Annotated in this window: 105 protein-coding genes (2 of these 105 cut by a window edge); 50 read left to right on the top strand and 55 right to left on the bottom strand. The window is 61.0% G+C overall.

The window, feature by feature from the left end; translation table 11 throughout:
* Together EDD52_RS08900 and EDD52_RS08895 are read right to left on the bottom strand one after the other, a co-directional pair.
* A protein-coding gene (locus tag EDD52_RS08900; RefSeq protein ID WP_243651882.1) for a nucleotidyltransferase domain-containing protein crosses the window boundary here: on the bottom strand, positions 1–8 show its beginning. 721 nt of this gene lie to the left of the window's left edge; the window shows 8 of its 729 coding nt (coding positions 1–8); it begins with the start codon at positions 6–8; its stop codon lies beyond the left edge, outside the window.
* A 216-nt stretch (positions 9–224) separates the two neighbouring features.
* The gene (locus EDD52_RS08895) at positions 225–911 is read right to left on the bottom strand and encodes a response regulator transcription factor (protein ID WP_132244006.1); all 687 of its coding nucleotides are present in this window, start codon (positions 909–911) and stop codon (positions 225–227) included.
* Positions 912–1,084: 173 nt separating this feature from the next.
* Here EDD52_RS08895 and ribA point away from each other — a divergent pair, with 173 nt between their 5' ends.
* Both ribA and EDD52_RS08885 read left to right on the top strand, forming a co-directional pair.
* On the top strand, positions 1,085–2,170 hold the full coding sequence (ribA, locus tag EDD52_RS08890) for a GTP cyclohydrolase II (RefSeq protein WP_132244004.1): 1,086 nt from the start codon (positions 1,085–1,087) through the stop codon (positions 2,168–2,170).
* Positions 2,167–2,667, top strand: a complete 501-nt coding sequence (locus EDD52_RS08885; protein WP_132244002.1) for a L,D-transpeptidase family protein — start codon at positions 2,167–2,169, stop codon at positions 2,665–2,667. Before ribA ends, EDD52_RS08885 begins: the two co-directional genes overlap by 4 nt.
* 6 nt (positions 2,668–2,673) lie before the next feature.
* Here EDD52_RS08885 and EDD52_RS08880 read toward each other — a convergent pair whose 3' ends face one another.
* From EDD52_RS08880 to EDD52_RS08870, 3 genes are all read right to left on the bottom strand, one after another.
* A complete protein-coding gene (locus tag EDD52_RS08880) occupies positions 2,674–3,327 on the bottom strand; it encodes a YggS family pyridoxal phosphate-dependent enzyme (protein WP_207905995.1) in 654 nt (217 codons plus the stop codon).
* A complete protein-coding gene (locus EDD52_RS08875) occupies positions 3,327–4,787 on the bottom strand; it encodes a tetratricopeptide repeat-containing sulfotransferase family protein (protein WP_132243998.1) in 1,461 nt (486 codons plus the stop codon). The genes EDD52_RS08880 and EDD52_RS08875 overlap by 1 nt, the downstream gene beginning before the upstream one ends.
* 98 nt (positions 4,788–4,885) lie before the next feature.
* Positions 4,886–5,854: a porin gene (locus EDD52_RS08870; protein ID WP_132243996.1), complete on the bottom strand. Its 969-nt coding sequence runs from the start codon at positions 5,852–5,854 to the stop codon at positions 4,886–4,888.
* A gap of 284 nt (positions 5,855–6,138) precedes the next feature.
* On the opposite strand from EDD52_RS08870, the gene EDD52_RS08865 reads away from it, so the two are divergent.
* On the top strand, positions 6,139–6,636 hold the full coding sequence (locus EDD52_RS08865; protein ID WP_132243994.1) for a DUF3576 domain-containing protein: 498 nt from the start codon (positions 6,139–6,141) through the stop codon (positions 6,634–6,636).
* A gap of 69 nt (positions 6,637–6,705) precedes the next feature.
* Here EDD52_RS08865 and EDD52_RS08860 read toward each other — a convergent pair whose 3' ends face one another.
* Together EDD52_RS08860 and EDD52_RS08855 are read right to left on the bottom strand one after the other, a co-directional pair.
* Positions 6,706–8,109 (bottom strand): aspartate aminotransferase family protein, encoded by a 1,404-nt coding sequence (locus EDD52_RS08860; protein ID WP_132243992.1) that lies wholly within the window; start codon positions 8,107–8,109, stop codon positions 6,706–6,708.
* A gap of 70 nt (positions 8,110–8,179) precedes the next feature.
* Entirely contained in the window at positions 8,180–8,845 is a 666-nt protein-coding gene (locus tag EDD52_RS08855; RefSeq protein WP_132243990.1) for a GntR family transcriptional regulator, read from the bottom strand.
* Between the two features lie 161 nt (positions 8,846–9,006).
* On the opposite strand from EDD52_RS08855, the gene EDD52_RS08850 reads away from it, so the two are divergent.
* From EDD52_RS08850 to EDD52_RS08830, 5 genes are all read left to right on the top strand, one after another.
* The gene (locus EDD52_RS08850) at positions 9,007–10,092 is read left to right on the top strand and encodes a polyamine ABC transporter substrate-binding protein (protein WP_207905994.1); all 1,086 of its coding nucleotides are present in this window, start codon (positions 9,007–9,009) and stop codon (positions 10,090–10,092) included.
* A 66-nt stretch (positions 10,093–10,158) separates the two neighbouring features.
* Complete coding sequence (locus EDD52_RS08845; protein WP_132243986.1) at positions 10,159–11,283, top strand: ABC transporter ATP-binding protein; 1,125 nt, start codon at positions 10,159–10,161, stop codon at positions 11,281–11,283.
* Position 11,284: 1 nt separating this feature from the next.
* Complete coding sequence (locus EDD52_RS08840; RefSeq protein WP_132243984.1) at positions 11,285–12,175, top strand: ABC transporter permease subunit; 891 nt, start codon at positions 11,285–11,287, stop codon at positions 12,173–12,175.
* Positions 12,176–12,248: 73 nt separating this feature from the next.
* The gene (locus tag EDD52_RS08835) at positions 12,249–13,064 is read left to right on the top strand and encodes an ABC transporter permease (RefSeq protein ID WP_132243982.1); all 816 of its coding nucleotides are present in this window, start codon (positions 12,249–12,251) and stop codon (positions 13,062–13,064) included.
* A complete protein-coding gene (locus EDD52_RS08830) occupies positions 13,061–14,392 on the top strand; it encodes an NAD(P)/FAD-dependent oxidoreductase (protein WP_132243980.1) in 1,332 nt (443 codons plus the stop codon). The genes EDD52_RS08835 and EDD52_RS08830 overlap by 4 nt, the downstream gene beginning before the upstream one ends.
* A gap of 4 nt (positions 14,393–14,396) precedes the next feature.
* Here EDD52_RS08830 and EDD52_RS08825 read toward each other — a convergent pair whose 3' ends face one another.
* The 5 genes from EDD52_RS08825 to ilvD form a co-directional block, all read right to left on the bottom strand.
* Complete coding sequence (locus EDD52_RS08825; protein WP_132243978.1) at positions 14,397–15,317, bottom strand: DMT family transporter; 921 nt, start codon at positions 15,315–15,317, stop codon at positions 14,397–14,399.
* Between the two features lie 78 nt (positions 15,318–15,395).
* The gene (locus EDD52_RS08820; protein WP_132243976.1) at positions 15,396–15,773 is read right to left on the bottom strand and encodes a hypothetical protein; all 378 of its coding nucleotides are present in this window, start codon (positions 15,771–15,773) and stop codon (positions 15,396–15,398) included.
* An 18-nt stretch (positions 15,774–15,791) separates the two neighbouring features.
* Entirely contained in the window at positions 15,792–16,562 is a 771-nt protein-coding gene (locus EDD52_RS08815) for a DUF6478 family protein (RefSeq protein ID WP_132243974.1), read from the bottom strand.
* Between the two features lie 64 nt (positions 16,563–16,626).
* Positions 16,627–17,448 (bottom strand): hypothetical protein, encoded by an 822-nt coding sequence (locus EDD52_RS08810; RefSeq protein ID WP_132243972.1) that lies wholly within the window; start codon positions 17,446–17,448, stop codon positions 16,627–16,629.
* Positions 17,429–19,162, bottom strand: coding sequence for a dihydroxy-acid dehydratase (gene ilvD / locus EDD52_RS08805; RefSeq protein ID WP_132243970.1), 1,734 nt, complete (start codon positions 19,160–19,162; stop codon positions 17,429–17,431). Before ilvD ends, EDD52_RS08810 begins: the two co-directional genes overlap by 20 nt.
* 387 nt (positions 19,163–19,549) lie before the next feature.
* Here ilvD and accD point away from each other — a divergent pair, with 387 nt between their 5' ends.
* Complete coding sequence (accD, locus tag EDD52_RS08800; protein WP_132243968.1) at positions 19,550–20,473, top strand: acetyl-CoA carboxylase, carboxyltransferase subunit beta; 924 nt, start codon at positions 19,550–19,552, stop codon at positions 20,471–20,473.
* Positions 20,470–21,735, top strand: coding sequence for a bifunctional folylpolyglutamate synthase/dihydrofolate synthase (locus EDD52_RS08795; RefSeq protein ID WP_132243966.1), 1,266 nt, complete (start codon positions 20,470–20,472; stop codon positions 21,733–21,735). The genes accD and EDD52_RS08795 overlap by 4 nt, the downstream gene beginning before the upstream one ends.
* Before the next feature lie 377 nt (positions 21,736–22,112).
* On the opposite strand, the gene zapE is transcribed toward EDD52_RS08795, so the two are convergent.
* The 6 genes from zapE to mbfA form a co-directional block, all read right to left on the bottom strand.
* Positions 22,113–23,177, bottom strand: coding sequence for a cell division protein ZapE (gene zapE / locus EDD52_RS08790; RefSeq protein ID WP_132243964.1), 1,065 nt, complete (start codon positions 23,175–23,177; stop codon positions 22,113–22,115).
* Between the two features lie 63 nt (positions 23,178–23,240).
* Positions 23,241–23,852 (bottom strand): HAD family hydrolase, encoded by a 612-nt coding sequence (locus EDD52_RS08785; RefSeq protein WP_132243962.1) that lies wholly within the window; start codon positions 23,850–23,852, stop codon positions 23,241–23,243.
* Between the two features lie 40 nt (positions 23,853–23,892).
* On the bottom strand, positions 23,893–24,360 hold the full coding sequence (locus EDD52_RS08780) for a YaiI/YqxD family protein (RefSeq protein ID WP_132243960.1): 468 nt from the start codon (positions 24,358–24,360) through the stop codon (positions 23,893–23,895).
* Positions 24,357–25,187: an S-formylglutathione hydrolase gene (gene fghA, locus EDD52_RS08775; RefSeq protein ID WP_132243958.1), complete on the bottom strand. Its 831-nt coding sequence runs from the start codon at positions 25,185–25,187 to the stop codon at positions 24,357–24,359. Before fghA ends, EDD52_RS08780 begins: the two co-directional genes overlap by 4 nt.
* A 66-nt stretch (positions 25,188–25,253) precedes the next feature.
* The gene (locus EDD52_RS08770; protein WP_132243956.1) at positions 25,254–26,183 is read right to left on the bottom strand and encodes an AEC family transporter; all 930 of its coding nucleotides are present in this window, start codon (positions 26,181–26,183) and stop codon (positions 25,254–25,256) included.
* A 54-nt stretch (positions 26,184–26,237) separates the two neighbouring features.
* Complete coding sequence (gene mbfA, locus EDD52_RS08765; RefSeq protein WP_132243954.1) at positions 26,238–27,212, bottom strand: iron exporter MbfA; 975 nt, start codon at positions 27,210–27,212, stop codon at positions 26,238–26,240.
* 152 nt (positions 27,213–27,364) lie between these two features.
* On the opposite strand from mbfA, the gene EDD52_RS23645 reads away from it, so the two are divergent.
* Both EDD52_RS23645 and EDD52_RS08760 read left to right on the top strand, forming a co-directional pair.
* Entirely contained in the window at positions 27,365–27,529 is a 165-nt protein-coding gene (locus EDD52_RS23645) for a hypothetical protein (RefSeq protein WP_165907489.1), read from the top strand.
* A 64-nt stretch (positions 27,530–27,593) separates the two neighbouring features.
* Positions 27,594–28,208: a TetR/AcrR family transcriptional regulator gene (locus tag EDD52_RS08760; RefSeq protein WP_132243952.1), complete on the top strand. Its 615-nt coding sequence runs from the start codon at positions 27,594–27,596 to the stop codon at positions 28,206–28,208.
* Positions 28,209–28,224: 16 nt separating this feature from the next.
* Here EDD52_RS08760 and EDD52_RS08755 read toward each other — a convergent pair whose 3' ends face one another.
* From EDD52_RS08755 to EDD52_RS08745, 3 genes are all read right to left on the bottom strand, one after another.
* Positions 28,225–28,938 (bottom strand): NYN domain-containing protein, encoded by a 714-nt coding sequence (locus EDD52_RS08755; RefSeq protein ID WP_132243950.1) that lies wholly within the window; start codon positions 28,936–28,938, stop codon positions 28,225–28,227.
* A 46-nt stretch (positions 28,939–28,984) separates the two neighbouring features.
* Positions 28,985–29,476 carry a GNAT family N-acetyltransferase gene (locus EDD52_RS08750; protein ID WP_207905993.1) on the bottom strand — a complete coding sequence of 164 codons (492 nt, stop codon included), beginning with the start codon at positions 29,474–29,476 and terminating at the stop codon, positions 28,985–28,987.
* Between the two features lie 172 nt (positions 29,477–29,648).
* Positions 29,649–30,761: an S-(hydroxymethyl)glutathione dehydrogenase/class III alcohol dehydrogenase gene (locus EDD52_RS08745; protein ID WP_132243948.1), complete on the bottom strand. Its 1,113-nt coding sequence runs from the start codon at positions 30,759–30,761 to the stop codon at positions 29,649–29,651.
* A gap of 254 nt (positions 30,762–31,015) precedes the next feature.
* On the opposite strand from EDD52_RS08745, the gene EDD52_RS08740 reads away from it, so the two are divergent.
* Complete coding sequence (locus tag EDD52_RS08740) at positions 31,016–31,354, top strand: DUF2794 domain-containing protein (protein ID WP_132243946.1); 339 nt, start codon at positions 31,016–31,018, stop codon at positions 31,352–31,354.
* Between the two features lie 10 nt (positions 31,355–31,364).
* On the opposite strand, the gene speB is transcribed toward EDD52_RS08740, so the two are convergent.
* The 4 genes from speB to EDD52_RS08720 all read right to left on the bottom strand — a co-directional run bounded on the left by speB (position 31,365) and on the right by EDD52_RS08720 (position 35,015).
* Positions 31,365–32,324 carry an agmatinase gene (speB, locus tag EDD52_RS08735; RefSeq protein ID WP_132243944.1) on the bottom strand — a complete coding sequence of 320 codons (960 nt, stop codon included), beginning with the start codon at positions 32,322–32,324 and terminating at the stop codon, positions 31,365–31,367.
* Positions 32,317–33,195 carry a C40 family peptidase gene (locus tag EDD52_RS08730; protein WP_132243942.1) on the bottom strand — a complete coding sequence of 293 codons (879 nt, stop codon included), beginning with the start codon at positions 33,193–33,195 and terminating at the stop codon, positions 32,317–32,319. Before EDD52_RS08730 ends, speB begins: the two co-directional genes overlap by 8 nt.
* Positions 33,192–34,574 (bottom strand): leucyl aminopeptidase family protein, encoded by a 1,383-nt coding sequence (locus EDD52_RS08725; protein WP_132243940.1) that lies wholly within the window; start codon positions 34,572–34,574, stop codon positions 33,192–33,194. Before EDD52_RS08725 ends, EDD52_RS08730 begins: the two co-directional genes overlap by 4 nt.
* Before the next feature lie 69 nt (positions 34,575–34,643).
* Positions 34,644–35,015 (bottom strand): hypothetical protein, encoded by a 372-nt coding sequence (locus EDD52_RS08720; protein WP_341539838.1) that lies wholly within the window; start codon positions 35,013–35,015, stop codon positions 34,644–34,646.
* A 157-nt stretch (positions 35,016–35,172) separates the two neighbouring features.
* Here EDD52_RS08720 and EDD52_RS08715 point away from each other — a divergent pair, with 157 nt between their 5' ends.
* A complete protein-coding gene (locus EDD52_RS08715) occupies positions 35,173–35,823 on the top strand; it encodes a carbonic anhydrase (RefSeq protein WP_132243936.1) in 651 nt (216 codons plus the stop codon).
* On the opposite strand, the gene EDD52_RS08710 is transcribed toward EDD52_RS08715, so the two are convergent.
* Complete coding sequence (locus EDD52_RS08710) at positions 35,820–36,068, bottom strand: hypothetical protein (RefSeq protein ID WP_132243933.1); 249 nt, start codon at positions 36,066–36,068, stop codon at positions 35,820–35,822. The genes EDD52_RS08715 and EDD52_RS08710 overlap by 4 nt on opposite strands.
* Before the next feature lie 256 nt (positions 36,069–36,324).
* Positions 36,325–37,347: an aspartate-semialdehyde dehydrogenase gene (locus tag EDD52_RS08705; RefSeq protein WP_132243931.1), complete on the bottom strand. Its 1,023-nt coding sequence runs from the start codon at positions 37,345–37,347 to the stop codon at positions 36,325–36,327.
* A 479-nt stretch (positions 37,348–37,826) separates the two neighbouring features.
* Here EDD52_RS08705 and EDD52_RS08700 point away from each other — a divergent pair, with 479 nt between their 5' ends.
* Together EDD52_RS08700 and EDD52_RS24265 are read left to right on the top strand one after the other, a co-directional pair.
* On the top strand, positions 37,827–39,746 hold the full coding sequence (locus EDD52_RS08700) for a polysaccharide biosynthesis protein (protein ID WP_243651881.1): 1,920 nt from the start codon (positions 37,827–37,829) through the stop codon (positions 39,744–39,746).
* Positions 39,747–39,926: 180 nt separating this feature from the next.
* Positions 39,927–41,417, top strand: a complete 1,491-nt coding sequence (locus tag EDD52_RS24265; protein ID WP_279389260.1) for a calcium-binding protein — start codon at positions 39,927–39,929, stop codon at positions 41,415–41,417.
* 15 nt (positions 41,418–41,432) lie between these two features.
* Here EDD52_RS24265 and EDD52_RS24260 read toward each other — a convergent pair whose 3' ends face one another.
* From EDD52_RS24260 to EDD52_RS08675, 4 genes are all read right to left on the bottom strand, one after another.
* The gene (locus tag EDD52_RS24260) at positions 41,433–44,168 is read right to left on the bottom strand and encodes a M10 family metallopeptidase C-terminal domain-containing protein (protein ID WP_132243925.1); all 2,736 of its coding nucleotides are present in this window, start codon (positions 44,166–44,168) and stop codon (positions 41,433–41,435) included.
* A 47-nt stretch (positions 44,169–44,215) separates the two neighbouring features.
* Positions 44,216–44,701: a hypothetical protein gene (locus tag EDD52_RS08685; RefSeq protein WP_132243923.1), complete on the bottom strand. Its 486-nt coding sequence runs from the start codon at positions 44,699–44,701 to the stop codon at positions 44,216–44,218.
* 175 nt (positions 44,702–44,876) lie between these two features.
* A complete protein-coding gene (locus tag EDD52_RS08680) occupies positions 44,877–46,289 on the bottom strand; it encodes a calcium-binding protein (protein WP_132243921.1) in 1,413 nt (470 codons plus the stop codon).
* A gap of 217 nt (positions 46,290–46,506) precedes the next feature.
* Positions 46,507–50,601: a beta strand repeat-containing protein gene (locus EDD52_RS08675; protein ID WP_132243919.1), complete on the bottom strand. Its 4,095-nt coding sequence runs from the start codon at positions 50,599–50,601 to the stop codon at positions 46,507–46,509.
* Positions 50,602–50,990: 389 nt separating this feature from the next.
* Between EDD52_RS08675 and EDD52_RS08670 the strand changes: the two genes are divergently transcribed.
* The 10 genes from EDD52_RS08670 to EDD52_RS08625 all read left to right on the top strand — a co-directional run bounded on the left by EDD52_RS08670 (position 50,991) and on the right by EDD52_RS08625 (position 63,224).
* Positions 50,991–52,094, top strand: a complete 1,104-nt coding sequence (locus EDD52_RS08670) for a DegT/DnrJ/EryC1/StrS family aminotransferase (protein ID WP_207905992.1) — start codon at positions 50,991–50,993, stop codon at positions 52,092–52,094.
* Positions 52,091–53,071 (top strand): NAD-dependent epimerase/dehydratase family protein, encoded by a 981-nt coding sequence (locus EDD52_RS08665; protein WP_132243917.1) that lies wholly within the window; start codon positions 52,091–52,093, stop codon positions 53,069–53,071. Before EDD52_RS08670 ends, EDD52_RS08665 begins: the two co-directional genes overlap by 4 nt.
* 63 nt (positions 53,072–53,134) lie before the next feature.
* Positions 53,135–53,959, top strand: coding sequence for a sulfotransferase family 2 domain-containing protein (locus tag EDD52_RS08660; RefSeq protein ID WP_132243915.1), 825 nt, complete (start codon positions 53,135–53,137; stop codon positions 53,957–53,959).
* A 16-nt stretch (positions 53,960–53,975) separates the two neighbouring features.
* Positions 53,976–57,689, top strand: coding sequence for a glycosyltransferase (locus EDD52_RS08655; RefSeq protein ID WP_132243913.1), 3,714 nt, complete (start codon positions 53,976–53,978; stop codon positions 57,687–57,689).
* Positions 57,690–57,758: 69 nt separating this feature from the next.
* Positions 57,759–59,684, top strand: coding sequence for an O-linked N-acetylglucosamine transferase family protein (locus tag EDD52_RS08650; RefSeq protein ID WP_132243911.1), 1,926 nt, complete (start codon positions 57,759–57,761; stop codon positions 59,682–59,684).
* A 96-nt stretch (positions 59,685–59,780) separates the two neighbouring features.
* A complete protein-coding gene (locus EDD52_RS08645) occupies positions 59,781–60,527 on the top strand; it encodes a hypothetical protein (RefSeq protein WP_165907487.1) in 747 nt (248 codons plus the stop codon).
* Between the two features lie 27 nt (positions 60,528–60,554).
* On the top strand, positions 60,555–60,794 hold the full coding sequence (locus tag EDD52_RS08640) for an acyl carrier protein (protein ID WP_207905991.1): 240 nt from the start codon (positions 60,555–60,557) through the stop codon (positions 60,792–60,794).
* Positions 60,795–60,797: 3 nt separating this feature from the next.
* A complete protein-coding gene (locus tag EDD52_RS08635; protein ID WP_132243907.1) occupies positions 60,798–62,057 on the top strand; it encodes an AMP-binding protein in 1,260 nt (419 codons plus the stop codon).
* Between the two features lie 17 nt (positions 62,058–62,074).
* A complete protein-coding gene (locus EDD52_RS08630; protein WP_132243905.1) occupies positions 62,075–62,809 on the top strand; it encodes an SDR family NAD(P)-dependent oxidoreductase in 735 nt (244 codons plus the stop codon).
* Positions 62,790–63,224, top strand: coding sequence for a hypothetical protein (locus tag EDD52_RS08625; protein ID WP_132243903.1), 435 nt, complete (start codon positions 62,790–62,792; stop codon positions 63,222–63,224). Before EDD52_RS08630 ends, EDD52_RS08625 begins: the two co-directional genes overlap by 20 nt.
* A 12-nt stretch (positions 63,225–63,236) precedes the next feature.
* On the opposite strand, the gene EDD52_RS08620 is transcribed toward EDD52_RS08625, so the two are convergent.
* From EDD52_RS08620 to EDD52_RS08610, 3 genes are all read right to left on the bottom strand, one after another.
* On the bottom strand, positions 63,237–64,223 hold the full coding sequence (locus EDD52_RS08620; protein ID WP_132243901.1) for a hypothetical protein: 987 nt from the start codon (positions 64,221–64,223) through the stop codon (positions 63,237–63,239).
* A 4-nt stretch (positions 64,224–64,227) separates the two neighbouring features.
* The gene (locus EDD52_RS08615) at positions 64,228–66,447 is read right to left on the bottom strand and encodes a glycoside hydrolase family 99-like domain-containing protein (RefSeq protein ID WP_132243899.1); all 2,220 of its coding nucleotides are present in this window, start codon (positions 66,445–66,447) and stop codon (positions 64,228–64,230) included.
* Positions 66,448–66,528: 81 nt separating this feature from the next.
* Positions 66,529–67,329, bottom strand: coding sequence for an ABC transporter permease (locus tag EDD52_RS08610; protein ID WP_132243897.1), 801 nt, complete (start codon positions 67,327–67,329; stop codon positions 66,529–66,531).
* A 318-nt stretch (positions 67,330–67,647) separates the two neighbouring features.
* On the opposite strand from EDD52_RS08610, the gene EDD52_RS08605 reads away from it, so the two are divergent.
* The 5 genes from EDD52_RS08605 (at position 67,648) to EDD52_RS08585 (ending at position 73,137) form a co-directional block, all read left to right on the top strand.
* The gene (locus EDD52_RS08605; RefSeq protein ID WP_243651880.1) at positions 67,648–68,946 is read left to right on the top strand and encodes a KpsE/RkpR family capsule polysaccharide export protein; all 1,299 of its coding nucleotides are present in this window, start codon (positions 67,648–67,650) and stop codon (positions 68,944–68,946) included.
* 6 nt (positions 68,947–68,952) lie between these two features.
* Complete coding sequence (locus tag EDD52_RS08600) at positions 68,953–69,633, top strand: ABC transporter ATP-binding protein (protein ID WP_132243895.1); 681 nt, start codon at positions 68,953–68,955, stop codon at positions 69,631–69,633.
* A gap of 89 nt (positions 69,634–69,722) precedes the next feature.
* Positions 69,723–70,874, top strand: coding sequence for a DUF2793 domain-containing protein (locus tag EDD52_RS23840; protein WP_207905990.1), 1,152 nt, complete (start codon positions 69,723–69,725; stop codon positions 70,872–70,874).
* Positions 70,875–71,114: 240 nt separating this feature from the next.
* Positions 71,115–72,011, top strand: coding sequence for a glycosyltransferase (locus EDD52_RS08590; RefSeq protein ID WP_243651879.1), 897 nt, complete (start codon positions 71,115–71,117; stop codon positions 72,009–72,011).
* Between the two features lies 1 nt (position 72,012).
* A complete protein-coding gene (locus tag EDD52_RS08585; RefSeq protein ID WP_132243893.1) occupies positions 72,013–73,137 on the top strand; it encodes a glycosyltransferase family 4 protein in 1,125 nt (374 codons plus the stop codon).
* 3 nt (positions 73,138–73,140) lie between these two features.
* Here EDD52_RS08585 and rfbA read toward each other — a convergent pair whose 3' ends face one another.
* From rfbA to EDD52_RS08560, 5 genes are all read right to left on the bottom strand, one after another.
* A complete protein-coding gene (gene rfbA, locus EDD52_RS08580; protein ID WP_132243891.1) occupies positions 73,141–74,016 on the bottom strand; it encodes a glucose-1-phosphate thymidylyltransferase RfbA in 876 nt (291 codons plus the stop codon).
* Positions 74,016–74,867, bottom strand: coding sequence for a dTDP-4-dehydrorhamnose reductase (gene rfbD, locus EDD52_RS08575; protein ID WP_132243889.1), 852 nt, complete (start codon positions 74,865–74,867; stop codon positions 74,016–74,018). Before rfbD ends, rfbA begins: the two co-directional genes overlap by 1 nt.
* Positions 74,864–75,904: a dTDP-glucose 4,6-dehydratase gene (rfbB, locus tag EDD52_RS08570; protein WP_132243887.1), complete on the bottom strand. Its 1,041-nt coding sequence runs from the start codon at positions 75,902–75,904 to the stop codon at positions 74,864–74,866. The genes rfbD and rfbB overlap by 4 nt, the downstream gene beginning before the upstream one ends.
* A 3-nt stretch (positions 75,905–75,907) precedes the next feature.
* On the bottom strand, positions 75,908–76,471 hold the full coding sequence (gene rfbC / locus EDD52_RS08565; RefSeq protein WP_132243885.1) for a dTDP-4-dehydrorhamnose 3,5-epimerase: 564 nt from the start codon (positions 76,469–76,471) through the stop codon (positions 75,908–75,910).
* 164 nt (positions 76,472–76,635) lie between these two features.
* The gene (locus EDD52_RS08560; protein ID WP_132243883.1) at positions 76,636–77,478 is read right to left on the bottom strand and encodes an LOG family protein; all 843 of its coding nucleotides are present in this window, start codon (positions 77,476–77,478) and stop codon (positions 76,636–76,638) included.
* A gap of 75 nt (positions 77,479–77,553) precedes the next feature.
* Between EDD52_RS08560 and EDD52_RS08555 the strand changes: the two genes are divergently transcribed.
* The 8 genes from EDD52_RS08555 to EDD52_RS08520 all read left to right on the top strand — a co-directional run bounded on the left by EDD52_RS08555 (position 77,554) and on the right by EDD52_RS08520 (position 86,056).
* Positions 77,554–78,471 (top strand): threonine/serine dehydratase, encoded by a 918-nt coding sequence (locus EDD52_RS08555; protein WP_132243881.1) that lies wholly within the window; start codon positions 77,554–77,556, stop codon positions 78,469–78,471.
* Between the two features lie 82 nt (positions 78,472–78,553).
* Positions 78,554–79,381 carry a 2,3,4,5-tetrahydropyridine-2,6-dicarboxylate N-succinyltransferase gene (gene dapD, locus EDD52_RS08550; protein ID WP_132243879.1) on the top strand — a complete coding sequence of 276 codons (828 nt, stop codon included), beginning with the start codon at positions 78,554–78,556 and terminating at the stop codon, positions 79,379–79,381.
* A gap of 79 nt (positions 79,382–79,460) precedes the next feature.
* Positions 79,461–79,709: a GlsB/YeaQ/YmgE family stress response membrane protein gene (locus EDD52_RS08545; RefSeq protein ID WP_132243877.1), complete on the top strand. Its 249-nt coding sequence runs from the start codon at positions 79,461–79,463 to the stop codon at positions 79,707–79,709.
* A gap of 90 nt (positions 79,710–79,799) precedes the next feature.
* Positions 79,800–80,138, top strand: coding sequence for a hypothetical protein (locus EDD52_RS08540; RefSeq protein ID WP_132243875.1), 339 nt, complete (start codon positions 79,800–79,802; stop codon positions 80,136–80,138).
* A gap of 232 nt (positions 80,139–80,370) precedes the next feature.
* Complete coding sequence (dapE, locus tag EDD52_RS08535) at positions 80,371–81,516, top strand: succinyl-diaminopimelate desuccinylase (RefSeq protein ID WP_132243873.1); 1,146 nt, start codon at positions 80,371–80,373, stop codon at positions 81,514–81,516.
* A 92-nt stretch (positions 81,517–81,608) separates the two neighbouring features.
* A complete protein-coding gene (rnr, locus tag EDD52_RS08530; RefSeq protein WP_132243871.1) occupies positions 81,609–83,867 on the top strand; it encodes a ribonuclease R in 2,259 nt (752 codons plus the stop codon).
* Positions 83,868–83,924: 57 nt separating this feature from the next.
* On the top strand, positions 83,925–84,644 hold the full coding sequence (locus EDD52_RS08525) for a helix-turn-helix transcriptional regulator (RefSeq protein WP_132243869.1): 720 nt from the start codon (positions 83,925–83,927) through the stop codon (positions 84,642–84,644).
* A 62-nt stretch (positions 84,645–84,706) separates the two neighbouring features.
* A complete protein-coding gene (locus EDD52_RS08520) occupies positions 84,707–86,056 on the top strand; it encodes a lytic murein transglycosylase (protein WP_132243867.1) in 1,350 nt (449 codons plus the stop codon).
* Here the strand turns inward: EDD52_RS08520 and EDD52_RS08515 are convergent.
* The 5 genes from EDD52_RS08515 to gpmI form a co-directional block, all read right to left on the bottom strand.
* The gene (locus tag EDD52_RS08515) at positions 86,053–86,547 is read right to left on the bottom strand and encodes a hypothetical protein (protein ID WP_132243865.1); all 495 of its coding nucleotides are present in this window, start codon (positions 86,545–86,547) and stop codon (positions 86,053–86,055) included. The two genes, EDD52_RS08520 and EDD52_RS08515, sit on opposite strands and share 4 nt — an antisense overlap.
* Positions 86,544–87,029 (bottom strand): RNA pyrophosphohydrolase, encoded by a 486-nt coding sequence (locus EDD52_RS08510; protein WP_132243863.1) that lies wholly within the window; start codon positions 87,027–87,029, stop codon positions 86,544–86,546. Before EDD52_RS08510 ends, EDD52_RS08515 begins: the two co-directional genes overlap by 4 nt.
* Before the next feature lie 108 nt (positions 87,030–87,137).
* Positions 87,138–88,484 (bottom strand): S41 family peptidase, encoded by a 1,347-nt coding sequence (locus EDD52_RS08505; protein WP_132243861.1) that lies wholly within the window; start codon positions 88,482–88,484, stop codon positions 87,138–87,140.
* On the bottom strand, positions 88,481–89,611 hold the full coding sequence (locus EDD52_RS08500) for a murein hydrolase activator EnvC family protein (protein WP_132243859.1): 1,131 nt from the start codon (positions 89,609–89,611) through the stop codon (positions 88,481–88,483). Before EDD52_RS08500 ends, EDD52_RS08505 begins: the two co-directional genes overlap by 4 nt.
* Positions 89,608–91,143, bottom strand: a complete 1,536-nt coding sequence (gene gpmI, locus EDD52_RS08495; RefSeq protein WP_132243857.1) for a 2,3-bisphosphoglycerate-independent phosphoglycerate mutase — start codon at positions 91,141–91,143, stop codon at positions 89,608–89,610. Before gpmI ends, EDD52_RS08500 begins: the two co-directional genes overlap by 4 nt.
* 187 nt (positions 91,144–91,330) lie before the next feature.
* On the opposite strand from gpmI, the gene EDD52_RS08490 reads away from it, so the two are divergent.
* Positions 91,331–92,005 (top strand): phosphatidylserine decarboxylase, encoded by a 675-nt coding sequence (locus EDD52_RS08490; protein ID WP_132243855.1) that lies wholly within the window; start codon positions 91,331–91,333, stop codon positions 92,003–92,005.
* Between the two features lie 3 nt (positions 92,006–92,008).
* Positions 92,009–92,761 (top strand): CDP-diacylglycerol--serine O-phosphatidyltransferase, encoded by a 753-nt coding sequence (pssA, locus tag EDD52_RS08485; protein WP_132243853.1) that lies wholly within the window; start codon positions 92,009–92,011, stop codon positions 92,759–92,761.
* A 94-nt stretch (positions 92,762–92,855) separates the two neighbouring features.
* On the opposite strand, the gene EDD52_RS08480 is transcribed toward pssA, so the two are convergent.
* From EDD52_RS08480 to EDD52_RS08470, 3 genes are all read right to left on the bottom strand, one after another.
* Positions 92,856–93,296, bottom strand: coding sequence for a tellurite resistance TerB family protein (locus EDD52_RS08480; protein ID WP_132243851.1), 441 nt, complete (start codon positions 93,294–93,296; stop codon positions 92,856–92,858).
* A 202-nt stretch (positions 93,297–93,498) separates the two neighbouring features.
* Positions 93,499–94,161, bottom strand: coding sequence for a YiaD family glycine zipper/OmpA-like lipoprotein (locus EDD52_RS08475; protein WP_132243849.1), 663 nt, complete (start codon positions 94,159–94,161; stop codon positions 93,499–93,501).
* A 133-nt stretch (positions 94,162–94,294) separates the two neighbouring features.
* Positions 94,295–95,146 (bottom strand): methylated-DNA--[protein]-cysteine S-methyltransferase, encoded by an 852-nt coding sequence (locus tag EDD52_RS08470; RefSeq protein WP_132243847.1) that lies wholly within the window; start codon positions 95,144–95,146, stop codon positions 94,295–94,297.
* Positions 95,147–95,242: 96 nt separating this feature from the next.
* On the opposite strand from EDD52_RS08470, the gene nth reads away from it, so the two are divergent.
* The 3 genes from nth to EDD52_RS08455 all read left to right on the top strand — a co-directional run bounded on the left by nth (position 95,243) and on the right by EDD52_RS08455 (position 98,264).
* Entirely contained in the window at positions 95,243–95,887 is a 645-nt protein-coding gene (gene nth / locus EDD52_RS08465; protein WP_132243845.1) for an endonuclease III, read from the top strand.
* Positions 95,884–96,873: an adenosine kinase gene (locus tag EDD52_RS08460; protein ID WP_132243843.1), complete on the top strand. Its 990-nt coding sequence runs from the start codon at positions 95,884–95,886 to the stop codon at positions 96,871–96,873. The genes nth and EDD52_RS08460 overlap by 4 nt, the downstream gene beginning before the upstream one ends.
* Positions 96,874–97,034: 161 nt before the next feature.
* Positions 97,035–98,264, top strand: coding sequence for a S8 family peptidase (locus tag EDD52_RS08455; protein ID WP_132243841.1), 1,230 nt, complete (start codon positions 97,035–97,037; stop codon positions 98,262–98,264).
* 33 nt (positions 98,265–98,297) lie between these two features.
* Here EDD52_RS08455 and EDD52_RS08450 read toward each other — a convergent pair whose 3' ends face one another.
* Positions 98,298–99,116 carry a sulfotransferase family protein gene (locus EDD52_RS08450; protein ID WP_132243839.1) on the bottom strand — a complete coding sequence of 273 codons (819 nt, stop codon included), beginning with the start codon at positions 99,114–99,116 and terminating at the stop codon, positions 98,298–98,300.
* Between the two features lie 142 nt (positions 99,117–99,258).
* On the opposite strand from EDD52_RS08450, the gene EDD52_RS08445 reads away from it, so the two are divergent.
* The 3 genes from EDD52_RS08445 (at position 99,259) to EDD52_RS08435 (ending at position 102,099) form a co-directional block, all read left to right on the top strand.
* Positions 99,259–100,836 (top strand): DUF5928 domain-containing protein, encoded by a 1,578-nt coding sequence (locus EDD52_RS08445; protein WP_132243837.1) that lies wholly within the window; start codon positions 99,259–99,261, stop codon positions 100,834–100,836.
* Positions 100,837–100,856: 20 nt separating this feature from the next.
* Positions 100,857–101,228 (top strand): histidine triad nucleotide-binding protein, encoded by a 372-nt coding sequence (locus tag EDD52_RS08440; protein ID WP_132243835.1) that lies wholly within the window; start codon positions 100,857–100,859, stop codon positions 101,226–101,228.
* An 88-nt stretch (positions 101,229–101,316) separates the two neighbouring features.
* Complete coding sequence (locus EDD52_RS08435; protein ID WP_132243833.1) at positions 101,317–102,099, top strand: ion transporter; 783 nt, start codon at positions 101,317–101,319, stop codon at positions 102,097–102,099.
* Here EDD52_RS08435 and EDD52_RS08430 read toward each other — a convergent pair.
* Positions 102,096–103,028, bottom strand: a complete 933-nt coding sequence (locus EDD52_RS08430; protein WP_132243831.1) for an ABC transporter ATP-binding protein — start codon at positions 103,026–103,028, stop codon at positions 102,096–102,098. The two genes, EDD52_RS08435 and EDD52_RS08430, sit on opposite strands and share 4 nt — an antisense overlap.
* A gap of 76 nt (positions 103,029–103,104) precedes the next feature.
* Here EDD52_RS08430 and EDD52_RS08425 point away from each other — a divergent pair, with 76 nt between their 5' ends.
* Together EDD52_RS08425 and polA are read left to right on the top strand one after the other, a co-directional pair.
* Entirely contained in the window at positions 103,105–103,284 is a 180-nt protein-coding gene (locus EDD52_RS08425; RefSeq protein WP_132243829.1) for a zinc-finger domain-containing protein, read from the top strand.
* Positions 103,285–103,504: 220 nt separating this feature from the next.
* Positions 103,505–106,306, top strand: coding sequence for a DNA polymerase I (gene polA, locus EDD52_RS08420; protein WP_243651878.1), 2,802 nt, complete (start codon positions 103,505–103,507; stop codon positions 106,304–106,306).
* 50 nt (positions 106,307–106,356) lie between these two features.
* On the opposite strand, the gene EDD52_RS08415 is transcribed toward polA, so the two are convergent.
* The 4 genes from EDD52_RS08415 to EDD52_RS08400 all read right to left on the bottom strand — a co-directional run bounded on the left by EDD52_RS08415 (position 106,357) and on the right by EDD52_RS08400 (position 109,586).
* Positions 106,357–107,202, bottom strand: a complete 846-nt coding sequence (locus EDD52_RS08415) for an SDR family oxidoreductase (RefSeq protein ID WP_132243825.1) — start codon at positions 107,200–107,202, stop codon at positions 106,357–106,359.
* A gap of 166 nt (positions 107,203–107,368) precedes the next feature.
* Positions 107,369–108,175: an ABC transporter substrate-binding protein gene (locus EDD52_RS08410; protein ID WP_132243823.1), complete on the bottom strand. Its 807-nt coding sequence runs from the start codon at positions 108,173–108,175 to the stop codon at positions 107,369–107,371.
* Positions 108,172–108,885 carry an ATP-binding cassette domain-containing protein gene (locus tag EDD52_RS08405; protein ID WP_132243821.1) on the bottom strand — a complete coding sequence of 238 codons (714 nt, stop codon included), beginning with the start codon at positions 108,883–108,885 and terminating at the stop codon, positions 108,172–108,174. Before EDD52_RS08405 ends, EDD52_RS08410 begins: the two co-directional genes overlap by 4 nt.
* Complete coding sequence (locus EDD52_RS08400; RefSeq protein ID WP_132243819.1) at positions 108,882–109,586, bottom strand: ABC transporter permease; 705 nt, start codon at positions 109,584–109,586, stop codon at positions 108,882–108,884. The genes EDD52_RS08405 and EDD52_RS08400 overlap by 4 nt, the downstream gene beginning before the upstream one ends.
* A gap of 212 nt (positions 109,587–109,798) precedes the next feature.
* On the opposite strand from EDD52_RS08400, the gene EDD52_RS08395 reads away from it, so the two are divergent.
* Positions 109,799–111,772: a cache domain-containing protein gene (locus EDD52_RS08395; protein ID WP_132243818.1), complete on the top strand. Its 1,974-nt coding sequence runs from the start codon at positions 109,799–109,801 to the stop codon at positions 111,770–111,772.
* A 92-nt stretch (positions 111,773–111,864) separates the two neighbouring features.
* Here the strand turns inward: EDD52_RS08395 and fdhF are convergent, their stop codons facing one another.
* The gene (gene fdhF / locus EDD52_RS08390; RefSeq protein ID WP_132243816.1) at positions 111,865–114,630 is read right to left on the bottom strand and encodes a formate dehydrogenase subunit alpha; all 2,766 of its coding nucleotides are present in this window, start codon (positions 114,628–114,630) and stop codon (positions 111,865–111,867) included.
* 147 nt (positions 114,631–114,777) lie between these two features.
* Positions 114,778–115,343: the end of an NAD(P)H-dependent oxidoreductase subunit E gene (locus EDD52_RS08385; RefSeq protein ID WP_132243814.1), read on the bottom strand. 1,126 nt of this gene lie beyond the right edge of the window; only the last 566 of its 1,692 coding nucleotides appear in the window; the start codon falls outside the window, past its right edge — the gene reads right to left on this strand; the stop codon is at positions 114,778–114,780.

Here is a 115,343-nt window from a genome sequence, read left to right as displayed (position 1 = left end):
TGATCCATCTGAAACCACCTTCCTCACCAATCGCTTTGCCGGACGATACCCTGCCTTGCCGCCGGGTGCCCGAAGATAATGGTCTGGCCAAAAAAAGACCCAGGCCGAAGCCCGGGTCAGTCCAACAGGGAGGTGCATGCGATAACCCGCACATGCAACGGGAGAAGAAATCTCTTAAGTTGTGCCAGTTACGGCAAAACGTATACCATCGTACGATTTTTTCCTTAGGCGATCAATCTATAACCGCCTGATTCCGTCACCAAAAGACGTGCATTTGATGGTTCCGGCTCAATTTTTTGGCGCAACCGGTAGATGTGTGTCTCTAACGTGTGGGTTGTAACGCCCGCGTTGTAACCCCAAACCTCGTGCAGCAGCGTATCGCGCGCGACAACACCGTCATTGGAGCGGTAGAGGAACTTGAGAATGTTGGTCTCTTTTTCCGTAAGACGGATCTTTCGGTCATCCTCTGTCACCAGCATCTTCATCGACGGTTTGAACGTATACGGCCCAAGCTGGAAAACCGCATCTTCGGATTGTTCGTGCTGGCGCAGTTGAGCGCGGATGCGGGCCAGAAGAACCGGGAATTTGAAGGGCTTCGACACGTAGTCATTCGCGCCTGCATCCAGACCCAGAATGGTGTCTGCATCGCTATCGTGGCCCGTCAGCATCAGAATAGGCGCCTTCACGCCTTGCTTGCGCATCAGGCGGCAAAGCTCTCGTCCATCGGTGTCGGGCAGACCGACATCCAGCACGATCAGGTCGTATAGCTGTTCCTTTACGCGGGTCATCGCCTCCGCGCCGGTCCCGGCTTCAAAGACCTCGAAATCCTCGGTCATAACAAGCTGTTCCGACAAGGCTTCGCGCAGATCGTCGTCGTCGTCGACGAGCAGAATATTCTTGAGCTGTCCCATACAGGCGTCCTCCGTGTTCTGATCGTTAGATGTGCCCAACCGACGGGAAGGACAAGTTTTGCTGCAACGGGCTCACGTCCTCGTGTAAAGGAACGCCTGAGAGTCCGGATATGTTTCAATTCCGGGGCGCTTTCGTTACACGTCCAAGGCGGATTGCAGCAATCGAGACCCAGATGCCCTTTTCCCCCGACCCCAAGGAAATGCTTTCGCGCGCACGTGCGGACCTGCGCATGGGCGTGCCTGTCGTTCTAGATGGGGCCTCTCCTGCGCTTCTTCTGGCGGCCGAGACGCTGACGCCGGAACGGCTTGCCTTTGCCAAGACGCTGGGGCCGGTGGATCTGGCGCTGACCGGGCGGCGGGCGGCGACGCTGAAAGCGCGCGCCTATGACGGCGATGTGGCCCGCGTTGCCCTGCCCGATGACGCGACGCCAGACTGGGTGCGGGGGCTTGCCGATCCGGCCGACGACCTGCGCAAGCCGATGAAGGGCCCCTTCCTGACCCGGCGCGAGGGCGATGCCACGCCGCACCGCCTTGCCGTCGCTCTTGCCAAATCCGCGCGATTGCTTCCTGCCGCATTGGTGCTGCCGCTGAAGGATGCCCGCGGATTTGCGGCGCAACACGGGCTGACGCGGCTTGAAACCCCCACCGTGGCGCCCCTGCTGCAAAGCCTCAGCCCCCTGTCCGAGATTGTCGCGGCCCGCCTGCCCGTGTCCGTGTCAGAGACCGGGCGCCTGCATGTCTTTCGCCCCGAAGACGGCAGCGAAGAGCATTACGCGATGGAAATCGGCAAGCCCGCCCGCAACGTGCCGGTGCTTGCACGGCTGCATTCGGCCTGTTTCACCGGCGATCTGATGGGCAGCCTGAAATGCGATTGCGGCCCGCAACTGCGCGCGGCCCTCGCCCAGATGGGAGAGGAAGGCTCCGGCGTCCTGCTCTACCTCAATCAAGAAGGGCGCGGCATTGGGCTTGCCAACAAGATGCGCGCCTATTCGCTTCAGGATCAGGGGTTCGACACGGTCGAGGCCAATCACCGGCTGGGCTTCGAAGATGACGAGCGCGATTTTCGCATCGGTGCGGATATCCTGAAGAAGCTGGGGTTTTCATCCGTCAGGCTCCTGACCAACAACCCTGCCAAGATCGCGATGATGGAAAAACACGGCATCGCCGTCACGGAACGCGTGCCGCTTCAGGTCGGCAAGACCGCGCAGAACGAGGGTTACCTCGCTACCAAGGCCGCAAAATCGGGGCATTTGTTGTGACCCCGCGCGACCTTGTCCTGACGGGCCGTGGCATTCGTTTTGCGGGTCGGCTTTGGCCGTGCACCATCGGGCGCGGCGGGGTCCGCACGGACAAGCGCGAAGGCGACGGCGCCACGCCGGTGGGGACGCACCGGATCACCGGAATTTTGTACCGCCCAGACCGTATCGCAGCACCGCAGCCCTGGGCCCAACCGATCCGCCCGGGCGACCTTTGGTCGGACGATCCGGACAGGCCGGATTACAACACGCTGGTCCGCGCGCCCTACCCGTTCAGCCATGAAACGCTGCGCCGCGCCGATCCGCTATATGACCTGATCCTGCTGACCGACTGGAACTGGCCAGACGCCACGCCCGGCGCGGGATCGGCGATCTTTCTGCATCGCTGGCGCCGCGCCGGGTATCCGACCGAAGGATGCGTGGCCTTCCGGCCGGATCACCTCTGGCAGATCGCTTGCCAAATTACGCCAGAGACACGGCTGATCGTGCCGCCGCGCTAAGCCCGCCTAGCCCGGAACCCTTGCCCCGAAAATCGCAGAGCCGACGCGGACATGCGTGGCCCCCAGCGCAATCGCCTGTTCGAAATCATCGCTCATCCCCATCGACAAGCCGTCCAGCCCGTTGCGCGCGGCGATCTTCGCCAGCAGCGCGAAATGCAACGAGGGCGCCTCGTCGACCGGCGGGATGCACATCAGCCCGCGCACCGGCAGATCCATGCCGCGACATTCGTCAATGAAGCCATCTGCATCGGCAGGCAGCACCCCGGCCTTTTGCGGCTCCTCCCCGGTATTGACCTGGATGAACAGCTCCGGACAGGCACCGATTTCCTGCGCGATGCGGGCGATGGTCTTTGCCAGCTTGGGCCGGTCGACGGAATGGATCGCCTCGAACAAGTCCATCGCCTGCCGCGTCTTGTTGCTTTGCAGCGGGCCGATCAGATGGACCTGCACGCCGTCATAATCCTGCCGAAACCCCGGCCATTTGCCTGCCGCCTCCTGCACCTTGTTCTCGCCAAACAGGCGGTGGCCTTCGTCCAGCACAGCGCGCACGCGCTCGTCCGGCTGAACCTTGGACACGGCAATCAACTGGACCGAACCTGCATCCCGGCCTGCATCTGCCTCTGCCCGCGCGATGCGTTCCTTGATCTCTGACAGTCCCATCACGGCTCCTTCATTGCGTCGATGAACGGGGCCAGATCGGCCTCGTATTTTTTCCAGGCGGCAGTGGACGATCTATAGATCGGCTGACGCACCTGCTGCAGGCTGAGCGTGCGCACATTGCCCGCGTGTTTATAAAATTCCAGACAGCTGTCCTGCCAGTCGAGGCCGGCCGCACGCACAATCGCCCGGGACTGTGGTTCCGGGTCTGTGACCAGATCCTCGTAATGCACCTCGTGAAACCCATCGGGCATGCGTTCACGCCAGAAGGCGATCACCCGCTGGAAGGTTTTCACGTAATGCGCGATATCCGGCAGCGCGTTCGAGTAGCGATGCACGCCATTTTCGAAATAATTGCGGTAGATCGACAGGGCCACATCCCTTGGATCGCGATGCACGATGATGAAACGCGCACCCGGAATGGCCCGACGCAGCAGGCCCAGAACCAGAAAGGGCTGGATTGATTTGTCGGTGACAGGCCCGGAGGCAACCCCGGTCGCCCGCTGCACCGCCTTTGCATAGTTCTGCGCAAAGCCCGCCAGCGCATCGGCGGGAACGTCGCGCAAATGCGCCATGCCGCGCGGTCCGCCGAACTGGCGATAGGCAAGCCCCGGCAGCACCGTCAGCTCGCCCCCGGCGGAAACCTCTGAATGGCTGGCGATGATCTGTTCGACCAGCGTGGTGCCGGATCGCGGCATTCCGATGACGAAGATCGGCTTCAACCCTGCCCCATCGGACGGCGGCAAAAGGTCCGCCCCATCCTGCGCTGACAAGAGCGCCTCTACATCTGCGGCATAGTCGTTCGGATCATAGGGGAAGTAGCGCCGTTGCAGCGCGTTGGCCTCGTTCAGGAAACCGAAAACCTGCGTCGTCTCACCGATATCGGCCATCGTCTTGGCAAGGGCAAAGCCCAGATGCATGCGGCTGTCATCATCCTGACCGGGGTCCTTCCAGGCGTTCTTCATCTCCCGCAACAGCTTGTCGCCGCGTGCCAGATTTTGCGTGCCGGTGAAGACTCGGTAAAGCTCGCCATTCCGGGGATGCGCCTTGAGAAGCCGACGATAGATCTTTTCCGCGGCGGTGAACCTGCCCAACTGTTGCAGGTAGTGGGCCTTGTCGGCCTGCGGCTTGATCGCCTTCGGGTCCAGCGCGATCAACCTGTCCAATGCGGCAATCGCGCTGTCTTCATCCCCCTGCGCCTGTGCGGCCTGCACCAAAGCGCGCAGGATGATCGGCTCGCCGGGTTTGATCTTGTCGGCCTCGGCATACAGGCGGACGGCCTTTGACCTTTCGCCCTGCGCCTCGGCGATCCGGGCCAGTTGGAAGGGCAGCTCGGCCATTCCCGGCGCGACCGCTTTTAGCGAGGTGTACAGCGCTGCGGCCTCATCCAGCCGACCGGCGGCGTGCAGCCCTTTGGCCCGCTTGTAATGTTCGGGGATCTGCGCGCGGGTGATCGGGAACATCGGGACCTCCTGTCTGGCCCATGTGCTACCGCCCTGCCGCACAAAAGAAAAGAGCGGGCGCAAGGCCCGCTCTTCCTTAAACAAAGCTTGGCTTGAGCTTAGAAGCTCATTGCCAGACCCAGCGAGTAGGTGTTGTCGTCTTCTTCTACGCCACCGGTTTCGGACTCGGAGTCGCCGTAGCCGAACTGAGCTTCGATACCGCCGCCCAGGTCGTAGTTGGCGATCAGGCCCCAGCCTTTCGCGGTGTCGCCGTCAACGCCATCGACGTTGTCGTACTCACCGTAGTTCACTGCAACGGTCAGAGCCTGCATGGAGTAACCGAATGCGATGCCCCAATGCTCTTCGTCTTCCGCGTCAACAAAGCTCTTGGACGAGTAGTTCACGATCGCCTGGATGCCGTTGGCGAAAGTGGTGTCGAGGCTCAGACCCCAGATCTCGTCAGCATCGTTGTCGTCGTCGGTGGTCTGGTAACCAAGGCCAACACCCAGGTCGAGACCTGCGAGCTCTGCGTTATACGCAACGCCCAGCCCCCAGACAGGGTCGCTATCGCCGGAGTCGTCGACTTCAACCGACAGCGCGCCGGTGAAGGCGTCGAAGGAGTAGTCGAAACGAGCGATCTGACCGTCATAGGTGCCGTCGAGGCCGGAGTTACCGTTGTAACCGCCGTGCTCGTGGTTATCACCCAGCGAGGAGCCGATGATGGCTTCGTTCAGGACTTTGTCGAACGCACCGTCGGTGTCGCCCATGGTCAGCTTGGCGCCGCCATATGCAACAAACATGGTCGCGCCGCCGTGCTCGGCGTCGTCACGAGTTGCTTGCGACTCATCGCCGCCCTGCTCGGCAGCGTCGCCGATGGACTCGTCTAGATCAACGGATGCGCCGAAGGACAGACCGTTGTCGGCTTCGCCGGACATACCGAAGGTCACGTCGATGTCTGTGTGGAACTGGTCAGCGATACCGTCGCCGCCCATGATACCCATTTCAGCGGAACCGGTCAGGCTGACTTCTGCAGCGGCGATGCCGGCAGTTGCGACCAGTGCCGTGGTAGCGAAAAGAATAGCTTTCATTTTTTCCCTCATGTGTTCGAAAGGCACGTATCAAACCGGCTTTCCGGTCTCGATGCATGTTCTATGCTCCCGAGGAGGGCGTGTTTGCAAGACATGCGCCGGGCTCGCTGCCAACAAGCATTTCAGTGATGCGCTTTTGCCACAAGAATTCCCCCTTCCCCAATGCGCGCCCGCATGCCCACCGCGCAAGCCCTCCTTCTTCATGAACAATCTGCGCCTTGTCGTGACGGGCGCCGACAGGTATGGAAAGAAACAATACGCCACCCGGGGCAGGAGCAGACGACATGGCACTCACGCGTAATGGACTGGCCATTGGCCTTATCGCCACGCTGGCACTGACAAGCGCGTGTAGCCGCGGCGGCAATCGCGGTACGGTCGACACGCCCCCCGCGGACGAGATCCTGAGCGAGAACCTTTACGGTGAAAGCGCGCGCACGCGTTCCACGATTTGGGATATTTTTCGGGCGCGCGACGACGTGGGCCAGATCGGCGCGGTCAACAAATACCTCTGGAACGCCTCGCTGGAGGTGCTGAACTTCCTGCCTGTGCAATCCGTCGATCCGTTCACCGGCGTCATCACGACCGGGTTTGGCACGCCGCCCGGCGGCGGGCGGGCCTATCGCGCGACAGTCTATGTCAGCGATCCCGCGCTGGACGCTCGGTCTTTGAACGTCGCATTGATGACCCAATCCGGTCCTGCCAGCGCATCCACCGTGCGCGCGGTCGAGGACGCGATCCTGACACGCGCTCGCCAGCTGCGCGGACAGGACAGCCGCCTGTAAAGCATCGGCATCTATATATGAGAATGACCCAACGGCCCGCCACCACGCGGGCCGTTGTCGTTTCCGACGTCAGTTGCGGGTGCCAGCCTTCATCAGCCCCTGATCCTTCAGCGCGGCATGACATTCGTCCAGCGATTTGCGGGCGCGCTCTATCAGCGTGTCGATTTCTTCCTTCGAGATCACCAGCGGCGGAGAGATGATCATCCGGTCGCCGACATGGCGCATCACCAGATTGTTGGCGAAACACCGCTCGCGGCAGATATACCCAACGGTCCCGGCATCAGAGGCAAAGGGCGCCCGGGCGGATTTATCCGGTGTCAGCGCAATGGACGCCATCATGCCCACGATCTTGGCCTCGCCCACCAGCGGATGGTCGGCCAGTGATTCCCAGGCATCGCGCAGATAGGGGCCGGTTTCCTCGGCCACGCGGGTCACGATCCCCTCTTCGTCAAGGATGCGCAGATTCTCAAGCGCGACGGCAGAAGCGACGGGATGACCGGAATAGGTATAGCCGTGGTTGAACTCTGCACTGCCGATGACAGAGGCAACCTCGTCGCACACGATGGACCCGCCAATCGGCTGGTAGCCAGAGGAAAGCCCCTTGGCGATGGTCATGATATGAGGCCGCCAGCCCACGGTCTGCGACCCGAACCAGTTGCCGGTGCGCCCGAATCCGCAGATCACCTCGTCCGCGATCAGCAGAATGCCGTGGTCATCACAGATGCGCTGGATCTCGGGCCAGTAGGTCGAAGGCGGGATGATGACGCCGCCCGCGCCCTGTACAGGCTCTGCGATGAAAGCAGCGACGCGGTCCGCGCCCAGCGTCTCTATCGCCTGCTCAAGCTCGCGCGCGCGGGCGAGGCCGAACTCTTCGGGGCTCATCTCGCCACCTTCTGACCACCAGTCCGGCTGGTTGATGTGGTGAATGTCGGGGATCGGCAGGCCGCCCTGCGCATGCATCCCCTTCATCCCGCCAAGGCTGCCCGACCCGACGGAAGACCCGTGATACCCGTTCCAACGCGAGATGATGATGTTCTTTTGCGGCTGACCTTTCAGCTGCCAATAGGTCCGGACCATGCGGATATTGGTGTCATTGGCCTCTGACCCCGATCCGGCAAAGAAGACATGGTTCAGATCACCGGGCGCAAGCTCTGACAGACGCTGCGCGAGCGCGATGGCAGGCACATGCGTCGTCTGAAAGAAGGTGTTGTAATAGGGAAGCTCGCGCATCTGGCGGGCGGCGACATCGGCAAGCTCTGTCCGGCCATAGCCGATATTCATGCACCAAAGCCCCGCCATGCCGTCAAGGATACGGTTGCCGTCACTGTCGGTCAGCCAGACGCCATCGGCCCGGGTGATCACGCGCGCGCCTTTCTGCGCAAGCTCTGCGCCCGCGGTGAAAGGATGCATATGGTGCGCGGCGTCCAGCGCCTGCAATTCTGCCGTAGGCATATGGTTGGAAATCTGGGTCATGAGACACCTGCAAATGAAGGGGCTAGGGATTGCCCGAAGAATATGATCAAATTCTTCCCTGTCAATCGAATCAACCGTCCAGCGCGGCGCGGACCTGGCTCATGCCTTCCTGAATATCGTAGCGCACGGCATCGGCTGCCGCCTCTGCATCCGCGCGGCTGAGCGCGGCGATCAGTTCCTTGTGACGGTCAGGCAGGTTGAGCGTGCCGGACCGGCCGCAGACCACCCGCAGCGAGGGGCCGAACCGCAACCACAGCCCATCCACCAGTGACCGCAAGATCGGCGCCTCTGCCTGAGCGTAAAGCGTGTCGTGGAAGCGGTAATTGTGTTCCAGATAGCCGCGCACATCGCCCCGCGCGATCGCCTTGTCCAAAAGAGCGTCGACCGTCTCGAGCTTTGCAATGACCCCCTGATCCAGCCCCAAAGTCGCCCGCCGGGCCAGTTCCGGCTCCAGCGCGGTGCGGCCCGTGACCAGTTCGTCAATCGCGCCGGCATTCAATTCCGGCACGATAACGCGGCGATTGTCCTGAAACACCAACGCGCTTTCGGCAATCAACCTGCGGATGGCCTCGCGCACCGGAGTGATTCCCGCGCCAAGGGCTTCGGCGATTCCCTGAATGGTGACAGCCTCCCCCGGTGCCATCTCTCCGAACAGAACCCTCGCGCGCAACTTGCGATAGACAACCTCATGTGCGGGCAGTTTCGCTTGGCGCTGGTTTGCATGAATGTTCATCATGGCGCCCCTCCCCGGCGCGTTTTTCGGATGTCAGGGTCTACCTTGCGTTGATTTCTGCGCCATGGAAACATCAAGTTATTGCCAGACACCTCGAAACTTGATCAAATCCGGACAGAGGCCGCCATGCAAAAAGGCGCCCAGAGTCCAACGGGAGCAATATAATGAAGACAGCGCTGCTGAGTTTCACCGCTAGCCTAGCCATCACCGCCGCTTCGGTGCAGGCGCAAGAGGTCCGGGTGTATAACTGGTCCGACTATATCGACGAAGACCTGCTGACGAAGTTCGAAGAAGAAACCGGCATCGACCTTATCTATGACGTGTTCGACAGCAACGAGGTGCTGGAAACGAAGATGCTGGCCGGCGGGTCGGGCTATGACGTGGTGGTGCCCACGGGTACGTTCCTGCAACGCCAGATCGCGGCGGGCGCCTTCCAGAAGCTTGACAAGTCAATGCTGCCCAACATGGAAAACATGTGGAGCGTTATCACCGACCGCACCGACAAATATGACCCCGGCAGCGAATATTCGATCAACTACATGTGGGGCACCACCGGCATCGGGGTGAACGTGACGAAGGTCAAGGAAGTGCTGGGCGAGGACGCGCCGATTGAGTCCTGGGACCTGGTGTTCAAGCCTGAGAACATGGAAAAGCTGGCCGCATGCGGTGTGCATTTCCTCGACGCCCCGGCAGAGATGATCCCCGCAGCACTGAACTATATCGGCGAAGACCCGGACAGCCATGACCCGGAGGTGATCGCCAAGGCCGAAGACGTCTTCATGGCGGTGCGCCCGCATATCCAGAAGTTCCACTCTTCCGAATATATCAACGCATTGGCAAATGGTGACATCTGCGTGGCTGTCGGCTGGTCGGGGGATGTGCTTCAGTCGCGTGACCGCGCGGCAGAGGCCGATAACGGGGTTGAGGTCGCATATAACGCGCCAAAGGAAGGTGCGCAGATGTGGTTCGACCAGATGGCGATTCCCGTGGACGCCCCGAACGTGGAAGAGGCCCACACATTCCTGAACTTCATCATGGATGCGCAGAACATGGCCGCGGCGTCGAACTATGTCTACTACGCCAATGGCAACAAGGCCTCGCAGGAGTTTCTTGTCGAGGATGTGAGCGGGGACCCGGCGATCTATCCGTCCGAGGACGCTCTTAACAACTTGTTTACCACCACGCCCTATGATCCGAAGGTGCAACGCACCGTGACGCGGATGTGGACCAAGATCAAGTCGGGCACCTAAGGCGTCCCTCTCGGCCCGCGCGCCCACCGCGCGGGCCTTTCTTCCGTTGCATTTCCGGACATTCCCATGACCCAGACGGTCTTTGCCCCTTGGAACGACCCAGACGCCAAGCCCTTGATCGAATTCAAAGGGGTGACCAAGGCATTCGGGGATTTCGTTGCGATAGATGATCTGTCGCTTGATATCTTCGAACAGGAATTCTTTGCCCTTCTTGGCCCGTCAGGTTGCGGCAAGACCACGATGATGCGGATGCTTGCAGGGTTTGAATCCGTGACCTCTGGCAGCATCCTTCTGGCGGGCAAGGATATCGGCCCGGTCCCGCCCAACAAACGCGCCGTGAACATGATGTTCCAAAGCTACGCGCTGTTTCCGCATCTGACGATCTGGGACAACATTGCGTTCGGCCTGCGGCGCGGCAACGCCTCAAAGGATGAAATCGCGAACCGGGTCGAGGACATGCTGCGCCTGACCCGGCTGACCAAATTTGCCCGTCGAAAACCGCATCAGATCTCTGGCGGACAGCGGCAGCGGGTGGCGCTGGCACGTAGCCTTGCGAAAGCGCCAAAGCTGCTTTTGCTCGACGAACCTCTGGGCGCGCTTGACAAGAAGCTGCGGCAGGACACCCAGTTCGAGTTGATGGACATTCAGGAAAAGACCGGCACGACTTTCGTGATCGTGACCCATGACCAGGAAGAGGCCATGACCGTCGCCAGCCGCGTTGCCGTGATGGATGAAGGCAAGCTGATCCAGGTCTCCACCCCGGATGTGATCTACGAGGCGCCAAATTCGGTCTATGTCGCGGATTTCATCGGGGATGTGAACATCATCGAGGGCGCAGCCGCGCAAGAGGGCGAATCGGTTTCGATCTCCTGGGCCGAGGGCCAGCCGCCGATCCGTGCGCGCAGCACACGCAGCCTGACGCCCGGCCAGAAGGTGCATTTCGCGATCCGCCCCGAAAAGCTGTCCATCACCGCCGAACGCCCGGCCGAGGCTGCCAATGCGGTGACCGGCAAGGTTCTCGACATTGCCTATCTTGGCAATATCTCGACCTATCATGTCGAACTGCCGTCCGGAGACGTTCTGAAAGCACAAAGCGCAAACACCCGCCGCATCGCCCGCCGCTCCTTCACATGGGAGGACACGGTCTGGCTTAGCTGGACCGAAACGGCCGGCGTGGTGCTGGAGCAATGACATGCGCCGCCTGATCCTCATCGCAGTCCCCTATCTGTGGCTGCTGGCGCTGTTCTTGGTGCCGTTCCTGATCGTTCTGAAAATCTCTCTGTCCGATATCGCGCTGTCGATCCCGCCCTACACCCCACAGCTAGACCTGTCCGAAGGATGGGCCGGGTTCCGGGCGTTCCTGTCCGGTCTGGATTTCGAGAACTTCGCCTTTCTCACGACGGATGACCTTTATTGGAAGGCCTATCTCAGCTCGCTGCAAATCGCGCTGCTGTCGACCGTGATGACGCTGTTATGCGGGTTTCCCATCGCCTACGGCATCGCCCGTGCGCCGCACGAGTGGCGGCCCACCCTGTTGATGCTGGTCATCCTGCCCTTCTGGACCAGCTTTCTGATCCGTGTCTACGCATGGATGGGTATCCTGAACACCGAAGGCCTGCTGAACCAGTTCCTGTTGTTTCTGGGGGTAATCTCTGAACCCCTGACCATTCTGAACACGAATACTGCCGTCTATATCGGCATCGTCTATACCTACCTGCCCTTCATGATCCTGCCGATCTACGCGGCGCTGGAAAAGATGGATGAAAGCCTGCTGGAAGCAGCCGAAGACCTTGGCTGCTCGCGTGTTTCCGCCTTCTGGCTGGTAACTGTGCCGCTTTCCAAATCCGGGATCGTGGCCGGGTGTTTTCTGGTCTTCATCCCCGCCTTGGGCGAATTCGTGATCCCCTCCCTTCTGGGCGGATCGCAAACGCTGATGATCGGCAAGGTTTTGTGGGAAGAGTTCTTCTCGAACCGCGATTGGCCGGTTGCCTCTGCCGTCGCCATCGTTCTGCTGCTCATCCTGATCGTCCCGATCATCCTTTTCCAGCGCAACCAGCAGCTACAACGCGAGGCCGAAGGATGACCCTGCGGGACTTCACACCACCCCATTTGCGGCGGGAACGGGCAGTCTGCGCACCCGCACGGGGGCACACCGCATGAGACGCTTCAGCTGGTTCAACGCCACCTCCCTGACCCTTGGGTTCGCGTTCCTTTATCTGCCGATGGTCATTCTGGTGATCTACAGCTTCAACGCGTCAAAACTGGTCACCGTCTGGGCCGGGTTTTCAACCAAATGGTACGCCGAGCTGATCCGGAACGAGGCCTTTCTGGATGCCGCATGGGTCACCCTGCGCGTGGCCGTGTTCAGCTCCACCCTCGCGACGATCCTTGGGACAATGGCCGCCTACGTGCTGGTGCGGGCCAACCGTTTTCCGGGCCGGACGCTGTTTTCCGGCATGATATATGCACCCCTCGTCATGCCCGAGGTGATCACCGGTCTCTCGCTCCTTTTGCTGTTCATCGGTATCGGGCTGGATCGCGGCGTTCTGACGATTGTCCTGGCCCATACCACCTTTTCCATGTGCTACGTGTCCGTGGTCGTGTCCTCGCGCCTGACCAGTTTCGACAAATCACTGGAAGAAGCCGCGCAGGATCTTGGCTGCTCTCCATTTGATGCCTTCCGGCTGGTCACATTGCCGATCATCGCGCCCGCCGTGATTTCCGGCTGGCTGTTGGCCTTCACCCTGTCGCTTGATGATCTGGTAATCGCCTCTTTCGCGGCGGGACCGTCTTCCACGACCCTGCCCATCAAGATCTTTTCTGCCGTCCGCCTTGGCGTCTCGCCCGAGATCAACGCGCTGTCCACGATCATGATCGCCATCGTCACCGTGGGTGTCATCTCTGCTTCACTGATCTCGAAACGCGCCGCCGTCCGGCAAGAGGCAGAGACACGCAACGCGGAACGCGGATGAGGCATCTTTACGGCGACTTTGCCCTGTCGGACGCGCCCAACCAGCAGAATTTCTGGGCGCAGGGGGTGCCGGAGGACAGCCTGAATGCCCCGGCTGCCGAAGGCGATCTGCATACCGACGTCCTGATTGTCGGCGGTGGCTATACCGGCCTGAACGCCGCCCTGCATCTGGCCGAGGATGGCATCGCCACCTGTATGATCGACGCGCGACATCCGGGTTGGGGCGCATCGGGGCGCAATGGCGGGTTCTGTTGCGTTGGAGGCACGCGCGCCACGAACGCAATGCTGACCAGGCAGTTTGGCAAAGGCGCGGCCGAGGAGGTACGGGCGGCAGAGCTTCGGGCCGTCGCACATGTCGACGAACTGACCGGGCGCCTCGGGATCGAGATTGACCGCCATTCTGACGGCGAGACGATCCTTGCAGAAAGCGTTAAGGCTGCGCGGAAGCTCGAACAGACACGAAACGACATGCGCCGCACCTATGGTGTGGAGCCACAGCTGCACGACGCAACGGCGCTTGCGGCACGTGGCATGGTCTCTGCACATCATGCCGGGCTGACCCTTCCGGTCGGCTTCGCGATACATCCGCGGAAGTACCTGTTGGGCCTTCTTCTCGCCGCGCGGGCCGCAGGCGCCACAGTCTACGCCAATAGCCCGGCATGCAGCATTGAACGGGACGGGACCGGCTTTGTGGTAACCACGCCCAACGCCCGCATCCATGCGCGACGGCTGATCGTGGCCACGAATGGTTACACATCAGAAGACCTCGTCCCGTGGTTGCGCGGCAGAACGCTGCCCGCCCAAAGCTCTGTCATCGCGACCGACCCGATGGACGAAGCCACCCTGCGCGCGCAGGGCTGGACCAGCCATCAGATGGCCTATGAAGATCGAGCGATGCTGCATTACTTTCACCTGACGCCGGATGGACGGATGGTCTTCGGGATGCGCGGCGGGTTGAAAAGCTCTGCCGCGAACGAGGCGCGCATTCGCGCCCGGGTCCGCGCCGATTTCGACAGGATCTTCCCGGCATGGGCCGATGTGCCGACGCCCTATTACTGGTCAGGCATGGTCTGTCTGACGGCGTCCCTGACACCGTTTTGCGGCGAGATCCCGGAGATGCCGGGTGCCTTTGCCGCCTTTGGTTATCATGGCAACGGGGTGGCGATGGGCAGCTATTGCGGGACGATCCTTGCCGATCTGGTCCAGGACAAGACCCCGAGGCATCCGTTGCCCCGCGCGTTTGCCACCCCTCCCCCACGGTTCCCATTGGGGAAATACCGGCGGGCGCTGCTTAGTGCCGAATATCTTCTGGCCCGTTTGATCGACTGAGGCGTCAGCCCTGCGGCGTCATCGTTCGGCGCGCCTTGCCGCGGGCCAATCCCAGTTGACGCTCCCGCCAGATGATCAGCGCACCGGCCAGTGTCACGATGAACACGCCGATCATCATGATGCCCGTCGGCACCTCGCCAAAAAGGACATATCCGAAGACCAGAGCATAGAGCATCGAGGCATATTCGAAAGGCGCCAGAACAGACGCCTCTGCAAAACGGTAGGAGGATGTCAGGAATATCTGACCGACCCCGCCGATCAGACCCGCACAGATCAGCATGAAAAGCACGGGCCCCGACGGCATCACCCACCCGAACGGGATGGTGAAGAGCGACAGCAAAGTCGCGGTCAGCGAGAAATAGAACACGACCGCCGAGGTCTGTTCCAGCTGAACCATTCTGCGGATGTGTATCTGTGCAAGCGATCGCAATCCGGCGCTGGCCAATACCAGAACGACGCCAAGCATCGCCGCCTCGTTCATCTTGTCAGGCGACAGCGACAGGCGCGGCCAGAGGATCACCAATACCCCGAAAAGCCCGATGCCCACGGCGCCCAGCCGAAAGCTGCGGACCTTTTCGCCCAGCAGGGCCGCCGCCAGCAGCACCGTGATCAGTGGCGAGGCAAAGCCGATGGCTGTGACCTCTGGCAAGGGCAGAAGCCCCAGCGCCGCAAAACCGCAGGCCATGGCAGACGTCCCGATGATCCCGCGCCAGAAATGCGCAGCAGGGCTGCGGGTGCGCAGGCCGGTGGACAATTCCTTGCGCGCCGCCAGCCAGATCACGATCACCGGCAAGGCAAAGAAAGAACGAAAGAAAACGGCCTGAAAACTGGGAACTTCGGACGAGCTTGCCTTGATCAGCGAAGCCATGACCATGAAAAGAAAGAGCGCAAACAGCTTCAGCGCCATGCCGCGGGCAGGGGACATTCAAACCTCGGGAGAATGCTGGATGTCGCCACCTTCGCCCCGCAGGCAGCAAAGGTCAATCGCAGCGCCCCAAATCGCTTAGTCGGTTTGCAGGCAATGGCGACGGAAGGCCCGTTTGAGCGTATCCAGTTCCGCACGCAAAAGCTGAACCTCGGCGCGCAGATCCTCTGCCAGTGCTTCGCCCGCCATGATGGCGAAACTCTCCAGCACGTCACCGGTGGCCGCGTCCGAGATCAGAAAAACCTGCGCGCCATCGCCCAGAACCTCTGCCGGGATCGGCACCTGCAGGTTCCACGACGTGCCAGCCGGATCGCGGGTCAGCGTGATGCCTGTCACAGCCCGGCCCTGATGGGTGACCTCTATCTTGGGTTCGGCCGCGCCAGCGCGCAGCGGCGACAGGATGCCTTCCCAGACTCCTTCGACAAACCGACGTTTTGCAAGCTGGTAGTCGCTCATGCCGCTCACCATCCTTTGCTAGAGTTCTGCCCGGGGGCTACGGCTGAATGTCAGGTCCCGCAAGATCACCTGGCTCATTGCGGGATCGTTGAAGATCAGATCGACCCAAAGGCGCTCTATCCGCTTTTCATTCAACTCGGCATAGGCAAGATCGAATTCCACCATACCGCTTCCGTCTTGCAGCGGCATCTGCCTTACAAGCTGCTCTGCATTCGGGCCGCTCTGGATGTTCAGGCGCGTGTAGATTTCAACCGGCCGCTCCATCTCTACCAGAGCCTCCATGCGGACGAGATGCCGGCGCTTCAGGTCCTGCGTGGCGCTTGGCGGCAGTTCCACAACCAGCGACAGGTAGCTCCCTGCAAAGCTGAACACATCCATCTGAAGCCCGAAAGGCGCAAGATCGGCGTCGCGGGTGTTCCTGATCTGGCGCAGCATGATCTCTGACCGGGGGCAGTCGTGAAACGCCTTCACCTCCTCGCCCAGCATCGCCTCGCTCTTGACCGGCGACAGGCCGGGCACCCGGAGCGGACCGCGCCAAAGCTCGGGCCGGTAGGACCAGTCAGCATCGTGGGGTTTGGGAAATTTCACGGACCCGATCCGCGGCAGGGCAAGGCGCCCATCGGCGGCATGGATCAACTGATCCAGATGATGGCGCAGGCGGCGGGCATGCTGCCGCTGCACCCGCAGTTCCGACAGGTCCGTTGTCTCGGCGCGCCGGGCAGCACGCGCCCAGCGACGCAAGACAGCGCGATTCGCCAGCCGGTCGATAAAGCGGTTCTGACCTGCCATGCCATTTCCTTTGCCATGCCCGCGAAATTCCGGGGCAAAGCCGGACCAAAGCCCGGCTTCGGCCCTATCGCAAGGCGTCACCGTTAAACAAACTTCCAATCGCCGCGCCCAGTCCCTGACGCGGCTGAGAGGGTGCTACACCCCCCGGGGTGGGGTTGTCACCCGCAGCATTCGCCTCATCCGTGCCAAGAGGCAGAGCGGGCTCCGCCTGTTCCGGCTGTGCCGCATCGGCGCTGGCTGCAAGGGTTGACCGCGCAGTTTCCAGAAGGACCGCCCCGCCTTCAGAAGCGGCCATCGCGCTCCCCTCCGGCGCGTAGAGCGCCAGACCCACGCGGCGCCCGCCCACCTGTAGCACGGCGCGCCAGTGGCGCGGGTCGCCACCGTCGAGAGTCGCATCGCCTCCTTGGGCGAGTTGTGCCACGGAAACACCGTCGCGCACCGTGCCGCCCAGCAGGTCACTGCCTGCGCTGGTTGCAATCTGCTCTGGCGTCGGCAGGGACGCCCCGCGATTGCGACTGCCGACGGTCGCCGTCACCAGCACAGGCGGCACATATCCCCCCGTCTGCCCGTTGCTGAGGATCTGGCAGCCCGCAATCATCGCGAAGGCCCGCGTGCGGCGGTTCTCGACGGTTTCAAGATCGACGCAATAGCCTTCGGGCGCGCGCAGGATGACGTCGCCGCCAACGAGGGGCACTTCCGGGACAGGTTTGCCCGCAAGCACCTGCTCGTCAGCCGCGCCCCCTTGAAGAGAGGCCGACGACGCACCCTGCCCATCGGCTGGCTGCGCCACATCGGTCGGAACGCTCAGGCAGCCGGACAGCAGGACGAGCGCCCCCGAAAGGACGCCCGCGCGGAGGGTCGGGCGATCAGAGGTCCATGTATTCATGCTTCTCTGCCTTGCCGCCCGGATGGGTGACAGCGCCCTTGTAGGTTTCACCGACAAGTTGAGCATATTTCCACAGCGCGCCGGACGCATAGATGGTTTCGCGCGGGCCCTTCCATTCCGCCTTGCGTGCGGCCAGCTCCTCGTCGGTCAAGGCAACGTCGATCGTGCCTTCGATGGCGTTCAGCGTGATCACGTCGCCATCCTTGAGCAGCGCAATCGGTCCGCCATGCGCAGCCTCAGGGCCAACATGGCCCACGCAGAAGCCGCGCGTCGCACCAGAGAAACGGCCATCGGTGATCAGAGCCACCTTCTTGCCCATGCCCTGACCGGACAGGGCCGCCGTCGTCGCCAGCATCTCGCGCATGCCCGGGCCGCCTGCGGGGCCCTCGTTGCGAATGACGAACACGTCGCCTTCCTTGTAGTCGCGGTTCTGAACTGCATCGAAAGCGTCCTGCTCACATTCGAACACCCGCGCCGGACCGGTGAACAGCTGGTGCTGCGCTTCCATGCCCGCAACCTTCACAATCGCGCCTTCCGGGGCAAGATTGCCCTTCAGACCAACAACACCACCGGTTTTCGTAAGCGGCGTTTCGATGGGATAGATCACGCGGCCATCGGCCTCGCGCGTTACCTTGTCCAGGGCTTCGCCAATCGTCATTCCATCGGCGGTGATGCAATCCTCGTGCAGCAGGCCTGCCTTGCGCAGTTCTTTCATCACGACCGGAACGCCGCCGACCTCGTAAAGATCCTTGGCGACAAACTGACCGCCCGGTTTCAGATCGACGAAATAGGGCGTATCGCGGAAGATCTCGCAGACGTCATCAAGGTAGAAATCAATGCCCGCCTCGTGCGCCATGGCAGGCAGGTGCAGACCGGCATTGGTGGACCCGCCGGTGCAGGCCACGACGCGCGCCGCGTTTTCCAGCGACTTGCGCGTGACGATGTCGCGTGCGCGGATGTTCTTTTCGATCAGGTTCATCACGGCCGCACCCGACGCTTCGGCATAGGCGTCACGCGACTCGTAGGGCGCCGGGGCACCCGAAGAGTTCATCAGCGCCAGACCAATCGCTTCGGAAACGCAGGCCATCGTGTTGGCGGTGAACTGGCCGCCGCACGCGCCCGCGGACGGACAGGCCACCGCTTCAAGCTTTTCCAATTCGCAGGTCGACATGTTGCCAGCCTGATGCTGACCGACCGCCTCGAACACGTCCTGAACGGTGACATCTTTGCCGTCGAGCCGACCCGGCAGAATGGAGCCGCCATACAGAAAGACCGAAGGCACGTTCAGACGGATCATCGCCATCATCATACCCGGCAGCGACTTGTCGCAACCCGCGAGGCCCACAAGCGCGTCATAGCAATGGCCGCGCATTGTCAGCTCGACCGTGTCGGCAATCGCTTCGCGGCTGGCCAGCGAAGACCGCATGCCTTCGTGGCCCATCGCGATCCCGTCGGTCACGGTGATGGTGGTAAATTCGCGCGGCGTGCCGTTTTCCGATTTCACACCCATCTTGACCGCCTGCGCCTGACGGTTCAGGGCGATATTGCACGGCGCCGCTTCGTTCCAGCACGTGGCCACGCCGACCAGAGGCTGGTGAATCTCTTCCTCGGTCATGCCCATCGCATAATAGTAGGACCGGTGAGGCGCGCGCGCCGGACCTTCGGTCACATGGCGACTTGGCAACTTGGACTTGTCGAACTGGCGCTTGAGCATGGCGCTGGCCTCCTTGGGGAAATACGTTGCAAACGGAATACCCAAGCCGTTCTGCCTTAACAAGGACGTTCCGCGCCGTGCGCCCCGGTGCCAACAGTGACGCGCAGAGCCGAAAGAGAATGTATCACTTGTGAAATAACCCTTTGACAGAAGTTGCAAAACGAAATACAACTTTAAGTGTAGCCGCACAGATTGCCGCGGCTCTTCCCCCTCGCCGTTGGTCCGGCGAAACGCGCCAATGCTCCTCACTCCCGGCCAAGGCGCAGAACCACTCCGGACAAGGCGCGCGCTCCGCACTCCTGGCGCGCGCCTTTCCAGAATGGGCGGATTGCAATTCTTTCCCTCCACGACTATTTCACGCAGCACACTGGCTTCGGGAATAAGCAGATGAACTGGATCACGAACTACGTCCGCCCGCGGATCAACTCGATCTTTTCGCGCCGCGAAATCCCTGAAAATCTTTGGACGAAGTGCGACGAATGCGGAACAATGCTGTTCCACCGCGAGCTTTCGGACAACCTGAACGTCTGCACCAATTGCAGCCACCATATGGCTATCACGCCGCGCGCACGCTTTCACGCGCTGTTTGACGCGGGCGTCTTCACCGAGGTGCAGGTCCCCGAGCCGATCCCCGATCCGCTGCATTTTCGCGATCAGAAACGGTATCCCGACCGTGTGAAGGCCGCGCAAAAGGCCACTGGCGAAAAAGACGCGATGCTGGTCGCCGAAGGTGAGATCGGGCGCACGCCAATCGTGGCTGCCGCGCAGGATTTCAGCTTCATGGGCGGCTCCATGGGTATGTATGTCGGCAATGCCATCATTGCCGCCGCCGAACGGGCCGTTGAACGTGGTCGACCGCTGATCCTGTTTTCCGCAGCGGGCGGCGCGCGTATGCAGGAAGGCATCCTGTCGCTGATGCAGATGCCCCGCACCACCGTTGCCGTTCAGATGCTGAAAGAAGCCGGGCTGCCTTATATCGTGGTCCTGACCCATCCGACGACCGGCGGCGTGACCGCCTCCTACGCCATGCTGGGCGATGTTCATATCGCAGAGCCCAACGCGCTGATTGGGTTTGCCGGGGCCCGCGTGATCGAACAGACGATCCGCGAAAAGCTGCCCGACGGTTTCCAGCGCGCAGAGTATTTGCTGGAGCACGGGATGCTGGACCGCGTCACCAATCGCAACGATTTGCGGGAAGAACTGGTGACAATCACCCGCATGCTGATGGGTCTGCCGCCCGCCGTGTCGGGTGACCTGCCCGCACCGGACCCGGACCAAACCGATCAGGCAGAGGCGGCTGACAGTAAATGACGGCAGGCTCTGACGTCATCCTGGACAGGATGATGGCGCTGCACCCCAAGATCATTGATCTGACACTGGATCGCATGTGGCGACTGCTGGATGCGCTCGGCAATCCGCAGGATACACTGCCCCCGGTGGTTCACATCGCTGGCACGAATGGCAAAGGGTCCACACAGGCGATGATCCGCGCGGGGCTGGAAGCCTCTGGTCACCGCGTGCATGCCTATACCTCGCCGCATCTGGCACGGTTTCACGAACGCATCCGCCTGGCCGGAGAGCTGATTTCGGAACCCGCCCTCACCGCCTATCTCGACGAATGCTACGACGCCAACAAAGGCGAGAGTATCACCTATTTCGAAATCACGACCTGTGCGGCGCTTCTGGCCATGTCGCGAACCCCTGCCGATTTTACTTTGCTCGAGGTCGGGCTGGGCGGGCGGCTGGACGCCACGAACGTCATCCGCTCTCCGGCGCTGACGGTGATCACCCCGGTTTCCATGGATCACGAAGGGTTTCTTGGCGACACGCTGGAAAAGATCGCGGCCGAGAAGGCAGGCATCCTGAAGCGCGGCGTGACCTGCGTGGTCGGCCCGCAGGAAGACGCGGCGATGGACGTGATCGAAGCGAAGGCCGCACGGCTGGGGGCACCATTGCTTGCCCATGGCCAGCATTGGCACGCCTATCCTGAACATGGGCGCATGGCGTTTCAGGACGAAACCGGCCTGCTTGACCTGCCACTGCCCAACCTGCCCGGCGCGCACCAGATCGAAAATGCCGGGGCCGCCCTTGCCGCGCTGCGCCATCTGGGTACGGGCGAGGCAGAGGCCGCGGTTACGCAGGCACATTGGCCGGCACGCATGCAGCGGCTGCGCGAAGGTCCTCTGCCAACGTCTGCGCCCGGCGTGGAACTCTGGCTGGACGGCGGGCACAACCCTGCCGCCGGAAAGGCGCTGGCCGCACATCTGCGCACACTCCCAGCGCGGCCCACGCATCTTATCTGCGGGATGCTCAACACCAAGGATGTTGCAGGGTACCTGCGTCCGCTTGCGCAAATCGCTGACAGTCTGACTGCCGTATCGATACCGGGCGAAGCCAATACACTGCCCGCGAGCACTACTGCTCAGATTGCACGGGAAATCGGCTTCACCTCCGACACTGCCACCGATGTGGGGAATGCGCTCAACAGCATCGCAGCACGCGACCCCCAAGCCAGGGTGCTGATCTGTGGCTCGCTCTATCTTGCCGGGCATGTCCTGCGTCTGAACGGCTGACCCGAGACTCCCCATAAATGGCGAATCACTAAATGTTGACTGATTCGCCATACTGAGCCTATAACTGGGGGTAAGAGACCCCCGGGCCACCCAAATCAGGTGAAGCTCGGGTCCCGGAAGAAACAATAGAAAGACCAACCGGCGCGATATGTCGCCTGCTCATTAAGGGCGGGCGCGATGATGGAACTTACCCTTGATGAGGCCACAGGTAATCTGTGTCAGGGCAGAACCAAAGACCGGAACCGGGACAAGCCGAACAAGGCAAGAAACAAAAAATAACGAGCAGACCTGACGGGGCCCTTCGGGGCCCCGCTTTTTTATGCCCGGCCCTGTCCTGCACAGCCGCAGCCTGCGTGCGGGCCTTTCACGGCGATCCGTCAGCCCGGCTGCCCCCAGTCAATTGACTGCATCTCTCTCAACCTGCTGGCGGTGCGTTCGAACTCGAAAGTCCCCTCGCCCTCGACATAGAGCATTTCGGGTTCGGCAGCGGCGCTTGCGATCAGACGCACCTTCGCCTCGTAAAGCGCGTCGATCAGCGTGACGAACCGTTTGGCCTCATTGAAGTTCTGCCGCGACAGGCGCGGTATGTCCTCAAGGATCAGCACGCGGAGCGCATCCGCGATCGCAAGATAATCGCCCGGTCCCAGCATATGCCCGCAAAGCTGGTAGAATTCCGCCCGCGCAACGCCGTTATTGTAGCGTGACAGCTCGATCCGCCGCCCTTTGACAACCAGTTCGAGCACTTCCGAACGCCCGCCCGTCAGGTCCTGCCAGATCGCGTCAATCTCATCCCGCGCGGCAGCATCGGGCGGGGTGAAATAGACCTTGGAGCCGCTTAAGCGATCCTGCCGGTAGTCGGTGTCGGAGGCCAGCTCGTGCACGACCATCCGGGTCTTCAGCATCTCGATGAAGGGCAGAAAGAGCTGCCGGTTCAATCCGTTCTTGTAAAGCTCGTCAGGCACCCGGTTCGACGTGGTAACGACCACGACCCCGGCATCGAACAGCATCTCGAAAAGACGGCCAACCAGCATGGCATCGGTAATGTCGGTGATCTGCATCTCGTCAAAGGCCAGAACCTTGACGCTGTCGGTAATGGCCTTGGCGACCGGCTTTACCGCATCCTCGACACCTTCGCTGCGCGCCTTGTGCAGGGCTGTGTGCACCTCTTGCATGAAGGCGTGGAAATGGACACGCCGAACCGGCACATCCTCCAGGCTTTCGACAAACAGATCCATGAGCATGGATTTTCCGCGCCCGACGCCCCCCCAGAGGTAAAGCCCCTTTGGCGGCTCTGGCGCGCGGCGGAACAGGCCCCGCTTCGGTGCTGTCAAAAGTGCTTCGCGGATGCGCTCGAATTCCGGCAGGACGGACCTTTGGGCGGCGTCTTCTGAAAGCTCACCTTCCGCAATGCGGCGTTCGTATATCGTGTTCACATTGGCCATGGCCCGGCATAACGCGGCTTTGAGGGGATGTGTAGAGGGCTCGGGCCCTGCACGATCATGCTGTCAGCTCTTTGGCAAAAGCTTGGCATCGACAAGCCGCTGTTCCCACCCTTGCGGGCCGTCGAACAGATGGGTCTGCCACCCCCGAGAGGCCGCGGCGTCGATGTTTTCAGCCCGGTCGTCGGTGAACAGCAGCGCCTCTGGCGGCAGTCCGCAATCGCCTTCGACAAGCTGGTAGATCTGCGGGTCCGGCTTTGCGACACCCAGATGTCCAGAGATATAGCGCCGGTCGAATTCTTCCAGAAAAGCGTATCTTTCCAAGGCCAGCTCGAATGTCCCGATGCCGAAATTGGTCAATGCGAAAACCGGCACGCCCTGCGAACGAAGCGCGCGCAACGTCGCCAATGACCGTTCAATCACTGGCGTGGCAAGATCAAGCCAGTTGTCATGCCACATCCGGATTTCGGCAGACCATTCCGGGTTGCGCTCTGCCTCGGCATAGATGATGTCGCGAAAATCACCGCCCCTGTCGACCAGATCGTTCATACCGTGCAGATCGACCTCGGCAAACATCGCACGGCGGCGGTCGGGTCCGATGATCCGGTCATAGTACCGCTCTGGCTGCCATTCGATCAGGACATTGCCGATATCGAAGATCACTGCCTGGGGTGTCATGGCTCGGGCCTCCGACCGGTTTCGAAAAGTTCGTAATTGCTCACGACGGCTTGCCGCTTCCTTGTGCCGCTGCCGCGCGCAACTCCCGCTCCAACGCGTTCAAAAAGCGCGAGCGGTCGGCCTTGGTAAAGCCCTTGCCGCCGCCCTGCCGGAACGGGTCGGCGGCACGAAGGTCTGTCATCAGATCGCGCATGGCGAGCTGCGCGCCGACATTCGCCTCTGTCAGCGCCTCGCCGTTATGGCGCAACACGCGCGCGCCGTTGGCCACGCATTTGGCGGCCAGGGGAATGTCGCCGGTAATCACGACGTCGCCCTGACCGGCGTGATCCGCGATCCACATATCCGCCACGTCCGGGCCTTCGGCGACTACCACAAGCTCCACCAACGGGTTGGCAGGGGGGCGCAGGCCACCATTGCACACCAGCTTGACGGGCACACGGTGGCGGGTGGCGACCTGCTCTGCCTCGGCCTTTACCGGACAGGCATCCGCATCGATATAGACGGTCACGCGTAAAGCGCCTCTGCATGGAAGGCCACGTGATCCTCCATGAAGGTCGAGATGAAGAAATAGCTGTGGTCATAGCCTTTCTGGACGCGAAAGTTGCCTTCTTGCCGACGCGCAACCATGGCCTCGGACAGGGCCTCGGGGCGCAGCAAGTCAAGGAACTGGTCGCTGCCGCCCTGATCGATCAGCACCGGTACGTCCAGTCCCTTCTCGCGCATCATCAGGGTAGCGTCATGCGGCGCCCAGGTGGTTTTGTCCTCCCCGAGATAGGCGCTGAACTGCTTGCGCCCCCAGTCACTTGCCGAAGGATTCGCAATCGGGGCGAAGGCAGAAACAGAGGTGAACCGGCCGGGAAGGCCCATTGCCAGCGTCAGCGCACCGTGCCCCCCCATCGAATGCCCGCAGATCGCCTGCCTGTCCATGTCCAGAGCGAATTCGCGACCGATCAGGGCGGGCAGTTCCTCTGCCAGGTAGTCCCACATGCGGAAATGCGGGGCCCAAGGGGTCTTGGTCGCGTTGACATAGAACCCGGCGCCTTGCCCAAGGTCATAAGCGTCATCATCCGCCACACCCTCTCCGCGTGGCGACGTGTCAGGAAAGACCAGCGCAATGCCCTGCTCTGCCGCCCATCCCTGAGCGCCCGCTTTGGTCATGGCATTCTCGTGTGTGCAAGTCAGGCCGGACAGATACCACAAGATCGGGACCGGCCCCTGCCGGGCCTCTTCCGGCAGGAACAGACCAAAGGTCATGTCGCATCCCGTCGCCGCCGATGCGTGGCGATAAACACCCTGCATGCCGTCAAAACAGCGACTTTCCGAAATGAGTTCCATGGTCGTCTCCCCGAATGCAGATTCAGCCAAGGGCTAGCCCGGATCGCACCGCAAGGGCAAGCGGCCTCAGGCGCCGGTGACCCACGCGATGACGAGCGAGACGGTGAGGATGCTCGCCGCAGTGGAAATCAGGATCGCAGCCGACACCCGATGCGGCGCCACCCCGTAATGCTGTGCGAGGATGAAGACATTCCCCGCCACCGGCAGGGCAGCCGCGCTGATCGCGACCCCGGCCTTGTAGGGGTCAACCGGGAACAGGAAGATGGCGGCAATCGCGACAAAGGCTGGGTGCAGCACAAGCTTGCAGAAGCTGAGCCAGACCGCGATGCTCACGCGCTCTGCCGACTTGGTCGCCAATGATGCGCCGATGGCAAACAGCGCACCGGGCGTCGCCGCCGCCCCCAGCGTGGTCATGAAATCGTTGACCACCGCGGGCAATGGCAAACCGGTCGCCGACCAGCCAAGTCCAAGCACCATCGAGACGATCATCGGGTTCTTCAGCAGGCCCAGACCGACGGTGCGCAAGACCCGCAGTGACATCCGCCCGTCGCGGGACCCGGTGATCAGGATAACGATCAGGGACGAAAACACGATCAGGTCGATGGACAGGATCAGGATGATGGGGCCGACCGCATCTTGTCCAAGAAGCACCGCCAGCATGGGCACACCCAGAAAGCCGGTATTTCCGATCGAAGCGGTCTGCGCCTCCACCGCCGTTGTTTGAACGTCCAGACCGCGCAGATACCCCACGGCCGAGGCAATCGCATAGACAAGTCCCGTCCCCCATAGATAGGCGGCGGCGAGGCGGGAATCGTAGATCTCAGCCAACGACAGGTTGGCCGAGAAACGAAACAGCATCGCCGACAGCGCGAAATAGAACACGAACTTCGTCAGGTAGGCGGTGGCTTCAGGCGAAAAGAACTTCACCCGCCCCGCGCCATAGCCCAGACCGATAAGTGCAAAGAACGGAAGGGTTTTGAGAAATATCTCAACCATAGGGAGTTGGTAGCATGCCCTCCCGCGCCGTCAATTGCTGATCTGTCGCGTCTGCTACCCGCTGCCGATCAGCACCCCGGCCGCAAAGACCAGCGCGCCGCCCAGAACCACCTGAAAGGCCGCGCGGAAGAAAGGCGTTTGCATGAACCGGTTCTGGATCCACGCGATGGCCCAAAGCTCCACGAAGACGACGATGATCGCGATGATCGTCGCAGTCCAGAAGGACGGGATCAGGTAGGGCAGCGCATGGCCCAGACCGCCAAGCGTTGTCATGACGCCCGACGCGATGCCGCGCTTGACCGGCGAACCCCGGCCAGAAAGCTCTCCATCATCCGAGGCCGCCTCGGTGAAGCCCATCGAAATCCCCGCACCGACAGAGGCCGCCAGCCCGACCAGAAAGGTCGTCCATGTATCATGGGTGGCGAATGCGGTGGCAAAGATGGGCGCAAGCGTGGAGACAGAGCCATCCATCAACCCGGCAAGGCCCGGCTGCACCCAGGTCAGGACGAATTTGCGATGCGCGCTGCGGTCTTCCTCGTTGCGGACATCCTCGGTCAGATGGGCGGCGGTCAGATGGTCGGCCTTGTCCTGATGACCGGCCTCGGCGGCGGCAAGATCCCCCAGCAGCTTGCGGGTTTCCGCATCGGTGCTGCGCTTCGCGGCGGCCAGATAGAAATGCTCGGCATCGCTTTCCATCGCGGCGGCTTCTTCGCGGATCCTGTCCAGCCCCAGGTTTTCAACCAGCCAGATCGGACGGCGTGCGTAATACCCCGCCACATGTTCGCGCCGGATCAGCGGAATAACCTCACCGAACCGCTTTCGGTGCAGCGCAATCAACGCCGCGCGATGCCCGTCTTCCTCTACCGCCATGCCGTCGAAAATCTTGGCGGACTCCGGGAAATCCGCGCGCAGCCTTTCGGCATAGCTTCGGTAGATACGCGCGTCATCCTCTTCGGATGAAATCGCGAGCGCCAGAACCTCTTGCTCGCTCAGATCCTTGAAGTGACGTCGCTGGGTGAAATACCGCATCACAGACTCCGTTTAGAACGCTTCTAATGTAGCGGAAGCGTCGTGGGCTTCAAGCGCGGAAACGTGAACGAAACGCCGCATGACACATCTTGCAGAGTGAACCGTACGGTTTAGATGGAAAACACACGCAACAGGTTTGACAGGAGGTCATGATGACCCGTTTGGCGCTGCTTTTCAGCTTTATTCTGTCCGTGCCCGTGTCCGCACTTGCCTCACGCGGGCCGATAGAGCCGGAATACCCCGATACGACCGGCCCCACCCTTCCCGCACCGCCGCTGGATGGTTGCCTGACACTGCTTGACGTCGCGTGCCAGTGACGCGGCAACTTGCCTGAACTGAACTGTGCGGTTTATAGTTAACGCGGGTGACGGGAGACTGGGAATGAACACGCAAACTGCGATCCGCAAGGGCCGGAAATTCGATCAGGTTCTGGAAGGGGCGCGCAAAGTCTTTATGGCGGACGGTTTTGAAGGCGCCAGCGTCGATGATATCGCGCGCGCCGCCGGGGTCTCAAAGGCGACGCTTTACAGCTATTTCCCGGACAAACGCCTGCTGTTCATGGAGGTTGCGACGACGGAATGCTGCCGCCAATCCGATCAGGCACCGCAGAATATCGACATGACCGGTTCACCCCGGTCTGTTCTGGACCAGATCGGGCGCGCGTTCCTGCGCTTCATCTCGTCGAAATTCGGCCTTCAGATCTTTCGCCTCTGCGTGGCAGAAGGTGACCGCTTTCCGGATCTTGCCCAAGCGTTCTTTGAATCCGGCCCGATGATGATGCAGCGCAAGATGAGCGACTATTTTCGACAGGCCATCGACCGCGGAGAGCTGCAGATCGAAGATCTGGAGCTTGCCGCCAGCCAGTTCGCAGAGCTGTGCAAGGCCGATCTGTGGACCCAGCTGGTCTTTGGCGTCACCCAAGAGCTGTCAGAGGATGATATCGACCGGGTGATCGAGGGCGCCGTCGACACATTCTTGGCGCGCTACGGCACCTGAAACACGCCGCCGCGCGTCAATCCAGCCGTCGCACCATGATCTGATTGCCCGGCCCGCGCTTCGTCTCGAACACTTTCAGATCGGCCACGAGATCGCTGAGCTTGCGCTTGCCATAGGTGCGCGTGTCGAAATCCGGGTTGGACGCGACGATGAACTGGCCAAGCTGGCCCAGCGTGTACCAGTCATCCTCTTGCTCGATTGAATCCATCGCCGTGGCGATCAGGCGGCGGGCTTCGTCCAGCTTGCCGCTGCTGGTCGGCTGCTTGTTGCCAGAGCGGGCCTCGTCGCCGCCAAGGTTCTCGATAAAGATGAACCGTTTGCAGGCCTTGCGGAATGCCTCGGGCGTCTTGGCCTGTCCGATACCGAACACGTCCAGCCCCTGCTCGCGGATGCGGCTGGCCAGCCGGGTAAAATCGCTGTCCGAGGACACCAGCACAAACCCGTCAAAACGTCCGCTATGCAGCAGGTCCATCGCGTCGATGACCAGTGCAATATCGCTGGCATTCTTGCCCACGGTGTTGGCGGGCTGGTGATGCGGCACCATGCCGAATTCGGCTTGCACCTTCGACCACCCGTTCATCTGCTGGCTGGAAAAGTCGCCGTAGCATCTGCGCACGCTGGCCTCTCCCAACGCCGCGATCTCTTCAAAGATCGCTTTTGCGTGTTTCGGAGAGGTGTTGTCGCCGTCAATCAGTACCGCCAACAGCGGGGTCTGCGCCTTATCTGCCACGCCGGGCTCCTGTGATTTTGGGTTGCATGCTTCGGTGCCCAGACTGTCACAGATCGCGGTACATAACCAGCGCGTCGACGAACCCTTTTTCGGGGTGGCGGAACGCGCCCGGCAACCGGCCCACTACGTCGAAACCTGCGCGTTCCCAGATGGCAATGGCACGGGTATTGGTCGCCACGACAAAGTTGAATTGCATCGCGGAAAACCCCGCCTTAGGCGCGCGTTTCAGGGCGTGATCCAGCATCTTCCGGGCGACACCGCGACCCTGCGCCTGCGCCGCCGTGACAAACCCGCAATTGCAGACATGCGACCCGCCGCCCTGCTGGTTGGCCTTCAGGTAGTAACTGCCCAATGGCGCGCCATTGGCCTCGACCACCCAGGTCTCGCGGTCCGGCCCTGTCCAGTAGTCCAAGGCATCTTCAGGCGATATCTGCGGGTCGATGGCATAGCTGTCACCTGCCCGGAACACAGGCTCCAGCATCGCCCAAAGAGCGTCTGAGTCCCGTGGTTCGGCAGGTCGAAAAACCAGTTCAGTCATTGTATATCCAAGTCCCGGTCGGCGTGATCAGGTGGCAATGGGGTTGGTGCGTCCCGCGCTGGGGCGGCATTTCGACCCAAAGGCATTTGCCACCCGTCACCCGGTCAGCGCGAAAATTCAGGACGATCGGCCACGCGATTGCCCGCAGCCGACCGTCGTTTCAGATGGTGGTTCAGTAGACCACAACAGCGCGGATCGACTCCCCGGCATGCATCAGGTCGAACCCCTTGTTGATATCCTCAAGGCTGAGCGTGTGGGTGATCATCGGGTCGATCTCGATCTTGCCGTCCATGTACCAATCGACGATCTTGGGCACATCCGTGCGCCCGCGCGCACCGCCAAAGGCCGTTCCGCGCCAGACGCGCCCCGTTACCAGTTGGAAGGGACGGGTGCTGATCTCGGCCCCCGCAGGTGCCACGCCAATGATGATCGACTCGCCCCAGCCCTTATGCGCAGCCTCCAGCGCCGTGCGCATCACCTGCACATTGCCTGTGGCGTCAAAGGTGTAATCCGCGCCGCCGCCTGTCAGCTCGACCAGATGGGCCACCAGATCACCCTCCACCTCGGACGGGTTGACGAAATCGGTCATGCCAAAGCGGGTCGCCATCTCAACCTTCGCAGGGTTCAGGTCAACGCCGACAATCTGGTCGGCCCCGGCAAGCCGCAGCCCCTGAATAACGTTAAGCCCAATGCCGCCCAGACCAAAGACGATCCCCCGGCTGCCGATTTCGGCCTTCGCGGTGTTGATGACCGCGCCAATCCCCGTGGTCACACCGCAACCGATGTAGCAAATCTTGTCAAACGGCGCGTCAGGGCGCACCTTTGCCAGCGCAATCTCGGGCATCACGGTGTGATTGGCGAAGGTCGAGCAGCCCATATAATGCAGGATCGGCGTGCCATCCAACATCGAGAACCGGCTGGTTCCGTCGGGCATCACCCCCTTGCCCTGCGTCGTGCGGATCGCCTGACAAAGGTTGGTCTTGGGGTTCAGGCAATATTCGCATTCGCGGCATTCAGGCGTGTATAGCGGGATCACGTGATCGCCGGGTTTCAGCATCTTCACACCGGGCCCGACTTCCAGCACAACGCCCGCGCCTTCATGGCCAAGAATGGCCGGGAACATCCCTTCCGGATCTGCGCCTGAGCGCGTGAAATCATCCGTGTGGCAAATGCCTGTGGCCTTGATTTCGACCAGAACCTCGCCTTCCTTGGGGCCTTCCAGATTGACTTCCATCACTTCCAGAGGCTTGCCCGCCTCCAATGCCACCGCCGCGCGCGTTCTCATACCGGATCGCTCCTTTACCCAATGTCAGTTGCGCCGCACTTTGTGCGATCTGGCGGGGCGTTGCAACGTGCCAAGCCTGCTTCTTCACATAGATTTTCGTCGATGCCGCCTGCCCGGATTTCACGAAATATCCAGCGGAAACCTGATCATCAGCGCGGCTGCAACCGCTGAAATTCCGGCCTCTTGCAGGCGGACCTTGCTGCAGGATGCGCAAAACGCTTGATTTGCGCAGCGCGGGGGGCAACTGTCGATCTATGAACAGCCTCACACCGTTTCCCGGAAATATGCCACCTGCGCAGGTGTCGTTTCACCGGACAGAGCTCGGGGTCATCCTGTCGCTTTATGGCCGTATGGTCGCGGCCGGAGAATGGCGCGATTATGGCATTTCCAGCCTGCGGGACGTCGCGATATTCTCTGTATTCCGACGCACCGCCGAACATCCGCTCTACAGAATTGAGAAACGCCCGAAACTGCGCAGCCGACAAGGTCAGTACGCGGTGATCGGCATGGACGGGCAGGTCTTGAAACGCGGTCAGGACCTGCGCACCGTGTTGCGGGTTCTTGAACGCAAGCTCATTCGGGCGGTCGAGTGATTGCGAGGCGCTACTTGCCAGAACCGACCATGACGCAAAGCAGCTCGAACATGACTGACGCCCCCAAATAGGCCGTGGCCCCGCTGGCGTCGAAAGGCGGCGATACCTCTACCATATCGGCCCCGACAATCTGGATGCCCTCCAGCTCTCGCACCACTTGCAGCGCCTGATAGGAATTCGGGCCGCCCACCTCTGGCGTACCCGTGCCCGGCGCGAAGGCAGGATCGACGAAATCGATGTCGTAGGACACGTAGGTGTCACCCGTCCCCACGATTTCGCGTGCTTCGGCCATGACATCCGCAACGCCCCTCGCGTGGAATTCTTCAATCGCAATGACGCGGATGCCAACGCTATCGGCAAAGTCGCGATCCTCGCGATCATAGGCCGTGCCACGAATGCCGATCTGCACAACGCGCTTCGGGTCCAGCAAGCCTTCCTCCACCGCGCGGCGGAACGGTGTGCCGTGAGTATACATCGTGCCGCCGAAATAGCTGTGAAAGAGGTCCGTATGGCTGTCGAAATGTACCATTCCAAGTGGCTTGTCCTTGGCCAGAGCGCGCAGCACCGGAAGCGATGTCAGGTGGTCCCCGCCCGCAGTCAGCGGACGGATGCCAGCGGACATCAAACCGTCGTAGAAACTGGTGATGCGCGCCATGGAGTCCTGAATATCCGCTGGATTCGGCCCCACATCACCCAGATCCGCACAATTGAGCGCCTCGAAGGGGCGCACACCGGTAGAACCGTTCTCTGCCCGGATCATGGTCGACGCATCCCGCAGCTGTCGCGGCCCGTGGCGAGGACCGGGGCGGTTGGTCGTGCCACTGTCCCAAGGCACTCCGACGAGCCCGATTTGCACCTGCCCGAACCTTTCATGTTCTGGCGGGACATAGGGCAGCCGCATGAAGGTTGGCAAACCTGCAAAACGGGGAAGATCGAACCCGGAAACCGGGTGGAAATAGCTGTCAGACATTGATTTCTTCCTTCGTCAGCCTTGCGTGACGTGTGACAGGACCATCGCCCTGCGCCTCTATCCGGGCGATGGCTTCGTCCAGAGGCTCGTAAGCCACGGACATGTGATGGACATTGGCATGCAGAACCGTCTTGGCATCGGCCACCCAGGCCACATGCCCTTTCCAGAAAAGCAGATCACCGCGAAGGTAGGATTGGTCCGTCACGCTCTCGCCCAGTTCCTTGGCCTGCATGTCGCTATCGCCGGGACAGGCGATGCCGCAGGCTAGCAAACCCATCTGCACGAGGCCGGAACAGTCGATCCCGAAGGCCGAATTTCCGCCCCAAAGATAAGGCGTGCCAAGGAACAGCTCTGCGACCGCCACGGGATCGTCTGGCAGCATATCGATGGGTTGGAGATGTGCGGTCGGAACGAAGGCTCGTGTCCCCTTTGGATCGTCGAGGGCACGCAACGCAATCTCGGACCAGAGCCCGGACGTCCCGGTCACGCTCAGCAGGCTGCCGAAGGACAGGTCCAGTACAGGCTCGTAGGCCTTGAAATCTGGCGTCGTCTTGGCGTAGGTGCGTGCCGCGCTGACGTAATGCGTTGATGTCCACGGAGGCGCGGAGAGCGCGGCGCTTTCGACATATCCGACATGGCCGTCTCGTTGCAGCGTGACGAAGGCCATGCCCTGATGGTCCTCCAGCACAAGCACGCTTTCCCCCATCAGGACCTCTCTGTCACGCGCGCCAGAGGGGCCGTCCAACAGGGCAAGCCGGGGGACGCTGACCTGACGCCATTCGCCTTCCGTAAAACGGTCTGCGCTGACCTGACCTTGCAGCGACACATGCGCGACGCGTCCATTGGCCAGATGACGGCGGCGGTCGGTCATAGCTTCAGCATTTCCGGCAGGGCGGTCAGGATGGCCCGGACACCCTGCATGGCCCCTCCCTTGGGGCGAGCGGGCGCCGCTGTGGGTTGCCAGCCGTAGATGTCGAAATGGACATAAGGGGCGTTGTCAACGAAGCGCCGCAGGAACAGCGCCGCAGTAAGCGCCCCCGCCTGGCCACCCGAAGGTGCGTTATCCAGGTCAGCGATTCCGGGTTCGATCATCGGCTCGTAAGGCTCCCAGAAAGGAAGCTCCCAGACCGGATCCGCCGCCTTGGTTGCGGCTTGGCGCAGGGCGTCCGCGTGATCCGGCCGGGTGGAGAAGAAGGGGGCCAGATCCGGCCCCACCGCCACCCGTGCCGCGCCGGTCAACGTCGCCATGCTGATGATCAGGTCGGGCGTGCTTTCATCTGCCAGCGCCAGCGCGTCGGCCAGCACAAGCCGCCCTTCGGCATCCGTGTTGTTGATCTCGACCGTCAGGCCCTTGCGGCTGGTCAGGATATCCTGCGGTCGAAAGGCGTTGCCGTCGATTGCGTTTTCCACCGCCGGGATCAGAACGCGCAACCGCAATGGAAGCTCCAGCGACATGATCATATGTGCGAGCCCCAGAACGTTCGCCGCCCCACCCATATCCTTTTTCATCAACCCCATTGACGCGCCGGGCTTGAGGTTTAGCCCGCCCGTGTCAAAGCAGACCCCCTTGCCGACAAGGACGAGTTGAGGGCCCGACTGCCCCCAACACATGTCGATCAACCGCGGTGCCTGAGACGCAGCGCGCCCGACCGTGTGGATCATCGGAAAATTGCCTTCCAGCAAGGCATCGCCGACCGTGACGTCGCATTGCGCGCCGAATTCCGCGGCAAGGGCGCGTGCAGCAGCTTCGAGAGCGTCCGGCCCCATATCCGCCGCGGGCGTGTTGATCAGTTCACGGGTCAGCGCCTCGGCATTCGCCATGACCTCGACACGGCTGGCATCTATGCCCGCAGGCGCGACCAGTCGCGCTTTGGCAGGCGACTGCGCCTTGTAGCGATCAAATGCGTAGCCGGCCAATAGCCAGCCCAGGGCCTCTTCCTCTGCTTGTTCCGGCGGCAGGCCGTCCGCAATGCGATATCTGGCGCTGCCAAGCGCGGGCACAGCCGCTGCGAGCGCAAACCGTCCGCGGCGGCGCTGCGCCTGCGTCCCGTATCCGGCCAGCGCCGCCGCTGGCGCCCCACCTTCGCCGGGAATGACAAGCGCCTGCCCAAGCGTTCCGGCAAAGCTGCTCGCCTCCACCCAGGCACGGGTTGACGCGTCTTGCGCCTCCAGCCAGCCGGGCAGATCCCCGGGTTCGAGCAGGGTAAGAGGCAGTGCCTCTGCGCTGTCTTCGGCGAAACTCAGCTTCATCGATGGGGTCTTTCCTGATACCTAGGTCCGGCGCCAGCGTAACCCCCCATATCCTGCCCGCAAGGGGCATCAGATCGAAATGTCCTGCAACTCCCAGATTGCAGACAAAGACCGTTCGCCAACCCGCAGAAACCGGTTGAGCACGGCCGACAAAGCGACATGATCGCCATCGTCGATGCAATTGGTGACGTCCCCCGCGACACTCGACAGGCCGATCAGCCCGATCTGATCGGCGATACCCACCAATGACCGCGCGTTCTTGCGCAACTCGTCAAGCTTGTCTTCGGCAAACTGCCGGACCATCCTGTTCATGCGAAGCGCAATCTCCTCCATCGCGCGACAGACGACATCCTCCGCTCCGGAGATGCCGAGCTGTGTATAAAGCCCGTTCAATTGCTCTGGCTCCACCCGAACCGGTTCGGAATATGCAAGCAAAGTCACCCGTTCCACTAGACCACCTTTTCTTTCTCTTGCCCCCACGGCCCGGCCAATCTGCTTCGGCGACCTTCCCAAAAGGTTGAGGCCAAAGCCATTTTCCTCTCGAATTCGAAACGAAATCCAACTATCTCCTGTGCAATTGTCAGCAGGAGAGACGGGCATGGAACACGCCAAACCTTTGCCAAGCTACCTTGTAAAGCGCTATCACGGCTGGAAAGCGACGACGCATGCGGAAAACCGAGCGTGGTACAAACGGCTCGCCAACGAAGGGCAACGCCCACGTGCCATGGTGATCTCGTGCTGCGACAGCCGGGTCCATGTCACGTCGATTTTCGGGGCGGATCAGGGTGAATTCTTCATCCATCGCAACATTGCGAACCTCGTGCCCCCCTACGAGCCGGATGGCGACCATCACGGCACCTCGGCAACCGTGGAATACGCGGTCACGGCGCTGAAAGTCGCGCACCTCATCGTGCTTGGGCATTCCAATTGCGGAGGCGTTCAAGGCTGCATGAGCATGTGCAGCGGAGAGGCGCCGGAACTGGAGGAAAAATCCAGTTTCGTCGGTCGTTGGATGGACATCCTTCGCCCGGGGTTCGACCGGGTGAAGGACGAAGGCGACGCGGCGCGCCGCCTGCGACTGCTGGAGAAGGAAGCGGTCGTCGTTTCGCTTGACAACCTTATGACCTTCCCCTTCGTGCGCGAAGCCGTCGAGAAGGGCAACCTGTCGCTGCACGGCCTCTGGACCGAGATCGGCGAAGGCGATCTGGAATTCTTCTCCCCCGCCGACCGCAGTTTTCAGCCGGTCTAGTCGATCAACTCACCCGACAGACCATTGCGGTGAACCACCACACTTGGACGTCCCAGCCTCTGAACCAGAGACCGCAGGGGCGTCCCGATATGCTGACCTGTGCAGATCACGCGATCCGTGTCAGCCTCGACAATGACCATATGCCCTTCGCGGAACGCCAGGCCGTAGCCACGCTTTACAAGCGTCGCACGCAGGTTTTTCCAGTCTCTGGCTTGATCCAGAATCGGGCAAAGGAAGGAACGCAAGAGCGAGACAGTCTCGCTATCAGGTTGTACGGGGATTGAACTACTATTCAAAGACACTGGCCACTCACCATTACTTGTTACCGGATTAAACATAACATCACTCCTAATCCTTCAATAAAGGATAGGAACAATGTTTGACCGAAAATTTCGCGCGTGAAAGAATTTCCTTCAAATTGTTGATATTCACAACACAGTTGTAACAAAAAGGGCGCCCGTTTCCACGGACGCCCGGCCACCGAATTCTCGGTGAAATGCTTCAGCCCTTGCGCAGAACTTCGCGGCCCAGAAGCTCTGCAATCTGGACGGCGTTCAACGCCGCGCCCTTGCGCAGGTTGTCCGACACGCACCACAGGTTCAGGCCATTGTCGATTGTGGAATCCTGACGGATGCGGCTGATGAAGGTTGCAAAATCGCCCACGCATTCCTTTGGCGTCACGTAGCCGCCGTCTTCGCGTTTGTCGATCACCATGATGCCCGGCGCTTCGCGCAGGATATCTCGGGCCTCGTCCTCATCAAGGAAATCCTCGAACTCGATATTGATCGCCTCGGAGTGCCCGACAAAAACCGGCACGCGCACGCAGGTCGCCGTGACCTTGATGGACGGATCGACGATCTTCTTGGTCTCCGCAACCATCTTCCACTCTTCCTTGGTGGAACCGTCGTCAAGAAAGACGTCGATATGCGGAATCACGTTAAAGGCAATATCCTTGGGATAAACCTTGCGCTGGTAATCATCAGTCGGGTTGTAATGCGCCTTGGTCTGATCCCACAGCTCGTCAATGGCTTCCTTGCCGGAGCCAGAAACCGACTGATAGGTCGAAACAACCACACGCTTGATCCGGGCACGATCGTGCAACGGCTTGAGCGCGACAACCATCTGCGCGGTAGAACAGTTGGGATTGGCGATGATGTTCTTCTTTGCATATACGTGGATCGCGTCCGGGTTCACCTCTGGCACGATCAGCGGGATGTCGGGATCGTAACGATACAGCGACGAGTTATCGATCACCACGCAACCTGCCTTGGCGGCCTTTGGCGCGTATTTTTTCGTCGCTTCAGAACCGACGGCGAAAAGAGCCATGTCCCAGCCAGTGAAGTCGAAAGTGTCGAGATCCTGAGTCTTGAGAGTTCGCTCGCCAAAGGTGACTTCGGTGCCCAGCGACTTACGGCTGGCCAATACGGCGATCTCATCTACGGGGAACTGGCGTTCATCCAGTATGTTCAGCATCTCGCGGCCCACGTTGCCCGTGGCGCCGACGACTACGACCTTGTAGCCCATGTGGCTCTCCTTTCGGTTTTCCGCGCGCGCTGGCTTTGCCCGCCCGGATCTGCGGGGTCATACAGCACAGGCAAAGCAGGTAAAAGGGGCAATTCCCGCCCTGCGTGCAGCTGCGCATGCGCGCACCGTAAGCGTCCCAACTTCCGGCTTGAGACCTCAGGAGGACGAGGACAACCCGGACGCGACCAAGGGCGCCTTGCTGCAGCGCAGAAATGTCGAGAATCGGGCAAAATCAGGGCTGACACCCAAAGCGCTTGGAGGGAATAACCCGCGCTGTTTCCCCTGCCCAACATCGCTTTTGCCGCTTCTTATAGCAAAACCGGTGGAATCCCGCCTGTTTTCGCAGATGCAGCGAAAGTTTTCTTGTCTAATAATTAGGCGGAGGCTTAGAACGAAATGAAAGCTATCAGCCTGGTGGGATTGACACGGACGTCGCGCGAAGGTTCTACAACCATAACGCGATCAGCCGACGAAGTGTCATGAGTACCAGAGTAATAGTGCAAGGGGCGGTGTCAGTGTTTTTTTATTTGGCGACCACGTTAACGCGCGTTCAGAAACGGACGGTATTCGTCCTTCTTGACGTATTGATGATCCCGCTTGCGTTGTTCGCGGCACTCCTTCTGAACAGCTCGACCTCGCCGCGTTTGGCCCTGATGGCCGAGCTGATGCCCCTGATCGGGGCAATGGCGCTGATCGGGACGGCGTTTTCCTTCTACCTCTCCATTCCGCATATCAAGCTGAACGCCTACGAGACACGCGGCATCATCCGGACAGCACTGCAAGCAGTTGCCCTGGGCATCATCGGTGCCGTGCTGAACGGGCTGTTCACCCCCAGAATACCGGGTGAAGTATTCTTCATTTTCGCGATGTTCTACCTGGTGGCCAGCGCCACCTGGCGCATTGGGCTGCGCCAGTTTCTTCTGGCCTATGTCTATCGTCACGGGCAGCGGCGCATGCGTGTTCTGATCTACGGTGCGGGACAAACCGGCCAACAATTGGTGGCCGCCTTGCGGACGGACGATACGGTGCTGCCGGTGGCCTTCGTTGATGACAACCCGACCTTGCAAAGCCTTATGGTGGCCGGCCTTCCGGTCCATGCGCCAAGCCAGATCAAGGAGCTGATCACGCGCAAATCCATCGACCGGGTCGTGCTGGCCATGCCGTCGCTGACGCAGTCGCGGCAATCGCGCATCGCTCTTGGCCTGCGGGAGCTGGGCTGCGAAGTCCACGCCCTGCCCTCCTTTGCCGAACTGGTTGGCGACGGCGAATTGGGCAAGCGCGTGACGCCGGTATCGCTGGACGATCTGCTGGGCCGCAACAGGCTGGAATCTGAATTGCCGGGCGTGAGCCACGCCTATTCTGGCCGCCGCATCCTGATCACGGGGGCCGGCGGCTCTATCGGATCGGAACTTTGCCGACAGCTGATCGCCTGCCGCCCACATTGCATCGTCCTGTACGATCATTCCGAGCTGGCGCTTTACAATATCGAGAAAGAAATCCGCGAACTGGCTGCCGACCTGACGGTCGTGCCGATCCTCGCCAGCATTTGCGACGACGACACCGCGCGCCAGGTGCTGGCCAAATACGATATCGACGTTGTGCTGCATGCCGCCGCCTACAAGCATCTGCCGCTGGTCGAATGCAATGCGATTGCGGGCCTGCGCAACAACGTGATCGGTACCAAGATCATGGCCGATGCCGCGCGAGATGCCGGGGTCGAGCGTTTTATCCTCGTCTCGTCGGACAAGGCCGTGCGCCCGACAAATGTCATGGGCGCTTCGAAACGTCTGGCCGAACTTGTCGTGCAGGATCTTGCGACCCGTTCCGCCAATACACGCTTTTCCATGGTGCGCTTCGGAAACGTGCTGGGGTCTTCCGGCTCCGTCATTCCTCTGTTTGAAGAGCAGATCGGGCGCGGCGGTCCTGTCACCCTGACCCACGGATCGGTGACACGTTACTTCATGACCATCTCCGAAGCGGCCCGACTGGTGCTGCTGGCGGGCTCCTTCGCGCGCGGCGGGGATGTCTTCGTGCTCGACATGGGGGATCCTGTCCCGATCAAGAAGCTGGCCCGCCAGATGATCGAGGGCGCAGGCCATACTGTACGGGACGCCGAAAACCCTGACGGCGAGATTGAAATTCTTATCACCGGCCTCCGCCCCGGTGAGAAGCTGCATGAAGAGCTCTTGATCTCACCCGACATGCTGACGACGCCGCATCACAAGATCCTTCGCGCTCAGGAAGGCTACCTTTCTGAGATCGAGATTGCCAATGCCTTGAAGGACCTGAGGCGCGCCATCGAAACTCTGGATGAAGAGGCCGCCAAGGCTGTGATCAGTCGCTGGGTCGAACAATGCCCCACAAAGGAAAAGTCCGTCGAGGAAGCTCAAATTAGCTGAGCAAGGGTGTTCGCGGCACTGCTGGTAAAGCCAGCATTTCCCGGGTCGGTCAAATTTTAGCAATAGTTCGCATTTTCGCCAGATTTCTTCCAATTTCTGCCGGAGTCCTGCCCGAGAACCGCTCCATCTGACATCCAGATTGAAGCCCGCGCATGAGCGTGGCTCGCATGGATGGCTGAAATGAGGCTTGGTTTCGAAACAGTTCTGGTATTCGGTTCCGCACATCAGATGGCTCTGGTGTCCGCTTTCGAAGTATTGGAAAGCAACGGTCGCACCTGGCTCTATGCCGCGTCCTCCGCGACCGGGACGATCACCTCTTTCCAGCTTCGTGAGGATCAGGGCGCGGCGCGGCGCGGCGAGACCGTGATAAACGGACTGGGCCAGACCTTCGCCACCGCCGATATGGAAATCATCTCGCATCACGGCGAGACGCATATCGTGTCCGCCGCCAACAACGGGGCAAGGCTGGATCTGGAGGCGCTTGGCGCAACCGGAGCAATGAGCGCAGCCGGAAGCCTGCCGCTGCCATCCTATGTCAGCGACGTCAGCCGCATTGCCGCTTTCGACATAGGGTCGCGCCAGTTCTTCGCGAGTGCCGCACATGATGCGGATGGCATCGTTATCTGGGAGATTTCGCCGGATTGGACAGTGACCCAGCGATCCGTACAGCTCGACACGCCGAAATCCACCGCCGAGGATGTTGTTGACCTTCTGCCGGTCACCGTTGCCGACAAGACATTCCTGATCTCGGCCTCGGTGTCCGAAGACGGGATGACAAGCTATGGCGTTTCGAAAGGCGGCGCATCCTGGCTGATCGACACGCTGGGCCACAAGGACGGGCTTTGGGTTTCGGGCGTGGATTCCATGGTCAGCGTCAGCGTTGCGGCGCAATCCTATGTCGTCACCGCATCGACGATCAGCGACTCTCTCACCTCTGTCCGGGTGAATGACATGGGCGTGCTGTTCATCGAAGATCACATCATCGACACGCCTCTGACGCGCTTTGCGAGTGCGGACGCCCTTGCCGGGTTCGAGGTCGGACAACGGGGATTTGTGCTGGCGGGTGGGTCGGACGACGGCATCAGCCTGCTCGAAGTGCTGCCGGGCGGCGAGCTTTATCATCACCATGCATTGGCAAACCAGGTCGGCTGGACGATCGAGAACGTGACTGCCATCGGAACGGTGCAAGTCGGCAATGATCAACAGATTTTCGTCTCGGGCGCCGGGGGTGAGGGCCTCACCCAGTTGACCATCGACCGCAGCACAATCGGCGGACAGTATCTTGGCACCGGCGGAGTCGACAGGCTCACGGGCAGCGCGCGCGACGATCTGCTCATGGGTTATGACGGGGCGGATTGGCTGGAAGGCGGCGCAGGCGACGATGTATTGATTGCTGGTGCGGGCGAGGATCGGCTGACCGGAGGCGCCGGTGCTGACACTTTCGTCTTTACCCGGGATGGCGACCGAAACACGATCACCGATTTCGAGCTGGGGACGGATGTCGTCAACATCGATGACTGGGGCATGATTTATGACATGTCAGAGCTTTTCCTGCGCGAACGCAATTACGGGCTCGATATCCACTGGCAGGACCAGCACCTGCGCATTCAGACCATGGACGGCCAGCCGCTCGATCCAGACGATTGGACGATCTATGACATTCTCTTCTGAGATGTTTGCCGGGGCTTAGTGCAGGAGGTCAAACTCCGCCGCACCGGCGCGCAGGTTGATCGCGTCCTGACCGGCACCATCAATCAGAACCCAAAGTATCTGACGAGTAGGCGCATATCTGACAAACGCTTCGGGCAGACCGATCTCCCCCACCCCAGCGATCTCGGCAAAACTGACCCGATAATCTGCGCGGGCAGAGCCCAGGAGCCCTGTTTGCAACAGATCGCCCTCTGCCGCGTTATAGTCCCGTACCCAATCAGTTCCATGCCCCTTCACCCCGACATGATAGAATCGGTCCGCCCCTGCGCCCCCGTTTAGCCGGTCAAATCCGAACCCGCCATTGATGAAGTCATCCCCGTTGCCACCGGACAAACGGTCGGCCCATGCAGAGCCGGTCAGTACATCATCACCGTCACCGCCCATGACAGTGTCTACCCCGAACCCTCCGGCAATCGTGTCGTTCCCGGCATCGCCGCGCAACTCGTCGTTTCCGTGGCCACCGTCGATGCGGTCGCCGCCGAAACCGCCGTAGACCAGATCGCGCCGGTCATTGGAGCTTTCTCCCCCGTAAATAAAGTCATCACCATAGCCGCCGTACAGCGTATCCGCACCGTCGCCACCGAATAGGCTGTCATTGCCGTTGCTACCACGGATCACGTCGTTACCGGCTTCGTAACTTCCGCCGCTCGGACTTCCTGTCGGGTTGAACCCCAATGACACGCTGGCCTCGAACTGCTCGCCCTCGGGGATTGGCGAGAAATCGAACTTCCGAATTTCCGCGAAGTAGGTGCCACTCTGTTCGACCGAAATGTCCAGGTAAGAATCCAGCTTGGAACTGCTGCCTGCCCCGCCAACGGAAGATTGCCCCGCATCATCATTGCTCGCGATCTCATTGCCCTGCGCATCCAAAAGGCTAAGCACACTGTCGAAACCACCCGGGTCCGTGTCGGCATAGTCGATGTCAATCACAAGGCGTTCACCCGCAGCGATATCCAGAGCAAGGTACACAAAATCGTCTGTCGCCATGGTGAAGCTCGCCGTCAAATGCGGGATGGTCGTTGCTTCGCCTATGTCCGCGTCATCCAGCAGGCTGAAACCTGCATCCATCCGAACCGCTGTATACCCTTCGCGTACGGCAGCCGGAACGACGACCGTCCGGTCAAGATTGGCCACCCCGTCACCCAACGGCAGCCGCGGCCCAATATTATCGCCATAAAGGAGGTCATCGCCGTCATCCCCGTAAAGCTGATCATCCGACCCAAGGCCAATCAAGGTGTCATTCCCGTCCAGCCCGATCAGCGTATCGCTGCCGGAGGCACCCTCCAACGCTTCGCCCAGCGCCGTCCCGGTCAGGGCAATGCCCGCGACCCCGGGTACCAGGCTGAGGTCGACCAGACCGTCGGCGAACTGCGCAAGTTCGACACGCACCAGGCTGTCGGTCCCTTCCCCCGCATGGGAAATCGTGTAGGCACCGTTTCCGGCGGCTGCGATGGTGTAGAAGGCGCGTTCGTCCGAAAACCCAGCAGTATCCAACCCTGCACCACCTTGAAGCACGTCGTCGCCCAGCCCGCCGATCAACAGATCATCGCCAGCCGCCCCGGTAAGCCGGTTGTCCAGCTCGTTGCCGATAAGGATGTCATCCTTCGTCCCGCCCGTCGCATTTTCTATCTGGGCGCCATGTGCGATGGAAAAACCGCCATCGATGCTTTCCCCCGTTGCCGTCAATACGCGCGAAAAGAACCCGCCGGCGTGGTAGTCGGGGAGCATTGTTTCGGTCCGGATCTCCTCGGACAGGGTCGCGAAACGCTCTGTCAGTTGCAGGGCCCCAAGCGAGGGGGCGGCGTCTGCGGCCAACATGCTGCGGTCGAGGGTGGCGTCGTTGAGGTTGATCAGCACCGCCCCCGAAAGTCCAAGGTAGCGGATCGTGTCCGTGCCACCGGAATCCCAAATTGACGCGTAGGCACGTCCGATCTGCCAGTTGTTTTCGCTCAGCGTCAGGGCCCCCTCGCGGGCGTCGCGCAGGGTGTAGACGGAGTTCTCGGCCGCGTAAGTTTCAACGCCGTACTGGGCCTGCAATGCCGCGATGTCGATTGCCATCATCGTGACAGCATGCCCGTAGGTGTAAGCATTCGAGGCGCCGTTATAGGACATGACCGTGTAGCGTTCGTTGTCGAGTGCCTCGCCTATGCTGGGCAGCACGTCGCCATTGTCGTCGAACAGGTGTTCAAGGCCAAGACCATGACCAATCTCGTGGATCAGGACCCAGTTGAGATATTCACCGCCCCCCGTCTCTGGTCTGGCACCAAGAGACGTAAGGTCCGAATTGAAAGCTCCGAAACCCCAGTAATCGTTTCTGCCCCGCGAGACGCCCCCGGGGAACATGTGGTAGCCTTCAAGCGACGCGTTCAGGCTATGAGAAGAGGTCACCAGCACGAATTCGGCCGTGTCTTGCGCCTGCGCCGAGGCCGTAACGCGAGCGAAATCGGTGTTAACGACACTGTCAATCATCTCGAACGCCTGGATGACTTGCGCGGAATATGCAAAAGTCTGATCCGGCGCGCCGCTGCTGTCGAAACGCGCATTGTAGCTGTTCCTGAAAATTTGCGAAAAACCCAGCGTGTCCTCGTCACCCAGATAGTATTGCAGCGTGGGGTCGGCCCACACGGCCCGGTAGGTAAGATCCGCAAGAAGGGTCCTGCCCGAAGCGGGTATGGAAGCGGGGATTCGGGCGGCACTCGTAATATCTGACATAAGAACAGGTCCTGACTAAGCTTTGGCGCTCTTTAGGTTGGAGCGCCTCATTCAAAAATCCTTGGGGACAATTCAATGGCAAGGCGCAGGTTAGATGCAAGCGCGTCAAGCGGAAATCGGCCGATATGGGACTTTGCGCAGTCATCCCCTGCCTTACGACAGAGATGAAGAACGCCATTTACTTCCGGATTGGGCCGATCTTCCGGCACAAAGGTCGTGAAATAGGCCGTAACTTCGCCTTCACGAAGCGCCAAAATCCGGTTCGGCACCGTGCGTTTGTCTGGTCCCGGCGGGTCCATCACCTGTGGCCCAATACCAAGGGCCTTTGCCACCTTCGTCACATCCGTCAGCCGCCTTTCGGCTGTTGGCGATGCGGCAGAGATCAGGATTGCCGCTTCGTCGGGAAGGAATCGCAGTCGCCCGGCCTGAACCGGGTTCACATCCGCCGGCGCCGAGAACCCGCGGCCGATCCAGCCTAACGGGGCGCGGAGTTCGATCGGCTGATTTTGTCCGGCGGACACTGCAATCGCCATGAAAAGACCTCCCACGATCGCTAGGCTCGTACCGACGAGGAGGCACCGCGCCACGCGGGCGCTTTGCGTTTTGGATTTGGCGCGCGACTCTCGCAGATCTTTCCTCGTCTTGCCTGATTAGCCGCGCTGAGGTTCAAAACTCTAAGGGTCGGTACTGCGGCCAAACTGCGTGCAACTATATGGATATGTCATACGCCTGACCAGACACGATGAGTGTAAGCGTATCTTCCCCACCACCGTCTACAAGCGCCCACACGATCCGTCCCGTCGGCCTGTAAACGATGTAAGCCTCCGGAATTTCCGGATCGCCTTGCCCCCCTTGTGCGGTCAGGTGCACTTTGAACAACTGGGGAGTTGCCCCGGACTGGCCGAAACCGAGTGTATCGCCCTCCGCGTGGGAGTAATCCTTGATCCAATCGCAACCGTGGCCCTCGACACCGACGTGGAAGAACCTATCCGCGCCCGCGCCACCGATAAGCCGGTCAAACCCGAAACCGCCATTCAGGAAGTCGTCACCGTCCCCGCCTTGAAGCCTGTCGGAAAAGGCGCCACCACCCAGCGTGTCGTTCCCGGCCTGCCCATTGACGTTGTCTGCGCCGAAATCTCCTTTCAGATTATCGTTGCCGAAGCCGCCATAGACGTCGTCATTACCGTAACCCGCATCGACCCAGTCATCGCCATTGCCGCCATAAATCACGTCCCGTCGGTCAGCACTGGTGGCACCGCCAAAGATGAAGTCGTCACCGCCCCCCCCAGACAGCGTGTCCGCCCCGTCACCGCCAAACAGGTGGTCGTCACCATCCTCGCCGCGCAGCGTATCATTTCCGCCGAGCGCGCTTAGTTTGTCTCCCTGTGGCGTGCCCGTCAGCAGGTCGGGAGCATTTGTGCCGGTTTGAGTAAGACCACTGATTGCGCTCAGCCCGTCGACTTTGCCGTCGCGCATCTCATACACCCATAGACCGCGCGCACCGGTATTCCCAACAGTGTCCGGCAGGTCCAGCAAGGCATCGGGATGACCGTAAGGCGACACCCACTCTTCAGTGACTAGTCGTTTCGACGAAAGCAGCGCCCGACCGCCGTCATCCAGATATCCTGTGCCTTGTGTCCATTCGATGCTTTCATAGCGAAAGACGATATCCACATCGCCATTGCCACGATCGAAGAGTTGCACCTGAAAGAAGTTGGTCACTTCGGCATTTCGGCGATAGGCACCGACGTCGGCCCAAGTCACCGTTACCACGTCGCCCGCGGGATCGATATCGACCCAGATGGCGCCACTTTCCGCGCCTTCCCCATCCAGCCGCGTGTCAACGTCCGACCAGAAGGGGGCGATCACGTCCTGGCCCAATGTCAGATTGTCCGTGGTCGGGTAGAGTTCCAGGGGCTGGTCGAAAGACAGCGTACCGTTGGTGTTTACATATAGCGCCTGCGCGCCATAGCGCGTCCCGAAATAGTTCAGCCCGTCCTCGAATACCTCGGACAGGTCAAGACGCAGCGCATTGTCATCGCCGCGCGGCAGTTCAATTTCACCGTACCCTGCGGCACCACCTAACCCGCGCACGGCCGTTCCGTTACCCGTTACCGGCATGACCTGACCTTTTTCCTGTTCGGCCAGAGAATGCCTCGTCCGGGTTAGCGAGAGGTGAACACGCGCCCTGCCGGTGTAACCAATTTGCGAGAATTGTCAGAAAACGCCGTGGTCAGGCGTTCGGGCCAAATGTGGGGTCGTGCCGCCACGACCCGGAGCGGAAATGAAAAGAGCGCGGTTGCCCGCGCCCTTTCTCCAAGTAGGTTTTAGTCCCGTTTTACAGTACGAAATCGCCCGCAACCAAAGAGGTCACGTTGTTCAACTGAATGCTGAAATCGACAACCGTGTCGCCGTTGGTATCGCCCTGCACCCATGTGGTGGTGCCGAAATTCACCCAATTCAGCTGTCCGGCGATGCCGGAGAATGCGCCGTTTCCGATATAGGTGAAGGCCTGATTGCCGCCCACGGTGGTGTTGGCATCGATCCCGACAAGGTTGATTTCGTCCACGCCGCTGTCGAAATCCTGGATGATGTCCCGGTTGGCGATCGTTGACTGGCTGGTGTTCGTATAGACGAACGTGTCGGCCTGGGTTCCGCCATACAGGATGTCCGCACCGGTGCCGCCATTGATCTGGTCGACGCCTGCGCCACCGTAGATGGAGTCGTTGCCGGCCCCACCTGCCAGGTTGTCGTTGTCGTTTCCGCCACCAAGCAAATCGTCACCATAGTCACCAAGGACGGTGTCATCGCCGTCGCCGCCAAGGACGGTGTCCCCCCAGCCGCCGCCGTTGAGGAAGTCATCCCCCCCGGCGCCTTCGATTCTGTCAGAGCCGGCATAGCCCTGAATGACGTTGGCATTGCCATCACCGAACAGATTATCGGCATTCGAAGACCCAAGAAGGTTCTCGAAGTTGAGGGCATAGTCAGATCCCTGGCTCGCGCTGACGAACTGGAAGGCTCCCTGATTGGCCAGGCTAAAGTCCACGCCATCAGACGAGAAATAGTAGTTCAGGAAGTCATTTCCGCCCGCGCCACCATCCATGGTGTCATTGCCGCCACCGCCATAGACCCGGTCTTCGCCATCTTCCGCAGCAAAGTAGTTCGCAGCGTTGTTTCCGAACAACCGGTCATTGTGGTTGGACCCAACCACACCTTCGACACCGAAGATCGTATCAGTGCCTTGGTTCGATGAGACGAACTGAGCCGTGGTGATCGCCAACCGCACCTGAACCCCATCGGTAGAGTTTTGGTAATGGGCAAAGTCGAACCCGGACCCACCGGCCAGCGTGTCATTGCCAGTACCGCCAAGCAGCGTGTCGTTATCCGCGCCGCCGTAGACGCCGTCATTCGCAGACCCGCCTTCAAGCCAGTCGTCGCCGCCCTGACCCGACACGGTATCATCGCCGCCCGACCCGAGGATCGAGTCGTTACCCAGACCACCGTAAAGCTGGTCCAGGCCGTTGCCGCCGTAGACAGAGTCATTGCCGTCGCCTGCATTCACTGTGTCGTTGCCACCGTAGCCATAGATTGCGTTGGCATTGGCATCGCCGGTCAGCGTATCGCCATAGGTCGCACTGCCCTGAAGATTCTCGATGCCCGACAACGTATCGATGCCCCAGGCGCCGGTGTTCTGCGCTGCCAGGTTCGACAGATCGACCGTGACGGCACCATCGGCATTATAGTAACCGGCCGTGTCGATCCCGGCGTCGCCGAAGATCAGGTCGTTGCCCTCACCCCCAACCAGCGTGTCGTTGTCACCGCCGCCGCGCAGGGTGTCGTTGTTATCGCCGCCCGTCAGCAAATCGTTGCCCAAACCGCCGATAACCGAGTCGTCTCCCCCCTGACCATTCAACACGTCGTTGTCAGTGTTGCCGTTCAGCGTATCATTGCCAAGACCACCTAAGAGCGTGTCATCGCCCGAGTAGGAAGTGATCGAATCGTTCCCTGACGAGCCAGACAGGGTCACATCGCTGTAGGTGCCGTCTTCGATAATGTAGAGGCGATCGTCATTGACGTCTTGCCAGTCCTGGAAGGTGAAGCCGGAGGCATCGAAGCCGCTGGTGCCGTTGGTGTAGACGACAAACCAGTCGTTCCCGCCGCCGTTGGAGCCGTCGATGTGCAGCGTCGTGCTAAGGCCTGTTACGCCGAATTGATCGGCGTTGACGCGAACCTGTTGAGTGTTCGCCGTGTCGAAGTTGCCGAACTCCACCTCTTCGATCGACAGCAAGCTGTCGTCTTGGAGTGTCAGAACGCCGAGCCCTTGCCAATCGAGCGTATCCCTGTCCGCGCCACCGTCAAAAACGTTCGCACCGTTGGCATCGGAGGCTGCGGAGATGATCAGCCAGTCATCGCCAAGGCCGCCTTCCAGCGTGTCCACGCCGGCAAGACCGTTCAGCGTGTCTTCGCCCGCAAGACCGATTATGTGGTTGGCACCCGTCGAACCGGTCAAGTTGTCCCCGGACGCGGCGATGTTGGTGCCGGTTACATTCTCAAACCCGTCGATCGTATCGGGGCCCGAAATGGTGTTGGCGCCCAGATTGACACTGACGCCGCTCGCATAACCGTCGCTCGCAAGGTAGAGTAGGTCGGTGCCCGCGCCGCCGATCATCGAGTCGGTGCCAAGCCCCCCCCGGATCGTATCATCCCCATTGCCGCCGTTCAGCGTATCATTACCGGAATTGCCAAAGATTGAATCTTGTCCGGTCGTGCCGGTGATGTTCTCATTCGACCCATCGCCATAAATATAGGTGTAGTCCTGATCTCCCTGACTCTGGATCGTCACCCCCGACAGGTCAAGCGTGGACAGTGAGGTCATATTGACAAAGATTCGCTCTAGCGTGTTGGAGTCAAAATCAAAATCAAAGGTATCGAACTGGGTGATCTGCGTGTCGTAGAAATAGGCATAGCGGTTGATCGTCGGGTTTGACGCTGTGCGGAATTCGATCTCTTCGAAGTTCTGCACCGTCTCGCTGCGGAAGTCCCATGTGCCAGAGACAGCCTCAAGCTCCAGCACATCTATGCCGTTGCCACCATCGAACAGGATGGCAGGGTTCACCTCGCCCGGGCTGACAACAACGCGGTCATTGCCGTCATCGCCCACCACATAAAGCGTATCTGCCGTCGTGATGATGGTATTCGCTTCGGGTGTGCCCACCTGATAGCCATTGGCGTCGGCGGGATCGTTTGTCTCGTTACTGTCGCGCGGATCCCAGATGGCAGTGTAGATGTCATCATCAGCACCGTTGTTGAACTCTGCCGTCCAGGTCAATTGGACCCGGCCGTCGTCCAACCCGATTGCGGAAAGGTGGTCAAGCTCGGTGGCCCCCCAATTCTCGACGTCGAATTCACTGCCGATGCGCGCCCCGGAGTTGGAATAACGCTGGCCATGAATGTCAAAAGTTTCATCATCGGACCAGAACACGACAAAGCCGTTGTCGCCCGCCGACGCGATGGCGGTGTTTTCCTGATTGCCTGCGACCGTCGTGGCGGGCGTAAAGGCGCCGGTAACCGGAGTACCAGTAGAGGTATAAATCCGCGCCCGAACACCAGAGTTGCTGCCGCCAGATCCGTCGGTTGTCCAGCTGACAACAAGGTTGCCGTTGGACAGTTCGGTAACATAGGTGTCGCGCGCCGTGGGCAGCCCGCTATCTACCAGAACGTTGAAAACGGTCGAGCCGCTCGAGTTGAGGATTTCAAGATAGACCTGGTCGTTACCGGAATCGATATCGACATAGGTGACCGCATAGCGGTTGCTTTGCTCAAGCGCGGCAACCTCAACCCCGGTCACGCCTTCGCCCGACCCGGTTACACCGGCGTATACGGTGAGTTCGGCTCCCATCGTGCCCGTCGTCGGATTATAGGTGCGCGCCAGAACATCGCCATTCGTCACGTCCAGCCAAGTTATCAACGAACTGGTCGAAGACAACGAGGCCACTTGTGGCGCCAAATGAATTTCGTTGCTGGCATTGTTGTGGATCGTCGCGCCCCGCACGTAAGCCCCGCTATCGCTGTGGGTCTCAACGACGATGTCGTAGTCGATCACGACGGGCGGACCAGGGATAATATTCGCATCAAGATAGGTGACGACAAAACCGCCACCTTCGACCGCTGCGATTGATGCACTGCTTTCGCCATGCGCGTTGCGAAGGGTGTTGAGCCGGAATTCAGCGCCAACCTCGTTGCCCAGTGGATCAAATATCTGGCCGATGATGTCGGTGCCGCCGGGGCTGCCCACGCCGGTATCGTCAGTGGACGTCCATGTGATCAGGACGTTGCCATTGCTCAGCTGCGTGATGTCGCTGTCATAATATTGCTCGGCGGTGCCGTTGTTGACCTGGAATTCGTTGAGCCATTCAAGTGGGGTGGTAACCATAACGCGGTTCCTTTCAATGCAGTCCCCTGACAAAAAGGGGAGCCAAAAAACGAACGCTTGAACCAGAGAAAGCAACGAGAGGTTTGGTACTGAAAAACAGACGGCCGGCCCAAGCGACAGGTAACGTGGGGGAATGCTACACCGGGCACGCAAGCAACCAACAGTAATGAATTGCCTACCATCCAAAAATAGGGGGGTGCGGCGCGCATCCGCCCGGCGCAGGATTCTTCATGGTTGAATCGCGCGGCCCACAGGTTGAGCATGTCACGCAAGGTAAACCTCTCGCGGGTGCTGGTTCCGTGGTAATTAGCGCGTTGCAAACTTGGGCGAACATGCGATAACGCGCCCAATGATCGGGTACGTCAATTGTCTATCGCTGCGAGGCCACCTTGAAGAATATCAAGTTCAACGAGTTAAAGGGGCAGCACGCGTTTTTCGGCCCCAGCATCGAAACCGCTGTCAAACGGGTTCTGGAATCGGGATGGTACATTCTGGGCCCGGAGCTTGAAGGGTTTGAGCGGGAATTCGCCGAATTCAACGGAAACAAGCATGCCATCGGCGTCGCCAACGGCACCGATGCGATCGAGATCGCGCTGAACGCTTTGGGGATCGGTCAGGGTGATGAAGTCATCACCGTTGCCCATACCGCCATCGCCTCTGCCGTCGGTGTGGTCCAGTCCGGCGCGACGCCGGTCTTTGCAGACATCACGCCTGATACCTATTCCATCGACCCCGCCCATGTCGAAAGCCTTGTCACCTCCCGCACCCGTGCGATCATGCCAGTGCATCTTTACGGGCATCCGGTGGACCTGACCGCGATGAAGGCGATCTGCGAAAAACATGGGTTGGCGCTGGTCGAGGATTGCAGTCAGGCGCATGGCGCGCTGTTTGACGGTCGCAAGGTCGGAACGCATGGCGACATCTCGGTTTACAGCCTGTACCCTACCAAGAACCTTGGCGCATACGGCGATGCCGGCGTGATCACCACCGATGATGCCAACCTCGCCGACATCTGCATGAAAAAGCGCAACTACGGTCAGCGCGCCACCTATTATTCGGTGATGATGGGCCGCAACAGCCGGATGGACGAAATCCAGGCCGCGATCCTGCGCGAAAAGGTCAAGCGCCTTGATGAGATGACCCAGCACCGCCAGAAGATCGGCGCCAGCTACAAGGCCAACATCAAGGGCCTGACACTGCCCGTGACGCTTGAGAATTGCAGCCATGTCTACCACCTCTTCGTGGTCCGCTCTGAACGCCGCGACTGGTTGAAAGAGCAGATGGCAGAGCGTGGCGTGGGCACGCTGGTGCATTACCCGCTGCCGGTCCACATGCAGGAAAGCTTTGAATTCCTCGGCCTGAAAGAGGGCGACCTGCCCGAGACCGAGCGCGCCGCCAAACAGGTTCTGTCGCTGCCCCTGCACTTCTCGCTGACCGACGAAGATATCAGTTATGTCGCGGAAATGGTGAACGAGGTCGTCGCGAGCTCATGACCAATTGGGAAGGCAAGAAGGCGCTCGTCACTGGTGGGCTTGGGTTCACCGGAAGCAATCTGGTGCATGGGCTGGTCAACGCCGGTGCACAGGTCACGGCCGTTGACAACATGCTGCCAGATTACGGCGCCAACTACTTCAACCTCAAAGGCATTGAAGACAAGGTCGAAGTCCACAAGAATTCCGTCACCAATGCCGAGGCGATGAACCAACTGGTGCAGGGGAAGGATTACGTCTTTCACCTTGCCGGGCAAGTTGACCACATCCTGAGCCAGACCAACCCTTTCATCGATATCGATTTCAACGTCGTCGGCACCACCGTGGTGCTGGAGGCTGTGCGCAAGTTCAACCCCGATGCGCGGTTTGTCTATACCGGCACGCGCGGGCAATACGGGTCGGTCACGGACCTGCCTGTCACCGAAGATGCCCCTACCAACCCCAAGGGCGTTTACGAGCTGACCAACCTGACGGCAGAGAAACTCGCCTCGATCTACAATGACAATTACGGCGTGAAGTCGATCATGCTGCGGATCTCGAACTTGTACGGGGAACGGGCGCAGATGAAGCACCCGCGCTACGGCGTGGTCAACTGGTTCGTGCGCCAGATCATCGACGGTCAGACCGTCAAGATCTTCGGCCCGACGATCCTGCGCGATTTCCTGTATGTCGGCGATTGCGTCGAGGCGATCATGCAATGCGCGCAGACAGAGGCCGCTTACGGCGAAGCCTTCAACCTTGGTGGCGACCGCCCCTACAGCTTTGGCCAGCTTGCCGATACGATTGTCGAGGCGGGAGGCGAAGGACGTTGGGAACCCGCTGAGTTCTCGAAAGAGCGCAAGATCCAGGAACCCGGCGACTTCTACCCCAGTCTGGAGAAGATCAACCGGATCACCGGCTGGTCGCCGCAGACCTCCCTGCTGGACGGGCTGCGCGGCACCTTTGACTACTACCGAAAAAACAAGAGCCATTACTGGTAAGCGCCGCGAAGGCGACCCCGCCCGAGTAGCGACATAAGAAGAGTACGAGGAGGAATCCTGCCAATGTCACAGAACCGCAACCTGTTTCTGCACCCACCGCTTCCCATGATCAACGGCGCCAAACGCTATGCCATCATCTGGACGCCCAAGGTTGCGAGCAACATCGTCCTGACGTGGTATCTGCGCGATATTGGCCTGCTCTACGCAGCCAACTTCTACAGCGAATGGTCGCACCGTTTTCGCGGCGACGTTCTGGTCAAATCGCAGACCTACAAGGCCTGGCTCGCCGATGCCGCCGCCAACTACCTTGAGTACAAATACGTCAAGGTCATGCGCGATCCGTTCCGCCGCTCTGTCAGCTCTTACCGCCATGCGCTGCGTTTCGATGATACGCGCGTGCAGGTGGAAAAGAAGATGGGCATTGATGCGTCGGAAGGGTTTTCCTATAACACCTTCCTGAAGTTCCTCAGCGAACTGGACATCCGCAACTGCGACATCCACTTCCGGCAGCAGCACCACCCGGTCGAAGACGTGGTGGGGCGCGAGCGCATCGACTACATCCTGCTCGACACGATGGAAGGCGAGTTGATCGATCACCTTGACCGTCGGCTGGGAAATGCGGGCAATGTCGAGACTTCCTCTGACGAGGATGCCGAGCTGAAGGCGCGCGTTGCAGAGAACCTGACCCATATCAGCTCCCTGCACCATGCCAGCTACGGCGGCGATGCTTTCGAAGGCGAGAACTACACGGATCACAAGTTTGCCTGCATCGACCACAAGGAATTTCCGGGCTTCGAGAAATTCGTGACGCCGGAAACCGAACAGCTGGTACGCCAGATCTATGCGGCGGATTTCGCCGACATGGAACACGTACTGAACCAGAGCTGACGACAAAGCAGGTCCCATGGCACCGAATTTCAAAGAGCTGCGTGACCTCCTTTACTTAGGTGCGCTGTACGAACGCTATGGGCATGACGACGAGTCATCGCGCTGCATCGCGCGCGCCTTGCGAGCGATGACGCCCGACCCGGAATTTGCGGAAGGCGACAAGCTCAACCGGCTGGCAAGGTTCGGGGATCAGCTGTGCCAGCGACTGGCACGGCGCGATGCCTATGTCCTGCCGGACCTTCGCCCGGATGACGGCACGGTGATGATCCTTGCCACGCAGCTTTACCCCACGGGCGGGCACACGGCGCTGGTCGCCAATTTCGTGCGCGCAAACGAAGACCGGCGAGTGATTGTTCTGGTCACCCAGTTCGACGGGGCCGAGACTGACCTTTCGACCGTCTTCTGGAAATACCCCTACCTTAACGACGACAACGTCGAAGTCATTGTTCTGGACCCGTCCCGGACATTGCCAGAAGCCGTTGCGGACATCCTCTACGTGACGCGGGAAAACCGCCCGACAGAGATCCACCTGTTCAACCATCCGCATGATGTCGCGGCTGTCACGGCGGCCGCCTCGGTCAATCGCGGGCGCAACGACCCTGTCGGCACTGGCCTGAAGCGCCCACCCGCGAAAACCTGCCCCGATGTCTTCTTCTATCACCATGCGGATATACGCCCGACACTGGGGCTTTCGCTGCCGGGCTGTGTCTACCTGGCGCACAAGCGCGGCATGGTCGACGATTACGATATACCCGGCTCTCGCGGAAAACATTACATTCCGCTGTCTCCGGCGACCTTTACCGAAGAGATACCTGCGCTGACCGAGCAGCAGGAAGATGCTTTGGAAGGCGCGGACTTCATCTCTGTTTCCATTGGCAACAGGATCAAGTTCTTCCCGCCTTTCAGCTACCCGGTGAAATACAAGGAAATCGTCAGCGAGCTTCTGTTGCGCGACGATTCCGTCCATGTGCATATCGGGGATCTGTATCCGGCCGACCTGATCGCAATCCGCGAAGAGTTGCGCCGTCGCATGATCGACGAAGACCGCTTTCTTCATGTCGCCTTCTACCCTTCCCTCGCAAGGTTCATCGACAAATACGCGGTCAGCCTTCTTGTCTGCACATTCCCCATCGGGGGCGGAATGTCCCTGATTGAGGCCCTGTCCCACGGCGTTGCTGTCGCGGCCCACAACCAACCCTTCGAAGCCTTCAGCGAACTTGCCTATTGCCCCCCCGGCGTCATGATCTGGAACACGCCGGATGAGTTGGGCGAGCATGTCGCGGGACTGGATGAAAAGCGTCTGAAATCGCTGCGCGAACAGTCACGACGCCATTTCGAGAAAGAATTCCACCGCGATGTGTTCGAGCAGGCACTCAACAACGCGGTCACTGCCAAGCCGCGCATTGCGACCGCAACTTCGGACCCTGCGCACAAATTGACAAAGTCCGAAATTGACCAGCTTTGCGAACTTGTGGAGCTTACCTGCTCGACGAAGTTCTCCAAACAGCAGCCCAAGGAGATCGTAGCCGGGATCGTAGAGACCGCGCGCCTTCCGGGCGACAACCTTTCGGTCTATTTCGACGATGATTTCTACCGGCTTTACATGCTGGAAGACGGCAAGGATTGGGACGCGCCCCTGCTGCACTACATCCGCGAGGGACATGTGCGGGGGTTACAGCCGCATCCTTTGCTGGATCCGGACTGGCTCGCCGACAGTGCCACGCCGCCAGACGGCACCAACTTGCTGAGCTGGTACGCAAAGCGCAGTCATGCAGAGCCCGCCCATACCCATCCGCTGTTCGACGGCACGTTCTACACCGAAAGCTCGCCCGATGTGCGCGATGCGCGGATCGATCCGCTGCGGCATTACCTTGAATTCGGCTATGCCGAGATGACGGGGAGCCGCATCTACTGCACCCTGATCGACCGCGGGCTGTTTTCTCATTATTGCGGTCAGGCCCTGACCAAAGTGCCCGACCTGCTTTACTACCTCTACTCGCCGGATGCGGCCGAGAAGACGCACACGGTTTTCGATCCGGTTTTCTACCGCCACATCGCCCGGACATCCGCCGACACGAAGGCTTTGCTGCACTACTACCGCCACGGAATGTCCGAGGGTCTGGATTTCCATCCGATGGTGTCCAACGATTATCTGTCGCGACAGCACGGGTTCCGGATCAACTCTCCCTCCGCGTTGAACATCTTCTTCCGCGAGTGGAAAACGATGGGCGAACATATCTGCCCTCATCCGCTTTTCGATACGGAATTCGTCCTTCAGCGTTTCCCGCACCTGTGGCAGGAACCGCTGCACCCGCTGACCTACTATCTGGCGGGGCGCGCAGGTGACATGCCACGCGGGGATTTCGTGGCCAGCGCCATCAAGACCCGTATGCAGTGGGAAACTGAGGGCCGCTCGACAATGGAATCCTTCGCGCGCGACGGCTTCCGACACAGGCTCAGTCTGTCCCAAGAGCATCCGCTGCGCGATGCCGTCGAGTTGCAGCTGTCCCGGTCGATCGGCCAGTGCGATGGTGCCATGGCCGATGCAATCACCGGGGCGAAGACGCGCTTTGCCTTTGGCAAAGGCGTGCGCCGTCACTTTGCCAACACTCTTCTGACGCGGTGGCGCTTCCATGAACCAGAGGCACCAACCGCTTACCCGGCCAACCCGCCAAGCACGCTAAAACCTGAATTTTTCGACAAGCCGCGTTCTTTGGGCTGGACGCATTTCGCGACGCATACCACCCGGAACAACAACCAGCCCATCCATATCCACGAAATACGCAAGGTGGCCGTCGTGGGCGGCTATCCCGGCATGATAGACCTCGACAATAACGAGGTCCTTGTGCCGAAGACGCCCAACCAAACCGATGCACAGCCCTGGCCTGAGTACTTGCTTGGCGTCGAGGCGCAGGGCGATTTCGTACGCTGGTCCTATGCCGATGTCGGCACAGAGCCCATCGCGCATGGCATCCTCATGCGGACTGCGAATGCGCCACAGGGCAACTGGGCAATTGACGTCATCGCATCGCTCATGGCGCTGATGGAGGTTGGCCTGCCTGAAAACGCCCGCCTGCTCGTTGACGAGACCATGGATGCGCGCTGCATCGAGGTTCTTCGGAAGCTTTGCGAAAATCCAATCACCATTCTGCGCCGCGGGCATATTGCCGAAATCAGTCGCCTGACCGTCGTCACGCCCCCGGTTGCCTATGTGAATGCGCCCGACAAGGCCAAGGGTGAGGAGGCCGACAGCTTCCTGAACATTGATGCACTCATGGCGGCGCGTGATGCCCTGCAGGCCTCCTATCTGACCGAGCCGCAATCAACGCGCCCGGTGGACCTGCTGCTGACCCAACAAGCCGACCTTGCCTGGATCAACAACTGGCAGGACCTGAGCACCTTGTTCGACGCCTCCGGGTTCGATGTCGAAAACATCGCGCATCGCAGCATCGCCGAGATGGCCCAGATGATCGGGGACGCACGCACGATCGTCGTCGCGGAGGCCGAACTTGTTGGTCCTGCGTTGATGCTGGCCCGACCCGGCACCCAGATCTACGTGATCAGCAACCTGAAAGAGTCGCAGGATCACAACAGCTGGTACAATATCGCCACGCTGTTCGGGCTGGAGTTCTACTGGATCCCCTGCAGCACCCTGATCAACTCATCCAGCGGCAGCGCCACCTTGCCACCGCTCGTCTACAAGGCCGTGACCAACCACCTTTTTGGATAGATGCCACCCGCGTCGGCATCCGTCTTTCTTTACCTGTGACCCGCGTATGTACCACCGGAGACCTTTGCCATGAAGACACGAGCAAAGCTGATAGAATGCCTCGACAGCCGCCTGATCGAGGACCTGCAGCTCTACCAAACTGCCTTGTCGACATTCGGTATTGTTGCGAATGCCATTGCGCCATCGCAGCTACATGCGATCAGCCAATCGCGCAGCAGCGTCGCCCGGATGCTGTTTGATCATCTCTCGCCCGGTGCTGACAAGACCAAAGCCCCCTCGGACCATGCGCGCGACAGTGAAGCCATCTGTCGAACAGTGTTCATGTCGCAGCCGCATTATCGCATCTGGCTTGGCTATCCGGTCCTTGAGCAGAGCGATGCGGACCAGTCTCTGATCGATACTTGCATGGCCTCTCTGGCCGACGCCGAGGGAATGACCGCTTTCCGCGACATCGCGGTCCTGACGATGTTCCTGTCGCCGCACAAATTGCCCCTTCTGACACCCCGACAGGTTTCCACGATGACCCGGTTCGAGCTGGGCTTCTATCTGGATATCCTGCTCAACCGTCCCGTGCTGCTGACCGAGCAGGATGAAAAGGACTATGGCGAATTTGCCCCAGCCTTGATTGACTGGATCTGCGACCTGCTGGTCGACCCGCTGGTCGTTCCGCTTCAAAAGAGCCTTCTGGACCTCGTGCAGAAAATCAATCTGGGCGAATATTACGTGGCCGAAATCGACGCGCCTGCACTTCTTGTCAAACGCAAGAAGATGATCGACCTGATCCGGGAGATGGATCCGAAGCTGCGGAAGATCCCAGCATTTCACCCTCCGGCGCGTAGCAGGGATCCAAAGCGCAAGATCCGTGTCGGTTTTCTGGCCCGAACCCTGAAAAAGGGGCCCGACAGCGAGTCCCTGTACGCGCTGTTTCGGGATTTCGACACGGACCGGTTCGAAATCTTTGCCTATACGATCGATCATTTCGACCGCGTGGTGAAGGCCGACAAGTCATTTGACGATGCGTTCGACAAGGTGCTCTCAGGTCGCCGTCTGCTGCGCTATGTCCAAGGCACGCAGCATATCGTGGAGAACCTCCGCCGCGACGAGCTTGACATCTTCATTCTGGCCAATTCCACCCATTTCGGGGTGGGGACTGCGGACCTTCTGATCTCGCACCGCGTGGCCCCTGTTCAGATATCCTCGAACACGGTGAACCCGCTTCCGACCTCGGTCGGGGCGTTCGACCATTTCCTGACGTCCGGCTGCCCGGATCCCGCCGACGAGATCGCCTATTCCGACATCATGGAACCGCCGATCTTTCTGAACCCGACCTCTATCTGCTACCCGTTCGGTCTGGGCAAAGAGACACGCACCGTGCTCAACCGGGCAACGATCGGCCTGCGTGACGACGACGTGATGTTCTACAATGGCAGTTCCGTCGACCGGCTGCGCGCGCCCTGCCTGCGGGCCTATATGCGCGCCGTGGCGCAGGTGCCGAACGGCAAGCTGGTCATGGCACCGTTCAATTCTGGTTGGTCGGGGAACCTGCATTCCAACATCTTCTGGGAACGGCTGCGCCGCGTGGCCACCGAAGAGGGTTTTGACCTTTCCAATGTTGTCATCACGAACGAGTTGACGCTGGCCGAGGCGCGCAACCTCGTGCAGATCTGCGACGTCTACCTCACGACCTGGCCGCATGGCGGAGCGACCACCGTGACGCTGGCATTGGACAAGGCCAAGCCCGTGGTCACCACGAAACGCGTATCGTCACGGTCCATCGACCAATTCCTTGTGGGCTCTGTCGGGTTGGAGGAGCTGGTCGCGAAGGATGAAGAAGACTTCGTTCGCATCGCCGCCGATCTTGGCCGCTCGCCAGAGAAACGCGCACAGATCAGCCGGCGGCTTGAAAACTACGAGGGCAAGATGCCTTTCTTCAACGTGGATGACTATTCCACACAGTTTCAGCAACTGCTGCTTGACGTGTGGGACAAGCGATAACTGCGGCGAAACGGGATTTGTCAAAGGGTCGGCCCTGAGGTAATGGGTGCCCCGGATGGAACGGCAGAAAATGATGCGTCAAAGGACCAAAAAGACATGGATGCAATGATTGATCCCAAGGCCAGTATCGGCGCCAATGTGCGTTTCGGTGCAGGCGTCCGCGTCTATGCCAATGCCGAGATCGGTGACAATTGCACGATCGGCGATTTCTGCATCCTTGGCCATCCCGGACCGGGTGAGAACGGTCCGCTGAAGCTTGGCGCCGGCGCCACGGTGCGTTCACATTCCGTACTCTATGAAGGCTCCACCATCGGGCCGAAACTGGAAACCGGCCATCACATCGTCATTCGCGAAAAAAGCCAGATTGGTGAAAACCTGCGCGTGGGCAATTTCTCAGATATCGAAGGCACCTGCAAGATCGGCGACTTCACGCGCTTGCATGGCTATGCCCATGTCGGCAAGGGCACGCAGATCGGTGACTTTGTCTGGCTGTTTTCGCTGACCACCACGATGAACGACCCGCTGCCGCCCAGCCATATCCATGACCCTGTCACCATTGGCGACATGGTCACCGTCTGCGTCAATGCGCAATGCATGCCCGGCACGCAGATCGGCCGCGGTTGCCTGATTGCTGCGGGCGCGCTGGCCGAGGGCGAAATCCCCGAGGGTCAGATCGTCGGCCGCAACGGTATTGAGGGGCCGGTCAACTTTGCCATGCATATGGCCACCCGCACCCGCCATCCGTGGCACAAACATTTCGCCGATGCCTACCCGGACCATGCACAGGACCGGATCAAGGCTCTTGGCGCCGAAATCGAGGCCGCCCTTCTGGCGGCTATGTAAGTGACACTTTTCCAAAGGACTGAGTAAATGGAACGCCAGGAAATCCTCGACACGATGAACCTTGTAATGACCAACAAGGGGCGCGAGCCGATCACCGAAGAAGCCGTTGCCACGCGCGATGCCAACTTCCGCAGCCTCGACTTTTCCGAAGTTGCCCTGCGCATCGAAACCAAGCTTGGCCGCGAGCTGACCTTTGATGCTGCTGCCATGCGCAACATCGAAACGGTGAAGGACGTGCTGGACTTCTTCGAGAAAGCCACGGCCTGAGCCATGCCTGACGTCGCCCATAGCAACGCCATCACCTTTCCCGACGGGCAGGCCAACTGGGCCGCCCTTCTGGCAACCGGTGATGCCCGGCTTGGCGCGCCCGACCGCTTTGACGGGCAGCGCGTGGTGTTCGTGGTCGACACGATGCAAGAGGCCTTCGGCGCGATCATCTACGGACTGACGCACGGGCTGGATTACGGCGTGGTGGAACGCCACCGCGTCTCGCCCGAAGTGGCAGGCCGGTTCGCTGAAAATCACGTGACCCTGTTCGACTGGGCCGGGGCCAGGGTGATGGGCGACGCACAGGATGCAGGTGACATGCTGGAGCCGGGCCGGGTCACGGTCCTGACCTCTGGCACCACCGGTTTGCTGAAGCTGATCCCGCATAGCTGGGAGACGCTCAACACGTTCGACCGCGTGGCCGAGCTGCCGGAAAACACCTGGTTCCTGCCTTACCAGATCGGCAGCTATGCCTGGTTCCAGATGGTTGCGCTCGGGCTGTTCAAGCCCGGCCAGAACCTGATTTGCGGCGACTTCAACGACCTTGCCGCCAGTTTCGAGGCGGCGCTGCGGACCGGGCAGATCACCGCGATCTCCTCTACCCCTACCTTCTGGCGCCATGCGCTGATGAATATCGACTTCGACCTGATCCGGTCCGCGCCCCTTACGTCCATTTCCATGGGCGGAGAGATTGTGGATCAGGCCATTCTGGACGAGCTGGGCGGCATCTTCCCTGCGGCCAGGATCCGCCATATCTACGCCAGCTCCGAAGCGGGTGCGGCGATTGTCGTGACGGATGGCAAAGCCGGGTTCGACGTGAAGTTGACCGACCCCTCCCGCGCCATTGGCGTGAAGGTCGAAGAGAACCGGCTATATATTCGCTCGCCCTATTCCAACAAGGCCGATGCGGCCGGTTGGGTCGATACCGGCGACATCGTGGAACGCCGCGGCGACCGTTTCCTTTTCTGCGGGCGTGCGGGCAACACCATGATCAACGTGGGCGGTCAGAAAGCCTTCCCGCCAGATATCGAGGCATATCTTAACGCGCACCCCAACGTGCTGTGGTCGCAGGTCACGGCGCGCCGGGCACCGCTGATGGGCAACCTGCCGGTGGCGAAGGTGGTGCTGACGAAAGACGCCGACAAGGCAACCGCCGAACGCGATCTGACTGAATATTGTAGCAAAGGGCTGGCCGAATACGCCGTGCCGCGGATGTGGGAGTTTCTTGACAGCATCCCCATGCGCGCAAGCCTCAAGAGCTGAACGCAAGGAACACGCACATGCATACCAACGGACAGAACATCATCGTCAGCGGCGGCTCTCGCGGGCTGGGCCTGCATCTGGTCAGCCAGCTTTTGAAGAACGGCAACAAGGTTGCGACCTTTGCCCGTTCGCGCACGCCAGAAATGGATGCGCTGGAAAAGGAATACGGCGACAGCTTTCACTTCGCATCGGTTGATGCGGTGGATGCGGACAAGGTCAACGCCTTCGTAACAGAGGTTTGCGACAAGTTCGGCGGTCGGCTGGACAGCATCGTCAACAACGCTGCCATCGGTCAGGACCAGCTGCTGATGCACACCGATCTGGATACCATCCAGCAGATCGTGAACATCAATATCGTCGGCCCGACCATCCTGACCCGCGCCGCGATCAAGCGCATGATGCTTCAGGGCGGCGGCAATATCTGCAACATCTCGTCGATCTGCGGATCGCGCGGCTATGCCGGCCTGTCGGTCTATGCCGGGTCCAAAGGCTATCTGGACGCGATGATGCGGGCCTTGGCGCGCGAGGTCGGCGAGGCCAACATCTTCGTCAATTGCGTGGCACCTGGGTTCTTCGAATCCGAAATGTCGTCGGTCCTGCGCCCCGAGCAGCTGAACACGATCAAGCGGCGCACGCCTTCGGGGTCGCTGTCGAATGACGAAAACATCTTCAAGGTCGTGGATCTGGTCATCTCCGGCACGACCAACATGCAGGGACAGGTGGTCTTCGTCGATGGCGGTATCACCAGCTGACTTTTGCTTGAACGTCTCGGGCGGGCGCATTATCGCGGCCGCCCTGCCCGGTCCCGCCACCTATCTGCCCTGCGGAACGCGGCTCGTTTACGTACCGGATGCTGCGGCTGGTCCCGCCACTGCCATTGATGCAGAGCCGCGCGGCGTTCTGCTGCCAGACATTATCGCACGGGCCCTGCCCGGCTTGTCCCCGGAAAGCGCCCAGAAAGCCTGGACCGGGCTTGAAGTCGTCGCAAAACTCACTGGCACGCCGATCCTGACCGTCCTTCGTGGCATGCCGCCTGCAGAGCTGACCCGAATGGACGCACCGTACGCGACAGTCACGTGGGAAGCGTATAGGATCGCGCTTGAACGATACGATACTGATGATTACTGGCTGGCGTTCGGGCGGCTTGCCCTGACCGAAAATAGCTAAGAAGCGTGGTGTCTACGCCCATTTGTGATGCAGGCGGCGGCTGCACCGAAGCCAGAAACCGGGGCCGATATCCTCGCGGTGCACCGTATCCTTGCTCAACGGCGATGCGCTAAGCCGGAACGTCCCTTGCGTCTTTTCAAGCCTTTGCGCCAGACGCTCATTTGATGCGTCGAACCGCTTTCGGATAGCGTTGATCTCTGCCCTTGTGAAAATGCAGCTCGGCCGCTCTCCGAACTCGGCGGTGTAGGCGCCACTCGCCATGTTGACGAGGCTCTTTGTCGCCGTGTCGGGGGCGGCAATGGCGTTCGCAGCCCAACTTCCAAGGGCTAGCGGCGAGGCGTTGGACCGGCCGTCGTTAATCAGCTCAAGATCAGCCACATCAAGACCCGCGCTCAAATGGCGCAGAAAGAACCCAACGATGCCGCCCGGCTGGGACGAAGCGCTTCGGTAGTCGACGAACCGGATCTGTTCGGCAGCAAAGCCGGTCAGCAGGTGGTCGAAGAGCTTCCCGTAATCCAGCCATAGGCCGGATGCCATACCGGTATCGCAGGCATGCTCCACCAGTTCGGGAAGGCGCATTGGCTGCCGGCTTTTCGAGACCTCCAGATAGATCGACTGAAGCAAATGCCATTGCTCCTTGACGACAACCAGAACCTCTACCTCGCTGAAGGCGGACACGATCTCTGACAAAAGCGCCATATCCGTGCGCCCGTCGGGATGCCCTCTGGAAAACTCCTCGCTGGACAAAAAGAGCGTTCGGTCACTATCCGCATGGTCCTTGACCAAAGCGCGCAGGGCGGCCTCTCCGCCTTCGGGGACGTGAAAGTTGCGCGCCAGCTTGGCCCAGTCGGCCACGAGTGCGTGATGCCCACTATGCCGCCCAATACTGGGATAGATCACGCCTGCGTCCCGCAAGAGCGCAGCATTGGCATGCATCATGTCCTGTACCGTGGTGCTCGCCGTTTTATGCGTGCCGATGTGAAGGACGAGCCGCGACACGGGTCTACTTGCCCAGATGCTTCTTCAAGACGTCGAGATACAGCGTGCCGAAGGTCTCGCTTGGCTCCAGCACTGCCTTCTCGGCCCATTCGTTCCAGGCATTGAGAAAGAGCTCTTTGCGATAGGATGTCGGGACGCGCTTTTCCAGCAATGGCGTAAGCCATCTGTTGAAGGTGGCCGGGTTCGCACCGTAAGCGATATGAGCCATTCGGCCGCGCCGCGCGGTATTGTCCCAGCTGGGCATTGCCCCGCAAATCGTGTTCTTGGGCAATTTCTTGTAGTAGCTGGGCGTGACAGAGTTGCGCGCGACGGCGCCGTAATCGTAAATCAGGCCCTCAAATCCTTCGGCCGGTGCGAAACCCAGCCTGTTGCCCGCCGGGCCGCCAAACAGGTAGTCATCGCCGGTGACCATGCCATGGGGCGCCATCTCGATCCAGAAATCAAAGAGGTCATCCTCTACCTTGTTCTCACCGGCAACGTGGAAACAGACTGCGCCCAGTTCCACCTCGCCGATACCGGCCTCGCGCCAGGCGTCCCGCATGGCGGCAACGCTGGACGCCGGATCAGGCATGTCCTCGGGGCGGTAGATTACAAAGCGCGGGCGAATGCCATCGGGCCGTTGATAACGCGGGTCCCGCATATAGGGCAGGCTATCCTCGACCAACTGCTTTTCGAAACCCATCGCATAGGTTTGCTCCAGCAACACCGTACCGGACAACCCATCCCAATTACGGCGCCAGCTTTCATTGGCCCAGCACAGGTAGAAGGGGAAATCGATCTCTGGCTGCTCCAGCAACTTGTTAAGCGGCGCTTCAAGCACCCGCCGACCGTCAAACCAATAATGGTAGACGCAGAAGGCATCGACGCCCGCGTCGCGTGCCAGAGCCGCCTGTTCGCCCATCACTTCGGTCGCGCGCAGATCGTAATATCCAAGGTCAGAGGGCAGCATCGGTTGCAGATGCCCCGGAAAAAGAGAGGTCGCAGAGACGGTGGAACGCCATTCGGTAAAGCCCTTGCCCCACCAGGCATCGTTTTCCGGGATGGGATGGAATTGCGGCAGGTAGAAAGCGCTGACGAATTGCGGTGTCTCGGGCCGTTGATGTTGCAGCATCGGGTCAATCTGGCTGGATTGGACCACCTTTTGCCCCGTCGCCTCGCACAAAAAGCCCAAGGCGCGTTCGATCGCATGTGCCAGGGTGCCGTCGACCTGCGCTTGCTCCGGCTCGAAGATATTCTCGTTCAGCTTCAAACTCTTGATCATGCCCAGAAGCAAGGGCTTGACCCAATAGATAGAGCCCGCCGGAAAGGACAGTTTGCCTTGATCGACCACCACTTCTATCCGGCGCATCAGGCTGCGCGTCGTCTCCAGGTTGGAGCCCCACCATTCCTCGCCGGTAAAGTGCTGGCCGTCCGCCACCCAGAAACCTGCGCTTTCATCGGCGACAAAGGCCGCGACTTTCTCCTCAAGACCTTCCTTCGGCAGGATGCCGTCAATGAGATGGCGGCGCCACTTGTCACCATCCTCGCGATGCGGAGATTTCTTGGTGTGAAATTTCGCGACGGCCTTATAGCCATCCAGCACGCCGGAGTTGATCAGGTGAACGAACGGCAGAATATCACGCCCACGGTTGGGCATCGGCGCAACGACCGCTTTGGGAAACTGCTCGCGGATCTTCTGCGCGAGTTCATCCGTCTCTGCGCCGCGATAGGTAATCGTGACAAAGAGGTCGTAATCGAGATTTACCCGCTCCAGCGTCTCGCGGAATTCATCCCAAAGGTCAGGATAGTAGATGTGAACGACAATCGCGTAAGGCGCAGTTTCGCGGTCCCCATCGAAGCGCAGTACCGGCATCTTGGCCTGCGGCAGTTCGACAACCTGCGGTAATTCCTTGTGGACGCGCGTTTCCTTGTGCCCGGCTGTAACCCAGTGCTGGAACGGCGGAACCCCGGTCGCTGCAACGTCAGGATTGTAGCGCAGGTAAGCTGAGGGTGAAAAGTCAGGGTTCGGCCGAAAGCCCATCCGTTCGCCGATGACGATGTAATGGCGCAGGGCAAATTTATGATACAGAGGATGAATATGGGGGTAAGCCCCCTTGTAGTACACCTTGTCAAACAGCCCGCTTTTCGATGCCGCCGACAGGTAACGGCGCTCACTTGGCTTTAACAGAAAAAGGCGCGCGAACCGTGCAAGGCGATGAGAAGGAAGCTGTGAGGTAAGTCGCATACTTGGTCCCGACTGAGGCGTTCACGCCCCCCTTATCAACCAGCCCTTGCCCCTGCAAATGGGAATATAGACGCAGATCCATCAGGGGGCTTCATTCAGGATGTAACGGTTGTACCGAGACAACAACAGCAGCCCAAAAAACATGCAGATGATCGATATCGTATACACATATGTCTGCGACACGTGGACCGCGTCATAGGTCACGAAGAAGCCCGCGCGGAATTGCATGACGATATGTGCGATCGGATTGTAGAGCAGGATCGAACGGTATGGCTCGGATATGTCATCGATGACGAACAGCACGCCCGACAGAATGAACGCCGGCCGGTTTATGATTGTCCAGATTTGATCCCAGACCGGATACATATGGATCAAAAAGCAGTTCATGACACCCAGCCCCAACGCCAAGGCAGCGGCCATACTCATGGCCTGAGCTATGGCCCCCCAGTCGAGGATCACATTGGCGTCTACGAGCACGATCAACCCGGTCATGAAAACAAACGCGACCATTGCCTGTGTCAGGTAATTCAGAATGAAACGGCTGAGTATCGCGTCGACGAAGTTCACGCTCGGATAGGCGAGTAGTTGTTTGGAGAACCGGATCGAAAGGCCTATTTTACGCGCCACGTCGTTATAGAGCACGAAGGGCATGAAGCCCGTACCGTAGAACAGTGCAAAATCATTGCCGATGGGTGGCTTGCGGAAGGCAAAGGAAAACACGATCGACAGCAGGGACACGGCGGCCACCGGTTCCAATACCGCCCAGATGTATCCACCCGGTGACTTTCCGTAGGTGGTGGACATCTCGCGAAGCAACAGCGCCGTGATGGCCCTTGTGCCGGGAAACTTGCGGGACCTTCGAGCCAGTAACTTGCTTGCCATCGCTTCTGCATCCTCTCCCCGGGCACACATTGTGTTCCCTGCCTGGGCACTACCATGTTATCGTTTGCCGTATTGCAACCGGCGTGTGAAGGTGTAAATCAATCCGGGCTACCCAGTCACGGGCAACCAGTATCGAGCGAGTTGACCATTTCCAAGACGTCTTCACAATCCGCAGCGGCTCCGAGCGACGCTCCCGAAGCAACTCTGCCAAACGCCCCGCAAAGCGCAGACCCGGCGCTGCAAGCGGTCCGTTCGTCAGACGTGGCCAAGCCCGACGGACCGCAGCCCGCGAAGGGCCGCCCTACAAATGCGGCCAAGTTGAAGAGGCGGAAAGCAGCCATCCGGGCCGCTAAGTCGCAGTCAGATGCCAGAGCGGAAGAAAGCAGCACCACTACGCCGGACAGTGAGACTGAAGAAACGTCCGAGAAACCCAAAGCCACCAAAAAATCGACCAAGAAGAAATCTGACAAGGCCGGCGTGATTGCCGCGCCGCCAACAGTTGCCGACGCATCGGTCAAGAAACGGCATCTGGGCCTGATCGTGGCGTTTTTCCTGATGGTCGTAACACCGCTGATGCTTGCCGCCTATTATCTTTTTGCAATAGCCGAAGATCAGTACACATCGACAGTCGGTTTCTCCGTAAGGTCGGAAGATGTGAACTCTTCGCTCGATCTGATCTCGGGGTTGAGCAGCCTTTCGGGCACAAGTTCGTCCGATACGGATATCCTCTACGAATTCATCCAGAGCCAGGACCTTGTTCAACGGATCGACGAAAAGCTGGACCTGCGCTCGATCTACTCCAAACCCGATTTTGACCCGATCTTCGCCTTCGATGAAACCGGATCGATCGAGGATCTTCTGGACTACTGGAAACGGATGGTCCGCATTTTCTATGATAGCGGCACTGGCCTGATCGAGTTGCGTGTTCACGCATTTGACCCGCAGGACGCGCAGATGATCGCGAGGGAAATCTTTGCGGAATCCTCGGCCATGATCAACGAACTGTCCGCGATCGCACGCGAAGACGCCACGCGCTACGCCGGGGAAGAACTGGAAAAGGCGGTAGAGCGGCTGAAGGTAGCGCGTCAGGCGCTGACCGGCTTCCGGTCCGAGACGCAGTTGGTCGACCCCTCTGCGGACATTCAGGGCCAGATGGGGCTGCTCAATTCGCTGGAAGCACAGCTCGCCGAGGCCATCATCGAGATGAACCTGCTGCGCGAAACCACGCGCGCTGCCGACCCCAGGATCGAACAGAGCGAGCGTCGGATCGCGGTGATCGAACAGTTGATCGAGAAAGAACGCACCAAGTTTGGTGTCGGGGCGGGTGCTGCATCCGGGGGGCAGGACTACTCCACCCTGGTCGGAGAGTATGAACGGCTGGTCGTGGATCGCGAATTTGCCGAAAACGCCTATGTGTCGGCTCTCTCTGCCTTCGACGCAGCCCAGGCAGAAGCGCGGCGTCAAAGCCGGTATCTCGCCGCATATACCCGACCGACGCTCGCAGAAAGCTCTGGCTATCCCCAGCGATGGTTGCTGACCCTTCTGACCAGCGTTTTCGCCCTGCTGACCTGGGCCATTGTCGTGCTGATCTACTACAGCGTGCGCGACAGGCGCTGAGCCGCAATGATTGTCCTCCGGAACCTCAACAAAAGCTACACGGTCAACGGTGTTACCAAACACGTTGCGCGCGACATAAATTTTACCTTTCCAACAGGCGAATGTGTGGGACTGGTCGGCCGGAACGGGGCGGGAAAGTCGAGCCTATTGCGGATGATCGCCGGCACGATGGATCCCGACGCTGGCGAGGTGCTTTCGACGGGCACGGTTTCGTGGCCAGTGGGGTTCGCAGGCAGCTTTCACCCGGATCTGACCGGGGCGCAGAATTGCAGGTTCGTCGCCCGCATCTACGGCGCCGATACCGATGAGATGTGCGAATTCGTCAGGGATTTTTCCGAGCTGGGGGCTCATTTCAACCTACCGGTGCGCACCTACTCTTCTGGCATGCGGTCCCGACTGGCCTTTGGTTTCTCCATGGCCATCCAGTTCGACACGTATCTTATCGATGAGGTCACCTCGGTCGGTGACGCGGCATTTCGCAGCAAAAGCGAGGCAATCCTGGACGCCAGGCTGGAGCGCAGCGGCGCGATCATCGTGTCGCATTCCATGCAATTGCTCAAACGCATGTGCAAGAGCGGTGCAGTACTTGAGAATGGCCGTTTGAAATACTATTCCCGGATCGAGCGCGCGATCGCACATCACGAACATACGATGCGTGGCAACCGGCCCCCCTGGATGCGAAAATAGCCGCGCAACAGGCAGCGCACTGTCTGATCAGTGAACCGTAACCCCGCCATGACAGCTTTCCCGTCAATATCGTTAACGGGGAATTATCCATGTCTGAGGTCTCGGCTGTTCTTTCACTACCGTATATCGCGCCCGCGCAGGCGCAAAAGCACGTCACCCATAACGAGGCGCTGAGGGTGTTGGACGCTCTTGTTCAGCCAACCGTGGGTAGCCGCAGCGTGGGCGATCCACCAGCCAACCCCGACCATGGCGAACGCCATGTCGTCGGGCCTTCGGCCTCCGGGGCGTGGGCCGGGCGTTCGGGCGACATCGCTGTGTTCGAGGAGGGCACGGGCTGGAGCTTTTTCGCACCGGAAGAAGGCTGGGTCGTGCAGGTGCGTGATGAAGACATCCTGTGCGCCTATGATGGCAGCGACTGGACACAGCTGGGCCTTTACGCCGGGCAGCCAATCCAGAACGTGCCGCAGTTGGGCATTGCCACTGCCGCCGATGACATCAACCGGCTTGCGGTGTCGTCGGACGCAACGCTGCTGAACCATGCCGGTGATGGGCATCAGTTGAAGATCAACAAAGCGGCGGCGGCAGATACGGCCAGCCTTCTGTTCCAGACCAATTGGGGCGGGCGGGCCGAGATGGGCACAACCGGAAGCGACAGCTTTGCCATCAAGGTCAGTGCCGATGGGACGACATGGACCGATGCCATGTCCATTGCCGCGGACGGATCCGCTACGCAGATCGCCACACCGGTCTTCATTGACGAAGATCTGGCCGCCGACCGGCTGATTTCTTCCACGGACAAGCACAGCTATCTGACCGCGACGCTGAACAACAGCCACCCCAACCCGGTGGCCTCATCGATCCAGATGGGCTTTGGCGGGGTGCGCCGCTATGCCTGCCTCGTGCATGCGGGGTTCGAGCAGTTCAACATCACCGCCTATGACGCTTCGGGTGTCTGGAAAGGCAGCCCTTTGGTGATGGAGTTCCCCGGCAGCGCGTCGATGAACAATGCGCTCTACATCGACAAGAACAGCCGTGTCGGGATCGGCCGGGCACCCGGCGTCGCAAAACTGGACATTGACGGGATAGCGCGGCTTAAGCCGACAGCGAAAGCGGCGCTTCCATCCGCATCCAGCGTTGGTGCAGGCGGTATCGCGTTCGTTTCAGACGCGTCGGGCGGTGCCCAGCCTGCGTATAGCGATGGCACCGACTGGCGAAAGATGTCCGACAATCAACCCGTCTAGATTATACCCGGAAGTGGGCGCGGACTGGCTCCGCGCCTTTTTCTGCTTGCCTGACCTGTCACCGCCAGACCGGTCACGCACTGATAACATCCATCGGCCACAGTCTGACTGCTGGCAACAAGCCCCCTGAAGCGGGTGCAACGCCTGTTTCAGACACAGATTCGTATGGATCGGAGGCAAAAGCAGGTATATGTCGGGCCGATGATAAAGGCCCCGCAACTTCCATCCATTTCGGTGCTCATGGCAACCCATGACGGCGCCGGAACTTTGCGCGCGCAGATTGACAGCATTCTCGGACAAACGGTGCGGCCCCGCTGGTTCCTTGCGAGCGACGATGGATCGACGGATGGCACCTGCGAGATCTTGCAAGAATATGCCGACAACCAAGAGCTGACCGTGTTTGAAGGCCCCTGCAAGGGCGCCACAGAGAATTTTCTGACACTGCTTGCCGCCCTGCCGCAAGATGCCGAATATGCTGCGCTTAGCGATCAGGATGATGTCTGGCTCCCGCAGAAGCTGGAACGCGCAGCCCATGGGTTGGCCTGCCTGCCCCACGGGCAGCCAGCGCTGTTCTGCGCCCGCGCCTTGATCTGCAACGATGATCTCAGCTCCTGCCATGCGGCCCCCATGCCTGATCGCGCGCCGGGGTTTCGACATGCCTTGGTACAGAACGTTGCGGGCGGCAATTGCATGGTGCTCAACAGGGCCGCAATCGAACTGGTGCAATCGGCGCGCAGCGAAGCGGGGGAGCCGCCCTATCATGATTGGTGGATTTACCAGCTTATCAGCGGAGCGGGCGGTGCAATCCTGCTGGATGACGTGCCAACCGTGAAGTATCGCCAGCACGCCCGAAACGCCGTCGGATCGGGCCATCACGGATTGGGCGCTCTTCTTCGCAGGCCCTTTCGGGTTCTTTCGGGCAGTTATGGCCGCACGACCCAAAAGCACGCCGACGCCTTGCAGCGCTCTGCCCATCGGCTGACCCCGGAAAACCGGGCACTGCTGGCAGATTTCATCGCGGCGCGACGGGCCGCGCCTCTGGACCGTCTGCGGCGATTGCGGCAGCTTGGTGTCTACAGACAAGGCCGTGCGGGGACGTTCATGCTTTGGTGCGCCGCGATTCTGGGGCGGGTCTGAAATGCTGCCCTCGCGACCAAAGATACTGCTGCTGGGGGGCGATGGTGGGCGTTCCGGCGTGCCACGCCATATCCACCAACTCGCCAACGCTCTGACTGACCGGGCAGAGGTCGTCATTGCGTCGGACGCGGATTCCGGCGGCTACGGATTTGCGGCAGAGCCGGGGCGACAGCATCTTGAAATACAGGGCCTGGCGTCGTCATTGAAACCTGCACGCATCCGGGCGGCGGCCAACCAGCTTGATCGCGCCGTGGCCTCCATTCAACCTGATATCATTTGGGCCCATGCCCGGCTTACACTGCCGCTCGCAAGGATGGTTGTCCGCAAACGTCCCAAGCTGCGCCTGATCTGCACCTATCACGGCGTGCCATTCGGGCCGGGACATCGCCCTGCAGCCGCAACCTTTTTCCGCCGGTTGGAGCGACATTTCCTGAACGCCACACCGCAGCATCACCTGATCTTCCTGACCGAAGAGGATCAGGCCGCCTTCCCGCCGCGCCTGCTTGCGCGTCATCTTTGCCATATCGTGCCGAACTGTTCCGATCTGGGAGGGTTCCGTCCGACACCGGCACCCAAGGGGCCGCGGCATCTGGTCATGACGACACGCGACGCACGCCAAAAGAACCTCGCCGCGGCCGCGAAGCTATTTGCGCATCTGGCTGCTGATTTTCGGCTGACTCTGGTCGGAATAAACACAGATGGGCCGAGCCTGCGAAAACGTTTCGCCCGTGTCCTGTCTGACGATGCCATGTCTCGCGTCAATTTCGCAGGGCCGACCAATGACGTGCGCCCGCTTCTGGCGCAGGCGGATGGGTACCTGATGACGTCACGCTATGAAGGATTGTCGATTGGTATGCTGGAGGCGTTTGAATACGGCCTGCCGATCTTTTCAACGCCCGTGGGTGGAACCGCGCTGCTAAGCCGTCACCATCCCGAAATGCATCTGATCGACACGCTCTATCCGGGTCAGGCCGCAGCGCGGATTGACCGGGTTACTCTGCGGTTCCGCGCGAGGCGAGAAGCCATCGGCCGCGAAATCCACGCCAGATGGGAGGAAAAATTTTCGCCGCCCGTGTGGCGGGCGGCGATTCTGGAGGTGTTCGAAACTATCTGCGCCGAAGGCTAGGGCCTATTCGTGCAGCAAGCTGCGCAGATACTTCCCGTAATCGTTCTTTTTCAAAGTCTCGGCATGTTCTGCCAGCGCCTTTGCATCAATCCAGCCTGCGGCAAAGGCAATCTCCTCAAGACAGCCAGTCTGCATGCCCTGACGCTTTTGCAACGTACGCACGAAGTTGCCCGCATCCAGCAGCGACCCGTGAGTCCCTGTATCCAGCCAGGCAAAGCCGCGCCCCATGCGTTTGACCGACAGGGACCCCTCGTGCAGGTACATCTCCAGCAGCGAGGTAATCTCCACCTCACCGCGTTCGGACGGCTTCACCTGATGCGCGCGTTCTGACGCTTTGCCATCCAGGAAATAAAGCCCTGTCACCGCATAGGACGACGGCGGCACTTCGGGTTTTTCGATGATATCCGTGACATTGCCCTGATCGTCCATCGCCACCACGCCGTAACGTTCGGGATCTGCGACGTGATAGCCGAAAACGGTGCCGCCTTCGGTCTTGGCATCCGCCTCTTCCAGAAGTTCCGGCAACCCGTGGCCGAAGAAGATGTTGTCGCCCAGAACCATGCAGGACGGCGCGCCGTCGAGGAAATCCTCTGTCAGCGTATAGGCCTGCGCCAGCCCGCCCGGATCGGGCTGCACCACATAGGTCAGCTTGATGCCCCACTGGCTGCCATCGCCCAGCACGCGCTTGAACTGGTCCTGATCCTGCGGCGTGGTGATCATCGCGATCTCGCGGATACCTGCCAGCATCAATACGCTCAGCGGGTAGTAGATCATCGGCTTGTCGTAGATCGGCATCAGCTGCTTCGACACGCCAATCGTGATCGGGTAGAGCCGTGTGCCGGATCCCCCTGCGAGGATGATACCCTTGCGGTTGGTCATCAGGAAAGTCCTTTCAGGTCGGTCAGAACGTCGTTCAGGCTGTTGCGCCAGTCAGGCCGCCGGACTCCGAACGCCGCTTGCAGGCCGGAACAGTCCAGCCGCGAATTGGCAGGCCTTATGGCCCTGGTCGGGAAGTCAGAGCTGGGGATGTCGACAACTTCCGGGGTCAGCCCGGCCTGCCGAAAGATCTCGCGTGCGAAATCGGCCCAGCTGACATCAGGCGCACCGCTGAAATGATAGGTGCCCGCAAGGCCCGCGTCGCTCTGCAAGGTCTTTGCGATGGTCAGGCAGGTCGCTGCGATATCGGCTGCCGCTGTCGGGCCGCCGATCTGATCGGCAACGATTGTCAGCCGGTCACGCTCTGCCCCAAGACGCAGCATTGTCTTGACGAAATTGGCGCCATGGGCCGAAAACACCCAACTCGTGCGAAGGATGACAGACGTGCCACCCGCTGCGCGCACAGCCTCTTCTCCGCGCAGCTTGCTGGCACCGTAGACACCCAAGGGTGCCACTGCGTCGCCGGGCTTCCACGGGTGCGTGCCACCGCCATCAAAAACGTAATCGGTAGAGATTTGGACGAAGGGAATTCCCTTCTCGGCACAGGCTTGCGCCATGGCGCCAGGTGCATCGCCGTTGATCAGATTGGCAAGGTCACTCTCGTCCTCGGCCTTGTCGACAGCCGTGTAGGCCGCGGCGTTGATCACCGCTGTCGCATTGCTCGCACGGATCACATCGGCGCAGGCTTTGGGATTGCTCAGGTCGGCAACGTCGCGGCCCATGGCCACGACATCCGCCTGCCGCTGCAGCTCTGTGGCGACCTGCCCGGTCTTGCCAAAGACAAGGATGCTCATCCTTTCGTGCCCAGCCGGACCCCCACGCCCTGACGCTGTTGCAGCGCACGCCACCAATCCTCGTTTTCAAGGTACCAGTCGACAGTCTTGCGCAGACCTTCTTCAAGCGTCACCGACGGGCGCCAGCCCAGCTCGGTACGGATGCGCGTCGGATCGATCGCATAGCGCAGGTCGTGGCCCGGGCGGTCGGTGACAAAGGTGATCTGCTCGGCATAGCCGGTATCCTTGGGCCGCTTTTCATCAAGAATGGCGCAGATCATCCGCACGAGATCAATGTTCTTGGCCTCGTTCTCGCCACCGATATTATACGTCCGCCCATTCACGCCGTGCTGCAGCACAGTCAGCAGCGCGTCGGCGTGATCCTCGACATACAGCCAGTCGCGAATGTTCTCGCCCGCGCCGTAAACCGGGATCGGCTCTCCGGCGAGCGCCTTGAGGATCACGACCGGGATCAGCTTTTCGGGGAAGTGGTAAGGCCCGTAATTGTTGGAGCAATTGGTAAGAACGAACGGCAGCCCGTAGGTCTCTCCCCAGGCGCGCACCAAGTGATCGCTGGAGGCTTTGGATGCGGAATAGGGCGAGTTCGGCGCGTAGGGCGTGTCCTCGGTGAACATTCCCGTTTCGCCAAGCGTGCCGTAAACTTCGTCGGTCGAGATATGGTGGAAGCGGAAATTCATCGGCTTGCCCATGTTCAACCAGTATTCCCGCGCCGCTTCGAGCAACGTGTAGGTGCCCTCGACATTGGTGCGGATGAAATCACCCGGCCCGTCGATCGAGCGGTCGACATGGCTCTCGGCGGCCAGATGCATGACAGCGTCGGGCTGATGAACCTTGAAGATCCATTTCAGCGCCGAGGCGTCGCAGATATCCGCTTTCTCGAAGGCGTAATAGTCGTGGTCGGCGACAGAGGCCACGTTATCCAGACAGGCCGCATAGGTCAGCGCGTCAAGATTGACGACCGCGTGGCCGTCGCGAATGGCCTGTCGCACCACTGCAGAACCGATGAAACCGGCACCGCCGGTGACAAGAATCTTCATTATTCAGCCCTCATACTCAAACGGGGATGTCCATTCCTTCAGCGTCGGCGCTTTCGCATCCTTGTCGGAAACGACAGCCGCGGCAGGATCAATGCCCCAATCAATACCAATCTCCGGGTCGGCAAAATGCACGCTCCCGTCACATTCCGGCGCGTAGACATCAGTCGTCTTGTAAAGCAGCATCGAGTCCGGCTCTCGCGTGATGAACCCGTGCAGAAAGCCCTTGGGCACAAAAAGCTGGCGCCCGTTTTCTTCGGACAGTTCCACGCCAATCCAATTCATGTAGCCAGGCGAGCCACGGCGAACATCCACGACGACATCCAGAACCCGGCCGCGCCCGGCCCGCACCAGTTTGTCCTGGGCATGGGGAGGGGCCTGATAGTGCAAACCCCGTATGGTTCCCACCTTCGTGCTGATGGACTGGTTGTCCTGCACAAAGTCGAAATCCAATCCCGCCTCTCTCATCGTCTGACGATTCCAGACTTCGGAAAAGCTGCCGCGAGCGTCACTGAACCGTTTCGGGGTGATGACCAGGACGCCCTCAAGCTTTGTCTGCTCTATGTCCAAAAAGAACTTTCCTTACTGACTGAAAATTTGCTCGGGTGATAACAATTCGATTCCTGAGAGTCACGGCAGTTTTGCCAAAGAGGGGTTAACTTTACCCCAAGGGCGTCTTTTTCGCTTTATTGCAAGCAGTTAACTGCAATTCCCACAACCCTGAATTGTATTTTTTATCGCCCGGGAATGTCGTCTCTCGCAGGGGCGGATTCCCAGTTCTCAATCAGCTCGAAAGCCTCTTGCGCGGTTTCGACATAGCGGAACAGATCAAGATCCTGATCGGCGATGGTTCCGGCATCCGCCAGCGCGTCCCAGTTGATGATCCGTTCCCAGAATTCGCGCCCGAACAGCAGGAAGGGAACGCGCCGCATCCGGCCCGTCTGGATAAGCGTCAGGGACTCGAACATCTCATCCAGCGTCCCGAAGCCGCCGGGGAAGATGCAGATCGCCCGTGCGCGCATCAGGAAATGCATCTTGCGAATGGCAAAGTAGTGGAAGTTGAAGCACAGATCCGGCGTGACATATTCGTTGGGCGCCTGTTCGTGGGGCAGCACGATATTCAACCCGATGGACCGCCCGCCCGCATCATGCGCACCGCGATTTCCCGCCTCCATCACGCCGGGACCGCCGCCCGTGACGATCACGTTTTCCCGCCCGTCCGACGCCTTGCTATGTTCTGTCATAAGCCGGGCGAAGTTCCGCGCTTCGTCATAGAAATGCGACAGGTCCGCAAGCGTCTTGGTCCGCGCATTCGCCTTGTTCGCGGGCGCAGGAATGCGCGCCCCTCCGAACAGGACGATGGTTGATTGCACCCCATGCTCGTCCAGCATCATCTCGGGTTTGAGCAGCTCCAGCTGCAACCGCACCGGGCGAAGCTCGTCCCGGCACATGAATTCATCGTCGGCAAAAGCCAGCCGATAGGATGGGGCCCGCGTCTGCGGAGTGTCGGGAACCTCGGTGGCCGTACGCCGGTCAAGGCCCGCGTCGCGGAAAATGCTGTTGCGTTCTTCGTGCATGGGCTGTGTCCTTGTTCGCTTGGAACCCTGCCTATAGCCTTCGCGGCAGCGACGCCAGCAAACAGGACTGTTCGGGTGAATTGGAAATCGGAAATCGAGGCCGCGGCGACACGCTCGCAGGGGCATCTTCGCAGGACGCCGGTCATGACCGCACAAGGGTTTGGCCTGCCCTACCCTGTCGAGTTGAAGCTTGAGCAGGTCCAGCACACGGGCAGCTTCAAGGCGCGGGGCGCATTCAACACGCTGCTGTCCACGAATGTTCCGGCCGCCGGGGTCGTCGCGGCCTCTGGCGGCAATCACGGTGCCGCTGTCGGGTTCGCGGCATCCAGTCTTGGCCATCCGGCACAGATCTTCGTGCCCGAAATCGCAGGACCGGCGAAGATCGCCCTGATCCGACGCACCGGCGCCGATCTCACCGTGGTTCCGGGCGCCTATTCCAACGCCCTTGAAGCAGCGCAGGCGTTTGAGGCGGAAACAGACGCCATGCAAATCCACGCCTATGACGCGCCCGCGACGTTGGCGGGCCAAGGCACCGTAATGCGCGAATGGGAGGATCAGGGCCTGACGACAGATACCGTTCTGATCGCCGTTGGCGGTGGCGGGCTGATCGGCGGCGCGCTTGCCTGGTTGAACGGTCGCCGCAAGATCGTGGCGGTAGAGCCCGAAACAGCCTGCACGTTGCACGCCGCGCTGGATGCAGGCTCTCCGGTTGATGTCGATGTGTCGGGCATTGCCGCCAACGCATTGGGTGCCCGCAGGATCGGCCAGCTTTGCTTTGACCTCGCCAAGGAACAGGTGCAGTCGGTGCTCGTCACTGACGCGGATATCGCCAAAGCCCAAAGCGCGCTTTGGCATGATGCACGCCAACTGGTCGAACCCGCTGGCGCCACCGCGCTCGCCGCGCTGATGTCCGGCGCATACGTCCCAGCCGCTGGGGAGCGCGTGGCAGTCCTGCTCTGCGGCGGCAATATCGCCCCGAACCCGCTGGCATGAGGCGCAGCCCCATCTTCGATTGCCGCGTTGCCCAGACACGGGTATAGGGCGACAACCGATTTTCGCCTTTAGGGAGACACCGATGTCCAACGCCCAGCTTGAAACCGCCATCGAAGCCGCCTGGGAGGCGCGCGATACCATCACGCCCTCGACCGGCGGCGAGACCCGCGAGGCGATCGAGGACACGCTGAACGCGCTCGATTCCGGCAAGCTGCGCGTGGCGGAACGTCAGGACAATGGCGACTGGCACGTCAATCAATGGGCCAAGAAGGCTGTTCTGCTCGGTTTCCGCATCAAGGATATGGAAATGCAGGATAACGGCCCGCAAGGCTCTGGCTGGTGGGACAAGGTCGACAGCAAGTTCAAGGGCTGGGGCGACAACCAGTGGAAAGCCGCAGGTTTCCGCGCCGTTCCCAACTGTATCGTCCGCAAATCGGCCTATATCGCGCCCGGCGTGGTGCTGATGCCCTCCTTCGTGAACCTCGGCGCCTATGTCGACGAAGGCACGATGGTCGATACTTGGGCCACCGTCGGCTCCTGCGCGCAGATCGGCAAAGGCGTGCACCTGTCGGGCGGCGTCGGCATCGGCGGCGTGCTGGAACCCATGCAGGCCGGCCCCACCATCATCGAGGACAACTGCTTCATCGGCGCCCGCTCCGAGGTGGTCGAGGGCTGCATCATCCGCGAAGGCTCCGTCCTTGGCATGGGCGTCTTCATCGGCCAGTCCACCAAGATCGTTGACCGCGAAACCGGCGAAGTCATGTATGGCGAAGTGCCCCCCTATTCCGTGGTCGTCGCAGGCTCCATGCCCTCCAAGAACGGCATCAACCTCTACTGCGCGGTCATCGTGAAGCGTGTGGACGAACGCACCCGCTCCAAAACCGGCATCAACGAGTTGCTGCGCGACTGATCCGCACACGCATGGAACCTTCCCGCCGGTTGCGACGTTGACCCGTCAGAACAGCTTTGCAACAGCGGGAAGGAACGACATGCAAGGAATAGGTTGGATTGCCGCCATCGTCGTGGGCGGCCTTGCCGGTTGGATCGCCAGCATGATCATGAAGGCGGATACGGGCATCATTCTGAACATCATCCTGGGGATCGTGGGCGCGATAATCGCCAACGCAATCCTTGGGATCTTCGGCATCTTCGCAGCAGGCGCGTGGATACCCCAGCTGATTGTCGGCATCATAGGCGCCTGTATCCTGATCTGGGGATATCGCGCCGTCAAAAGCTGACGCTTCCCAAACGCGCCCCAAACGTCTAGGACAGCCCCGCGCCTCCCCGCGCGGGGCTTTGCATTTTGCGGATATGGGAATACCGGCCAGATGACCGAAAAGAAGAAAAAACCGCAACAGGTCTATACCTTGCTGGTCGAAGTTGGCCGCAAGACCGGCGACGGGCTGCCAAAAGGTGCCACCGGTGCCGGTCTGCTGTGCTTTGCCTCTGGAATAGACGAGGCCGAGGCCGTGCGCGAAACCGTGGCCATCCTCAAACAGGCCGACATGGCCCCGCTGGACGTCACCGGCTACGGTACAGCCGAAGAGCGTGTGGCCCAGGGCCACGAGATGGACAAAGACGAACAGGCCCTCATGGCGCGCGCGCTGGTAGAAAACTCGGTCATCGTGGCCCAGGTCACCCCGTTCTTCGACAAGGACAAGGCGTGATCTCCACCCCCGTATCGCCTGAAACGACGCGTCACCTCGCCACTTGCTGAATAAAAAGCGCGCGGAAGCGCCCCTTTTGGTCACGCCGCCCTCACGCAAACCCATACGCCTGCGCTTTTCGGCGCTTCGCTTGCCCTGACGAAAGCGATTGGTTACCAAACGCCAAGCGCCGGGCGCATCTCACAGGCTCCACCGCGCTTTGCCAAACCGCCGCCTGCCTGCCGGAGACTCCATGCCCCAGACCGATCCCGAAGCCCTGACCGCCGCGCTGGTGTGCTGCGCCTCTGTCACCCCTGAAGAAGGCGGCGCGCTGGTTCTGTTGCAAGACCTGCTGGAAGGCGCAGGCTTTGCATGTACCCGCGTGGATCGCGGCGGCGTGTCCAACCTTTTCGCCCGCTGGGGCGACAAGGGACACGCCCGCACCTTCGGGTTCAACGGTCACACCGATGTCGTGCCCCTGGGCGACCCCGCGGCCTGGACAATGCCGCCCTTCGGGGCCGAGGTGAAGGACGGCTTCCTCTACGGTCGCGGCGCCACCGACATGAAATCCGGTGTGGCCGCTTTCGCCGCCGCCGCTGTAGATTTTGTCACCGAAACGCCCCCCGATGGTGCCCTTATCCTGACCATCACGGGCGACGAGGAGGGCGACGCAACCGACGGCACCGTGGCGCTACTCGATTGGATGGAGGCAGAGCAGGAGGCCATGTCAGTTTGCCTCGTGGGCGAACCCACCTGCCCCGACAATATGGGCCAGATGATGAAGATCGGCCGTCGCGGCTCGCTCAACGCGCATTTCACCGTGCAGGGCGTGCAGGGCCATGCCGCCTACCCGCACCGCGCGGTCAATCCGCTGCATGCGCTTGTCCGGCTGATGGACCGCCTTGCCAGCCACGAGCTGGACGGCGGCACCGACCATTTCGACGCCTCCACCCTTGCCGTCGTGACCATCGACACCGGCAACCCGGCTACCAATGTGATCCCGGCAGAGGCGCGCGCCACGCTCAACATCCGCTTCAACGACGCGCATTCCGGCGCCAGCCTCTCCGGCTGGCTGCAAGACGAGGCGGCAAAGGTGGATGCCGCATTTGGCACCACCACCGATCTGAAGATCAGGATATCCGGCGAAAGTTTCCTGACCCCGCCCGGGCCTCTGTCTGATCTCATCGCACGCGCGGTAGAGGCAGAGACCGGCGTGGTGCCTGAGGCCTCGACCACCGGTGGTACCTCAGATGCGCGTTTCGTGAAAAACCACTGTCCGGTTGTCGAGTTTGGCCTTGTCGGTCGCACCATGCACCAGGTGGACGAGCGTGTGGAGGTGGACCAGATCCACCAGCTCAAGCGGATCTATTCAAGGATTCTGCACGACTATTTCGCCTGATCCTGAAAACCGGTTGGTCCGTCATGCGGATGTCACAATCGCGGCGCGTTTTTCGCAATGACGCCGCTCCGGCGGCGTGATACGCCGGAGACATGAAAACGCTTCCCACCAAGGCGGAGATCCTCGAATGGATTGCCGCAAACCCGACCCTCAGCGCCAAGCGCGACATCGCCAAGGCCTTTGGCATCAAAGGCGCTGCGCGCATTGATCTCAAGCGCATGCTCAAAGAGCTGGAGGCGGAAGGGCATCTGGAAAAGCGCAAGAAAACCTACCGCGATCCCGACCGGCTGCCCCCGGTCAGCGTGCTGCAGGTCAAGGCACCAACGGCGGATGGTGATCTTTTTGCGCGGCCGCTGGAATGGCATGGCGAAGGGGTGGAGCCGATCATCCTGATCGTGACCCGCGCCAGCGATCCGGCCTTGGGCGAAGGCGACCGCATCCTTGGCAAGCTGAGGGTGGTTCACGAAGAAGACCACAATTACGAGGCCCGGCTGATCCGCCGGATCGGTGCCAACCCGCAACGCGTTGTCGGCATTTACCGCAAAGGTGCCGAAGGTGGTCGGATCGTGTCCATCGACAAAGGGTCCGACAAGGAATGGAGCGTGTCCGAGGACGCCGCCTTTGGCGCCAGGGATGGCGAGCTGGTCGAGGCCGAACAGGCGGGCCCGAAGGGGCGCCTTGGCCTGCCCCGCGCCCGCATTGTCGAACGTCTGGGCGACCCGTCCGCCCCCAAGGCCGTGTCGCTGATCGCCATCCATCAGCACGGCATCCCTGACAGCTTCCCCGACGATGCCATCGCAGAGGCTGACGCGATGAAGCCCGCGGGTCTTTCTGGCCGCGAAGACCTGCGCGACATTCCCCTGATCACAATCGATCCCGTCGATGCGCGCGACCGCGACGACGCCTGCTTTGCTGAACCCGATGACGACCCGAAAAACGAGGGCGGCCATATCGTCTGGGTCGCGATCGCGGATGTGGCCCATTATGTGCGCCCCGGCTCTGCCCTGGACCGCGAGGCCCGCAACCGCGGCAATTCCAGCTATTTCCCCGACCGTGTTGTACCGATGCTGCCGGACCGGCTATCCGGCGATCTGTGCTCGCTGCATGAAGGCGTGCCGCGCGCCTGTATGGCGGTGCGGATGCGGATCGACGCGCATGGCCAAAAGCTGGACCATCGCTTCGTGCGCGGGATGATGCGATCCCCGGCGGCACTGAATTACCGCGAAGTGCAGGAAGGCATGGACGGCACGCCGAACGACAAGGTCGCGCCGCTGATGGATGACGTGATCCGCCCGCTTTACGATGCCTATTACGCCCTGCGCGACGCGCGGAATGCCCGCCAGCCGCTGGACTTGGACCTGCCGGAGCGCAAGATCGTTCTGGACGAGAAGGGCAACGTCACCTCGGTCAACTTTTCCGAACGGTTCGACGCGCACAGGCTGATCGAGGAATTCATGGTGCTGGCCAATGTCGCCGCCGCCGAAACACTGGTTGCCAAGCGCACGCCGCTGCTGTTCCGGGTGCATGAGGAACCCCCGCCCGAGAAGCTGGACGCGCTGCGAGAAACCGCTCAGGCCGCAGGGCTGACGCTGGCCAAGGGGCAGGTTCTCAAGACCGCGCACCTGAACCGGCTTTTGCATGACGCGGCAGGCTCGGACGAGGCAGAGCTGATCAACATGGCCACGCTGCGATCCATGACGCAGGCCTATTACAACCCCGAGAATTTCGGCCATTTCGGGCTGGCGCTCAAATCCTACGCGCATTTCACCTCGCCCATCCGGCGCTATTCGGACCTGATCGTGCACCGCGCGCTGATCACCGCACATGGCTGGGGCGATGACGGATTGTCGCCCGAAGGGATCGAAGCGCTGGAGCAGACCGCACAACACATCTCGGACACTGAACGCCGTTCGATGATGGCCGAGCGCGATACGACCGACCGCTATCTGGCGTCTTACCTGTCAGAGCGTGTCGGGACCGAGATGGGCGGGCGGATTTCTGGCATTGCGCGCTTTGGTGCGTTCGTGAAGCTGGACGAGACCGGCGCGGACGGGTTGATCCCGATGCGCAACCTCGGCTCTGAATACTTCCATTTTGACGCCGAAACCGCCACGCTGATGGGCGCCGATACCGGCGTCGTCATCGGGCTTGGCCAGCGGGTGACGGTCCGCCTGACAGAGGCCGTGCCGGTTACAGGCGGCATCGGGCTGGAATTGCTGACACTGGACGGCAATGCATTGCCAACGGGCCGTGGCCGACAGGGCAGACGCGGCACCGCGCCTCGCAGAAAGGCCACCAAGGCCAAGAAAAAGGCGGCAAGCGTCAGACGCAAAAGCTCTCGCCGGCGGTGATGCGGCCGGGGTCGCCTCCTGTCACATTCCGTCAGCATGTGGCAGCATGATGGCAACATGAGCCGTACCGACCGATTGCTTCGCCTGATGCAGGGGCTGCGCAGCCTCGAACCGCCTGTCACCGCCGCACGGCTGGCCGGAGAGCTGGGCGTGACCGAACGCACGATCTACCGCGACATTGCCACGCTGCGCGGGCTTGGCGCGGTCATTGATGGCGCGGCGGGCTTTGGCTACACGGTCATCGAGGATGCGAGCCTGCCACCCCTCGCCTTCACCGACGAAGAGCTCGAAGCGCTTGTGCTGGGCCTCCGAGAGGTGGAAGCCGTGGCCGACCCGCATCTTGGCGCCGCCGCAACGGCCGCGCTGGCCAAGCTGCGCGCCCGCCTGCCGGACCGGCAGGCCCATCGGTTGAAACACGCCGTGCTCAGCGCCCATCGCTACTTCCCCCCGCCGAGCGCGACGGTGGATCTTCGCGTGCTTCGCAAGGCCGCATGGGACGAGATGGAGATCCGGATTTCCTATCGCGACAAACACGGCCAGCCGTCGGATCGTCAGGTTCGGCCCCTGCAAATCGTGTTCTTTCAGGACAGCCACTGCCTTCTTGCATGGTGCTGCCTGCGCCGTGACTTTCGCGCGTTCCGGCTGGACCGTATCGCAACGCTTGACGTGACCGGCCCCAGTTTCCGGCCGCATCGGACATCTTTGCTGCGGCAGCATCTCGAACGGCTGAGAGGCCAGACAGACGGCTTCGGCGAAACCTCGCGGGAGCAGATCTGACCGCTTTCGAATGCCGGGCGATCGCGATATGATTCAGGCGATTTGCATGTCCGAGGTCAACGATGCGTTTCGTCTCTGTTTCACTGCTTCTCTCCCTTTTTGCGACCACAACCGGCAGCATGGCGGGCCCTGTCGAACGGTCCATCCGGCCGATGCCGCGCCCGATGCAGCAAAAAGTGGTCGAGATCATACCCGCTGCGGCCCCCGAAGCGTCGATACGGCCGATGCTGCGCCCAAAGGCGCAGGCAGGGACACCAAGACCGGCAACGGTGGCACCAGTCGATCCCGCCCTGCAACGCGGGCTTGAACGCTGGATCGCCGGGTTCCGCGCGCGGGCGCTCAGCGCCGGGATCAGCGCGTCGGTCTTTGACCGGGCGATGCGCGGCGTGCGCTATGACCCCGAGGTTATCCGCAGGGACCGCAACCAATCCGAATTCACCAAATCCATCGGCGACTATCTGGCCAGTGCCGCGTCTGACAGCCGCGTCGAGAATGGCAGGGCGGCGCTGCACCAGCACGGCACGGCGCTGGAGGCGATCGAAGCGCGCTACGGCGTCGAGAAAGAGGTCGTGGCCGCTGTCTGGGGCATGGAAAGCGCCTATGGCACGCGGCGCGGGTCCGATCCCGTGATCGGCTCGCTGGCGACGCTGGCCTTTGACGGTCGGCGGGGCAAGTTCTTTGAACAGCAACTGGTCGCCGCGTTGAAGATCCTGCAATCGGGGGATACGACGCCGGAAGACATGAAGGGCAGCTGGGCCGGCGCCATGGGCCATACCCAGTTCATCCCGACATCCTACCTTGCGCTGGCGGTAGACTTCACCGGCGATGGCAAGCGCGACATCTGGTCGGATGATCCAACCGATGCGCTTGCCTCGACCGCGAATTACCTCGCCAAAAGCGGGTGGAAGAAAGGCCAGCCATGGGGCGTTGAAGTCCGCATTCCGCAGGGTTTCGACTATTCCTTGGCGCGCCGCGATCTGACCCGTATGCCCAGTGAATGGGCCCGGCTTGGCGTGAAAGGCATGGATGGAAACGCTGTTCGGGATTACGGGCAGGCGTCACTGCTGCTACCTGCGGGCGCGCGGGGTGCGGCCTTCATGATCTTTTCCAATTTCAAGGCGATCGAGCGCTATAACGCCGCCGATGCCTATGTGATCGGCGTGGGTCATCTAAGCGACCGTCTGGGCGGCGGCGCCAAGATACAGGCCACCTGGCCCGAGGGTGACAGGGGGCTGACCTACAAGGAACGCAAGGAAATGCAGCAGCGTCTGACGGCGGCCGGTTTCAACACGGGCGGCGTGGACGGCAGGATCGGGCCCAAGACCGCCGCGGCCATGCAATCCTACCAGCGATCCGTCGGCCTGATCCCGGATGGCTACGCTTCGCAAAGCTTGCTGGAGCGGTTGCGCTAAGGACGCGATCCGTCATCAAGTGGGCAGTCGCCCTTGGAGCAAGCCACGACGCGGGCTTCGAGTTCAGCCGACGGATTGGGATGGCTCAGCCCCCCGCAGGGATCGACATGCATCACCAGTCCTTGGCGCGTGCTCTCGACAAAGGTCAGATAGGGCGTGCCGGGTTGCGGGCTGGCGCACCACGGTCCGAAACAATGCACACGCAGGGTGATGTCCCGCTCAAACTCTGCCGTGAAGCCGCTGCTGGTCAGCGTTCTGCCAGTCAGACGTGCCGGAATGTCGGTCTCTGGCGGCGTGGCTTGCTGGTTGTCATAGTCAACGACGGGCAGCGTTGCCGGATCAAAGTCGAGCACACCGGTGACGGCGTGATAGATCTCTTCTGCCGAGGCGGCGCGCTCGTAATCGCGGGCAATATCGGGGCGCATACAGGACAGCGCATCGGCCTGACCCGCGAAAAGCGCAAGCAGCGCTGCTAAGCCATACCGTGTCATAGGTGATCCTTGAACGCGGCAAGAACGCGGCCATAGACGTCTCGTTTGAAGGGCACGATATTGTCGACGAGTTCGCTGGCAGGCAGCCAGCGCCATTCCGAAAATTCCTGATGATCGTCGGCGTCAATGCGCACCTGATCGTCGGTACCATGGAACCTTAGCAGAAACCACTTCTGCTCTTGCCCGCGGTACCGCGCTTTCCAGATCCGGGGCACGAGGTCATGCGGCAGATCATAGGCCAGCCAGCCTTCGGTTTCGGCCTCGACGGTGACAAGATCGCGGGTGACGCCGGTTTCTTCTTCCAGCTCGCGCAAGGCGGCATCGCGCGGGGACTCTCCCTTGTCGATCCCGCCTTGCGGCATCTGCCATGCGGGCACGTCGCTATCGACGCGTTGGCCGACAAAGGCGTGCCCATCCGCGTTCACAAGCATCACTCCGACATTCCGGCGGTAAGGCAGTTTGGCGATATCTTCGGGGGTCATTGCAGTCACTCCGTCTGAAACGCGGCCCGGCGAAGTTTGCACTCCGCCGGGCCAGTTATCGGTAGATAGACGTGGGGCGCGGCACTGTGGTGACCCGCGCGAACACCGTCAGTCCTGAGAGCCAAGGGCGCTGAGCCCCTTGAGGATATCGATGGCATAGGCCAGCTGATAATCATCCTCGCGAAGCTTCGCCGCAGCCTCTGCCTTGGCGCGATCTTCTTCGATCTGGCGGATCTCATCCTCTGTCAGGCTGTCATTGTCGAGGCTGCCACGCAGGTCCGCCTCTGTCCGCGTGCGGGGTGTCGCGGCATCCTCGTCCTCTTCGGCCTCGGGCGCGCGGCGAGGCTGCTCGACCACGATGTCGGGCGACACGCCAAGCGCCTGGATCGACCGGCCAGATGGCGTGTAATACCGCGCGGTGGTCAGGCGCATGGCCCCGTCGCCGCGCAGGGGCATCACGGTCTGCACCGACCCTTTGCCGAAGCTCTTGGTGCCGACAACAATGGCGCGGCGATGATCCTGAAGCGCGCCTGCAACAATTTCGGATGCCGAGGCAGAGCCGCCATTGATCAGAACCACCAGCGGCTTGCCGTCAGACAGGTCGCCTTCGACATAGCTTTCGGCGTTGTAGCGTTCGCCATCCACAAGGTCGCGCCCGCGGGTGGACACGATCTCGCCCTGTTCCAGAAACGCGTCGGAAACCTTGATCGCCTGCGTCAGAAGACCGCCCGGATTGTTGCGCAGATCCAGCACGATGCCGTTCACATTCTCCATGCCGCCCGCCGCTTCGACCTGCTCTGCAAGACCTTCCTGCAGATTGGGGAAGGTCTGGTCGTTGAACGTGGTCACGCGCAACACGACGGTATCGCCCTCAAGACGCGTGCGCACGGCGGTCAGCTTGATGGTATCGCGAATGATCGACACGTCGAACGGCTCTGGATCGGCCTCGCGCACGACGGTGATGATGATCTCGGACCCGACGGGGCCGCGCATCATTTCCACCGCTTCATCCAGTGTCAGACCAAGCACGCTTTCACCATCGACATGGGTGATGAAATCACCCGCTTCGATGCCTGCCTCTTCGGCCGGGGTGCCGTCGATCGGCGAGACAACCTTGACGAAGCCTTCTTCCTGCGTGACCTCGATCCCCAGACCGCCGAATTCGCCCCGTGTCTGCACGCGCATATCGGCGGCGTCATCGGGGGACAGGTAGCTGGAATGCGGATCAAGCGAGGTCAGCATGCCGTTGATCGCGGCCTCGATCAGCTCTCCCTCGTCGACCTCTTCGACATACTGGGCGCGGATCCGTTCAAAGATGTCGCCGAAAAGGTCGAGCTGTTCGTAGACACTGCTCGACTTGGTCTGTTCCTGCGCCAGCAGCGGCCCGACGAACTGAGTCGTCGCGACCACGCCCGCCAGCGTGCCGCCCAGTGCTGCCATGACAAATTTCTTCATGCGTCATCCTTGTCGGTTGAAAACCACGTCAGGGGGTCGACGGGGTCGTCTCCCTCTCTGACTTCCATATAGAGCGTTTCTGTCAGCTCTGCGCCACCCTCTTCACCGGACTGTGACAGGACGGCATCTGTGGTGGGCATCTGGCCGCCCATCATGCCAACGGGGCTGCCCGCGGGCAAGACCTGCCCGGCGCGGCCGTAAACCTCTGCCAGACCGGCCAGAACGATCAAAAGATCGGCCTGCGGTTCCAGAATCGTGACCAGCCCGTAATCGAGCAGAGGCCCGACATAGCGAATTGTCGCAGCCGTGGGGATGGTGACAAGCGCGCGCGGTGCTGTCCCGATCACGACGCCCGGGCGTTGCACCCCGGCCGCATCCCGTTCTCCGGCGCCGCGCAGGATCTCTCCGGGTGCTGGCAGCGGCAGATAGCCCTTGCGGTCCGTGATCGAGGGCAGGCCTCCCTGCGCCTCGTCCTCTGTCATCTGGCCAAGCCCTGCGGCGAACTCCTCCAGCGTTTCAGTCCCGGCGATCAGGATCGCCGTGCGCACCGGGTCTTCGGTAAAGCGGCGCGGCAGGTCCTGACGTTCGTCGATGGCCTGACTAAGCTCGGTCCGGGCCTGCTGCACACCCGAAAGCCCCTCTGTCAGGCGGGTCACGGCCTCTTCCTGCATCTGGCGCAGCGCCGCAACCTCCTCCAGATCCGCGCGGAGCGCTGCGGCCTGCGTGGCCAGCGCCGGGGTCACATCGGAAAGCAACATGCCCGCGCGCGCCGTTCCGGTGGGACCGGACGGATGCAGCGCCAGCGTCGGGGCATCGCTTTGGCCGATGGTCATCAACGCGCCCAGAAGGCGGGAAATCTCCCCCTCCTGCGCCTGCAACGCCTGGCTCAGCTCCAATTCGCGGATCGAAACCCGGCGCAGCCCTTCGCGCAGGGCGGCCAGACCATCCTCGTAGGCCCGGACCGTCGTGGTCAGGGCCGCGACCCGGTCACGGGCGCCGTCGGCCTCGTCGAGTTGCTCTTGCGCCTGCACCAACGCCTCTGCCGCCGCGCGCGCCGCCACTGCGGGGTCGTCCTGCGCCAGCGCGGGCGCGGCCAGAAGGGTCAGAAGCAAGGCCAGATGTTTCATCGCCGGATCAGGCTTTCCCCGGTCATTTCGGCAGGCTTTTCAAGGCCCATCAGATCCAGCAATGTCGGCGCAAGATCCGCCAGACGCCCATTCGCGAGCGTCGCGCCTTCGGGACCGCCGACCAGAATAACCGGCACCGGGTTGGTCGTATGGGCCGTATGCGGCCCGCCGGTTTCGGGATCGACCATGGTTTCGCAATTGCCATGATCGGCGGTGACAATCATCGCGCCTCCGGCCTCTTGCAGGGCCTCGATCACGCGACCAAGCCCCTCATCCACGGCAGCGCAGGCTTTCATCGCGGCCTGCAAATCACCGGTATGGCCCACCATGTCCGGATTGGCATAGTTGGTCACGATCAGATCATAGCCGTGCCTGATCGCATCGACAAACTTGTCCGTCACCTCGACCGAAGACATCTCGGGCTGCATATCGTAGGTCGCAACCTTGGGCGACTTGGGCATGTAGCGATCTTCGTTTTCCTCGGGTTTCTCGCGGCCGCCGTTCAGGAAAAAGGTCACATGCGGGTATTTTTCCGTCTCGGCGAGGCGAAACTGGGTCTTGCCGTGATGCGAGACCCATTCGCCCAGCGTGTTGACGATCACTCGTTTGGGATAGGCCGTCTGCATGTAGGCCTTATGCGCATCCGAATATTCCACCATGCCCAGCATCGCCGCAAAGCCGGGCTTTGCACCGCGTTCGAACCCGTCGAAATCGGGCGCGCCGATCGCGGCCAGGATTTCGCGCGCGCGGTCAGCTCGGAAGTTGAGACAGAAGAATCCGTCGCCCTCAGACATCCCGGCATAGCCGCCGATCACCGTCGCGGGGATGAATTCGTCATTCTTTCCCTTGGCATAGGACTGCGCGACAGCCTCTTGCGCGGTGTTGGCGGTGGCCTGTCCTTTGCCGTGGATCATCGCATCGTAGGCCGTCTGCACCCGTTCCCACCGGTTGTCGCGGTCCATCGCGTAATAGCGCCCGATCACGGTAACGATGGTGATTGGCGCGCCAGCCTGCGCCGCCGCCCAATCCACGATATCCGCAATGAACCCCTTGGCCGAATCCGGTGCTACGTCACGCCCGTCGGTGATCGCGTGCAGCTGAACCGGCACGCCCGCATCCGAGATCATGCGCGCCGCCGCCTTGATATGGCTGATATGGCCATGCACGCCACCATCGGACACCACGCCCATCAAATGGGCCTTGCCGCCGGTCGCCTTGAGCTTGTCGATGAATGCCTTGATCGCTTCGTTTTCGAAGAAAGACCCATCCTCGATTGCCAGATCGATCTGGCCCAGATCCATCGCCACCACGCGACCCGCGCCAATATTGGTGTGGCCGACCTCGGAATTGCCCATCTGCCCGGTGGGCAGGCCCACATCCGGCCCATGCGTGATCAGCTGCGCATGTGGGCAGGTCTTCATCAGCCGGTCCATGGTGGGGGTATCGGCCAGAACGGGGGCATTCGCCTCGTGCTGGTCGGACAGCCCCCAGCCGTCAAGAATGCACAGAACGACGGGTTTGGGATAAGTCATCAGGCGGGCCTCCGCGTTGTCATGCCTGTTGTCTAGCGCAACGTCCGGGCGAAGCGAAGCGGGTTTTCCTGCGAATTCGGGCTATGCTGGCACTGATTTCCACCGCAGAGCACGACATGCCCTTCAAACTTGCGCGCAAGGCGATTAGGCAGAAGGGCAACCACGCTCACCCACCAGGACGCCCGCCATGAACATGCTCGACACTTTCGTCAAACCAATGCACCCGGAAGGGCGCAAATTCGTTGCGATCTTCGCCGCGATCACGCTTGTGCTGTTTCTCATATGGGAGGTGCTGGGCTGGATCGGCGTCGGGGCCACGGTCTGGTGCTACTACTTCTTCCGTGACCCCGAACGCGTGACGCCGCGCCGCCCGGGCGTTCTGGTCAGCCCTGCCGATGGCGTAATCTCTTTGATCGAACCCGCCGTCCCGCCGCAAGAGCTTGGCATGGGCGACAGGGCGCTGACCCGCGTCAGCGTGTTCATGAACGTCTTCAATTGCCATGTGAACCGCGCGCCGATTGCGGGCACTGTGGGCGAGGTTTCCTACCGGCCCGGCAAGTTCCTGAACGCGTCGCTCGACAAGGCCAGCGTGGATAACGAGCGCAACAGCCTGCGGATCGACATGGCCGATGGCAGATCCATCGCTGTGGTTCAGATCGCGGGGCTGGTTGCGCGGCGCATCGTATGCTGGACGAAGCCCGGAACCGAGCTGGCCACGGGCGAGCGGTTCGGGCTGATCCGCTTCGGATCGCGTCTGGACGTCTACCTGCCCGACGGGATCACACCGCTGGTCAGCCTTGGGCAGACGATGGTCGCGGGCGAGACAGTGATCGCGGAATTGACCGACGTGTCGACGACCTGACCGATGACAGACCAACCAGAACCGTCCCGCAAGGACTTCACGCTGATCCACCTGCTGCCGAACATGCTGACGGTCGGGTCGATCTGCGCCGGGCTGACGGCGATCAGGTCCGGCACGCAGGGGGATTTCCTGACAGCCGTCCTGCTGATTTTCGCGGCCTGCGTGCTTGACGGCGTGGATGGGCGGCTTGCCCGCGCGCTCAAGGTCGACAGCAAGATGGGCGCGGAACTGGACTCGCTCGCCGATTTCCTGAATTTCGGCGTAGCACCCCCGCTGCTGCTGTATTTCTGGGCGCTGGAGGACATGAGCAGCCTTGGATGGCTGTGTGTCCTGATCTACTGCGTCTGCTGCGTCGTGCGGCTGGCGCGATTCAACGTCGGCGCGAAATCGTCAGAACCACCGCTGGGACATGCCTATTTCGTGGGCGTGCCGTCGCCTGCGGGGGCGATGCTGGTGATGCTGCCGATGTACCTGTCCTTCGCCTTCACCGATCGGGCACTGGTCGCGGACCTGATCATCTGTCTTTACATGGTTGCGATCGGCCTGCTGATGATCAGCCGTATCCCGACATGGTCTTTCAAGACCACACGCGTGTCGCGCGAGAACGTGAAATACTTCCTCGTCGCGGTCGCCTTTGCCGGTGCGATGGTGCTGACCTATGCGTGGGTCACGCTGATCGTGCTGTGCCTGGGATATATCGCTACGGTGATCTGGGCGCTGCTGATGCATCGTCGCAAACGGCGGCGCAAGAAATAGGCAGCCCCGCCAACCTTGGATTGCTGCGCTGCAAGAGGCCGGACGGGTCGGCCGGCTGCTGTCGTCGCCGGAGCCGTGGCAGGCTTGGGGTGCCTTAACTCTCAGCCTCGGCCTGCAACGCCTTGGCGCGTTCATGCGAAATCCCAAGGACGTTTTCGATCTGGTGCAAGAGCAGATCTTCCTCGTCATGTTTGACGCCATCCGCATAAACCACGGCCCAAAGCGCGCGCAGCGTGGCTTCGCGCTCATCACTGCTGATCGCGTCGCGCAGGATCTCGGTCATTTCGGCGGTGTCGGGCATGCCTGCTTCCAGCTTTTCGCATGCAGCGCGCATCTTGGCGGAATCGACAGCGTTGAGCCCGTGACGTTTGCCCAAAACCCGGTCAATCAGGCTGATCTCTTCGAAAAGGTAGGCGTTGTCGGCCTTGGCCGCCCGCACCATGAGCGCGCCCATCGCATGCCGCGCATCCGCTTCGGGCAAAGGGGTCTGGTATCCCGTGGGGTTGCGAAAGAAGGCAATCAGGTTTTCGAACATGGCAGTCCCTGGATTTGTGACGCGCTCAGACTAGCGGCAATGCCCGCGCGGCAATAGGCCTGTCATCGCCATTTCATGCCCGTGATCAGAGAATTTTTGGCCTGTGCGATGCCGTCTTACCCGGCAATCACAGCCAAAGACGCAAAACGCCCCGCATTTGATTGCGGGGCGTGGGGTCGATACATCGTCCGATGGGCCGCGATCAGGCCGCGTTTGGCAGGATCACGATTTCCACACGGCGGTTCTGCTGGCGCCCTTCGGGCGTCAGGTTCGACGCGATGGGCTGGTCTTCGCCGCGGCCGAAGGACTGGATACGGCCAGAGGATACGCCGTTCGAGATCAGGATGCCGGAAACAGCCTGTGCACGACGCGACGAGAGACCTTGGTTGTAGGACGCCTCGCCCACGTTATCGGTGTGGCCGATGACCTGAACCGTGGTGTTCGGGTAGGATTGCAGGTTGCTGGCCAGCGCGCGCAGGTCAGACTGCAGGTCGGGGCGTACGGCGGTGCTGTCAGTGGCGAACAGGATGTCCTGCGGCAGGGTCACGATCAGGCGGTCGCCAGTGTTCACGATGCCGACATTGCTGCCCATCGTCTGGCGCAGCTCTGCTTCCTGCTTGTCGAGGTTGTTGCCGATCAGGCCGCCGATTGCGGCACCAGCAGCGGCCCCTGCGACGGTGTTCTTGACCCGGTCATCGTTGTTGCCGCCGATCACACGGCCCGCAACTGCGCCACCAATGGCGCCGATCAGTGCGCCTTGCTTGGCCTGACGGTTGGGATCGTTGGAGTAGTCGGTCGTGGTACAGGCCGTGACGGCCATCAGGCCGGCGGTTGCCAGAATTGTCGGGCGGAAGAAAAAGCTCATGTCGTGTTGCCTCGTTTGATTGCGCGCGCATTCTTGCGCGTTCGTGCCGTTTATACGGCATCATGTATCCCTGCCCAACCACTCGGCAAGGGGAAATCGGCAGGGTTCCGCCCATCGTGATCACGGTATGTGGTCAGGCATCGGCGCGCGCGCCTTCATAGGCCAGAATGGCGCGTTTGACCGGCAATCCCCAATGGTAACCGCCCAAGCCCCCCGATTTGCGCAGCGCGCGGTGGCAGGGGATGAGCAGGCTGATCGGGTTGCGCCCCACTGCCGTTCCCACCGCCCGCACGGCCTTTGGGTGGCCGACCGCCTGCGCAATTTCAGAATAGGTGGTGACGTGGCCGGAGGGGATACGCAGCAGCGCCTCCCACACCTTGATCTGGAAGGGCGCACCGATGAGGTAGAGCGGCGTGGGCTCACAGCTGGCGCCATCTGCACCAAAGGCTGCCAAAGCCCAGGGGCGCAAACGTTCTGCATCCTCGATGAAAGTCGCGCCGGGCCAGCGGCCGGTCAGGTCGGCCATCGCGACATCCTCGCCAAACTCGGACGAAAAGGCGATGCCGCAGATCCCCTTGTCGGTCCCCATGACCAGCGCGGGCCCGAACGGGCTGTCATACCACCCCCAATAGATGGTCAACCCAGCTCCGCCGCGTGCAAATTCGCCGGGGCTCATCGCCTCCCACCGCAGAAAGAGGTCGTGCAGGCGCCCGCCGCCCGAAAGGCCTGTCGAATGCGCGGCCTCCAGCGTCGTGAACCTCTCGCGCAGCAGCGCCTTGGCGTGGCCCAGCGTCAGATATTGCTGGTAGCGTTTGGGCGAAACCCCGACCCAGCGCGAAAACAGGCGCTGAAAATGCGCGGGGCTCATATCCATATCTGCCGCCAGTGATTCCAGCGTCAAAGGGTCCTGGGCCGCATCAATCAGCTCTATCGCCCGGCGCATGACGTGGAAATGATACCCACCTTCCGCAAAATCCTCTGGCATGTCGCATCCTTTCGTTTGCCCTATCCTACCGCGCGCGCCCACGCTGCTGCGACCCGAATATTGCGCATGTTGCCAAAGCCGTGCATACCGCCCGCCATGGCCAAGCAGCTCGATTATCATACGATCCGCGAGATCTTTGAACGTTTCCACGCCTCCGAACCGGAGCCGAAGGGCGAGCTTGACCATGTCAACGCCTTCACGCTTGTCGTGGCAGTGGCGTTGTCCGCACAAGCGACCGATGCGGGCGTGAACAAGGCCACGGCCAGGCTCTTTCAGATCGCCGACACGCCGGAAAAGATGCTGGCGCTTGGCGAGGAAGGCGTGATTGAACACATCAAGACGATCGGGCTGTTCCGCAACAAGGCCAGGAACGTCATCAAGCTGAGCCGTATCCTTGTCGAGGAATATGGCGGCGAGGTGCCCTGTTCGCGCGCCGCCCTGCAATCGCTGCCCGGTGTGGGGCGCAAGACCGCCAATGTCGTGCTGAATATGTGGTGGCATTACCCGGCGCAGGCCGTGGACACGCATATCTTCCGCTTTGGCAATCGTTCCGGCGTCTGTCCGGGCAAGGATGTGGTCGCGGTAGAGCGCGCCATCGAAGACAATATTCCCGTGGATTTCCAGCAACATGCGCATCACTGGATGATCCTGCACGGGCGCTATACCTGCGTCGCGCGCAAACCCAAATGTAACGCCTGCCTGATCCGTGATCTGTGCGAGTTTGAGGACAAGACCCCATGAAAAAATACCAGGTTGTCGGAATCGGCAATGCCGTCGTTGATGTCATCACCCAATGCGATGACAGCTTTCTGGAACAGATGGGCATCGACAAGGGCATCATGCAGTTGATCGAGACCGACCGCGCGCAGCTGCTTTATGCCTCGATGAAAGACCGCGTGCAGGCGCCCGGCGGGTCTGTTGCCAACACGCTGGCAGGTCTGGGCAATCTGGGGCTGCGCACCGGGTTCATCGGGCGCGTGCATGACGACGCTTTGGGCAAGTTCTACGCCAAGGCGATGAGTGATGACGGCACCGATTTCGTGAATGCCCCGGTGCCCGGCGGCGAATTGCCGACCTCGCGCAGCATGATTTTCGTCACCCCCGATGGTGAGAGGTCAATGAACACCTATCTTGGCATCTCGGCAGAGCTTGGCCCCGAAGATGTGCCGGACGAGGTGGCCTCCGAAGCTGATATCGTCTTTCTCGAAGGGTATCTGTTCGACAAGGACAAGGGCAAAGAGGCGTTCATCCGCCTTGCGCGTACCTGCCGCGCTGCCGGGGGGCTGGCCGGTATTGCGATCTCTGATCCCTTCTGTGTGGAGCGTCACCGCGAAGACTTTCTGAACCTGATCGAGAACGAGATGGATTACGTGATCGGCAACGAGGCCGAGATCCGCTCGCTGTTCCAGGACAACGATCTGGACGCTGACCTTGCGCGGGTCTCGGCCATCTGCCCGCTGCTGGTCTGCACGCGCTCCGGCGATGGCGTCACGATCATCCGCAATGGTGAGCGCACCGATATACCGGTCGATCGGATCGTCCCGGTCGATGCCACGGGTGCGGGCGATCAGTTTGCGGCCGGGTTCCTTTACGGGCTTGCGACAGGCGCGGATATGCCCACGGCCGGGCGCATGGGATGTGTCGCGGCGACAGAGGTCATCAGCCACATGGGCGCGCGCCCCGAGGCTAACCTGCTTCAGCTTTTCCGCCAAAACGGGCTGGCCTGAGCGCCTCAGGCGCGTTTTTCACGGGCTATTCACGCATTCCACCTGTGGACGGGCTTGGAGCGACTCAACCTTCGGCTGTATAATCCTGGCATTACCAGCCATGCCCCCTTGACCGGGGCGTGGCGATCATATGCTTTTTTTACAGTGAAGGAATGGTTCTGATGGCCCAATATATTATGCTGCGTGACGATAATGCTGCCATGCTGTCCCATCGCCGCGGCGGCACATTCAGGGGCCCCACTGCCGGGATTTTTGGCACCGAAGAAACGCTGTTTCCGCCGCCTGCCCCGACGATCGAAACACGTGACCTTACGCCGAATGACCTGCGGGATGCCAGCCGCGACCCCTCGATCCTGAGCCTTGCGCGCTCCATGCCCACGCGGCTGATCGAACCCGAACCGCTGGACGACGCAAGAGACGAGGACGCCGTGCCAGCCTGGGGCATTACCAGCGTCGGGGCCGATACCTCGCCCTTTGACGCCAGCGGTGTGCGCGTGGCGGTGCTGGACACCGGCATTGACGCCGATCATGCGGCCTTTGCCGGTGTGACCCTGACGCGCGCGGATTTCTCCGGCTCTGGCCTTCAGGATGCCAATGGCCATGGCACCCATTGCGCGGGCACGATCTTTGGCCGGGATGTCGAAGGCACCCGCATCGGGGTCGCGACAGGTGTGACAGACGCAGTGATCGGCAAGGTGCTTGCCGATGACGGGCGCGGATCGTCCGAGATGCTCTTCAACGCCATGCGCTGGGTGTCGGGCCAGGAAAACCCGGCGCGCGTGATCTCCATGTCGCTGGGTTTTGACTTTCCGGGGTTCGCAGAACGGCTGGTCACGGAAAACGACTACCCCGTGCTGCTGGCAACATCTGTCGCGCTGGAAGGCTACCGGATGAACCTGCGGATGTTCGATGCGCTGATGTCGATGATCCGGCGGCAGGCCGATTTCAACGGCGGCACGCTCGTAGTCGCGGCGGCAGGTAACGAAAGCCGACGCCAGATTTCGCCAGATTTCGAGGTGTCGGCCAGCGTGCCGGCAGCCGCCGAAGGGGTGGTATCGGTCGGGGCGCTTGGTCAGGGCGATGGCGGTCTGACCGTGGCGCCGTTTTCCAACACGAATCCGGTGGTCAGCGCGCCTGGCGTTGGCATCATCTCTGCAAGGTCAGGCGGCGGGTTGCGCAGCCTGAACGGCACCTCGATGGCCACGCCGCATGTGGCGGGCGTCACCGCGCTGTGGTGGCAGGCTCTGGCGCAATCAGGCGTGCCGCTTACTGCCCGCGCGGTCGAGGCGCGCCTGCTGGCAACTGCGATCACCTCCGGCTTTGCCCCGGGGACCGATCTGATGGATCGCGGTCAGGGGCTTGTGCAGGCGCCATCGGCGGCGATGAGCTGATCAGGAACGCAGTGGGCCGCGGGCAACCGCGGCTCACTCGCCCAGCTTGGCGTGAACCTCGTCAAGGTCGATCTCTCCGATCGGCATCTTGTTACCGGGATTGGCGAAATCATATTTGAACATCTGAAAGTCGCGCTTGTAGATCTCGTAGACCAGATGCATCGAAAGATCGTCGAAATAATCCTCGACCGGGTGCGCCCGCTTTGGCCCGTGGCCTTCGGATTCGTTGAAACGCGGAATTTCGGCAAGGTCGATGCCATGCTTGTGATCCACCGAATCCAGCACCTTTTGCATCCCCTCGTCGAATTTTTCCGTCCAGAAGATGTTGTCGTAGCGCCCGCCGTTGAGGATGAAGGTGCTGACATGGCCTGACATGGCCGACCAGTGGATGTCGGGCTCCATCGGTTTGCGCCACCGGATCGTGTCACGTGCAAACAGCAGAAAACGCCGGAAGCTCTTGATCTGGTCGAATTCCTGCTTTCCGTCCTCTCCGCCAACCTCGATGCCGTATTTCTGCGTCAGCATGGGCACCATGTTGCCCCGGTAGCGGCGGCCATTGCGTTGAATGCCGCAAATCTTGTCGAAATAAGACGAAAGGATGCGCGTATACGGATTGCGTACGCAGGTGAAGGCATAGGACTTATGCGCCTTCACGTTGGACTCTATGAGTGGCTGGCTGTCTTCCTGCGCCCATTTGTGAAGCCCGTGCTGAGCATCGTGAATGTCACCGTCGTAAAACGTGCCATGATCGGAATAATATAGGATCTGCCCGATGGTCGAGCAGGCGCATTTCGGCACCACCCGATACACCATACTTTCGCTTTCGGTCATCCAAACGCCGGGAAAACCCATAGTCACCGCCTCCAAACAGAGCGTCACGCTTGTGCCTGGACGCTTCTTCCGGACAAAAAAGCAAAGAAACCCGGTTTATTCAATCTCCGTTCCTCTCTACTACACGATACATCGGGTCAAGAAGGGATAAATGGTTGGCCGAATGGCGAGAATTGCCTTCATATTGCTGTGTCACAAGGACCCCGACGCCATCATCAAGCAGGCGCAAAGCCTGACTGCCGTCGGCGACTACATGGCCATCCACTTTGATGCACGGGCCAAGCCGGACGCCTATCGCAAGATACGCGCCGCCCTAGATGGCAACCCGAACGTCACCTTTGCGAAGAAACGCGTGAAATGCGGCTGGGGGGAGTGGTCGCTGATCCGTGCGACGCTCAACGCCGTACAGGCCGCGGTGGATGCCTTCCCGCGGGCCACGCATTTCTACATGCTGTCGGGCGATTGCATGGCGATCAAGTCGGCCGAATATGCCCATCAGTTCCTCGACAGCCGCGACGTCGATTACATCGAGAGCTTTGACTATTTTCAGTCCGAGTGGATCAAGACGGGCTGGAAGGAAGAGCGGCTAATCTATCGCCACTGGTTCAACGAACGCACCCAGAAGGGGCGCTTCTACGCGATGTTCGCGGTTCAGAAACACCTGGGCCTGACGCGGGAAATTCCGCAGGACATCGAGGTGATGATCGGCAGCCAGTGGTGGTGCCTGCGCAGGCGAACCGTCGAGATGATCCTGGAGTTCACTGAAAGGCGCCGCGACGTGATGCGCTTTTTCTCGACAACCTGGATTCCGGACGAAACCTTTTTCCAGACGGTGGTGCGCCACCTTGTGCCCCGCGAAGAGATCGACGGCAGGACGCTGACCTTCCTGATGTTCACCGATTACGGCATGCCGGTGAATTTCTACAATGACCACTATGACCTGCTGATCCGTCAGGATTTTCTCTTCGCGCGCAAGATCAGCCCGGAGGCAAAAGAGCTCAAACGCAGGCTTGGCGTGCTTTACGCGTCCCAAGGCGAGCATTTCGAGATTTCGAACGAAGGCCAGTCGCTGTTCAAGTTCCTGACCGGAAGAGGACGAATCGGCAGGCGGTTCGCGCCCCGGTTCTGGGAGACGGAAGCCAGCTTTGGCCGCGAACGCGAGTTGCTGATCGTGGTGTGCAAGAAGTGGCATGTCGCCAAACGGTTGCTGGAGCGTATTCGCCAGACCACCAACATCCCGGTGATCGAATACCTGTTCAATGAAGAAGGCACCTGGCTGCCCGATCTGGGAAACATCCAGACCTCGCTGTCCAAGCGGCATCGCCACCGGCGGTCGCTGATGAGGATGCTATTCGATTATTTCGAAACGGACCGGCTGATCGTGTGCATCGATCCGTCGGACCTCAACCTGCTGGAGGATTTCTGCCGCGACCGGTCCGTCACGCGCCTGCTGGAGATCGAATGCCAGTTCAGCGACGACTATCTGATCGGCCACGCCTCTCGCGTCGGTCTGGCGGGCGACCGCACGCCAAAGGACACGCTGGGTGCGCTCTTGCCCGCGATCCGGCTGGATATCGAACATGAGTCGGATCGCATTCGGGACGCAGGTTTCGCCAATCTCGGGCGGATGCGCGAAAGCGACCCGCCAGAGGCGAATGCCCGTGTCCTTGCGGATTTCCTGTCCGTTTCCTACGACAAGGCAATGGAAATCATCCAGGCGGACTATCTTTTTGCCGATTGACCCAATGATCGAGGATTCCGATGCCCTACAGCTATGACAACCAGAACATCTTTGCCAAGATATTGCGCGGCGAGATCCCCAACGACACGGTGATGGAGACAGACCACACGCTGGCTTTCCGCGACATCCACCCGCAGGCGCCGGTGCATGTGCTGGTCGTGCCGAAAGGGTCATATGTCTGCTACGATCATTTCGCCCGCGATGCCTCTGACGCTGAAATCGTGGATTTCAACCGCGTGATCGCTCGCGTCGTCGAACAAGAGGGTCTTCAGGCGGATGGCTACCGCACGATCTCCAACGCCGGAGAGGCCGGGGTGCAGGAGGTTCCCCATCTGCATGTGCATATCCTCGGCGGACGTCCGCTGGGCCGGATGCTGTCACGCGCCGACTGACCCGAAGACTGCCTTGTCGTCTGCCGCCCGCCCTCCCATATGAGGCGGGCAAAGGCGGCTGGCCGCACAACGACGGAGCTTCTTCCACATGGTGACCAGAGCGCGAATCGGGGCGATGATAGACCGTGCCTCCGTGCAGAATTTCATTCTGGGCGTGATCCTGTTCAACGCGGTGATCCTGGGTCTGGAAACCTCTTCGCAGGTGATGGCGCGCGTGGGCGGGCTGATCCATCTGCTTGATCAGATCTGCCTTGCCATCTTTGTGGCCGAGATTGCGCTGAAGCTTTACGCCCGCGGCCCGTCTTTCTTTCGCAATGGCTGGAACATCTTCGACTTCGTGATCGTCGGGATCTCGCTGGTCCCTGCGGCGCAGGGCCTGTCGGTGCTGCGCGCCCTGCGCATTCTGCGGCTGCTGCGGGTGCTGTCGGTCACGCCCTCGCTGCGCCGCGTGGTCGAAGGGCTGATGAGCGCCCTGCCCGGCATGGGGTCGGTTTTCCTGCTGACCGGGCTGATTTTCTATATCGGCGCGGTCATGGCGACCAAACTGTTCGGCGGCGCCTTCCCCGATTGGTTCGGAACACTTGCGCGATCGGCCTATTCGCTGTTCCAGGTCATGACGCTGGAATCGTGGTCGATGGGCATCGTCCGCCCGGTGATGGAGATTTACCCTTACGCTTGGGCGTTCTTTGTCCCCTTCATTCTGGTCACCACTTTCACGGTGGTGAACCTTGTGGTCGGCCTGATCGTGAATTCCATGCAGGAAGCTCACCATGAAGAAGACGTGGAGCGCACCGACAATTACCGCGATGAGGTCCTGACCCGGCTTGTCGAAATCGAAGCCTTGCTGAAGGAAACCCGCGACCGCCGTTAACGGCTGCGGGTCAGTTCCAGAAACACATCCTCAAGGTCCGGCTGTTCGGTGCGCACGTCGCGGATACGCACGCCCGCTTCCCGAACGGCCTGCAAGACATCGTCAGCGGCGATCTGGCCTGACCTGTAGCTCAACACCAGCGCCCCGTCTTCGCGGCGCTGTACCTCCACCCCCGGTGCGTCGGGCAGCTGCGTCGCATCGCCATCGGGCTGGATGATCATCTTGCGGGCGTCCATATGGCTCAAAAGGTTTTCCGTGCTGTCATTGGCCACGACCTCCCCGTGATGGATGATCGCGATCTCGTCGCACATTTCCTCGGCTTCTTCGAGGTAGTGGGTGGTCAGGATGATGGTCATTCCGCGCTCGCGGTTCAGGCGGCGGACATTTTCCCAAAGCATCTGGCGCAGTTCGATATCGACGCCGGCCGTGGGTTCGTCCAGCACCAGAATTTGCGGATCATGGACCAGCGCCTTGCCCAGCAGTAACCTGCGCCGCATACCGCCCGAAAGGGTGCGCGCGTAGACATCCGCCTTATCTTCCAGCCCGATCATCTTCAGTATCTCGTCCGACCGGCGCTGCGATTTCGGCACGCCATAAAGTCCTGCCTGCACCTCCAGCGCGCCACGCGGGCTGAAGAAAGGGTCCAAGTTCAGCTCTTGAGGCATCACCCCGATGGCCGCGCGCGACTGGCGCGGATTGCGGTCCTGATCAAAGCCCCAGATCGTCACCTTGCCCGCCGTCTTGTTCACCAGCCCTGCCAGAATATTGATCAACGTCGATTTGCCGGCACCGTTCGGGCCAAGCAGGCCAAAGACCGACCCCGCCGGAACGCTTAGATCGATGCCTTTCAGCGCCTCTTTGGCCGGGCTGCGTCCGGTGCCGCCATAGGTCTTGCGTACACCTTCGATACGGATCGCGTCCTGTGTCATCGCGTGGTCTTGCTCCTGATGCCCTGATCGCCCATAACGCAGGTAGTGCATTGCCAGCGAAAAGGGAACGCAGCACATGACAACGCAAGCGCCGGAAATCAAGATTGTCGACACTTTTCGCGTCGCCTGCGACGGTGGCGGTGCCGCAACCGGGCATCCGCGCGTCTGGCTACAGATCCCGCATGAGACAGGCTTTGTCGAATGCCCTTACTGCGACGCGAAATACGTCCACAAGGATTTCGAAGACAAGGCCTGACGGGTCGCCGACCGGCCGGGCCTTTCCGACCGGTCTTGGTGTTGCGGATGTGGCCGTGCCCCGTCGGGCCCGCGCCGGGCAAACTGGCCCCGAGATATTTTGAACCACCAAAGCTGCGGCAGAAAACTGCCCCCGGCCGTGTCGGCCCCGAGGGGTGTGGCCTCTGGCGCGCAGCCGTGGCACTGTCGCATCGGCGGCACGAGGAATGGGAGAACGCGTCATGGCATTCGGCAAAGGCTGTCACCTGCATCTGATCGACGGATCGGCCTTCATCTTTCGCGCATATCACGCGCTGCCGCCGCTGACGCGGAAATCCGACGGGCTGCCGATCGGGGCGGTTTCGGGCTTCTGCAACATGCTGCAGAAATATGTCGAGGATAATGCAGGCCCGGACGCGCCGACCCATGTGGCGGTGATATTTGACAAGGGCAGCCACACGTTCCGCAACGATATGTACGACCAGTACAAGGCCAACCGCGAGGCCATGCCCGAAGACCTGCGCCCGCAAATCCCGTTGACCCGGCGCGCGACCGAGGCGTTCAACATCGCCTGCAAGGAACTCGACGGATACGAGGCAGACGACATGATCGCCACGCTTGCCTGTCAGGCGCGCAAAGCTGGCGGGCGGGTCACGATCATCAGTTCCGACAAGGACCTGATGCAGCTTGTCGGCGACGGAGTCGAGATGCTGGACGCGATGAAAAACAAGCGCATCGACCGCGATGGCGTGTTCGAGAAATTCGGCGTCTGGCCCGACCGTGTGGTCGACGTGCAGGCTCTGGCCGGCGATTCGGTGGATAACGTGCCGGGCGCGCCGGGTATCGGGATCAAGACGGCCGCCTTGCTTATAAACGAATATGGCTCGCTTGAGGATCTGCTGGACCGCGCCGAAGAGATCAAGCAGCCCAAGCGGCGCCAGACCCTGATCGACAACCGCGACCAGATCGAGCTGTCCAAACGGCTGGTGCAGCTGGACTGCGAAACGCCACTGGATTTCGGCCTTGATGATCTGGAAGTGAAAGAGCCGGATCCTGATACGCTGCTGGGCTTCCTGACAGAGATGGAGTTTCGCACCCTGACCAAGCGCATCGCCGACGCGCTGGAGGTTGAGCCGCCGGTCATCCCCGACACGACGCCCGAAGGGGCCAACCCGCCCGAGGATGCGGTCGAAGCACCGCCCATTGATCCTGCCGCCTACGAATGCGTCCGCGACATGGCCGCGCTGGAGCGATGGATTGCCAAGGCCCGTGACCGCGGCTGGATTGCCATCGATACCGAAACCACCGGCCTGAACGAAATGCGCGTCGATCTTGTGGGCATCTCGCTTTGTGTCGAGGCGGGCGAGGCCTGCTACATCCCGCTGATCCACAAGGAGGCGGGCGGCGACGATCTGTTCGGCTCTGACGATCTGGCCGAGGGGCAGATGGGCGTGGACGAGGTGCTGGACGCACTGCGCCCGCTGCTGGAAGACCCCGCCGTGATGAAGATCGGCCAGAACATGAAATACGACGCCAAGATCCTGGCGCGGTATGGCGTGAAGATTGCCCCCATCGATGACACGATGCTGATGTCCTATGCCATGAATTCCGGGCTGCACGGGCATGGCATGGACGCGCTCTCCGAACGCTATCTCAGCCATTCGCCGATCCCGATCAAGACGCTTCTGGGCACCGGCAAAAGCCAGATCACCTTTGATCTTGTGCCCATCGACGAGGCCACGAAATACGCCGCCGAAGATGCCGATATCACCCTGCGCCTGTGGCAGGTCTTCAAGCCGCAGCTTCACAAGGCCAAGGTCACACGGGTTTACGAACGGCTGGAACGACCACTTGTGCCAGTGCTGGCCGAGATGGAAATGACCGGCATCAAGGTCGCACGTGACACGCTCAGCCGCATGTCCAACGCGTTCAGCCAGAAGATGGCGGGGCTGGAGGCCGAGATCCACGAGCTTGCGGGGCAAAGCTTTAACGTCGGCAGCCCCAAGCAGCTGGGCGAGATCCTGTTCGACAAGATGGGGCTGGAGGGCGGCAAGAAGGGCAAGACCGGCGCCTATGCCACCGGCGCCGATGTTCTGGAAGATCTGGCGACAGAGCATGAACTGCCGCGCCGCGTGCTGGATTGGCGGCAGCTGTCGAAGTTGAAATCGACCTATACCGACGCCTTGCAGGAGCATATCAACCCCGACACGGGACGGGTGCACACCTCCTATGTCATCTCGGGCGCGGCGACCGGGCGGCTGGCCTCCACCGATCCGAACCTGCAAAACATCCCCGTCCGCAGCGAAGAGGGCCGCCGCATCCGCGAGGCGTTCGTGGCCGACGAGGGCAAGGTGCTAGTCAGCCTCGACTACAGCCAGATCGAGCTGCGCATCCTTGCCCATATGGCCGGGATCGACGCGCTGAAACAGGCGTTCCGCGACGGGCAGGACATCCACGCCATGACCGCGTCAGAGATGTTCAACGTCCCGCTGGACGAGATGACCCCGGATGTGCGCCGTCAGGCCAAGGCGATCAACTTTGGCGTGATCTACGGCATTTCCGGCTTTGGCCTTGCGCGCAACCTGCGCATCCCGCGGGCCGAGGCGCAGGGCTTTATCGACCGCTACTTTGAGCGCTTCCCCGGCATCCGTACCTATATGGATGAAACCGTGGCCTTCGCGCGTGAACATAACCGGGTAGAAACGCTCTTTGGCCGGGTGATCCACACGCCAGAGATCAACGCGAAAGGCCCCCGCGCGGGCTTTGCCAAACGCGCCGCGATCAACGCGCCTATTCAGGGCACAGCCGCCGACATCATCCGCCGCGCAATGATCCGCATGCCGGATGCGATTGCCGACCTGCCAGCCAAGATGCTGTTGCAGGTCCACGATGAATTGCTGTTCGAGGTCGACACCGACGCCACGGATGGCCTGATCGCAGCCGCGCGTCAGGTCATGGAAAATGCCGCTGACCCGGTCGTGCATCTGGACGTGCCGCTGGTGGTGGATGCGGGCAAGGGCCAGAACTGGGCAGAGGCGCACTAGGCGCCTCTTACGCAGCTATGCACAAAGCGCTTTTCGCGCCCGCCTGACGCCTAAGTCCGCAGGGTCGCGAAATAGTCATCCCAGCTTTGATGCGCGCGCCCTGCGGCTGTCGCGAAATCGCTGCGGTTGTCCAGCGCCCCGTTACGAATCCCCTGGTAAATCCCGGCAATGATAGTGCCTAGGAACGCGCCAAGCTCTGCGATGCGATCCGCCCTGTAATCCTCAAAGGACATCGGCCGATAGACAAGCTCTGTCCCGAAGGCACTGTTCATGTAGCTGGCAAGCTCTGCCTGCGTCAGATGTGCGCCATGCAGGTAATAGGTCCGCCCGTTATGCTTTGCCTCGGTCAGCATGCGGCCATAGGCGTGGGCAAGCTCCTGTCGTGTCGTGTACCCGCATCTCCCATCGCCCGCACAATTGGCGATTTCGCCTGCCTCGCGGTAGCTGTCGATATATTCGACATCCGGCTCGATATAGATCCCGTTGCGGCCGATCACCCAGTCCAGCCCACTGCCGCGCAGATCCGCCTCTGTCTGGCGATTGCTTTGAATGATCGGAGAGAAACTCGTTCCTTCCTCCGCGCCCTGTACGCTGGTGTAGACGATTTTCCTGACGCCAGCGGCCTTTGCGGCCTCGATAACGTTGCAATGCTGCTGGATACGCAAATCAGGGGCGGCCATGCCGGACACAAGCAGCACCGTATCGACACCCGCGAGCGACGTTTCCAGCTGGGCAGGCTGATCATAGTCGCCGGGCCGCAATTCGACCCCAAGATCGCCTGCTTTTTCGGGGCTGCGGGCCAGTCCGACAACCCTCTCGCCCGTGGCCTGCTCTGTCAGCCCCCTGACAATCTCTGCGCCCAAGTGGCCGGTGACGGCGGTGACAGCGATGGTCATAAGCAGATCTCCTGATTGCGATTTCCGATGGCCGAATGATCCGGTGCCTTGGTGGCACTATATGGGGGCTATCACCTGTGTCTCCGGCAAAACTGCCAGCAATCCGCCCCGCCCAGTGTCTGGCGGGCACGGGGCACCATGTCCGGGCACCCCTCGCCCGCTGCTGTCATTCTGATGTCGCGTTGAACACGAAAAGCGTTTCGCCCCCGATCGTGTACCCTTCGATCAGCTCTTTCGCGCGGACAGAGGTCAGCCATTCCTCAAGCTTCAGGGCAAGATCATTCTTCACATGGCCGTGCATGTCCGGGTTGACCGGCAGGTAGGCATATTGGTTGAAAAGCACCGGGTCGCCGGCATAAAGCAGGCCCAGATCGCCCTTGTTGCCAAAGTTCAGCCAGCTCGCGCGATCCGACAGGATGTAGGCGCCCATGCCAGACGCGGTGTTCAGTGCCGCCCCCATGCCGGCACCCACGGCGTTGTACCACGCGCCGAAACCGTCCTCTGCGACACCGGCATCGCTCCACAGGCTCAGCTCTTTCTTGTGGGTGCCGCTGTCATCGCCACGGCTGACAAAAGCGGCTTCGGCCCCGGCGATGCGCTGTAACGCATCGGCTGCAGAGGCGGCGTCGGTCACCCCTGCAGGGTCGTCCTGCGGCCCGATCACGACGAAATCATTATACATGATCTCGCGGCGATGCGTGCCATAGCCCTCGGCCACGAATGCTTCTTCTGCCGCGCGCGAATGCACGAGAATCGCATCCACATCACCTGCCTGCCCAAGCTTCAGCGCCTGGCCGGTGCCGACCACCAGCAGCTGCACCTCCAGATCAAGATCCTCTGCGATCTCGGGAAGCAGCACCTCTGCCAGCCCGGAATTGTGAAAAGAGGTCGTGACCGCCATCTTCATCACATCCGCGGCCTGTGCGGCCCCCGCCACGACGAGCGCGGCAGCCGTTAGCAAAATTCGTTTCATTCCACGATGTCTCCTCTCAAAAAAGCCCGGCCTTGCTGGGTCCGGGGGGTCAAAAAGAAATTTGCGGCATCGGCACATTCATGCACTTTGCCGTGCAACAGAAAGATCACGTCGTCGGCCAGCCTGCGGGCCTGCCCCATATCGTGGGTCGACATGATAAGGCGCGTTCCGCCGGTGCGCGCGGTCATCAGCACCTCTTCGATCTCGCGCATCGCGCGGCCATCAAGCGACGCGCAAGGTTCATCCAGAAACACCACTTTCGGATCGGTGATAAGCGCACGGGCCAGCGCAAGTTTCTGCTGTTCGCCACCCGACAGCGATGGCGCGGCGCGGTCCATCATCCCGGCAAGACCGACCCGCTGCGCCCATTGATGCGCCTTTTCGCGCGCCTCGGCCCGATCAATGCCCCGGATTCGCAGCGGATAGATCAGGTTCTCTTCGACCGACCGGCGCAGCATGATGGGCCGCTGGAAGACAAACGCCTGATGGTGCCGCGCTTCTTCTGTTCCACACGCCCAGGAGATGCGCCCGCCGCTCAGCCGCGCTGTTCCGTGCAGCATCCGCAAAAGAGAGGTCTTGCCCGCCCCGTTCGGTCCGATCACCACCGTCGTGCCTTCGGCCTCGAACCGCAGGTCAACTGGCCCGGCCAGAACCTTGCCCCGGCGGGTGGTCTTGGCGGCCTCGACGACCAGAGGGAAGAGCGCGCTCACCAGTTGCCCTCCCGTTCGGTACGGCTAAGCCAGTGAATCGCGATATTCACCGTTATCGCCAGCCCAATGAGGACAAACCCCAGCGCAAGTGCCAGTCCGAAATCGCCCTTGCCCGTTTCCAGCGCGATGGCCGTGGTCAACACCCGCGTCGCGTGGTCGATATTGCCCCCCACGATCATGATCGCCCCGACCTCGCCTATAGCGCGGCCAAAGCCCGCCAGCGCCGCCGTCAGCAAGGCCCGGCGCGCATCCCAAAGCAATGTGCGGATCTTCTGGCCCTGCGTGACATTCATCGAAATCAGCAGGTCATGATATTCCTGCCAAAGCTCCCGCAGGGATTGGTGCGCGATACTGGCGATCAGTGGCACGATGATGACGACCTGCGCGATGATCATCGCCGTCGGGGTGAAGAGCAGCCCCAGCACACCCAGCGGCCCCGAACGCGACAGGAAGACGTAAACCACCAGCCCGACCACCACCGGCGGCAGCCCCATCAGCGCGTTCAGCATCGCTATCACTGCACGGCGCAGCCGAAACCGGCGGACGGCGAGCAGCCCGGCGAGCGGCAGGGCGATCAGGCATGCCACGACAAGCGCGCTCAGCGTCACCCGCAATGAGCGCAGCGCGATCTCCAACAATTCGGCATCCAGCGTGACGACCAGCCAAAACGCCTGGCTCAGCCCGCTCCATAGATCGACCATCGCCGATCCTCCCCCGCGATTCGCGCCACTTTTGCAAAGCTGGCCCGGAGGTTACAGCCCGAAAGATCGATTTGTCGCAAGCCGGACAAATTGTCCGCTCCGACTTTGGGCCCATAGCGAAGGCCGGTCGGAATGACCGTCCCGCCATGTTGCGTGTTTGCGCAGGGGACGGGTTTGCGCTTAGGCTGTCCCGGCCCGAGGAGAGCCTGCATATGACCTCTGTCCGTCTGCGCCTGCTTGTACTGGCGCTTGCCCCGCTGATCCTGTTGATGCCGCTGTTGCTGGTTATCGGCATGACCCGCTGGACGACCGATTACGACAAGCTGTTGATCGCAAACGTCGAAAGCGATTTGCGCATTGCCGAGCAGTATCTTGAACGGCTGATGACCGGCACAGGTGAAGAGCTGCTTGGCGTCGCAGGATCGGTTGAATTTGCGCGGGTTCTGGGTGGGGATGCAACCGCGCAGCAAGATTTCTTCGGCCGCAAGCAGGCGGCACTTGGGCTGGACTTTCTGACCTTCCTGCCGGGCCCGGAGGCCAATACGGCAGCGCAACGCTGGCCGGTTATCGCCTCTGCGCTCGCGGGCCGCGCCGATACCAGCATCGACATTTTTGACGCGACAGAGCTGGCGCGACTGCCGGGAGATTTGGCCACCCGCGCCCGGATCGACCTGATCGATACAGAAGCCGCCGTGCCCACCGACCGCAAGGTCGAGGATCGTGGCATGGTCGTGCATTCCGCCACGCCGGTGGCCCTCGACGGACATCACGGCGTGCTCGTGGGCGGCATCCTTCTGAACCGCAACCTCGACTTCATCGATTCAATCAACGCGCTGGTCTATCTCAACGCCGTCACCGGGGGTGAAAGGCAGGGCACTGCGACGCTGTTTCTGGAGGATGTGCGCGTCTCTACCAATGTGCGTCTGTTTGAAAACGTGCGTGCGCTTGGCACCCGGGTGTCTGCCATTGTACGCGGCACGGTACTGGATGAAGGGCGTACATGGCTCGACCGCGCCTTCGTGGTGAACGACTGGTACATCTCGGGCTACTTGCCGCTGACCGACAGTCGCGGGCAGCGCGTCGGCATGCTCTATGTCGGCTTTCTGGAGGCGCCTTTTACGGCGGCCAAGCGGCACGCGATCCTGTGGATGCTGGGCGCCTTTGCGGCCGTTCTGGCGCTGTCGGCGCCGGTATTTCTGTGGATGGCCAAAGGTATCTTCGCGCCACTGGAGCGGATGACCCAAACGATGAGCCGCGTCGGCAGTGGCAATCTTTCGGCCCGCATCGGGCCAGTCAAGGCAAAGGGCGAGATCGGAGAGGTCGCAGGACACCTCGACGATCTGCTGGATCAGGTACAGGACCGGGACCGCCGATTGCGCGCTTGGGCGGATGAGTTGAACCAGCGTGTCGATCAGCGCACCGCCCAGCTGCGCGAGGCGAATGACAAGCTGGAGGACACCTACCGGCAACTCGTGGTCAGCGAAAAGCTTGCCTCTATCGGGGAAATCACAGCCGGCGTCGCGCATGAGATCAACAACCCCGTTGCCGTCATTCAGGGCAATGTCGATGTTATCCGCGAAACCCTGGGTGCAGGCACCGAACCGGTGAAGACCGAACTGGACCTCATCGACGATCAGGTTGCGAGGATCTCTGTCATCGTGGGCAAGTTGCTGCATTTCGCAGGCCCCGGCGAAGGCGGCGATCAGGCTCAGGTGAGTGATCTGAAGGTCGTGGTGCGCGACTGCCTGGTGCTTGTCCAACATGAGATCGCAAAGGGCGAGATCTCTGTCAGGACGACCTTTCACCCGGCGCCATTGGTCTGCATGGACGCGGGCGAGATGCAGCAGGTCATCATCAATCTGATCGTCAATGCCGTACAGGCCATGAGCCGCGACGGCCAATTGGAGCTTGAGCTGATCCCGAAAGAGCACAGCGGCGTGCCAGGTGCCTGCCTCATCGTGCGCGATACCGGGCCGGGCGTGCCGGAGGATATCATCGCCTCTGTTTTCGACCCATTTTTCACCACCAAGCGCGGGCTTGGCACAGGGCTCGGCCTGTCAATCTCACAAACGCTGGTTCAGCGTGCTGGCGGGCGCATCAGCGTTCGCAACCGTCCGAAGGGCGGCGCAGAGTTCAGCGTATGGCTGCCCGCTGCCGATAGCGAAGAGGCACTGGCCGCTCAATGAGTCCTACCCGCCCCGGGCTTGACCCGGGGCCTTCTGGTGGGCGGGCCGCAAGGCCCCGGGTCAAGCCCGGGGCGGGTAGGGAAATTGGCCGATCAGGCCGCGGTGACCCGAACGGCCGCAAACTTGAATTCCGGGATCTTGCCATAGGGATCCAGTGCGGGGTTTGTCAGGATATTCGCCGCAGCCTCGACATAGGCGAAGGGCAGGAACACCATATCGGGCGCAATCGCGCGATCAGCCCGCGCCATCAGCGTGATGCTGCCGCGCCGCGTTTCCAGCCGCACCTTGCCCCCCGGTTCGACCCCCATCTTGCGCAGAGTGCCCGGATGCAACGAGCAGTTGGCCTGCGGTTCTACCGCGTCCAACACCTTGGACCGCCGGGTCATGGACCCAGTATGCCAATGCTCCAACTGCCGGCCGGTCGTCAGGATCATTGGATACTCGGCATCCGGGGTCTCGTCTGGCGCGATCACACTGGCAGGCGTAAAACGGGCCCGGCCTTCGCTTCGCGGGAACCCGTCGCCAAAGACGATAGCCTGCCCCGGATCTTCGGGTGACAGGCTGGGATAGGTCACGGCCCCCACATTTTCCAATCGGTCCCAGCTGATGTTGTCGAGCGATGACATGCCGCGCTTCATCTCGGCAAAGACCTGCGAGGGGTGGTCGTACTCCCACGCCAAGCCCAGCCGTTTGGCCAGCTCCAGCGTGATCGCCCAATCCTCGCGCGCCTCGCCCGGCGGGGACACGGCGGCGCGACCGATCTGCACCTGCCGGTTGGTATTTGTGACCGTGCCGTTTTTCTCGTAGAAAGCCGCCGCTGGCAGGATGACATCGGCATAATTCGCCGTCTCGGTCAGGAAGATATCCTGCACCACGAGATGTTCCAGACTGGCCAGCGCCTCGCGCGCATGGGTCACATCCGGATCAGACATGGCCGGGTTTTCGCCCAGCACATACATCCCCTTGATCTGCCCGGCATGCACAGCATCCAGAATTTCGGTCACGGTCAGGCCCTTTTCGGCGCTGAAGTCGCCCGTATTCCAGATCTCAGAGAAGGCGCCACGCACGCCGTCGTCCGTGACATCCTGGTAATCTGGCAAGAACATCGGGATGAGCCCCGCATCCGACGCGCCCTGCACGTTGTTCTGCCCACGCAACGGGTGCAGGCCCGCGCCGGGCTTGCCAACGTTGCCGGTCATCAGGGCCAGACTGATGAGGCAGCGCGAATTGTCGGTGCCGTGAATGTGCTGCGACACGCCCATGCCCCAGAAGATCATGCCCGCCTTTGCGCCCGCAAACTCTCGGGCAACCTCGCGGATCGTCTGGGCGGGAATACCGCAGAAATCCTCCATCGCCTCGGGGGTGAATTGCGCCAGATGCTGCTTTTCGGACTCCCAGTTTTCGGTGAATTTCTCGATATAGGCTCTGTCATAGAGCTCTTCCTCAACAATCACGGACATGATCGCGTTCAACAGGGACACGTCCGCACCGGGGCGGAATTGCAGCATGTGGGTGGCAAAGCGGCGAAGCCCCACGCCGCGCGGGTCCATCACGATCAGCTTGCCGCCGCGCTTGGTGAATTGTTTGAAATAGGTGGCGGCGACGGGATGGTTTTCGACCGGGTTTGCCCCGATGACAATGGCGACATCCGCGTTCTCGATTTCGTTGAACGTGGCCGTCACCGCGCCGGACCCCACGTTTTCCATCAGCGCCGCAACAGAGGATGCATGGCAAAGCCGCGTGCAATGATCGACATTGTTGTGGCCAAAGCCCTGACGAATCAGCTTTTGAAACAGGTAAGCCTCTTCGTTGGTGCATTTTGCACTGCCAAAGCCGGCAACTGACGCGCCGCCGTGGGTATCTCGCAGATGCGCAAGCCCACCGGCGGCGGCATCAAGCGCCTCTTCCCAGGTCGCTTCGCGGAAATGGGTGAAGGGGTTGGACGGGTCGACATTCAGCCCCTTTTCGGCGCCTTCCCTGCGGATCAGCGGTTTGGTCAGGCGATGGGGATGGTGGATGTAATCAAAGCCAAAGCGCCCCTTGACGCAGAGCCGCCCTTCGTTGGCGGGCCCGTTGACGCCTTCGACATATTTGACCTTGCCGTCCTTGACCTTCAGCGACACCTGGCAACCGACACCGCAGAACGGGCAGACCGATTTCACCTCCTCGTCGAAATCGCGGCTGTCACCGTGCTGGGCGTCATCGACCACCGTCGCGGGCAATAGCGCACCTGTCGGGCAGGCCTGAACGCATTCGCCGCAGGCCACGCAGGTGCTGTCACCCATCGGGTCGGCCAGATCGAATGTCGGATAGGAGTCATGACCGCGCCCCGCCATGCCGATGACGTCATTGACCTGAACCTCTCGGCAAGCGCGCACGCAAAGCCCGCACTGGATGCAGGCATCAAGATTCACCCGCATCGCGACATGGCTGTCATCCAGCAGGGGGATGCGCTCTTTCTCCAGTGGTGGGAAGCGGCTTTCGGTCACGCCATTGACCTCGGCCATGTCCCACAGATGCGCGCTAGCATCATGGGCGTCGTCGCGGGCGGGTTGGTCGGCGAGCAAAAGCTCCATCACCATGGCGCGGGATTTCGTGGCGCGCTCGCTGTCGGTGCGCACTTCCATGCCTTCGGTGGGCGCCCGACAGCAGGATGCTGCCAGCACACGTTCGCCGTCGATCTCGACCATGCAGGCGCGGCAATTTCCGTCAGGGCGATAGCCGGTCTGGTCCTTGTGGCACAGGTTCGGGATATCCGTGCCTTCCCGCTTGGCGACCTGCCAGATCGTGTCCGTTTCACATGCGGTGACTTCGCGGCCATCGAGGGTGAAGGTTATCAAGCGTTCTGCATCAAGCATCGAAGTGCCCCCCTGCCAATAGGTGGTACCTGTCCCGGGCCTGACCCGGGACCTTTTGGTTGGCGCCTGCGGTAAGGTCCCGGGTCAAGCCCGGGACGGGGATCGCTGGTAACAGGGCAACTTTTCTAGAGAGGCGTCTTGACGGCATCAGATCTCCTCCGGGAAATGTTTCATCACAAGGCGGATCGGGTTGGGCGCGGCCTGTCCCAGCCCGCAGATCGAGGCATCGGCCATGACTGTGCACAGATCCTCCAGCAGAGGCGCATCCCATGTCTCGGCCTGCATCAGCTTCACCGCCTTTTCGCAGCCCACCCGGCAGGGGGTGCATTGCCCACAGCTTTCCGCCTCGAAGAACCGCAGCATGTTCAGCGCTGCGTCACGCGCGCTATCCTTGTCGGACAATACCACAACGGCGGCGGAGCCGATGAAGGTGCCATGTGGCTGCAGCGTATCGAAATCCAGCGGCACATCATGCAGTGACGCGGGCAACAGGCCAGAGGACGGCCCGCCCGGTTGGTACGCCTTGAAAGCATGCCCCTCGGCCATGCCCCCCGCTGCCTCGATGACATCCGTGATCGTGGAGCCTGCAGGCAGAAGGTAGACGCCCGGTTTTGCCACGCGACCAGAGACGGAATAGCTGCGCATCCCCTTGCGGTCGTTATGCTCGACCTCGGACTTGATCTCGTGCCCTTCGCGCGTGATACGCGCGATCC

Origin of the sequence: Primorskyibacter sedentarius (assembly GCF_004342065.1) — a bacterium.
Lineage (GTDB): Bacteria > Pseudomonadota > Alphaproteobacteria > Rhodobacterales > Rhodobacteraceae > Primorskyibacter > Primorskyibacter sedentarius.
Note: the sequence above shows the minus strand (reverse complement) of the source record. Positions and strands in the feature narration are given on the sequence as shown.

Bases quoted from the DNA above. Each gene is read 5' to 3' on its own strand.
- EDD52_RS08845 (WP_132243986.1), top strand. From the start codon at position 10,159: ATGACCCAGACGGTCTTTGCCCCTTGGAACGACCCAGACGCCAAGCCC.
- EDD52_RS08525 (WP_132243869.1), top strand. From the start codon at position 83,925: ATGAGCCGTACCGACCGATTGCTTCGCCTGATGCAGGGGCTGCGCAGC.
- EDD52_RS08545 (WP_132243877.1), top strand. From the start codon at position 79,461: ATGCAAGGAATAGGTTGGATTGCCGCCATCGTCGTGGGCGGCCTTGCC.
- EDD52_RS08410 (WP_132243823.1), bottom strand. From the start codon at position 108,175: ATGAAACGAATTTTGCTAACGGCTGCCGCGCTCGTCGTGGCGGGGGCC.
- EDD52_RS08490 (WP_132243855.1), top strand. From the start codon at position 91,331: ATGAACATGCTCGACACTTTCGTCAAACCAATGCACCCGGAAGGGCGC.
- EDD52_RS08510 (WP_132243863.1), bottom strand. From the start codon at position 87,029: ATGACCCCCGAAGATATCGCCAAACTGCCTTACCGCCGGAATGTCGGA.
- EDD52_RS08475 (WP_132243849.1), bottom strand. From the start codon at position 94,161: ATGAGCTTTTTCTTCCGCCCGACAATTCTGGCAACCGCCGGCCTGATG.
- EDD52_RS08860 (WP_132243992.1), bottom strand. From the start codon at position 8,109: ATGACCCAGATTTCCAACCATATGCCTACGGCAGAATTGCAGGCGCTG.
- speB (WP_132243944.1), bottom strand. From the start codon at position 32,324: ATGTCTGACAGCTATTTCCACCCGGTTTCCGGGTTCGATCTTCCCCGT.
- fdhF (WP_132243816.1), bottom strand. From the start codon at position 114,630: ATGCTTGATGCAGAACGCTTGATAACCTTCACCCTCGATGGCCGCGAA.
- accD (WP_132243968.1), top strand. From the start codon at position 19,550: ATGAACTGGATCACGAACTACGTCCGCCCGCGGATCAACTCGATCTTT.
- rnr (WP_132243871.1), top strand. From the start codon at position 81,609: ATGAAAACGCTTCCCACCAAGGCGGAGATCCTCGAATGGATTGCCGCA.
- EDD52_RS08865 (WP_132243994.1), top strand. From the start codon at position 6,139: ATGGCACTCACGCGTAATGGACTGGCCATTGGCCTTATCGCCACGCTG.
- ilvD (WP_132243970.1), bottom strand. From the start codon at position 19,162: ATGCTCAAGCGCCAGTTCGACAAGTCCAAGTTGCCAAGTCGCCATGTG.
- EDD52_RS08645 (WP_165907487.1), top strand. From the start codon at position 59,781: ATGGATGCAATGATTGATCCCAAGGCCAGTATCGGCGCCAATGTGCGT.
- EDD52_RS08785 (WP_132243962.1), bottom strand. From the start codon at position 23,852: ATGACACCCCAGGCAGTGATCTTCGATATCGGCAATGTCCTGATCGAA.
- EDD52_RS08750 (WP_207905993.1), bottom strand. From the start codon at position 29,476: ATGACTGAACTGGTTTTTCGACCTGCCGAACCACGGGACTCAGACGCT.
- EDD52_RS08625 (WP_132243903.1), top strand. From the start codon at position 62,790: ATGGCGGTATCACCAGCTGACTTTTGCTTGAACGTCTCGGGCGGGCGC.
- EDD52_RS08655 (WP_132243913.1), top strand. From the start codon at position 53,976: ATGGCACCGAATTTCAAAGAGCTGCGTGACCTCCTTTACTTAGGTGCG.
- EDD52_RS08665 (WP_132243917.1), top strand. From the start codon at position 52,091: ATGACCAATTGGGAAGGCAAGAAGGCGCTCGTCACTGGTGGGCTTGGG.
- dapE (WP_132243873.1), top strand. From the start codon at position 80,371: ATGCCCCAGACCGATCCCGAAGCCCTGACCGCCGCGCTGGTGTGCTGC.
- EDD52_RS08830 (WP_132243980.1), top strand. From the start codon at position 13,061: ATGAGGCATCTTTACGGCGACTTTGCCCTGTCGGACGCGCCCAACCAG.
- gpmI (WP_132243857.1), bottom strand. From the start codon at position 91,143: ATGACTTATCCCAAACCCGTCGTTCTGTGCATTCTTGACGGCTGGGGG.
- zapE (WP_132243964.1), bottom strand. From the start codon at position 23,177: ATGGCCAATGTGAACACGATATACGAACGCCGCATTGCGGAAGGTGAG.
- EDD52_RS08810 (WP_132243972.1), bottom strand. From the start codon at position 17,448: ATGAATACATGGACCTCTGATCGCCCGACCCTCCGCGCGGGCGTCCTT.
- EDD52_RS08850 (WP_207905994.1), top strand. From the start codon at position 9,007: ATGAAGACAGCGCTGCTGAGTTTCACCGCTAGCCTAGCCATCACCGCC.
- EDD52_RS08650 (WP_132243911.1), top strand. From the start codon at position 57,759: ATGAAGACACGAGCAAAGCTGATAGAATGCCTCGACAGCCGCCTGATC.
- EDD52_RS08880 (WP_207905995.1), bottom strand. From the start codon at position 3,327: ATGGGACTGTCAGAGATCAAGGAACGCATCGCGCGGGCAGAGGCAGAT.
- EDD52_RS08740 (WP_132243946.1), top strand. From the start codon at position 31,016: ATGAACAGCCTCACACCGTTTCCCGGAAATATGCCACCTGCGCAGGTG.
- rfbD (WP_132243889.1), bottom strand. From the start codon at position 74,867: ATGAGCATCCTTGTCTTTGGCAAGACCGGGCAGGTCGCCACAGAGCTG.
- EDD52_RS23645 (WP_165907489.1), top strand. From the start codon at position 27,365: ATGACCCGTTTGGCGCTGCTTTTCAGCTTTATTCTGTCCGTGCCCGTG.
- EDD52_RS08660 (WP_132243915.1), top strand. From the start codon at position 53,135: ATGTCACAGAACCGCAACCTGTTTCTGCACCCACCGCTTCCCATGATC.
- EDD52_RS08445 (WP_132243837.1), top strand. From the start codon at position 99,259: ATGGCGAGAATTGCCTTCATATTGCTGTGTCACAAGGACCCCGACGCC.
- mbfA (WP_132243954.1), bottom strand. From the start codon at position 27,212: ATGCGGTATTTCACCCAGCGACGTCACTTCAAGGATCTGAGCGAGCAA.
- EDD52_RS08600 (WP_132243895.1), top strand. From the start codon at position 68,953: ATGATTGTCCTCCGGAACCTCAACAAAAGCTACACGGTCAACGGTGTT.
- EDD52_RS08875 (WP_132243998.1), bottom strand. From the start codon at position 4,787: ATGTTCCCGATCACCCGCGCGCAGATCCCCGAACATTACAAGCGGGCC.
- EDD52_RS08435 (WP_132243833.1), top strand. From the start codon at position 101,317: ATGGTGACCAGAGCGCGAATCGGGGCGATGATAGACCGTGCCTCCGTG.
- rfbA (WP_132243891.1), bottom strand. From the start codon at position 74,016: ATGACCAACCGCAAGGGTATCATCCTCGCAGGGGGATCCGGCACACGG.
- EDD52_RS08630 (WP_132243905.1), top strand. From the start codon at position 62,075: ATGCATACCAACGGACAGAACATCATCGTCAGCGGCGGCTCTCGCGGG.
- EDD52_RS08825 (WP_132243978.1), bottom strand. From the start codon at position 15,317: ATGTCCCCTGCCCGCGGCATGGCGCTGAAGCTGTTTGCGCTCTTTCTT.
- EDD52_RS08870 (WP_132243996.1), bottom strand. From the start codon at position 5,854: ATGAAAGCTATTCTTTTCGCTACCACGGCACTGGTCGCAACTGCCGGC.
- EDD52_RS23840 (WP_207905990.1), top strand. From the start codon at position 69,723: ATGTCTGAGGTCTCGGCTGTTCTTTCACTACCGTATATCGCGCCCGCG.
- EDD52_RS08430 (WP_132243831.1), bottom strand. From the start codon at position 103,028: ATGACACAGGACGCGATCCGTATCGAAGGTGTACGCAAGACCTATGGC.
- EDD52_RS08770 (WP_132243956.1), bottom strand. From the start codon at position 26,183: ATGGTTGAGATATTTCTCAAAACCCTTCCGTTCTTTGCACTTATCGGT.
- EDD52_RS08480 (WP_132243851.1), bottom strand. From the start codon at position 93,296: ATGTTCGAAAACCTGATTGCCTTCTTTCGCAACCCCACGGGATACCAG.
- EDD52_RS08415 (WP_132243825.1), bottom strand. From the start codon at position 107,202: ATGACCATCGCTGTCACCGCCGTCACCGGCCACTTGGGCGCAGAGATT.
- EDD52_RS08895 (WP_132244006.1), bottom strand. From the start codon at position 911: ATGGGACAGCTCAAGAATATTCTGCTCGTCGACGACGACGACGATCTG.
- EDD52_RS08470 (WP_132243847.1), bottom strand. From the start codon at position 95,146: ATGCCAGAGGATTTTGCGGAAGGTGGGTATCATTTCCACGTCATGCGC.
- EDD52_RS08640 (WP_207905991.1), top strand. From the start codon at position 60,555: ATGGAACGCCAGGAAATCCTCGACACGATGAACCTTGTAATGACCAAC.
- EDD52_RS08425 (WP_132243829.1), top strand. From the start codon at position 103,105: ATGACAACGCAAGCGCCGGAAATCAAGATTGTCGACACTTTTCGCGTC.
- EDD52_RS08795 (WP_132243966.1), top strand. From the start codon at position 20,470: ATGACGGCAGGCTCTGACGTCATCCTGGACAGGATGATGGCGCTGCAC.
- EDD52_RS08585 (WP_132243893.1), top strand. From the start codon at position 72,013: ATGCTGCCCTCGCGACCAAAGATACTGCTGCTGGGGGGCGATGGTGGG.
- EDD52_RS08440 (WP_132243835.1), top strand. From the start codon at position 100,857: ATGCCCTACAGCTATGACAACCAGAACATCTTTGCCAAGATATTGCGC.
- EDD52_RS08505 (WP_132243861.1), bottom strand. From the start codon at position 88,484: ATGAAGAAATTTGTCATGGCAGCACTGGGCGGCACGCTGGCGGGCGTG.
- EDD52_RS08840 (WP_132243984.1), top strand. From the start codon at position 11,285: ATGCGCCGCCTGATCCTCATCGCAGTCCCCTATCTGTGGCTGCTGGCG.
- EDD52_RS08615 (WP_132243899.1), bottom strand. From the start codon at position 66,447: ATGCGACTTACCTCACAGCTTCCTTCTCATCGCCTTGCACGGTTCGCG.
- EDD52_RS08675 (WP_132243919.1), bottom strand. From the start codon at position 50,601: ATGGTTACCACCCCACTTGAATGGCTCAACGAATTCCAGGTCAACAAC.
- EDD52_RS08635 (WP_132243907.1), top strand. From the start codon at position 60,798: ATGCCTGACGTCGCCCATAGCAACGCCATCACCTTTCCCGACGGGCAG.
- EDD52_RS08515 (WP_132243865.1), bottom strand. From the start codon at position 86,547: ATGACACGGTATGGCTTAGCAGCGCTGCTTGCGCTTTTCGCGGGTCAG.
- pssA (WP_132243853.1), top strand. From the start codon at position 92,009: ATGACAGACCAACCAGAACCGTCCCGCAAGGACTTCACGCTGATCCAC.
- EDD52_RS24260 (WP_132243925.1), bottom strand. From the start codon at position 44,168: ATGTCAGATATTACGAGTGCCGCCCGAATCCCCGCTTCCATACCCGCT.
- EDD52_RS08680 (WP_132243921.1), bottom strand. From the start codon at position 46,289: ATGCCGGTAACGGGTAACGGAACGGCCGTGCGCGGGTTAGGTGGTGCC.
- EDD52_RS08450 (WP_132243839.1), bottom strand. From the start codon at position 99,116: ATGGGTTTTCCCGGCGTTTGGATGACCGAAAGCGAAAGTATGGTGTAT.
- polA (WP_243651878.1), top strand. From the start codon at position 103,505: ATGGCATTCGGCAAAGGCTGTCACCTGCATCTGATCGACGGATCGGCC.
- EDD52_RS08395 (WP_132243818.1), top strand. From the start codon at position 109,799: ATGACCTCTGTCCGTCTGCGCCTGCTTGTACTGGCGCTTGCCCCGCTG.
- EDD52_RS08820 (WP_132243976.1), bottom strand. From the start codon at position 15,773: ATGAGCGACTACCAGCTTGCAAAACGTCGGTTTGTCGAAGGAGTCTGG.
- EDD52_RS08725 (WP_132243940.1), bottom strand. From the start codon at position 34,574: ATGAAGCTGAGTTTCGCCGAAGACAGCGCAGAGGCACTGCCTCTTACC.
- fghA (WP_132243958.1), bottom strand. From the start codon at position 25,187: ATGGAACTCATTTCGGAAAGTCGCTGTTTTGACGGCATGCAGGGTGTT.
- EDD52_RS08730 (WP_132243942.1), bottom strand. From the start codon at position 33,195: ATGACCGACCGCCGCCGTCATCTGGCCAATGGACGCGTCGCGCATGTG.
- EDD52_RS08400 (WP_132243819.1), bottom strand. From the start codon at position 109,586: ATGGTCGATCTATGGAGCGGGCTGAGCCAGGCGTTTTGGCTGGTCGTC.
- EDD52_RS08700 (WP_243651881.1), top strand. From the start codon at position 37,827: ATGAGTACCAGAGTAATAGTGCAAGGGGCGGTGTCAGTGTTTTTTTAT.
- ribA (WP_132244004.1), top strand. From the start codon at position 1,085: ATGCCCTTTTCCCCCGACCCCAAGGAAATGCTTTCGCGCGCACGTGCG.
- EDD52_RS24265 (WP_279389260.1), top strand. From the start codon at position 39,927: ATGAGGCTTGGTTTCGAAACAGTTCTGGTATTCGGTTCCGCACATCAG.
- EDD52_RS08815 (WP_132243974.1), bottom strand. From the start codon at position 16,562: ATGGCAGGTCAGAACCGCTTTATCGACCGGCTGGCGAATCGCGCTGTC.
- EDD52_RS08500 (WP_132243859.1), bottom strand. From the start codon at position 89,611: ATGAAACATCTGGCCTTGCTTCTGACCCTTCTGGCCGCGCCCGCGCTG.
- rfbB (WP_132243887.1), bottom strand. From the start codon at position 75,904: ATGAAGATTCTTGTCACCGGCGGTGCCGGTTTCATCGGTTCTGCAGTG.
- EDD52_RS08760 (WP_132243952.1), top strand. From the start codon at position 27,594: ATGAACACGCAAACTGCGATCCGCAAGGGCCGGAAATTCGATCAGGTT.
- EDD52_RS08745 (WP_132243948.1), bottom strand. From the start codon at position 30,761: ATGAGAACGCGCGCGGCGGTGGCATTGGAGGCGGGCAAGCCTCTGGAA.
- EDD52_RS08685 (WP_132243923.1), bottom strand. From the start codon at position 44,701: ATGGCGATTGCAGTGTCCGCCGGACAAAATCAGCCGATCGAACTCCGC.
- EDD52_RS08590 (WP_243651879.1), top strand. From the start codon at position 71,115: ATGGCAACCCATGACGGCGCCGGAACTTTGCGCGCGCAGATTGACAGC.
- EDD52_RS08835 (WP_132243982.1), top strand. From the start codon at position 12,249: ATGAGACGCTTCAGCTGGTTCAACGCCACCTCCCTGACCCTTGGGTTC.
- EDD52_RS08460 (WP_132243843.1), top strand. From the start codon at position 95,884: ATGAAAAAATACCAGGTTGTCGGAATCGGCAATGCCGTCGTTGATGTC.
- dapD (WP_132243879.1), top strand. From the start codon at position 78,554: ATGTCCAACGCCCAGCTTGAAACCGCCATCGAAGCCGCCTGGGAGGCG.
- nth (WP_132243845.1), top strand. From the start codon at position 95,243: ATGGCCAAGCAGCTCGATTATCATACGATCCGCGAGATCTTTGAACGT.
- EDD52_RS08560 (WP_132243883.1), bottom strand. From the start codon at position 77,478: ATGCACGAAGAACGCAACAGCATTTTCCGCGACGCGGGCCTTGACCGG.
- EDD52_RS08855 (WP_132243990.1), bottom strand. From the start codon at position 8,845: ATGATGAACATTCATGCAAACCAGCGCCAAGCGAAACTGCCCGCACAT.
- EDD52_RS08540 (WP_132243875.1), top strand. From the start codon at position 79,800: ATGACCGAAAAGAAGAAAAAACCGCAACAGGTCTATACCTTGCTGGTC.
- EDD52_RS08705 (WP_132243931.1), bottom strand. From the start codon at position 37,347: ATGGGCTACAAGGTCGTAGTCGTCGGCGCCACGGGCAACGTGGGCCGC.
- EDD52_RS08610 (WP_132243897.1), bottom strand. From the start codon at position 67,329: ATGGCAAGCAAGTTACTGGCTCGAAGGTCCCGCAAGTTTCCCGGCACA.
- EDD52_RS08715 (WP_132243936.1), top strand. From the start codon at position 35,173: ATGGAACACGCCAAACCTTTGCCAAGCTACCTTGTAAAGCGCTATCAC.
- EDD52_RS08455 (WP_132243841.1), top strand. From the start codon at position 97,035: ATGGCCCAATATATTATGCTGCGTGACGATAATGCTGCCATGCTGTCC.
- EDD52_RS08520 (WP_132243867.1), top strand. From the start codon at position 84,707: ATGCGTTTCGTCTCTGTTTCACTGCTTCTCTCCCTTTTTGCGACCACA.